We start from the raw sequence: 113,354 nt of genomic DNA, 5'->3' as shown, positions 1-113,354 counted from the left end.
GTGTGATCAATGAACCCGATCGATCTGTCGGCAGTGGCGTCGCTGGTGGGATCGAAAGACAGCATCTGCCTGTAGTAGTCCCTCAAGGCGCTCACCAAAGGCTCGAAGGTTTTGTCGTCCCCCACGTTCACGTTGATGGCGGGACGGTCGGCGATTGCCACATCGACGCTGCCGCGATGGACCTTGATCCGGCATTTCACCAACCACGTTTTCTTTGGAAACGCATCGGGCGCGCGCGACATTGTGAGACCGACGTAGCCCTGGTACTGCCCCTCCTCATCTCTAGGCAACTCGGTCCGCACATCGCGCACCAGCTGATACTGCTCGGTCGAGTTGGGGTCCTGGTCGTCCATGTAGGCCGCCACATAGGGATGGTATCTCCCGGAGTGCGGGTTCGTGAACTTCTCAGGTGCGTTGATCCGGTGTTTGAAGGCGTTCGCAAGTTCCAGCAGGATTCCTGTGGCACGCCGGTCGCAAGTATCGATACGGTCCATCAACTGTGCGAACTGGCTGCATAGCTCGTCGAAATCCGGCATCTATCGCTGACTCCATTCCTCTCATCACCCGAACTCTGTGCGATTCGAGTATACAGATCAGAATACTACTAGTGCGCGATATTGTGTCCCAGCTATGGCTGGAGCGAACTCGAAACTTGCTTAATGGGAAAAATCGGGAGCGCCTCGAGCCGCCGTCAGCTCGCCTCGCCTTCCGGCTCGACATAGCGCGGGAAGACGGCTTTCGGCGCCGGCAGTTCGGTTCCGGGCTTGAGGCGTCCAGCCTCGCCGAGACGATCGAACGCCCGCGCATTCCCCGGCACATTCAGCAGATCCAGCAGCTTGGCACCGCTCTCGGGCATCACCGCCTGAGCGAGAATAGCCGCCTGACGAACCACCTCGGCCGTCACGTAGAGGATCGTACCCATGCGCTCCGGGTCGGTCTTCTTGTGGGCCCACGGCTCCTCGCCAGCAAAGTAGCGGTTTGCATCCGCAATCAAGGCCCAGATGACTTCGAGCGCCTTGTGAATGGCGAAGCCGTCGATTTCCGTTTCCACGCGCGGCAGAAGCCCATCTGCTTCGGCGAGGATCGCCTTGTCGTTATCCGTGAGCGCGCCGGGCTCGGGAACGATCCCGCCGCAGTTCTTGGCGATCATCGATAGCGAACGCTGGGCAAGATTGCCGAGGTCGTTGGCAAGGTCGGCGTTGATACGCTGCACGATGCCGTCGTGGCTGTAGTTGCCGTCCTGGCCGAACGGCACTTCGCGCAAGAGAAAGTAGCGGATCTGATCTACACCGTATTCGCCAACGAGCGCGTTCGGATCGATGACGTTGCCGACCGACTTCGACATCTTCTCCCCGCGATTGTAGAGGAAGCCGTGACCGAACACTTGTTTCGGGAGCGCGACGCCGGCCGACATCAGAAAGGCAGGCCAGTAGACCGCGTGAAAGCGGATGATGTCCTTGCCGATGATGTGGACGTCCGCCGGCCAGTATTTCTTGAAGGACTCGGACTCTTCGTCGGGGAAGCCGACGCCGGTGATGTAGTTCGTCAGCGCGTCCACCCACACATACATCACGTGCTTGGGATCGTCCGGAACCGGCACGCCCCAATCGAACGTCGTGCGCGAGACGGACAGATCGCGCAAACCTCCGCGCACGAAACTCTTCACTTCGTTGGCGCGCGTTTCGGGCCCGATGAAATTGGGGTTTTCGTCGTAGTAGGCGAGCAGCCGGTCCTGGAACTGCGACAGGCGGAAGAAGTAGCTCTCCTCCTCGACCCATTCGACGGGCGTGCCTTGCGGCGAGAGCTTGGCGCCGTCCGGGCCCTCGCTCAGTTCACTCTCGTCGTAATAGGCCTCGTCGCGTACCGAGTACCAGCCGGCATATTTGTCGAGATAGATATCGCCGGCGGCGGCCATGCGCCGCCACAGCTCCTGCGTCGAGCGTTTGTGGCGCTCCTCGCGCGTGGTGATGAAATCGTCGTTCGAGCAGTTGAGCACTTCGACCATCTCGCGGAACTTTGGCGTGTTGCGGTCCGCGAGCTCGGCGACCTCGATGCCCTGCTTGCGGGCCGTCTGCAGCATCTTGATGCCGTGCTCGTCGGTGCCCGTGAGGAAAAACACGTCCTTGCCCTGCAGCCGCCGAAAGCGCGCGATCGCATCGGTCGCAACTGCCTCGTAGGCGTGGCCGATATGCGGCGCATCGTTCGGATACGAGATCGCGGTCGTGATGTAATAGGTGTCTTTGTTGGCCATTTTGTCTCCCATAGCGGAGACATAGCCTTGCCTCCCCTCCCTGCCAAGCATGCTCATTCAACGGGTCAGGATGTTCGGCTAGCCGCAAGCTCCTGGAGGCCGAACCAGCTGTTCAGGACGAGCAGACCCCGGTCGAGATTCAAGGCGAACGTCTCGGCGCGCGCGGCCGAAATCGCCTCCCAGGCCTCGGCCCAGGCCGGCAAAGTCTCCGCGGTCAGCAGACGTTGCGCGAGCTTCTCCTCCGCGCCCTTGAGCCCCGTCCCCGTGGCGCCGTAATGCACCAGCCGTTCGATAAGCCCGAGCAGCAGCGCGAGGTAGAGTTCGAGCTGCTCCGTCTCGTTGACGCTCGCCAGCTTCTCGGCCTGGCGCTGCACCCGCGCGCCGTCGAGATCCGGCAACGCTTCGAACGTGGCGACGATGTCGTTGTAGAGCCCGATGCCCTCTCCGGTGACGAGTTCGAGCGCGCGCCGCACGCTGCCCTGCGACAAGGCCATGGCCATGCGAAGCGTTTCCTCGTCGGCCTCGATTCCGTCCCGCTCGAGCGCGGCCCGGACTGCTTCGGCGAGCGCCGCATCGTCCAGCGGCGACAGACGCAAGGCGCGGGTCCGGGAACGGATCGTCACTGGCAGCCGCCCTTCGGCATTCGACACCAGCAGGAACAGCGTGTTTGGCGGCGGCTCTTCGAGCGCCTTCAGCAAAGCGTTCGCGGCGTTCTGATTGAGCTGGTCGGCACGGTCCACGATCACGACGCGCCAGGACCCAGCGCCAGCGGTGCTGCCGAGAAAGCTGCGCAGCCGCCGCACTTCGTCGACGCTGATCACTTGCGAATAGCGCTTCGTCTTCTCCATCCACGTACGGCGGATGAGCAGCAGGTTGGGATGCGCCAAGCCGGACACTTTGCGAAAGATCGGATGATCGGGCGCGACGTCCGCAGGCTCGCCGGGAATAAGATCGCCGGCCTCCGCATGAGCAAGGATGGTGCGGGCCAGGCGATAGGCGAGCGTCGCCTTGCCGATGCCCTCGGGGCCGACCAGCAGCCAGGCGTGATGCAGGCGCCCGCTGCGAAGCGCTTCTTCGAACTCCTGCGCCGCCTCGGCGTGACCGAAGACGCGATCCACCTCGCGCGGGCTGGAGAACGACTCCAGCCGATCCGGCTCGACGGGACCGGCTTCCGATTTTCTAGCTGCGGCACTCATGATGAACTGCTCGGGGAGCCCCGATCACGGATTGAGGCGCTGCAGGACCGTCTCCCAGACATCCTCGGCGACCATGGCTTCGGGCTGACTTGCGTCCACCACGACGCAGCGGCCCGGCTCTTCCTCCGCAATATCCAAGAATCCACGGCGAATGCGCTCATGGCTCATGAGCTCCTGGCTTTCGAAACGGTCGAGCTCCTGACCTTCGGCGCGCGCCGCGACGCGCGCAAGCCCCTCCTCGGCCGGAATGTCCAGAACAAACGTGATGTCGGGCATCACGGCGCCGACAGTGAGTTGCTCCAAGGCATTGATGAGCCCTCGCGGCACGCCGCCGGTCGACCCTTGATAGGCCCGCGTCGAGTCGACGAACCGGTCGCAGATGACCCACTGCCCCTGTTGCAGCGCGCCCTGGATCGCATTCTCGATATGATCGGCACGCGCGACCGCAAACATCACCGATTCCGCCAGCGGGCCGAATTGGGCTACCTGGCCGGACAGCAAGACCTCACGGATGTCCTCCGCCGCCGACGACCCGCCGGGTTCGCGCGTCACGAACACGGCCCGGCCAGAGCGCGACAGCCGCTCGGCAAGAATGTTGACCTGGGTCGACTTGCCGGAGCCCTCGCCGCCTTCGAAAGTGATGAAGCGTCCGATCTCGATGGCTTGCTGCATGGTGGAAGCGCTCGCGTACCCGGCGCTAAAGCAGCCAGCCGAACGCAAGCACAAGCAGGGAATCGATGCCCCGCATGGCGAAGCCGCTGCTGTTGATGTCTTCGCCGGCATAGAGCGGGATCTCGTTGATCGCAGCCAGGTCGGCCGACTTCACTTTCAAGGTCGCGATCTGGTCGCCCTTCTTGATCGGTGCCTTGATGGGTCCCTCGTAGATGATCTCGCCGGAGACGGCACCCGTGGCGCTGGCCGGAAGGAGGAGATCGATCGCGCCGTCGCCAACCAGCGGCACGTAGTGCTTCTCACCGCCCCATACCAATGCATCGCTGACCTGCTGCCCGTCTTCGAACAGCCGGAAGGGACGGAAGCTCTTGAAGCCCCACTCCAGCACGCGGCGAGACTCGCTTTCGCGGTCGCCTTTGTTCTCGAGGCCGGTAAGGACGAGCACCAGCCGCTGGTCGCCGCGCTTGGCGCTCGACACGAGGCCGTACCCGGCCTCCTGCGTATAGCCGGTCTTCAGACCGTCGACACCGATATCGGCCCAAACCAGCGGGTTCCGGTTGCGGAAGGTGAACTTGTCCCGATAGCGGAACTCCTTCTGCGCGAAGTAGTGATAGTACTCGGGATAGGTTTCGATGATGTGCTTGGAAAGCAAAGCCAGATCGCGCGCCGTCATCAGATGGCCTTCGGCAGGGAGCCCGGTCGGGTTCGCAAAGTTGGAGCCGGTCAGACCTATTTGCTTCGCGTAGTCATTCATCATCTTGACGAAGCCGCCCTCGGTCCCGCCGATCCCTTCGGCAAGGATGAGCGCCCCGTCGTTCGCCGACTGAACGGTGACGCCCTGGATCAAATCGCTGACGGTGATCGGGCTGCCGAGAGGCGCGAACATGGCGGCGGTTCCAGACGGTGCGCCGCCGGTACGCCAAGCGTGTTCGCTCACGGTGAAGGTGTCGTCGAGCGTAATGCGCCCTGACTTGAGTTCGCGAAAGACCACGGCCAGCGTCATGAGCTTGCTCATACTCGCGGGCGGAATTTGCTTATCCGCGTCCTTCTCGTAGAGGACGAGATCGGCGCCTGAATCCATCAGGATCCCGCTTTGGGCCTTGGTAGTGAATTCGTTGGTCTTCTTCGCCGCCGCAGAGGCAACGCCCGCGGCCAACGCCACGCCAAGCGCGCAGAATGCGCAGGCAACGGCAACTTTCGTCAATCTACGAAGAGAGCGCACGCGATCACATCGTTCTTGAGGAATGGTGGTCTAACCGCCGCCAAAGACGGCCGCCTAGGCGCAGCCACTATCGAATGGTTAATGCCAAAAATCAACCGGGGACGGAACAACGCTCAGTTTTGCAAGATGATTTTGGCGCCCCGGTAACCCGCATCGGCAACGTCCAACAGTGCCGCCGCCGCGGTTATCCCGTCCACAAACGGGCCGACGCGGACGCGGTAATATGTTTCGCCCTGTTCGGCGATCGGCGCGACTTCCACGGGCCCCACACCTGCGAGTGCGGTCCGCGCCCGTTGCGCGTTCGCGTGGTTCTTGAAGAATCCAGCCTGAATCATGGGGCCTTGAAGGTCTTCGGATGAAGACGGGCCAATGGCGCCGGTCACCGCCACGTCGCCCGCATCCCCGCCACGAATAACAGTCGGCTCCGGCGTGGCCTGAGCCACGGCAACAATGGCCGACCGGTCGGGCCGATCAGGCAGCGGCGGCGCCGGCGGCGGCCCTGGCGGTCCGACCGCGATCACGACTTCCGCCATGCCGTCGGGATCCGTCGTCCCGGCATATTGCGAGTAGCCCCGCGTCGACAGGTAGTCGCGCTCGAACGCGTCGTCGCCGTCGAGACTCGCCTTGCGGAGATAGCGCACCCGGACATTGGCCGTGCCGGACCTTTTGAATCCGAGTACTTCGGCGGTGTGCCGGGAAAGATCGATAAGACGCCCGTCGCGGAACGGGCCTCTGTCGTTCACGCGCACCACGGCGCTCAGGCCGTTGTCGATATTGGTGACCTTCACGTAGATGGGCAGCGGCAAGGTGGGATGAGCGGCCGACAACCGCTCCATATCGAAGATTTCGCCGTTGGATGTCTTGCGGCCGTGAAACAGGTCGCCGTACCAGGACGCGACGCCCCTCTTGTCGTAGCTGGGGTCTTCCGCCGGGACGTAGCGCACGCCCTCGATCTCGTAAGGGTCGCCGATCTTGAAATGACCGCCCCCTTTGGGTGCGGACTCGCCGATCTGGACGTATCGCTTCCCGAGGCCGGCTGATTCCATGCCCTCGGGCACCCCGTCGGGCCAAAGCCAGAGGACCGATACCGAAAGAAGAAGGAGAACAAACCACGCCCGTGCGTCAAAGACGCGTCGAGTCAGAGACTTAACGCCGCCGGAGCTGGGCTCAGGTCCGTCCGATGTCACCCCGTCCAATGATCCGCCCCCCAAAAGGGCTCAAGGAAGCCGCGCCGGAAGAGCTACGAACGCAGAACAAAGTGAACTCCTCCGGCGCACGTTCAATGTGAGCCCAACTCGGTTATCAAAGAATAAATGCGTTCCCTATTTGCAGACGCTCCGGTGGAAGACTCTCCGGTGCATAAAATGTGCCTCAGAATCAGGCCATTATAGCGCGGTCAGGCTGACAGCATCAGATTGTTAACCATAGCAAGACAATCCCGTGCCCCAACGGCCACAGAGTCTTTGAAATCACTCGGGAAACACCCTGCAAGCCTTGTCGCGCAAAGGTTAACTGGCTAACGTCCGGGGTGATGGGCGGGTGCTGTTGTCGGCAAAGACTGACATCTCACCAAAGTAACAACCGAACGGACGTACGAATGGGTTCGTGGGCGAAGTTGGCGACAACCGCTGCGGCGGCGGTGTGTCTGGTCCTGGGTGTCCCCGGGATCGTGTCCGCCGCTGGGGTCTCCGAACCGCAGCGCGAGGCTATGCTTCAGCGCATGATCGCCAATCCGAGCGATCTCGATCTCGCATTCGAATACGCACAAGCCTCGTCCGATGCCGGCGACTATGAAGGCGCGATTTCCGCCCTCGAGCGCATGCTCATCTACGCGCCCAACACGCCCCGCCTCCAGTTCGAACTCGGCGTGCTCTACTACAAGCTCGGCGCCTATGAGGTCGCCCGCAGCTACTTCGAACAGGTGCTCCTCAATCCGAGCGTGCCGAATGAGATCGCCGACCAGGTTCGGCTCTATATTCAGCAGCTCGCCCTCGCCGCGGACCCGCCGCCCTTCTCCGCGTCGATCTTCAGTGCCATCCGCTGGGAGAGCAACGCCAACTTCGGCCCGGGCACCAACACGGTGACCTTGAACGGTATCGACTTCACCCTGGGCGACCAGTCCGTTGGACGCCCCGGCTGGAGCTGGTTGAACATCGGGACGCTGCATTACTCCTACGATCTGAAGAACCAGGGCGACCGGATCGAGTTCGACTTCCTGGCCTATTCGACCGTCTACTTCGACGACGAACTCTCCGACATCGATCTCGATTTCTTCGAGTTCACCCTCGGCCCGAGCTTCAACATGAAGCGCATCGGCTGGGACCAGACCCGCCTGTTTCTCTACGCGATCGGCGACCTGTCCTATCTCGGCTACGACTCGTATTTCTACGCACCGGGCGCAGGCGTCCGGCTGTTGAGCTTCGCGGCGACGCAGAGCGTGCTCGATGCCCGCCTCGAAACGCGCTACCGCGACTTCCAGGACAACAGCGAACTGCCCACGAATTCGCTGCGCACCGGCTTTCAGACCCGGATCGGGGTGAACTACACCTACTACTTGACGCCCGGTCTCGTTCTGACAACCCAGGTTTACGCGCAACGGGAGGCGGCCGACGCCGAGTTCTACGCCAATACGGAAGTCGCGTTCTCGGCCGGGTTCGCCTACACCTTCGAGAACCCGCTGTGGCGGGCCGACTACCCCCTCACCTGGCAACTGGGCGCGGGCATCATCCGGCGCGACTACGACGATCCCGATCCGACGATCGACCCCACCGAGTCCGAGCGGGACGATACGTGGTGGGCGCGGACGGCGATCGTGGTGCCCGTCGCGGAGACCTGGGCGCTCGTGCCGCAAGTCGAGTATCGCGACCAGCAGTCCAATTACGACCTGCGGACATTCGACGACCTGACGACGATGCTCGGCATCCAGAAGAGGTTCTAGCGTGGGTGCCGTACGCGCAGTCGTAGCGTTCATCGCACTCGGCGCGGCTGCTCTCGGTGCGCCAACGGACGCCGCCGCGAACAAGGTTGGCGTGGCGGCCGCGGTCAATCCGGACGCTTTTTCCGGCGGCAAGGAAATCCGCATCGGCAAATCGATCTTCTACAACGAGAGGATCAGCACCGACGCCAAAGGCGTGGTTCAGGTTCTGCTCGTGGACGGCTCTACCTTCACCGTCGGCAAGAACTCCAACGTCGTCATCGACAAGTTCGTCTACGACCCCAACAAGAAGACCGGCGAGATCGTCACGTCCTTCTCGAAGGGCTCGATGCGTTTCATCGGCGGCAAGATCTCGAAGAACCCCGGCGGCGTGACCGTCAACACGCCGGATGGCAGCCTCGCCATCCGCGGCGGCATGGCCCAGGGCGCGATTACCTCGCGGGGCACCATCTTCTCGTTCCTCTTCGGCAACGAGATGGTGTTCAAGAGCAAGAGCGGGAAGGTCTACACGGTCTACCAGCCCGGCTACACGCTCGACCTCAGCAGCGGCGTGCCGACGATCCGGCCGACGACCGCGGCCGACATCCAGACGGTCCTGGCCAGCCTGACCAACAGTACGGTAAGCACCACCGGCACCGGCACGGACAACCAGCCCCCGCCGCAGAACTTCGTGATCCTGCCGCAAGACTTCCAGCAGATGATCATCGACGCCACCGGCACGCGGATCAGCGACGAAATCCTGCAGCAGCTGCTCGCGTTGCAGCAGACGACTGTCGAGCAGCTCGAGGAGACGAGCATCGACTTCACGATCGGTGGCTATGGGAGCGGCATCGCGCACGACGACTACGGCAATTACACCACCGTCGGGAGCAAGTACTCGACCGACTTCGATTACAATGAGAACTCCGACGTCATCACCCTGACGCTGCGCAACGTCGAGGGGTCCTCGCAACAATTCGGACCAAGCCACGGTATCTTCAAGTTCAGCCCGGTCTCCAACAACAACTGGACACTGTCGAGCCTGCAACTCATCGACTCCAGCGGCAATCCGCTTTACGTGACCGACCCGACCGGTGGGGCCGAACGGCGAACGCAAGTGATGTGTCCCGGCTGCAACTTCATCGAATGGGGCACCTTCAACGCAGACTACAAATACAGCTCTTACCCGAACGACCCCTACGCCATGCAGGAAGACATCAACAATGGCTGGTGGGTTGGCGGCGCAGTCACCGCGTTCAAGGACCTGCCGACGACGGGTACCGCGACCTATTCCGGAACCGCCCGGGGCACGATCCTCGACTACAATCTGGACGGCGCGCAGGTCGAAGGCCGCGGCGATCTCGACATGAGCTGGAGCTTCGCCAAACGCTCGGGCCAGCTCTCGATCTCCGACTTCAAAGCCATTTCGTCGCCCTTGCCGAATTACACCCCGCCGACGCTGAACGTCTCCGGCACGATGTCCACACCGGGGAGCGTGAATCGCTTCTCCGGAGACATCAGCGGCATGGCAGGACAGATTCCCGTTTCGGGCGGCGCCTTCGGCTCCTTCGTGACCGACGGACGGCGCCCGGCTGCCGGCGTCATTGGCAACTGGGGCGTCAAAGACATGAACAACTACTACCGTGCAACCGGTATTTTTGGTGCTGCTGCAAAGCGTTAGATCGTTTCAGCTAAAGTCCTTCCGTATCTTGTCGCCGATCCGCTCTATTGGCGCGATTGGACAATGAAACCCGGCAAAACTGTGCTATATCAATAATCGGAATTTCTCTTCTCTACGGCTTGTAGAAGAGGCTTGAGGGATGGTCAGAAACGGTCACTTGACGCTGCCGCGCGGCGCCGTGGCGATCGCGCTGCTCTGTAGCGCGGGCGTTGGCCTTGCCCTGTCCGCCCCCGCCTACGCCGCCAAGGTCGGCGTCGCAGCGGCCGTCAATCCGGACGCCTTTTCGTCGCTCTCCGGCGTGCCCAACAAGCAGCTGAATATCGGCAAGTCGATCTTCTACAACGAGCGCATCGAGACCACGGCGCAAGGGCTCGTGCAGGTGCTGCTGGTGGACGGCTCCACCTTCACGGTCGGCCCCAACTCCAACCTCGTCATCGACAAGTTCGTCTACGACCCGAACAAGAAGACGGGCGAACTGGTCGCCACCTTCTCCAAGGGTTCCATGCGCTTCATCGGCGGCAAGCTGTCGAAGAACGCGGGCGGCGTGAAGGTGAACACGCCGTCGGGCGCGCTCGCCATTCGCGGCGGCATGTTCCAGGGCAACACGCAGAAGAAGATCTATTCCTTCCTCTACGGCCACTCGATGTCGATGCAAGGCCGGAACGGGCGAACGCAAACGGTCTATCAGCCCGGGTATACGCTCGATATGTCGAGCGGCACCGGCAACGTCCGCCCCACCACGGCCGAGGATACCAACGTCTTCATGCAGGCGCTTTCGAGCCCGGCCACGACCACGTCGTCCTCATCGGGCGGCGGCGGCGATAGCGGGTCGCAGAATCCCAACAGCACCGCGCAGCAATCCGGCCAGCAGGCGGACAACGTCGCGAACGCGGCGAGTGACACGATAAGCAATGTCACCACCACACAGATCCAGACGGAGATCACCAAACAGCTCATTCGGCTGGAGCAGTTGAAGACTGATCCAGTGCCTATGCCGAAGGTCATCACCCCGCCGCCGGCCATCGACAACACCGAGACGCCGACAGTGGTCAAGACCGGAGGAACGTTTAACGGCCATGCGTCCGGCTTTCTACAAACAGGAGACAACGGAAGTGGAGAGCCAATCTCTCTCTACGATGGTACTGCAAACGTGAAGCTTGACCCCAAGGCAAACACGGTTACCGGGGCAATTCAGGTCAACGACCACCGGGGCCTCACAATTGTTAACTGGGAGCCAGTCCCGAGACAGACGACCACATTCAATCTGGGCTTCGCCGGACAGGCAGAAGCCTACATTGATGACAATACGTTCCTGGCGTTCGGAAACGACGGAACGTCAAACGTCGTTAGGAAGACATGGAATGAGGAGTGGGTGCGAACAGGCCGATGGCCTTGGCAGGGACACTTCGAACAGTCCCAAAATGTTGAGAACTTCTCCGAAGTCTCCCACTCCGGCAACCTGATCAGCATTCCAGGTTCGGTCCTCTGCAATGAGTGCGAATTCATAAAGTTCGGCACCTGGGCGTCTGACGTCACCTATGGCTCCAATGTGGACAAGATGGGTGGTTGGTGGGTCGCGGGGAATGTCGTTCCCGAAGCGAATATCGATAAGCTCCAGCAGCTCCAAGCAAGCGCATCTTACGAAGGCAGCGCAGTTGGCACGGTCGCCAAACTCAAGAAAGGGACTTGGAACCAGTACATCGCTACCGGGGACATGACCCTTGACTGGCAGTTCGCTAAACGCAGTGGTGACTTCTCAGTCAAAAACTTCGATAACCGCAACTTCGGCGGCAAGCTGGTGAATGCGCCAGGGACTTCCGGCTTCACCGGTATCGTCGGCCACGTCAATCGGAACAATCTTGCCAAATCGATTGCCGGCACTGCGAACGGCTCATTCGTCGGATTCCAGGGGATAGACAAGACACCCAAGGGCGTCATCGGAAACTTCGATGTCCGTCAGGCGAACGACAGATGGCGGGCCAACGGCATCTACGCGGGCGCTCAGCGGTAGTCCTCGTTAGCCCTGCTTCTACGGACTGCCGCCGTTCGCCTTCCTTGCTCGACTGCTGACAAATCCCTCCGCACCCCCTCAAAAAGCGTCGTTTGAGCGTTTTCGTCGCCACATTTCGGCGCCGGATTCCGCTGCGTCTCGGAAGTTTTGGCGATTTCGCGCAGAGGTTGCTCTGCCTTTTTCTGTCCCCACATGACCGGCTTGCCAACGCCTTGCGTGGCCCACGGCATTCGACACCAACGGGACGGGACAGGTCTTCATGCTCGCTTCGATTAGCCTCACACCGAGGGCGACCGCGATTGTCGCAAGCTCGGTTCTCTCGGTCCTGCCCCTATCCGGTATGGACGCCACCGCAGAAGCCGCCGATCGCGTCGGCGTCGCTTCCGCCGTCACCCCGAAAGCCACCAGTACGCCGCCCGGCGCGGGCACGCGAACCCTCAAGATCGGCAAGTCGGTTTTCTACAACGAACGGATCACCACGTCGGACTCCGGCGTCGTGCAGGTGCTCCTGGTCGACGGCTCCACTTTCACCGTCGGCCCCCGCTCGAGCCTCCTCATCGACAAGTTCGTCTACAACCCGCACAAGGGCACGGGCGAGATGACCGCCACGCTCTCGAAGGGCGCCCTGCGCTTTGTCGGCGGGAAGCTCTCGAAGCAGGAGCCCGCCGTGAAGGTCAAGACACCCGCCGGCGAGCTGACCGTGCGCGGCGGCATCTTCCAGGGCATCGTGAACAGCTCCAACCAGGCGGTGTTCGCCTTCGTCTTCGGCGACTATCTGGCGCTGAACCGCAAAGGACGCCGCTATACCATCAAGCACAGCGGCAATTTGTTCGCGATCGGCAATTCGGGCCCGCCCATCATCCGGCGCACCACCCAGACGGATACCAATCTCATCCTGGCCGCGATCTCCGGCGGCACCGCCGCCAAGGTCTACAAGACGAAGGGGAACCCATGGCCGTTCTATTACGGCATCCAGCCGACCGGCCGTTTCCCGGATAAGCCGTTCATCCGCGACCAGTTCTACGACGCCCGCCCGATCAAGCTGCACCGCGTGCCGGAGCCGAAGGTGCGCGTGCCTGACGTCCATCGGCCGCACACGCCCCTCACCCCTCCCGTACGCGTGCCCAAACCGCCGAGCGTGACGCAGACACCGCTCTATACTTCTCCCGGGTACACCTGCGCCAACTGCTAAGCAGCGCTCCGCGAGCCGCGAAGCTCGCTCTCTTGGCCAAGTATCCGCGTGTCATGTCTGCGTGTCATGCGGACCCTTTAAGGTCTCCCCGTCCGTCCCCATTTTCAGGGGACGGGCTTGCCCCTTCCTGCCAAGCCGGCCTTCCCGGGAGTTCCGATGTCGCTTCATCACGCCTCACCTAAGTCCTTGTCACGCACCACGACCCCTCGCCTTGCGCATGTCCTTTTGCTCGCAGGGCTGGGACTTGCCGTCGCGGCTGCCATCATCGTGTTCGCGCCGCGCGTCGCCAGCGCCGAACCCACCGACATCACCGTTCGCGTGCTGAGCAAGGATGCCAAGTTCGTTGGCTCCAGCATGGGCGGCGCCCGGGTCATCGTGCGCGACGCCGACACCGGCAAGATCCTGGCCGAGGGCGTGACCGAAGGCGGCACGGGCGATACCGGCCGCATCATGCATGAGGACGGCGGACGCCGCGCCACGCTCTCGAGCGAGGGCGCCGCCAAGTTCGACGCCACCATCGATATCGAGGAGCCGCGCCTGGTCGAGGTCGAGGTGTTCGGTCCCCTTGCCCAGCGCCAAAGCGCGAACCGCGTGACCGTCACCCAATGGGTGGTGCCGGGAAAAGACATCACCGGAGGCGATGGCTGGCGCGTCGAGCTGCCGGGCTACGTGGTGGACGTGCTCGACCCGCCCGCGCATGTGAAGCTTTCCGGACAGATGGACAAGATCGATCTGCGCGCCAATGTCAGCCTCATGTGTGGCTGCCCCATCACGCCGGGCGGCTTGTGGGATGCGGACGAGCTCGAAGTCAAAGCGCTCGTCACCCATAACGGCGAGAAGCTCGACCCGATCGACCTTGCCTTTGGCGGCGAGGCGAGCCAATTCGCCGGCAGCGTGCCGGTGACGGCGCCGGGCCTCTACGACGTGACCGTCTATGCGCACAATCCGCGCACGGGCAATACCGGGCTCGACCGCACGACCTTCATCGTCGCCAAATAGGATCGCTCCATCGATCGCCGCAAAGTGCGATGAGCAGACGCGCGCGGCCTTGCCCGAAACGCGCGGCCCCTGGCCGGATGCCCGCATTGTGCCGCTGCTCTTGTTGTGCAGCGCCGCAAACCCCAAATAAAGGCTCCCCACCCGAGCCGTCGCCAGCGGCTTGACCTGTCGCCGTCCCCCGGCTTTGCTCTGGATCATAACTTTCGCGGCCGAAATTGAAGGCCGACGATATGCGAGGCGGCGGCAGACGAATGCCGCCGGAACTGAAGACGACCGAAGTTCGAAACGAGACTATGAATGCGTGATCCCAAGTCCGATCCAACCGCGCGGATGTTCGCCGAGGCCTGCGCGATGCTCAAACAGGCCGAGCAACTCCAACGGCAGTTTTTCGGGCCGTCGAGCGCCGCCGGTAGCGCCTGTTGGGAACCGCCGGTCGATATTTTCGAGACCGAGCGCGAGGTGACCGTGATCACGGCGCTGCCGGGGGTCCGCCCCGAGGCCGTCCGGGCCGAAATCGAAGGCACGACGTTGATCGTCACAGGCGTCCGGGCCATTCCGGCCGCGGGGCGCGGCGCCAATATCGTCCGGCTCGAGATTCCCTACGGCCGCTTCGAGCGGCGCATCGCCATTTCGAGCCGTCTGAGGCTCATCGGCAAAGAACTCGAAAATGGATGTCTGAAACTGATCTTTACGAAGGCAGGCTAACCCAATCACTGAAGTGCACATCATGAATGAGCAAGACCAAAATCTGACCACCGAAAGTCTGCAGAAGACCGAGGAGACCACCGAGTCCCAGACCACCACGGGACCGGAAGAGTCGGCCTTTCCCGAGCTGCCGAACGATGCGGTCATTCTGCTGCCGACGCGCAACGCGGTGCTGTTTCCGGGCGTGGTCGCCCCCCTGATGGTTGGGCGCCCCCAGACCGTCGCCGGTGCGCAAGCGGCCGCGCAAGCCGGCAAGCCCGTCGGCGTGCTGCTGCAGAGCGACCCGAGCGCCGACGCGCCGGGCCCCGACCAGTTGAACCGTGTCGGCACCATCGCCGAGATCATGCGCTATGTGACGTCGCCTGACGGCGCGCATCACCTCGTCGTGCGCGGCATGAACCGCTTCAAGGTTCTGGAGATCCTCGACGGATACCCGTTCCTTGCGGCGCGGATCGAGGAAATCGGCGGGTCCGAAGTGTTCTCGACCGAGCTCGCGGCCCGGGTCCATCAGCTGCGCGAACGCGCGCGAGAGGCCCTGTCGCTCCTGCCCAATGCGCCGGACGAACTGGGCGGCGCCCTGGAGCAGATCGAGTCGCCCTCCATGCTGGCCGACTTCATCGCCAACGTGATGGATATCAGCCCGCCGGAGAAGCAGGGCATTCTCGAGACGTTCGACGTGTCCGACCGCATCGACAAAGTGCTGCGCGAACTCGTGCAGCAGATCGAGGTCCTGCGCCTGTCGAAGCAGATCGGCGAGCAGACGCAAGAGTCCCTGTCCGGCCGCCAGCGCGAACACATCCTGCGCGAGCAGCTTCGCCAGATCCAAAAGGAGCTTGGCGAAGGCGAAGACGGCGAAGCCGAGATCGCCGAGCTGCGCGAGTCCATCGACAAGGCCGAGATGTCGGAGGAAGCGGAGACGCAGGCCAAGAAGGAACTGCGCCGTCTGGAGCGCATGCCCGAGGCGTCCGCCGAGCACGGCATGATCCGCACCTATCTGGATTGGCTGATCGAGCTGCCCTGGTCGAAGCTCTCCAAGGAGACCATCGACATCGCCGAAGCGCGCCGGATCCTCGACGAGGATCACTACGGCCTGCCGAAGGTGAAACAGCGGATCCTGGAGTACCTTGCGGTCCGCAAGCTCAACCCAGATGGCAACAGCCCGATCCTGTGCTTCGTCGGCCCGCCCGGCGTCGGCAAGACCTCGCTCGGCCAGTCGATCGCGCGCGCCATGGGCCGCCAGTTCGGACGGATCAGCCTTGGCGGCGTGCATGACGAAGCGGAGATCCGCGGTCACCGGCGCACCTATGTGGGTGCCCTGCCCGGTAATATTGTGCAGGCGCTGCGCAAGGCCGAGACGCGCAATCCCGTCTTCATGCTCGACGAGATGGACAAGCTGAGCGCCAGCTTCCACGGCGACCCGTCCGCAGCGCTGCTCGAGGTCCTGGATCCTGCGCAGAACAGCACGTTCCGCGACAACTATCTGGGTGTTCCGTTCGACCTGTCGAAGGTGATGTTCATCGGCACCGCGAACGTGCTCGACCAGATACCGGCACCCTTGCGCGACCGCATGGAGGTCATCGAGATCCCCGGCTACACCGAGGACGAGAAGGTCGAGATCGCCAAGCGCTATCTGGTCAAGCGACAGCTGGAGGCAAGCGGTCTCAGCCCGGAGCAGTGCGAGATCACCGAAGAGGCGCTGCGCACGATCATCGACGGCTACACCCGCGAGGCGGGCGTCCGCAATCTCGAGCGCGAGATCGGCGCCGTCTGCCGTCACGTGGCCATGCAGATCGCCGAAGGCGGCCAGTCGCGCATGCGCATCGACGTGGACGACCTCCACGGCATCTTGGGCGCCCGCAAGGTCGACAACGAGGTCGCGATGCGCACATCCGTGCCCGGCGTTGCCACGGGGCTCGCCTGGACGCCAACGGGTGGCGATATCCTCTTCATCGAGTGCACGAAAGTGCCCGGCAAGGGCCGGCTCATCCTGACCGGCCAGCTCGGAGACGTCATGAAGGAAAGCGCGCAAGCCGCTCTATCTCTTCTGAAAGTCCGGGCAGGACATCTCGGCATCGAGCAGAGCGTGTTCGACACGTCGGATATCCATCTGCACGTCCCGGCAGGCGCCATTCCCAAAGACGGGCCGAGTGCGGGCGTGGCCATGTTCATCGCCCTCACCTCGCTCTTCACCGGGCGGACGGTTCGGAGCGACATCGCCATGACCGGCGAAATCTCGCTGCGCGGCCTCGTGCTGCCGATCGGCGGGGTGAAGAACAAGGTGCTCGCGGCCGTGCGCGCCGGGATCAAGACCGTGATGCTGCCCGAACGCAATCGCCGGGACTTCGAGGATATTCCGGAAGCCGCTCGCGAGGCGGTCAAGTTCGTCTGGATGTCGACGGTAGACGATGCCCTGGCTGCTGCCTTGAGCCCGCCGGAGGTGCCCGCCGACAGCCCCAACGACCTATCCGACGATCAGCGGCGGCTGGCCAGCGGCTAGCCGCCGCGAGCCTGGGGTGAGGTCACAACTCCTTCCTTTGGGGGCAGGTTGGCCGTATGATCCCCCCAACTCGTGAGGGGTTTTCCATGCGGTTCCTACTTGGCTTCATACTGGGCGTTGCGCTGACGGTCGTGGCTGCCTTCGTCATGGATCAGCGCGAGCAGCAGGTCGAAAAGCGCGTCGTCAACTGGGACGTCGTGAACGAGAAGGTCGGCGCGGCCACGAAGGACGCGCAGCAGGTCTGGTCCGACTTCACCAGCGAGATGACCGGCCCGTAAAACGACTCCGCCTCAACGCGCTATGCGCGGGAGCTCCACCGAAATTCGAAAGCCGCAGGGAGCGCCGCATTCTTGATTTGCGGCGGCTTGGGCGGTTTGTCCTCCCGCCGGCTCTTGGGATGGGAGCTCGATTTTTCGGCCTGGGTCGTCGCCACCATGTTCATGCCGATCAGGAACGCGGCCCCGCTGCCGACGACTGTCAGAATAGCGACCGTCCGCAAGGCCCGCCGCAATTCGCGACGGCCCGGAGATTCCAGCCGCACGGTCCGGTTCACATAGGCCAGGAACGAGCTGAACAGCGCCGCCAACGCCCCGCCGCTGAACACCAGCATGGCCATTGTCACCTTGCGGTCGACGGTCGCCTGCGGCTCCATGGCCACGATGGTCAGCAGGACCAGCGCGGCGATGCCGTTCAGACCGATGAGGAAGGACAGCGCCCGGCCGGCTAGGCGGTTCCGCTCCCGCTCGACAAAGGTGGGATCAAGGTTGGGTCCAGACTGGGGGCTATTCACGGTCATCTCGACAGCTCCTGGCCTCGCTAGCGCAGCACCATCTTCGGAAAATACAACGAAACCGTCCAGTTGGGAGCGTCGACAATTTCGCTGATCCGCAGATCGGCGCAGACGCTGCACAGCATATACGCATCCACCGCCGCCATATTTGTGCTGGCGCAAAGCCAATCGATCATGCCCGAGACGGCGTCCCGCGCCGCCTGCATCAGATCCGGCCCCACGCCCGTCGTGGCCCGGTACCCAGCCTCATCCAGATGGCGGGACACCGGCCCGTTCGTCTCGAAACGCGGAAATGCCAGCCCTGCCTGCTTGATGAGACCGATCTCCACCGCGACCACCATGGGGCTCTCGATGGCCGTGCCGCAGACTTCACCGTCACCTTGGGCCGCATGGGTGTCGCCGAGCGACAGCAAGCCCCCCGCCACCTCGACCGGCAGGTAGAGCGTCGTGCCGACGGCGTTGTCGCGGATGTCGAGATTGCCGCCCACCCGGCTCGGCGGGATCACCGAATGCAGGCCGGGCGCGGCGGGGGCGAGCCCCACGGTGCCGCAGAACGGCCTCAAGGGGACGGCAGCACTGGCTCCGAACAAGGCCGGCGCCAAGGTCCGCGCATCGTATTTCCAGATATGGAGCGCAGGCTCCGTGAATTGATCGGCCAGCAGCCCGAAGCCCGGAATATTCGCGGTCCAGCCCCAGCCGGACGGCTGGAAATCCTTGAAGGTCACGGCCACCGCATCCCCGGGCTCGGCGCCCTCGACAAAGATGGGCCCGGTCACGGGGTTCACGCGGGAGGAATCGCGCGCAAGGAACTGCTCGAGCGTGGTGTCGGGCCCCACCTGCCCGGCCGAGGCGTCGATGGTCTCGATCTCGACCGTCTCGCCCGGCGTCACGGTCAAGATCGGCTCGATAGCGTTGTCCCAGCCGAAATGGTGGTGGTGCTTATGGATCGTGTGATTGCAGAGCACGCGCGCCTCCTCGTCGGACCGTCATAGCAAATTTGCAGGTCTAGGAGGCTGCGTTGAAACCGCACCTGCCAAAAAGCAGGGCGAGCGGAGTGGACCGTGGGGAAAACGGACTAGGCTAGCGCCAGATCCAACGCGTATCCGCCAACTCAGACAGGCGGCGTGTCCAGGATGGCTAATGTAATGGCCATGACGGCAACCACGACGACAAACACGATAAAGGGCAGCGCGTAAAAGAACGCGCGACGGTGGCCCACGTCCAACCAGTGTTCAAAGCGCCTCGCCCACTCGAACGGATAATCCTCGCCGGTGACGTGGTGGCGGGATTTGGTTCCTGCTGCGGTGTTCGCTTGCGCTTCTGCACTACGTTTCATCTGCATGCTCCTTGGAGACGAGAAAACGTCTTGCGCCTTATCGGCGGTACGCGTGCGCTCCTATCGGGCGGTTGCAAGCTGAAGCCCGAACGGCTTCAGCCGCGATGAGCCGCCAGGCAAAGCTAAGGCGTGCGACATCCGCACTGCACGTGCGCATCGCCACGAACACGCGTTAGTTTGCGCCGCTTTAGAAGCGCGGCGCCTTGGTGCGCGCCCTAGTGTATATGGGCCGCCACCGGCGTGTGTGCCACCGCCGTGGATGGCGTGTGGGCGTCCTCAGCCAAGACAATCAACAGTGTAAAGAGCATGGAATATGTCAGTACCAGTGCCCAAACGCGCCCGGCTGCTATGGCTTTGTTCTTCATGACCTAAGTCTCCCCAAAGCAATAACTGAACCTGCCATAGAAAAATGGCGTTCTCGTGCCGACTTATCGGGGGGCGATTGGTGGGGCGAATTGCGTGGTGATTCCCAGGTCCGCTCCTGAAGCATTGGGCTTCCCGGGGCGCTGGCGGAGACGGGGGGATTCGAACCCCCGATACAGCTTTACACTGTATAACGGTTTAGCAAACCGCCGCCTTCAGCCTCTCGGCCACGTCTCCGCTGGACGCAAAGGCTTACTGGTCTCGTTCGGGCCGGTCAACACGCGTGCGTGCGATTTCCAGCCACACGGGGCCTTCCACGCCAAGCCCGGCCCCGTATTGCTCTCGGGCACAATATGCTAGGCTGGAGCTTCGAAATCCTGGGAGGACTAGCGCATGAGCGGCGGCATCCGATTCGGATGGCCTAGGCGTGCGGCGGCGTGCCTCGGCATAGCCCTTGCCGCCCCGTTTCTTGCCATGCCCAGTACGGCGCAGGCCGGGAGCGCCGAGTATTGCGTGACCTGCAAGAACCCCAACGCCTCCTACCGCTGCCGCCTCCAAGGCAGTGGCGTCACCCAAAGCGATGCGTTCAAGCTGTATTGTGTGGTGCGTACCACCAAAGAGGGCAACCATGCCTCCTGTGCGGCAAAGAAGGACCCCAACTGCGCCGGCGTGGTGAAAGTCTACAACTATGATGGCCCCACCCTGCCCCCGAAGGTCACCAACGACCCCCGCGTCCGTCAGTTGAACGAACGCGTGGAACGGGACAACCGGGCGTTTGAGGGCAAGCGCGGCGAGCAGCCCAAATCTCTGTTCGAGATGGGCGGGCGAGCCTATGACGCCTCGAAGCGCGGGCTACAGGGTGCCGGTGCTGCAATCGGCCTTGGCGCCGGTGCGAAGAACCAACAGGCCGCGCCACCGCCGCCTCCGCCGCCCCCGGTTCAGGAGGCGCCGAAGCCGGAGAAGAACTTCGCGCGCCGCAGCTGGGACTGCATGACCTCGCTGTTCCGGGAATGCGGAAACGAGTAAGGCGGCACGCCGGTTTTATCCGGCATCCCGCCTTAAGCGTGCGCCGTGGCGCACCCTACTCGTCCAATCCAACCCTAGTGGGTCTGAAGCCACTCGCGCGCTTGGCGCTGCGCTTCGGAAATCTGATCCGTGGTCATCTCGCGGGCCAGTTCCAGCCTGTAGTCGCGCGCGGAGTCGTTGCCGCGCGCCGCCGACAGGTTGAACCACTTATGCGCGGTGACGAGATCCACATCCACGTCGCGCCCCGTCGCATACAGCATTCCAAGCTCGAACAGCGCATCCGCTCCGCCGGCCTGAACCGCTGGCTCAAACTGGCTACCCAAGATCGTTCCAAGTTCCAATCGTGCCATGACGTCCCCCGTTTTGGCTCTTTGTCCCCGCCGCGCATCTGACTTTCCCCACGAAAGACGTTCGATGCGCGGTGTTGCGTTCAACGAGGACGATCATCGGCGAGGTCTTTGAAGAACGTCTGAATCGATGTGCTTAATGCAAGCTCACCAAATCTGAATCGCTTGGTAAGCTTGCTTTACGAGGGCACGGGAATCCGCGGGGTAAAGATTAAGAACGCGCGTTTGAAAGGGTCCTCTAACCATTTCCGGTCGCGTCTCGCTAACCACGCGCAACTTTCCGGCACGCGAATGAGATGAAGTGCTGTCGCGTATTTTCCGAACAAGCGCGGTCAGGATGACTAGCGTCGAGACCCGGCGGATGGCTGCACGAACGCAATCCTCCACTCCCAGGCTTGCGGTTCGGATGCGCTGCCGAGGGGCGTCCATGGCACGTGCACGGCCCTCGGATTGCCGACGACCTGACCATCAATCTGGCGAATGGCCGGCGCAGCAAGGGACCAGAGGCCCGCCCTGCGTGCCGGACGCCACACGACGACCGCCGGGGCGGTCAAATCCTGCGGCCGCACGGGAGGCAAGTGATACGGCCGGCGGAGCGAAACGATCCGTGCCTCGGGAAGGAACCGGCGCAGATTGCCGCCGTCATTGCGATCCATGACGATGAGGGTTCCGCCCCCAAAGCCGCGTGCCTCCAGTTCTTGCGCGAGCCCCTCGTACGGCACCGCGAGCCGGCAGTGATTGCAGTCCGGCCCCATGGCCCTGGCTAGGTACACCGCGCGGATCGGCACGACCGCAAGCGTGACAGCCAACAACACGGCGCCGATCGCGACCGGCCGGCGCGCCGGCGCGTCTTGCGCTGCCACCCACAACAACCACAACGGCGTGAGGAAAAAGAACGGATGCATATAGCGCTCGAGATAGTTCGAGGCGCCCGTCAACACCGCACCGAGAAAGAGAAAGACAAACCCGGCGAGGGTCATGTGCAGCAACAAGAGCGGCCAATCGGGCCCCGCCTGTGCGCGATCCCGTGGCAGTACGCCCTGCTTGATCCTCGACCAGCCCTCGCGCAGCAGGGCCGGAAACATCACCAGCAGAATAAGATCGAGGGGGAAGAGAAAGCCGAGTGGCGCCCAGCTCGCAAACGCAAGACCCGTCATCGTCGCGGTCAGACGATCCGAGGCCATGGGCGCAACCGTGCTGTCGAAAACCCGGACGAGGTCGTGATCGTTGGCAATGAGCCAGTAGCCGAAGGGCGCGACGATGGCGGCAGCGAGGGCCACGCTCGCCAGCATGCGCCTGTCGAAGAGCCGGGCTCGCAGGGTCGGCTGAATCAACGCGCAGACACAAAGGATGATCAGATAGGCGGCAAAGCCGTACTTGGTCAGCAGACCGATACCCGCCACGACCCCGAAGAGCACATAGTCTCCAAGCCGTCCGCTCTCCACCAATCTCATAAAGGCCCAGAACGATGCGGCGATCGCGCAGGTCATAGCAAGGCTGTGCGTCACGCCTTCGTGGAGGTTCCACCCAATCTGATAGAGCAGCAGCGGCGATAGGCTCGCAATCACGACCCAGCGCCGATCCTCGAACAGCCGCTGCGCGGCCAGGTAGAGAAAGACAAATGTCGCGGTGAGCAGGCTGTACTTGATGAGCAAGAAGCCCGTCAGTCCCGGGCCGGTTAGCTGCTGCACCGACCACAACAGCCATTCGTATAACGGCGGCTGACGCTCCTGGTATCCGAGCGCAAGGGTTTGGCCGAGAACATTGGCGGAAGCGTCGTCCAGCGACAGATTATGGGAGAAAGAAAGCCGGAGAGCCGTGTGCACCAGCCCGTAGAGTGCGCCGAACAAGAGGACCGCGCAAAGGCACCACGGTGGGCAGATTCTCTCTTCCGGGCGCGCGATGCAGACCTGCACCGGCATCACTGACGACGCCATAGCTCTCACTCTTCTTCGCGCCCACGAAGATTTGAGTGAACGGGGCTACGGCTCAAATGTGTCGGCTTGGTGTCATCCGCGCCACCTGCGGCAGGATGTCGTTGGGCCCGCTTTGGAGCCCGCTCTGGGCCCGGCTATGGGATCAGGACCGACGAGCCCGTGGTCTGACGGCCTTCCATGGCGCGATGCGCGTCGGCGGCATCCTTGAGCGCGAAGGTCTGGTTCACCGAAACCCTGACCGCGCCTTTGGCCAGGACGTCGAAGAGATCGTTCGCGGTGGAGACGAGTTCCTTACGCGTGGCGATGAAGTCCCAAAGCGAAGGCCGCGTGGCGAGGAGCGAGCCCTTTTGCGCCAGAAGATTGATGCGGAACTCCGGCACGGGCCCCGAAGACTGGCCGAAGCTGACCCACAGGCCACGCCGCTTGAGGCAATCGAGCGAGCCGGGAAACGTCTCCTTGCCGACGGAGTCGTAGACCACGTCGACCCCCTCGCCGCCTGTGTACTCCTTCACCTTTGCGACGAAGTCCTCTTCCCGATAGTTGATCACGTGTGTGCAGCCATGAGAGCGCGCGATCAGCGCCTTGCCGGCCGAGCCCACCGTGCCGATCACGGTCGCACCCAGTGACGCCGCCCATTGGCAGGCGATCGTGCCCACGCCACCCGCCGCCGCGTGGAACAGCAGCGTCGTCTTGGGGCCGACCTTGAAGATCTGCCGCAACAGATACTGCGCCGTCATGCCTTTCAGCATCACCGCCGCGGCAACCTCGTCGCTCACGCTATCGGGAATACGCACCACGCGGTCTGCTGCAATCAGGCGCTCTTCTGCATAGCTGCCCGTATGGCCGGCATAGGCCACCCGGCGGCCGACTTTCAGCGTGCGGACGCCTTCGCCAAGCGCGGTGACGACGCCCGCCCCTTCCGTGCCAGGAACGAACGGCAAGGCGTCCTGCGGGTAGAGGCCCGACCGCATATAGGCGTCGATGAAGTTGAGGCCGATCGCCGTCTGCTTGATGCGGATCTCGCCCGGCCCCGGCTCACCGATATCGGCCTCTTCCCATTTGAGGACGTCGGGGCCGCCGTATTTGTGCACGCGGATGACGCGAGTCTTGTCCGTCGTCTTATCTTTGGTCTTGGCTCGGGTCATGTCTCGGACGATCCGCCGCTCGCGCGATCAGGCTATCGCTAGTCGATGCCGAGCTTTGCCTTGATCAGGGCGTTGACCGCTTGCGGGCTGGCCTTACCGCCCGTCGCCTTCATGACCTGGCCGACGAACCAGCCGGCCATTGCCGGCTTCTCCTTGGCCTGCTCGACCTTGTCGGGATTGGCCGCAAAGACCTCGTCGACTGCCTTCTCGATGGCACCGGTGTCGGTCACCTGCTTCATGCCGCGCTTCTCGACGATCTCGGCCGGGTCGCCGCCTTCGGTCCAGACGATATCGAAGACGTCCTTGGCGATCTTGCCGGAGATGGTCCCGGCCTTGATGAGATCGACAATGCCGCCGAGCTGCGCCGACGAGACCGGGCTGTCGTTGATGGTCAGGCCTTCCTTGTTGAGACGGCCGAACAGCTCGTTGATGACCCAGTTCGCGGCCTGCTTGGCATCGCGCCCCTTCGCCACGTCCTCGAAATAGTCGACGCTCTCACGCTCGGCCACGAGCACGTCAGCGTCGTACGGCGTGAGACCGTAATCGGCGATGAACCGCGCCCGCTTCTCGTCCGGGAGTTCCGGGAGACTTTTGGCGATGTCGTCGACGAAGTCCTGCGTCAGCTCGAGCGGCAGCAGGTCCGGGTCCGGAAAGTAGCGATAGTCGTGCGCCTCTTCCTTGGAACGCATCGACCGCGTCTCGCCGGTCTTCGCGTCGAACAGGCGCGTTTCCTGATTGATCGTCCCGCCGTCCTCGATGATCTCGATCTGACGGCGCGCCTCGTACTCGATGGCCTGGCCGATGAAGCGGATCGAGTTCATGTTCTTGATCTCGCAACGCGTCCCGAGCTCATCGCCCGGACGGCGGACGGAGACGTTTACGTCAGCACGCAACGAGCCCTGATCCATATTGCCGTCACAGGTGCCGAGATAGCGCAGGATCGTCCGCAACTTGGACACATAGGTTTTCGCCTGCTCTGAAGAGCGAATGTCCGGCTTCGACACGATTTCCATCAGCGCGACGCCCGACCGGTTGAGGTCGACGTAGGAGTTCTGCGGATGCTGGTCGTGCAGGCTCTTGCCCGCATCCTGTTCCAGATGCAGACGCTCGATGCCGACGATCACGCGCTCGCCGCTCAGCATGTCGACGATGACCTCGCCCTCGCCCACGATCGGGTTCTTGTACTGGCTGATCTGATAGCCCTGCGGCAGGTCCGGATAGAAATAGTTCTTCCTATCGAACACCGAGTACAGATTGATCTCCGCCTTGAGGCCGAGTCCGGTCTTGATTGCCTGGGATACGCACGCCTCGTTGATGACGGGCAGCATGCCGGGCATGGCCGCGTCCACGAGGCTGACATGGGAATTCGGCTCGCCGCCGAATTCGGTCGACGCGCCCGAAAACAGCTTCGCGTTCGAGGTGACCTGGGCATGGACCTCCATGCCGATGATGACTTCCCAATCGCCGGTCTCGCCCGCGATCAAATTCGATTTATCCGATTTGGCGTCCATGATGCTGACCTTGGAGGAACCGTTACCCTTTGGATTCCTTGCGGAGATTCTCTTCCTCGTACTGGATGAACCAGCCGATCATTTGGCGCCAAAGCGCCTCGACGAGTTCCGGCGGCAGCTCGTTCTTTTCCGCCCGCGCCCGCACCTTGTCGATGACCTGCTGAATGCGCCACGGCACCGTGGCGTCGGCCGGCGACTTCTTGAGTTGCCAGGCCCGGTCCACATAGGCGAAGCGCTCGCAGATCAGATCGACCATCTGTTCGTCGATACGATCGATCTCGACCCGGACGTCGTCCATGCTCTCGCAGTTCTGTGCCGCGCGTGTAGCCATGATCTCGCTCCCTTATCCGGATGTCTCGGGGACGACGGCATCGACGGCGATCTCCACCAGCCAGTCCGGAGAGACGAAACCCGATACCGCGAGCGTCGTATTGGCGGGACGGATGTCGCCGAAGACCTCGCCATGCACCTTGCTCACCGACTCGAAGTCGGCAATGTCGACAAGATAGACCGTCGTGCGGACAACGTCCTTGAGGCTCGAGCCCGCGTCCTGCAGCGCCCGATCGATGGTCTCAATGATCGCACGCGTTTGCGCCTCAGGATCCCCGATGGCCACGGGCTTGCCGCCCGACGCCGCGGTCGTGCCCGCAACCGAAATCCAGTTGCCTACGCGCACGGCCCGCGAATAACCGACGGTCTTCTCGTACGGGCTCCCCGATGAGATCAGACGCCGGTTCATGGCTTGCTCCACCAGTCCTGCGGCTTGGCCATGGGCCCCGCCGCGTCCTCGATGGCCTGTCCCACGCGGAACAGCGTCTCCTCGTCGAAAGCCCGGCCGATGACCTGAAGGCCGAGCGGCGTTCCTTCCGACGACAAGCCGGCCGGTACGGAGATGCCCGGCAGGCCCGCCATGTTCACCGTCACCGTGAAGATGTCGTTCAGGTACATCTCCAGCGGATCGCCCGACTTCTCGCCGGCCGCGAAGGCAGGCGCGGGCGTGGTCGGCGTCAGGATCGCATCGACGCCTTGGAAGGCCTGGTCGAAGTCCCGCTTGATCAGGGTGCGGACCTTTTGCGCCTTGAGGTAATAGGCGTCGTAATAGCCGGCCGACAACACATAGGTCCCGATCAACACGCGCCGCTTTACCTCCGCGCCGAACCCGGACTCGCGCGTGTTCTCGTACATGGAGATCACGTCCGTGCCGGGCTCGCGCAGACCGTAGCGAACGCCGTCATAGCGGGCGAGGTTCGACGACGCCTCTGCGGGCGCGACGATATAATAGGAAGGCAAAGCGTATTTCGTGTGCGGCAGGCTGATGTCTTTGACGGTGGCGCCGGCCTCCGTGAGCCAGGCAATGCCCTGCTGCCACAGCGCCTCGATCTCGGGCGCCATGCCCTCGACGCGGTATTCTTTGGGGATGCCGATGGTCAGCCCCTTCACGCCCTGGTCGATCGCGGCCTCGAAGTCGGGCACGGGAAGATCCGCGCTGGTCGCGTCTTTCGGATCGTGGCCCGCCATGGCGCCCAGCAGAATGGCCGAGTCCCGCACGGTACGGGCGATCGGCCCGGCCTGGTCCAGGGACGAGGCAAAGGCGACGATGCCCCAGCGGGAGCAGCGGCCATAGGTCGGCTTCACCCCGACCGTGCCCGTGAAGGCCGCAGGCTGCCGAATGGACCCGCCCGTGTCGGTGGCCGTGGCGCCAAGACATAGGCGCGCCGCAACCGCAGCCGACGAACCGCCGGAAGAACCGCCGGGTACGAGCGGCGCATCGGACCCCTCGCGCCGCCAAGGATTGATCACCTCGCCGTAGAAGCTCGTCTCGTTGGACGAGCCCATCGCGAACTCGTCATTGTTGAGCTTGCCGAGCATGACCGCGCCCGCATCCCAGAGATTGCCGGTGACGGTCGACTCATAAGTCGGCGTGAAACGGTCGAGGATATGGGAGCACGCGGTGGTGCGGACGTCCTTCGTGCAGAAGAGATCCTTGATGCCGAGCGGAATACCCTCCAGCGCGCCCGCCTCACCTTTGGCGATCCGCGCGTCGCTGGCCTTGGCCATGTCGAGCGCGTGCTCGGGCGTCTCGAGCACATAGGCGTTGAGCGACCGGTTGGCCGCCTTGATGGCCGCCGTGTGGGCTTCCGTCAGCTCCACGGCCGAAAAAGACTTGTCGGCAAGCCCCTTGCGGGCGTCGGCTATCGTCAGGTCTGTGAGATCCGTCACGGCTGGCTACTCAACGATTTTCGGGACGACGAAGTAGTGGTCGTCCTCTTGGGGTGCGTTCTTGACGATGTCCTCGGCCTTGAAGCCGTCGGTCACCTTGTCTTCGCGCATCTTCATGGTCATGGCCTCGACCCGGGTCATCGGCTCCACATTGGCCGTGTCGAGCTCGTCCAGCTGCGCCACCCAATCGAGAATCCCCGAAAGCTCCGATTCCAGCCGACCGGCCTCGTCATCGGTGATGGCGATGCGGGCAAGACGGGCGATGCGAAAGACGGTGGCGCGGTCGACAGACATGGATTTGACGCTGGCTCGAATTCAGGCCCTCAGGATATCAGTCCCAAAGGCTCGCTGGCTGGGAGAACCGGAGAAACCGGGGCATCCCCTGTAGCACCGCCCCGCCGGGGCGGCAACTGGGCGAAACCCCGCCCCTGTTCGTGCTCACGCGTCGAAAGGAACACCGACTTCGGGCACCATGACCTCGAGGCCACCCATGGCCGCCACAAACTTGTCAGCCGTCTGGTCGATCACGGGAAAAGTGCCGTAGTGACAAGGGATAACGGTGTCGAAGTCAAAGTAACGCTTGCACGCCAACGCCGCTCCCTTGGCACCCATCGTATAACGGTCGCCGATGGGGACGATGCCGATCTGGGGCTCATGCAGCTCGTTGATCAAGGCCATATCGGCGAACACATCCGTGTCGCCCATGTGATAGAGCGTCTTGCCGCTTTTCGCGGCGATGATGATCCCGCAAGGGTTGCCGAGATAGACCGGCCGCCCGTCGACCATGTTGGACGAGGAGTGGAGCGCCTGGACAAAGGTCAGATCGAACCCGTCCTGCGGAACCATGCCGCCGGTATTCCCCGGATCGGTCTTCTCGACCCCGTGGCCGGCCAGATAGGTCGCGAGTTCGTGCACGGCGATCAGCTTGGTCCCGGTCTCCTTGCAGATCCGGACCGTGTCGCCGACATGGTCTTCGTGGCCGTGGGTCAGCGCCACATGGGTGATCCCGTCGATCACATCGATCTCGGCGATGCCCGACTTTTCGAACGTGGGATTGCCGGTGAGAAAGGGATCGATCAGGATGCGGCTTGCGCCGAACTCAACGCGAAAACAAGAATGACCAAACCACGTTATCTTCATCGTCTCACCCCTCACATCACGCAGTGACTATGGCTCCGCCCTTTCCTATCGAAGAGTTGCCGTCGAAGCTACAGCCTGGCGCGCGTCTTCTTGGCTTTGATGTGGGAACCAAGACGATCGGCCTTGCGCTGTCGGACGTCACCCGGGCCATCGCGACGCCCTACGAGACGGTGCACCGCACGAAATTCACCGCCGATGCCAAGGCGATCGCCGCCATCGCGGCCAAGGAGGGCGTGGGCGGGCTCGTGATTGGGCTGCCCCTCAATCTGGACGGCTCCGAGGGGCCCCGCGCCCAATCGACCCGCGCTTTTGCCCGGAACCTTGGCCAGCATCTGGACCTCCCCATGGCATTTTGGGACGAGCGCCTGTCGACGGCGGCGGTCGAGCGGCATCTGATCGAGGCCGACGCCTCCCGCAAACGCCGGGCCGAAGTCATCGACCGGATGGCCGCCGCCTACATCCTGCAAGGCGCGCTCGACCGCATGAAGGCGCTTCGCTAACGGCCTCCAGGCTCAGCTCAATCGTTGATTTGGAAGAGCTCGTAGTTCTCGGGATTGTCGGGGCAAAGACCCGTGCCGCAAAGGGCGATGGTCGAAAAGATATTGGCGAAGGTCAGGACGAAAAACAGAAGGATCGCGATCAGCGGCAGCCCCTTCAAGCGCCCGGAAGCCGACTGCACCTGCGAGAATTGCCGGTCGCCGAGCAGCATGATTCCGCTGCCGAGGACGATGGCGACCGCGAAGAGGAACGCCCAGGTGTAAAGGTGCATGCCCCAGACCGGAGGGCCGTAAAAGCCCGTACCCGGCACGATGTGGAGCAGGATCTGCCGCATGGAGATCGCGGCGCTCGCGATCCCGCCGATGATGGCAATCCCATAGTGGCTCGGCTTTGGGCCGAACACGACGTTGAGCGCGATGCCGCAGCCGGCGGCGATCAGACCCGCCCGCTGCAAGATGCAGAGCGGGCATGGAAGCTCGCCGAACCAGACCTGATCGATGAACGCCATCGTCAAGACGGTGCCGATGGCGAGTAACCCCGACGCGTTCAGCAGCTTCGACAGCTCGGCGGACACGGTCTGGCTCCTCAGAGTTGGATGCTCAAGACTTCACCGACATGAACGCGGAATAGGATCAGCATTGTGGCAAGCCCGATGAGCCAGAAGCCCACGGACACACCGCGCTGACGCAGCCATGCCGCACCAATCGCGCACGCAAACAGAACAAAGGGCAAGCTCATCATGGGGGTCGCGCTCCCAATTGTTCCTGTAGGTCGGCCAATGCCGGCAGCAGCGCCACGCCGGAGGGACGAAGCCCCGCTTGGGCATGGCGACGATTGGTGCTGCCTCTGGCCAACCAACGATTCGTCTAGTCCCTGACTATTTGGGATTGGCCGCGCCTTGACAAGCCCCGAGGCCCGCGGGGCGCCTGCGCTGACGGAGGCATGACGGCGCGTTTTTCCCCGGTTCGCGTCCTCGCATCCGCCATGCGCTTGAAGCTTTGGAAATCGGGGCCTATACAGTGCCCTTTAATGAGCAACGTGGCTGAAGCCCCTACCCCATCCTTCCCGCATCGCCACCTTCTCGGCATCGAAGGTCTGAAGCGGGACGAGATCCTGTCGTTGCTCGACCTCTCCGAGGACGCGGCGGCTCAGAGCCGCAGGGTCGACAAGAAGAGCAACGACCTGCGCGGCCGGACGCTCATCAATCTTTTCTTCGAAGCCTCGACCCGCACCCAGAGTTCTTTCGAACTGGCGGGCAAGCGCCTCGGCGCGGATGTCATGAACATGTCGATCCCGACATCGTCCATCAAGAAGGGCGAGACGCTGATCGACACAGCCGTCACGCTGAACGCCATGCGCCCCGATCTGCTCGTGGTGCGCCACCATGCGGCCGGCGCGGTCGAGCTCCTGTCGCAGAAGGTCGATTGCTCGGTCATCAACGCCGGCGACGGCAGTCACGAGCATCCCACCCAGGCCCTGCTCGACGCCTTGACCATCCGCCGCCATAAAAAGCGCTTCGAGGGTCTGACCGTGGCAATCTGCGGCGACATCGCCCACTCGCGCGTGGCCCGCTCCAACATTCTATCGCTCAACACGCTCGGCGCCCGCGTCCGTGTGGTGGCGCCCTCGACGCTGCTCGGCGAAGCGGTGGACCGGCTCGGTGTCGAAGCGTTCACCTCCATGCATGAGGGCCTGAAGGACGCGGACGTCGTGATGATGCTCCGCCTTCAGCGCGAACGCATGGCCTCCAGCCTGATCCCGAGCCAACGGGAGTACTTCCACTTCTACGGGCTCGACGCCGACAAGCTGGCGAGCGCCAGGGATGACGCCATCGTGATGCATCCGGGCCCGATGAACCGCGGCGTCGAGATCGACGCTTCAATCGCAGACAGTCCGCGCAGCGTGATCCGCGAACAGGTCGAGATGGGTGTCGCCGTACGCATGGCCGTGCTGCAAGCCCTCGCGCGCCATCTTCCGAACGAATGATCGTCATGGACCACGAAGCCGAACCCGAAACTGCCCACCGCCCACACCGCAAGCCGCTTGCGCTGGTGAATGCGCGGCTCGTCGACCCGGCTTCGGGACTGGATGCCTTTGGCGGGCTCCTGATCGCCAATGGCACGATCGCCGACCTCGGCATGCACATCACCGAAGGCTCGATCGAAGGCGCAGAGTCCCTCGATTGCGGCGGGCGCACCGTCGCGCCCGGGCTCATCGACATGATGGTCTTCTGCGGCGAGCCGGGCCATGAGCATCGCGAGACGCTGGCGACCGCGAGCCGGGCGGCGGCGGCCGGCGGCGTCACCACGATCTGCTGCATGCCGAACACCGACCCCGTTATCGACGACGTGGCGCTCGTCGACTTCGTGCTCCGGCGTGCGCGCGACACGGCCCTCGTTCATGTCCATCCCATGGCCGCCATGACCCGCGACCTGAAGGGCGAGGACATGGCCGAACTCGGCTTGCTGCGGGATGCGGGCGCGATCGCCTTCACCAACGGCAAGACGAGTGTCGCCAACGCCAAGCTGATGCGGAACGTTCTGTCCTACGCCAAGGACTACGGCGCGCTGATCGTCCACCATCTGGAGGACGCCAACCTCGCCCAGGACGGGGTCATGAACGAAGGCGAAGTCGCGACGCGTCTCGGACTGCGCGGCATCCCGACGGAAGCCGAGACCATGATGCTCGACCGCGACATCCGCCTCGTCGAGCTGACCGGAGGCCGTTACCACGCGGCGCAGATATCCTGCCGCGCATCGCTCGAGGTGATCCAGGCCGCGAAAGCACGCGGCCTGCCCGTCACCTGTGGCGTCAGCATCAATCATCTGACCCTGAACGAGAACGATATCGGCCCCTACCGGACGTTCTTCAAAATGACGCCGCCGCTCCGGGCGGAGGAAGATCGGCAGGCCATGGTCGAGGGGGTGGCCAGCGGCGATATCGACGTCATCGTCTCTGCGCACGACCCCCGCGGCGCCGAAGGAAAGCGCCGCCCCTTCGCCGAAGCCAATGACGGCGCCGTGGGTCTCGAGACCATGCTGGGCGCGGGACTGCGCCTCTTCCACAACGGCGAGATCACGCTGCACCGGCTCCTGAATGCGCTCTCGGCACGGCCTGCGGAACTCTTGGGGCTTGCCGGCGGACGCCTAGTGAAGGGCGCGCCGGCGGATCTCGCCTTGATCGATCTGGAGATGCCCTGGACGGTCGCCCGCGAAGACCTCCGCTCGAAATCAAAGAACACGCCGTTCGACGAGGCCCGGTTCGAGGGGCGCGCGCTGGTGACGTTCGTTGCCGGGCGCCCGGTCTATCACTACGGTTGACCCGCGCGACGCGCGACACGGCTGAGGGGGGAAAGCATGCCGACTGAGGACTGGTCTGCCGCCATGCCGGTTGCGCTCGGCGTCTATCTCCTGTGCTTCGCGCTTGGTTACCTTCTCGGCTCAATCCCGTTCGGACTTATACTGACGAAATTGGCCGGGCTGGGCGATGTCCGCAACATAGGCTCCGGCAATATCGGCGCGACCAATGTTCTCCGCACCGGGAACAAGGGCCTCGCGGCGCTCACCCTATTGCTCGACCTGCTGAAGGGAACCGCCGCCGTTCTCATCGCCGGCGCGTTCGCCGGGCCCTATGGCGCCATCGTCGCAGGGCTAGGCGCCTTTCTCGGCCATCTCTTCCCGGTCTGGCTCAGATTCAGCGGCGGCAAGGGCGTCGCGACCTATATCGGTGTCGCACTCGGCCTGTTCTGGCCGGCGGCCCTCGTATTCTGCCTCGTCTGGCTGCTCGTGGCGGCCATCACACGCTATTCCTCCCTGTCCGCGCTCACCGCCAGCGCCGCCACCGTGATCTTCCTGGCGGTGATCGGGCAACCGCCCCTGGCCATCCTGTTTGGCTTGATGACCGCCCTCCTCTACCTTCGTCACAAGGAGAATATCTGCCGGCTGCGACAGGGCGAGGAATCACGCATTGGCGGGAGCAAGCAACAAGCCTGAACCGGAACGTCGGCTGAGCGACGCTCAGCGGCTTGCCTGGCTGCGGCTGCTGCGCAGCGAGAATGTTGGCCCGGCGACGTTCCGCGCGCTGGTCAATCAATTCGGCGGCGCCCAAGCCGCGATCGACGCACTCCCCGATCTCTCCAGGCGCGGCGGGCGCACCCAGGCGATCCGCTTGTGTAGTATCGACGACGCCGCAGCGGAACTTGCGCGGGCCAAACGCATTGGCGCGTATCTCGTCGCCCATGGAGAGCGCGGCTACCCGCCGGCACTGGCCCACACGGACGGCTCGCCCCCACTCATCTACGTCAAGGGGCGCTTGGAACTCGCGGACATGCCGATCATCTCCATTGTGGGCGCACGGAACGGGTCGGCTGCGGGCCAGAAATTCACGCGGCAAATCGCCAATGCACTGGGACTCGAAGGCTTCGTCATCGCGTCGGGCTTGGCGCGCGGTATCGATACCGCCGCGCACAACGCCAGCCTCGATGCCGGCACAATCGCGGTCGTGGCGGGCGGTATCGACGTGGTCTACCCGCCGGAGAATGCCGACCTTCAGGAGGCCATCGGCGAGCGCGGACTGCTGATCAGTGAACGGTCGCCCGGCCATACGCCGCGCGCAAAGGACTTTCCGCGCCGGAACCGCCTGATATCGGGCATCGCGCTGGGTGTGGTGGTGATCGAGGCTGCGCAGCGCTCCGGATCGCTCATCACGGCGCGCATGGCCGGAGAGCAAGGGCGCGAAGTCTTCGCCGTGCCGGGTAGCCCGCTCGACCCGCGCGCAGCCGGCACAAACAATCTCCTGAAACAAGGCGCCACGCTGGTTGCTGCGCCGGAGGACATCACCGAGGCACTCGCGCCGATCCTCGGGCGCCCTGCCGGCAAGACACCGCGCGAACTGTCCTCCAACGAGGAGCAGGAAGTGCCCCGCCCGCTTCCGGACATCGGTCAGACCGAGCGCGACCGCGTGATCGAGGCCCTCGGGCCAAGTCCGATCGATATTGACGAGATGATTCGCTGCACGGGCATCGAGACCCGGAAGGTCCACATCATCTTGCTGGAGCTCGATCTCGCGGGACGCCTGCAGCGCCACCCGCGCCAGCTCGTGTCACTGATCGATCCGTGACGTGGATTAATCAGGCCGCGCTTTTTGCTCGTTGGCTTTGCTCAAGGACTTCCCGATGCAATACGCCAACTCAGGCATATCGTACCGAAACGCAAGCAGCAGCAGTTGCGTGAGATAGTCTGCAATGTAATCGGCCGCGTCCTGCCGCGAGGCAAATTCCACGTGGCTTTCGGAAACATCCGGCTTTGCCCGAAGCGACTTGCCGCCGCCATTGCCTCTCGATTCACCGCTTCCTGTCACCGCAACCACATCCATTTTTGTGAGAATTCGGCGGGCGCAGTCGTGTCAGCGCCGAGGCCCTTTTGATCGTCTTCCGGTTGCGGACTAGTATTATATACACTTGATACTTGTCAATCGATCTCGCGGCCAATTTGACACCGGCTGATCGAGTCACCATTTTCGCCCACGAGTCCGGGGGCCAATTCCGAAATTTCTCCCTTGGCCGCGCGCCACTCGCACGGCTAGGAACATCTCAATGAACATCGTCATCGTCGAATCGCCGGCCAAGGCAAAAACCATCAACAAGTATCTCGGCTCAGATTATCGGGTGCTGGCCTCCTATGGTCACGTCCGCGATCTGCCGTCGAAGAACGGATCGGTGGTGCCCGACAACGACTTCGAGATGCACTGGGATGTCGACCCAAAGTCGGCCAAGCGGCTGAACGAGATCGCGCAAGCCGTCAAGGGCGCCGACAAGCTCATTCTGGCGACCGACCCTGATCGCGAAGGCGAAGCCATCTCCTGGCACGTGCTTCAGGTGCTGGAGCGCAAGAAGCTCCTCGGCAAGATCCCCGTGGAGCGCGTTGTCTTCAACGCCGTCACCAAGGATGCGATCCGCGATGCGATGCGCAATCCGCGCGCAATCGACGAGCCGCTGGTCAACGCCTATCTCGCCCGCCGGGCCCTCGACTATCTCGTCGGCTTCACGCTTTCGCCTGTCCTGTGGCGCAAGCTGCCCGGCGCGCGGTCGGCCGGCCGCGTCCAGTCCGTCGCGCTGCGGCTCGTCTGCGAGCGCGAACTGGAAATCGAGAAATTCGTCGCCCAGGAGTACTGGTCGATCACGGCCGCGCTGGCGACCGGCAAGAACGAGACGCTCAACGCACGCCTTTTCTCCGTGGAAGGCGACAAGCTCGGCAAGTTCGATATCCCGGACGAAGCGACAGCGATGGCGTTGAAGGCGGCGCTGGACGGCGGCCGCTACAGCGTCGGATCGATCGAGAGCAAATCGCAGAAGCGCAATCCCGCGGCCCCGTTCACCACATCCACCCTGCAGCAGGAAGCCTCGCGCAAGCTCGGATTCAGCCCGCGCCAGACCATGCAAGTGGCGCAGCGGCTCTACGAGGGCGTGGCCCTCGGCGGCGTCACCGAAGGCCTCATCACCTATATGAGAACCGACGGTGTGCAGATCGTGCCCGAAGCGATCTCGCAGGTCCGCTCGTTGGTGACCGGCCTCTACGGGCAGCGCTACGTGCCGGCAAGCCCGCGTCAATACCAGACCAAGGCGAAGAACGCGCAGGAAGCGCACGAAGCCATTCGGCCGACCGACTTCAGCAAGGCGCCCGACAAGGTCGCCCGTTATCTCGAGCCTGATGCCTTGAAGCTCTATAAGCTGATCTGGCAGCGCACGCTCGCAAGCCAAGCAGCCAGCGCGGAAATCGAGCGCACTACGGCCGACATCGACGTGGCCGGAACGGACGGGAAATCCTACGGCGTCCGCGCCACCGGGTCGGTGATCCGCTTCGACGGTTTTCTGAAGATCTATGAGGAAGGCGTTGACGACGCGGTCGGCGAAGACGGCTCCCTACCCGCGCTGACCCAGGGCGAGAGCCTTGACCCGCGCGCCATTGAAGCCAAACAGCATTTCACCGAGCCGCCGCCGCGCTACTCGGAAGCCACCCTTATTAAGAAGATGGAGGAACTCGGCATCGGGCGCCCCTCGACTTACGCGGCGACACTGAATGTGCTGCGCGAACGGGACTATGTGCGCATCGACAAGAAGCGGCTTTACCCCGAAGACAAGGGGCGGCTCGTAACCGCTTTCCTGGAAAGCTTTTTTCAAGCGCTACGTCGAGTACGACTTCACCGCCGATCTGGAGGAGAAGCTCGATCTCATTTCCGCAGGCGACCTTCAATGGAAGGAGGTCCTGCGCGACTTCTGGCGCGACTTCATTGGCGCCGTCGACGAGATCGGCGACCTTCGGATCGCACAGGTGCTCGATGCGCTGAACGATCTGCTGGGGCCGCACATCTTTCCGGACACAGGCGACGGCAAACCGCGCGCCTGCCCATCCTGCGGCGACGGACAGCTCAGCCTGAAGGTCGGGAAGTTCGGCGCCTTCGTCGGCTGCTCGAACTATCCCGATTGCCGGTATACGCGCCAGCTCGCCGAGACCGGCGAGAAAGCGGCCTTCGCGGATGGCAAGGTGCTCGGTCTCGATCCCGAAACGGAGTTGGAAGTCAGCATCCGCACTGGCCGCTTCGGACCCTATATCCAGCTCGGCGAAGCGGGAGACGGCGAGAAGCCCAAGCGCGCCTCGATTCCGAAAGGCACAGACCCGGACGCTATCGATCTGGAACGGGCCCTCTCCCTTCTGTCGCTGCCTCGTGAAGTCGGCATTCACCCCGAGTCCGGCAAGCCGATCACGGCCGGATACGGGCGTTTCGGACCCTACGTTCAGTGCGATGGCAAATATGCGAGCCTGTCCACGCCCGAGGAAGTTTTCGAGGTCGGCGCGAACCGCGCCATCACGCTCCTGGCCGAAAAGGCCGCGAAAGGCGCGCAACGCGGCGCCAGCGTCATCAAGGAACTGGGCGAACATCCCGAAGGCGGCGGCAAGGTTCAGGTGCTGAACGGGCGCTACGGGCCCTACGTGAAGCACGAGAAAATCAACGCGACGATTCCGCGGGACCGTGCGCCCGAGGACGTCACGCTCGAGGAAGCCGTCGAACTGATCGCGGCGCGCGCGGCCAAGGGACCCGCGAAGAAGAAAGCGGCGAAGAAGGCTCCCGCCAAGAAAAAGGCAGCCAAGAAGACGGCTGCGAAAAAGGCACCGGCGAAAAAAGCTGCGGCCAAGAAGAGCGCCGCAAAGAAACCGGCGCGAAAGAGCGCCCCGTCCAATGAGGCCGCCGACGAGGCGGCCAGCTAAGCGGCAAACGTGGCCCCACCCAAGAAGACGACCTCAGCCAAGAAGACCGCATCCGCCGCAAAGGCCAAGGCGAAACGGCCTGCGAAAACGAAGCCTGCCTCCAAGTCAAAGGCGGCTGCCAAGGCCGGCCTGCCCTCCAAGAAGGAGGTCATCGAATTCCTGGCGGGCACGACGTCCAAGGCCGGCAAGCGGGAGATCGCACGCGCTTTCAACATCAAAGGCTCGGACCGGATCGCTCTGAAAGCGCTCTTACGCGAGATGGCCGATGAAGGCCTGATTGCCGGCTCCCGCCGCAAGCTGTCGCGCCCTGGAGTGCTGCCATCGGTGACGGTGCTGGAGATCGTTGCGCGAGACGAGGATGGCGAGTTCATCGCCCGCCCCGCCACCTGGGACGACGAGAGCGGGCCGATGCCGAAGATCCTCATGGTCGAAGGAAGTGGCAATCTCGTGCAGGTGCCCGGTGTCGGCGATCGCGTTCTCGCGCGGCTCACGCCGCAAAAGCCGGACGCGGACTATCCCTATCACGCCCGTACCATCAAGAAGCTGCCACGTACCACGTCGCGCAGCCTGCTCGGCATCTTCCGGTCCCTGTCGGACGGCCGCGGTGTCATCGATCCGATCGACAAAAAGCAATTGAAGGAATGGACGGTGCCGAAAGGTGCCACGGACGAGGCCGAAGACGGCGAACTGGTCCGCTTCGAGATCGCGCGCTCGGCGCGCTACGGCGTTCCCACCGCCCGTGTCGTCGCGAGGCTCGGGAACCCGGAAGCGCAGCAAGCCATCAGCCTCATCGCTCTTCATGCGCATGGCATCCCGGACGAATTCCCCCCAACCGCGATCGCCGAAGCCGATGCCGCGAAGGAAGTGGAACTGGGCTCCCGCGTCGATTTGCGTGACGTCCCCCTGCTGACCATCGACCCCGTCGATGCCCGCGACCATGACGATGCTGTCTTCGCGGAAGCGGATACGGCGCCCGACAACGAAGGCGGTTGGATCGTCATCGTCGCCATCGCGGACGTGGCGCATTACGTCACGCCCGGCAGCGCGCTCGACAAGGAGGCCCGGAAGCGGGGCAACTCCGTGTACTTCCCCGACCGCGTCGTACCGATGCTGCCGGAGCGCATCTCGAACGAGCTTTGCTCGTTGAAGGAAGGCGTCCCGCGCCCCTGCCTCGCGGTCCGCATGGTCTTCGACAAGAACGGCCACAAGAAGAGCCACCGCTTCCTCCGCGGGCTCATGCGGTCCGCCGCGAGCCTGTCCTACGAACAGGCCCAAGCCGCGATCGACGGCCGCCCCGACGATGCGACGGACCCGTTGCTGGAGACGGTGCTACGGCCTCTCTGGGGCGCCTATGCGAGCCTCAGCAAGGCCCGCGATGCACGCGGACCGCTCGAACTCGACTTACCCGAACGGAAGATCCTGCTGGACGACAAGGGGCGCGTGCGCGGGATCGCGACACCGCCGCGGCTCGATGCGCATCGTCTGATCGAAGAGTTCATGATTCAGGCGAATGTCGCCGCCGCGGAGGCGCTCGAAACCAAACGCTCGCCGCTCGTCTACCGCATTCACGACGCGCCTTCGAAGGAGAAGCTCGTGACGCTCGGCGAGTTTCTCGCGACGATCGAGATGAAGCTGCCGAAAGCGGGAACGCTCAAACCGGCGCAGTTCAACCGCATCCTCGCCGACGCCCGCAAATCTCCCAATGCCGAACTCGTGGCGGAGGTGGTCCTGCGGAGCCAGAGCCAGGCTGAGTACAGCCCCCGCAATCTCGGGCATTTCGGCCTCAACCTGCGCCGCTATGCGCACTTCACCTCTCCGATCCGGCGCTATGCCGACCTGATCGTGCACCGCGCCCTCATCCGGGCCTTCGGCCTCGGTGAAGGGGGCCTGACGGACAGGGAGATCGACGAGCTGGAGGAGGTCTCGGGCGCCATCTCCGATACGGAACGGCGCGCCATGGCGGCCGAGCGGGACACGGTGGACCGTCTGATCGCGGCCTACCTCGCGGACCGCATCGGAGCCACCTTCACCGCAAAAGTCTCCGGCCTCGTGCGCTCGGGCCTGTTCGTCCGGCTGACCGAGACGGGCGCCGACGGGTTCGTTCCCGCCTCCGCCATCGGGCATGAATACTTCTATCACGACGAGGTACGGCAAGCGCTGGTAGGCGAAGACACAGGCCTCGCCTACCAGCTCGGAGACCCGGTCGAGGTTCGCCTGGTCGAGGCCATCCCGACCGCGGGGGCGCTACGATTTGACATGTTGAGCGAAGGACGCAAGATCGCTAGCTCAAAGGGCCGGCCACGGTCCCGCATCGCGGATAGAAGCAAGCAGCGCCCGCGCGGGAAGCCGCGCGGCGGACGGTCGAGGAAGCGGCGGTAATCAAGCGCCGACAATCAAGGGCCCAGGCCCAGCGAAAGTGAGAGGAAAGCAGGAATGTCACAGGACGAAGGCCGGTCGACGGGCGAACGCCCCCTCCAGCAGTCACTTCTGCGGGGCGCGCTGATGAAATGCCCGGCCTGTGGCGTCGGCTCGCTCTTCACACGCTATCTGAAGGTCGCCGATAACTGCTCCCATTGTGGCGAAGCTCTGCACCACCACCGGGCCGACGACGCGCCGGCCTATTTCACGATCGTCATTGTCGGCCATGTGATCGTCAGCCTCGTACTGACGGTCGAAATGGCCTACCACCCGCCCCTTTGGCTTCACGCCGCCATCTGGCTGCCGATGACCATCCTGGTCGCGCTGGCGGTCCTTGCCCCCATGAAGGGCTTGCTGGTTTCGCTGCAGTGGGCGCTCCTGATGCACGGCTTCGATCCCGACCACAAAGAAGAGATCGGAGACCGGCTGGCGCCGCCGACCGCCTGAGCCCCGGCTCAGCTTGACTTCCGCACGCGAAACAGTAGGTTGCGCGCAACTTGACGCGGGCTCGATTGGGCCCGCGCACCCTATCCCGACAGATTCTATCCGAGGACGACAATGGCGAAGCCCGTCACCCAGAAGATCAAGCTCTTGAGCACCGCCGGCACCGGTTACTTCTATGTCACCAAGAAGAACCCGCGGAATCAGACCGAAAAGATGGTCTTCAAGAAGTACGACCCGGTCGTGCGCAAGCACGTCGAGTTCAAGGAAGCCAAGATCAAGTAGCGCCCCGGGCCTGCCAAGTGTAAGGCGCGCCGGTCTAGACGGCGCACTGGTCGCTACTGCGACCCACCACTAAATCCTTCAAGTTGCTGGGGATGTTGGTCCGTCGTCGAAACGGTCCACCGAAAGTGGTGGCCGGTCGAAACGCGGCGCTAACGAGGAGGCCACTCTACCGCGCTCCGACCGGCCAAACCCCACGGACGCAGGAGATGCGGCGGACCTGAGCATTCCGCAGGGTTGTTCTGTTCACTGGTGGAAGGACGAAGCGATAGGCCACGCAGGCGGTTCCGCCTTGTGTCCCAATTCCGCTCGACGCCTTCCACACGGCGCATTTGGAACTAACTCAAAGCATAAAATCATAGGCAACGGGAACCAAATCAATCGTTGCCAATTGATTAATACGATAAAATCTCTGTTAGTGTAAAGCGTTAAGCTCAGACCCTCAGCCGAGGTGTCAAGACCGGCAAAGGGCCGGAAGCGCCTCTCCGGCACCCCGGGCGGCCATTGCTCTCAAAGCTAGACTGATTCGGTCCGGGACGTCCCCGCCGGCCACGAGGCACCAGGCCTCACGCAGCGTCGCCGACCACCCGGTTGCGCCCATCGCGTTTGGCGCAGTAGAGCGCTTGATCCGCGCGCTTGAGAATGAGTTCGGGCGTGTCTTCCTCGTATTCCAGCGCCGCCACCCCCATGCTTGCGGTCACGTTGACCGCTTTGTTCTGCGCGCCCGCGATGAAGGGTGCCGCGGCAATGCACTGCCGCAGGCGTTCGCCGACGAGATAGGCGCTTTCGAGTCCCGTGTCGGGCATGACGACAACGAACTCCTCACCGCCCAGCCGGCACGCAAGGTCGATGCCCCGAATATTGCGCCGGAGCCGCAACGCCAGTTCCCGCAGGACATCGTCGCCCGCGTCATGCCCATGCGTATCGTTGATGACCTTGAAATGATCCACATCGATCAGCAGCACTGAAAGAGGCCGCCCCCGTTCAGCCGATTCCTCGAAGAGCGTCTCCAAGTGGCTGCTCAGATAGCGGCGATTATGGAGGGCCGTGAGGGGATCCAGCACCGCCATCTCGACGGTCTGCTCCAGCCGCGACCGCAAATAGTCCGTATACCGCTTCCGCTTCACTTGCGTGCGTACCCGCGCAAGGAGCTCGCTCGGGTTGACGGGACGCATGACGTAGTCATTGACGCCCATGTCGAGACCGCGATGCAGACGCGCCTCCTCACCGGGCTCGACGATCATCATGATCGGCAGATGCCGCGTGCGATCGAGCGAGCGCAACTGCGAACAAAGCCGCAGCCCATCGGCGTTCTGCAGGTTCAAACTGACGATCAGCAGGTCGAAGTCGCCACTCGGCGCGACGAGCATAGCATGTGCCGGATCCACCATGTGGACGACGTCGTTGTCCGACTGCAGCGCCTCGACGATCCGCGTTGCGGCGCCTTCCCGGTCTTCGACCATGAGAATACGGCCATCGCACCCGGTGATGGCGACATCCTCGCCCAGCATGGCCGGATAGCCCATCTGCTGCTCCGTCGATGCCCGCATGAGCATCTCATCGGTCAACAGCTTCAGACGCGCAAGATTCCTGACCCGGGTGATCAAAGCCAGATCATCGACCGGTTTTGTCAGAAAGTCGTCGGCGCCGGATTCGAGCGCTTTCAGCAAGTCGTTCGGATGATCGAGCGCCGTCACCATCACGATGGGAATATGCTGGGTCCGAAAATCGGACTTGAGCCTCTGGCAGACCTCGAAACCGTCCATGCCGGGCATCATGACATCGAGCAGGATGACGTCCGGCAGGTCCTGCCTGCAGATCTCAAGCGCATCGGCACCACTCGATGCGGTCTGCACGGTGAAATATTCGGCCACGAGCCGCGCTTCGAGCAGCTTCAGATTGGCCAACATGTCGTCGACGATGAGGACCCGCGCGGTCATGAACTCTAACGCGCCTCTCCGATGAACTGTTTGACCGTGTCCAGGAACATCATCACGGAGATCGGTTTGGAAATGTAGGCCTCGCAGCCCCCTTCCCTGATCCGCTCCTCATCGCCCTTCATGGCGAAGGCGGTCACGGCAACGACGGGAATAGACCTCAGCTGGTCGTCTTCCTTCAGCCATTTCGTAACCTCGAGGCCGGACACCTCGGGAAGCTGAATATCCATGAGGATGAGATCCGGATGGTGCTCGCGCGCGAGCTCCAGCGCATCCACACCGTTCCGGGTCTGAAGCGTCTGATACCCATGTGCATCGAGGAGGTCATGGAAGAGCTTCATGTTGAGCTCGTTGTCCTCGACAATCAGAACTGTCTTCGTCATCGGCATCGGTCCCGGCGATTCTGTTCCGTCATGGTCGGCGACATAGCCACGATGCGCAGATAGGCTTCGCGCCGCCGGCGGCGCAGCGGGCGGCCGCATCAAAGACGCCATGGGCGCCTGCAGAAAACCACGGTTCGGCGCAGCTGCTTCCACGTATGTCGATCGTGTCCTCCAAAACATGGTTCCATCGCCCCTTTTGCTTTCGGGCAATATCCCATCGAACCTGTAACTAAACTCTGAAGCGGAACTGGAAATCGTGACGGTTCTTGATCATTTTCCGCCATTTACCGAGCGTTAGGCTACGGCTTTACCAGACCCCAACCGAACGCAATGTTCTGTAGACGGACTATTTACACTTCTTTTCCTTTAAGTACTCGAGCGAGCTCAGCTTGCCCTCGACCGTGTACTCGCCATAGTCGATGAGCAGGTCGCGGCTGACGCCGTTCTCGTAGAGCCGGAAGTCGATCTGGTAGCTCGGGGTCAAGTCGCCGGCCGCCAGATCGAAATAGCCGATCGAGATGGGCCAGGACGGCAATTCGCCGAGCTTCTCGTCCTGAGCGACCTTTTCGAGCCGGTCCGCGTCGCCGCCGGGTTTCACCATGCTTCCGATGAACGCGGTCGTATCGAAGACCCTCTGGCCCTTCTCCGTGCCGTCATAGACCTTCGCCTGGAAGACGCTCTGGCCGCTGGCCGCCCGCTCGATCAACGCGATGCTGTGCTGGGTCGGGAACAGAACGGGGCCGGAAAGGCTGAACTCTTCGGACTCAGGCTGCGTGAGCCTGACGGTGATGGCCCCGTCGGAGCGGCCGCGGCTAGCCCGGCCGATGGTGGCCTCGTCGAGCCGGTGGTTCAGCCGCTGCGAGGAGTGAAAGCGGAAGGACTTCCCGTCACCGGCCTCCCCGGTCGACGACCAGACATCGGCGAGGATCGTCTCGCCTTGCGTGTCGGTGATCTGGCTAACCAACCGCGTGTTGAGGGAGTAGCCGCGGCATGCCGACCCCGTGAATTCAAACACCATGCGGCCGTCATAGGCCGTGACACCGGAGCCGGAGCGCGCCTCGCCGAGCGACATTTCGTAGACCGCTCGATGGGGTGCCAAGTGGCTGGCCCCAATCGCCCAGGCCTGATGGGACACCCCCAACGCGGCGCAAAATACCAAGGAAGACAGCCAATAACTCTTGGCGCGGTTCATCTATTCGGCCTTCTGAAGCTTGCCCGGAAGTCTGCAGCCGGTCTGGCCTGTCCGAGCGGTAATTCTTGTCACTATCGTTCCGGTCCGGCAAGGGCCCCGCGAGCGCACGCGCCGGACTCCCGAAAACGAAATTCCCAGGCAAGCCTTGCAGGCTAAGGCTTTTTGCTCAACTGTGAGCGTAACGTCGGGTATGGGAGGAATCATGGCAGGAACGATCGAAGCACGGCTCCAGGCCTTGGACATTGCGCTGCCCGAGGCAAAGCCGCCGGTCGCCAGCTACGTGCCCTTCATCCACATGAACGGACAGCTCCTGGTCTCCGGCCAACTCCCCATGCAGGACGGTGCAATTGCCGTCAAAGGCCAGCTCGGCGGCAACGTCACGCTGGAGGACGGGCAAGCCGCGGCGCGCCTTTGCGCACTGAACATCATGGCCCAGGCCAAGCTGGCCCTGGGCGATCTCGACCGCATCACACAGCTCCTGCGCCTGAACGGTTTCGTCTGCGCTGCGCCTGAGTTCGGCGACCATCCCAAGGTGATCAACGGCGCATCGGATCTGTTCGTGGAGGTGTTCGGCGACAAGGGACGCCACACGCGCATTGCCGTCGGCTGCGCGAGCCTGCCACTGAACGCTGCCGTCGAGATCGATGCGGTATTTGCCATAGACTGAGCGCGTCGAAGAGAGGACGCACATGGGCGAACTCTACTGGCTGAAGCGGCCGATCGCCCATCGTGGGCTCCACGATGCTGCGCGCGGGATCGTCGAGAACAGCGCCTCTGCGGTGAAGGCGGCGATGCGGAGGGGCATCGCCGTCGAAGTCGATCTGCAGCGCGCGGCCGGCGACATGCCGGTCGTGTTTCACGACGTGATGCTCGATCGCCTGACGAACGAAAGCGGTCCTGTCGCCGCGCGCGACGTGGAGGCCTTGCGCGCGATCCCCCTCAAAGACGGCGGCGGCGACCGGATCCTATCCTTGCCCGAACTCCTCGAACTCGTGGGCGACACCGTCCCGCTGGTGTTGGAGGTGAAGAACCACGGAAAGGGTGACGGCGCCTTCGAGGCCAACATCGCCAAGCTGCTGGCTGGCTATCACGGTCCGGTGGCAGTGATGTCCTTCGATCCCCATGCGGTCGCGGCCTTCCGGCAACACGCCCCTACTCTGCCCCGCGGCCTCGTCTCCTGCCGCTTCAACGACGAATTCTCCAAGACGCATCTTTCGACGCTGCAACGTTTCGCCATGCGGCATCTCCTCACATCCACCTTCGCACGGCCCCATTTTGTCGCGTACGATGTCAACGCGCTGCCGGCTGTCGCGCCGCTGCTCGCCAAATTCGCCGCCGGCCTGCCCTTGCTGGCATGGACCGTTCGCACCGAGGCGGATCTTGCGCGGGCCCTGCGATATGCCGATGCGCCGATCTTCGAAGAGATCGCGCCCTAACGGCCGGCATTGGAAGGCCGGGGCGCGGGTCAAAGGGTACGGCCGGATCGCCGAACATCATGGGCGGCATGGACACACCAGCGGAACGAAAGGACCGAAACGCGCAGGACCACGGCGCCGGAGCGCCCCACGCACACGGGGATAGCGCCCCGGAGGCGGTCGTGCGCATCGCAAGCCGCATCGCGGACGTGCCTGCCGACCAATGGGACGCTTGCGCGATTGGCGACAGCGGCTTAACGGAGCCCTCCAACCCTTTCGTTACCCATGCTTTTCTGAAAGCGCTCGAGGAGAGCGGGTCGGCCACGAGAGAGACCGGCTGGCTGCCCCAGCATCTGCTCTACGAGGACGACCAGGGCCGCCTGCTCGGGTGCATGCCCTGCTACCTGAAGGGCCATAGCCAGGGCGAGTACGTGTTCGACCACGGCTGGGCCGAAGCCTACATGCGCGCGGGCGGCGACTACTACCCGAAGCTACAAGCGGCGGTGCCGTTCTCCCCGGTCCCAGGCCCGCGGCTGCTCGTCCGGAACTCTGACGCCCGCATGGAACGGCAAGCCTTGCTGCTGGAGGCGGGACGGACGCTGACGAACAGGCTCGGCGTGTCTTCGCTGCACATCACCTTCATGACGCGCGACGAGTGGCGGCTCGCGGGCGAACTCGGCTACCTGCAGCGGACCGACCAGCAGTTCCACTGGCACAATGACGGCTACGGCAGCTTCGACGACTTCTTGAGCGCGCTCGCTTCGCGCAAGCGCAAAGCCATCAAGCGCGAACGCCGTGATGCGCTCAGCGACGATATCGAGATCGAATGGCTCACCGGCTCCGAGCTGACCGAAGCGCACTGGGACGCGTTCTTCGCGTTCTACATGGACACCGGCGCGCGCAAATGGGGACGCCCCTATCTGACGCGCAAGGCCTTCAGCCTGCTAACCGAGACCATGGCCGACCGGCTACTGCTCGTCATGGCCAAGCGCGGCACGGACTACATCGCCGGCGCACTCAGCGTCATCGGCGCGGATACGCTCTATGGCCGCTATTGGGGCGCGCTCGAGACCCACGACTTCCTGCATTTCGAAGTCTGCTACTACCAGGCCATCGACTACGCGATCGCCCACGGTCTCGCCCGCGTCGAGGCTGGCGCCCAAGGCGGCCACAAGCTGGCACGCGGCTACGTCCCCACCGAGACTTACAGCGCGCACTACATCGCCGATCCGCGGCTTAGAGCCCCCGTCGCCGACTATCTTCAGCGGGAGCGACTCGCCGTCGCGGAAGAGAGTGCCCTGCTCGCGGCGGAGTCGCCGTATCGAAAGGACTTAGGCAAGCGCGCCTAATCCAGCACGAACGAGATCTTGCCGTTGATGCGGTACTTGCTGATCTTGCCGTTCTCGACCGTCGCCTCGAAATTCTTGATGTAGATTGAGCGCACGTTGCGCACGCTTTTCTCGGCCGTCTTCAGGGCGGTCTGCGCGGCGTCTTCCCAGCTCTTGTTGGATTCGGCCAGAACTTCGATCACTTTGAGCATTGTCATTGGACCCTCCCGAGGTATGCACTTTCAAGAAATTTATTGTAGAACAATATGTTACCGGAGCGGACGCACGCGGCCCGACTCCAATAGAGTCAATGAACGGGGCGCGACAAAGTTCCATCCGCCGGCAAACCCATTCATGTGCCGGTTGACCTAGGGCGCCTAAGGAATCGAAATGATTCAGCAAATCACCCGCGGTTAAGACACGACGAGAGGAGACACGATCGGATGGCAGACAACGATGCGGCGGCGTACGACCCGGAGAACATCTTCGCCAAAATGCTCAAAGGCGAGATCCCCTGCCACAAGCTCTACGAGGACGACGACACCCTCGCCTTCCTCGACATCATGCCGCGTACGGAAGGCCACGCCCTCGTCATCACCAAGGAGCCTGCGGCGGACCTGTTCGGGATCTCACCGCAAGGCCTCGGGAAGCTCATGACCGTCGTGCAAACGCTCGCGCCGAAGATCAAGCAGGCGGTCGGCGCCGACGGCATTCTCATCCAACAGTTCAACGGCGCGGCGGCCGGCCAGACCGTGTTCCACCTTCACGTCCACATCATCCCCCGTAAGGACGGCTTCCCCATGCGGGCCGAGGGCTCAAAGATGGCCAACCCCGAGGAACTCAAAGCCACCGCCGAGAAGATTAGGGCTGTGCTGAACGGCTAGCAGAAACAACCATGGCCGGGGCTCTTATGAGCGCCCGGCCATGAATTTGATCTGTAATGAAGCGCGAAGCGCAGGACGGAGTCCTCAGTCTTCGCCGAGCGGGACCTTCGGCACGGAGCCCGAGCCGCTTTCCTTCGCGCCGCCACGGGGTTTGCGGCTGCGCTTGGTCTTCGGCTTCGAGGCCTTGGCTTTCGCCTTGACCTTGGCCTCGGCGTCCTTCTCGTCGGAGTCGCGCGGTTTGATCGGGGCGTCGGCCGAGATGTAGTCGAAGTCGAGGCCTTTTTCGCCGGCTTCTTCCTTCACGACCACGCGCACCGTGCCGCCATCCTTCAGCGCACCGAAGAGGATCTCCTCCGCCAGCGGCTTCTTGATGTTCTCCTGGATCACACGAGCCAGCGGCCGTGCGCCGAACTTCTCGTCGTAGCCGCGGTCCGCCAGCCAAGCATTGGCTTCCGGGGTCAGCTCGATGGTGATGTTCCGGTCTCCAAGCTGGGCTTCGAGCTGGAACACGAACTTCTCGACGACCTGCGCGATGACCGACGCCGGCAGCGCGCCGAACGGGATGATCGCATCGAGCCGGTTGCGGAACTCCGGCGAGAACAGGCGGTTGATCGCCTCCTCATCGTCGCCCTCGCGCTTGGTGCGGTTGAACCCGATCGCCGCCTTGGCCATGTCGGCCGCGCCGGCATTCGTCGTCATGATCAGGATGACGTTCTGGAAGTCCACGTGCTTGCCGTTGTGATCGGTCAGCTTGCCGTGATCCATCACCTGCAGGAGGATGTTGAACAAGTCCGGGTGAGCCTTCTCGACCTCGTCGAGCAGCAGCACGCAGTGCGGATGCTGGTCCACACCGTCGGTCAGCAGACCGCCTTGGTCGAAGCCCACATAGCCGGGAGGCGCACCGATCAGGCGCGACACGGTGTGGCGCTCCATGTACTCGCTCATGTCGAAGCGCAGCAGCTCGACGCCGAGCAGCGTGGCGAGCTGGCGTGCGACCTCGGTCTTTCCGACGCCGGTGGGGCCCGAGAACATGTAGCAACCGATGGGCTTGCCCGGCTCGCGCAGACCCGCGCGGCTCAGCTTGATGGCCGCTCCCAAGGCCTCGATGGCTTTGTCCTGCCCGAACACGACGCGCTTCAGATCCTCGTCGATCCCGCGCAGCACCTCCGCGTCGGTCTTGGAGATGGTCTTTGGCGGGATGCGGGCCATGGTGGCGATGGTGTTCTCCACCTCCTTGACGCCGATGGTCTTCCGCCGCTGACGCTCGGGCACGAGCATCTGCGAGGCGCCCGTCTCGTCGATCACGTCGATCGCCTTGTCGGGCAGCTTGCGGTCGTGAATGTATTTCGCCGACAGCTCCACCGCGGACTTGATCGCCTGGTTCGTGTAGCGAATGCGATGGAAGTCCTCGAAATAAGGCTTGAGGCCCTTCAGAATTTCGATCGTGTCGGGCACGGACGGCTCCTTCACGTCGATCTTCTGGAACCGTCGCACCAGCGCCCGGTCCTTCTCGAAGTGCTGACGGTATTCCTTGTAGGTGGTCGAGCCGATGCAGCGCAGCGAGCCCGATTGCAGCGCCGGCTTCAACAGGTTCGACGCGTCCATGGCGCCGCCCGAGGTCGCGCCCGCGCCGATCACCGTGTGGATCTCGTCGATAAACATGATGGCGCCCGGGAAGTTCTCGATCTCCCGCATCACCGCCTTGAGGCGCTCCTCGAAGTCGCCGCGATAGCGCGTGCCCGCCAGCAGCGCGCCCATATCCAGCTGGAAGATAGTGGCGTCGGACAGCACTTCCGGCACGTCGGCCATGACGATGCGCCGCGCGAGACCTTCGGCGATAGCGGTCTTGCCAACGCCCGGGTCGCCCACGAAGAGCGGGTTGTTCTTTTGGCGGCGGCACAGGACCTGGATCGTGCGCTGCACTTCGGCCTCGCGGCCGATGAGAGGGTCGATCCGCCCGGTGCGGGCCTTCTGGTTCAGGTTGATGCAGTAGACCTCGAGCGCATCGGCGCCGCGCTTCTTGTCGTCGCCGCCTTCCACAGTCGCCGCATCGTCGTCGATGCCGCGCACGGGCCGCGCGTCGGACATGCCACCGCGCTTGGCGATGCCATGACTGATGTAGTTGACCGCATCGAATCGCGTCATGTGCTGCTCTTGCAGGAAGAACGCGGCATGGCTTTCCCGCTCGGCGAAGATCGCGACCAGCACATTGGCGCCGGTCACCTCTTCCCGGCCGCTCGACTGCACATGGGCAACGGCGCGATGGATCACGCGCTGAAAGCCGGCGGTCGGCTGCGCGTCGCCATGGTTGTCGAGCACGAGGCCGGACAGCTCATTGTCGACATAGCCGGTGAGCTTTTCCCGCAGCAGATCAAGATCGACGTCGCAGGCACGCATGACGGCGGCCGCGTCGCGGTCGTCCAAAAGCGACAGGAGCAGGTGCTCCAGCGTCGCATACTCATGGCTGCGCTCGTTCGCATATTGAAGCGCGCGCCGGAGTGCCTGCTCTAAACTGGTCGAAAAAGAAGCCACGGAATTCCTACTCTTTCTCCATCGTGCATTGAAGCGGATGCTCGTGCTGACGGGCAAAGCTGGTGACCTGAGCTACCTTAGTCTCGGCAACCTCGTAAGTGTAGACCCCACAGATGCCGACGCCCTTTTGATGGACGTGCAGCATGATGCGGGTCGCCTCCTCCGGCGCTTTGTTGAAAAACCGCTCGAGGATGTACACGACGAAATCCATCGGCGTGTAATCGTCATTGAGCAACAACACCTTGTAGAGGCTCGGCCGTTTTGTCTTGGGCCGTGCCTTCGTAACAATCTGGGTGCCGGAGTCGTCGTCCCGGCGCGGTTCGTCATTGCGCGCCATCGTTAGCCTTCACTCGTCGTCCCCTAATGTGGGACCGCGCCGCGCCAGTTCCAAGGCGGAGCGCCCTGCTGGGTCCGAAAACCGTCTCGAACACAGTCTAGCGTGATCGGACCGACGGCAGCAATTCGGCGCGAGGTGAAAATGCTAATGTGACGCGGTTTGCTGACAGAAATGGTGATACGCCGCCGCAAGAGGCGGCAACTTGCCGAAAAAAAAGGCCCGGGGCAGCGCCCCGAGCCTTCCTTGGGAGGAAGAATAGGTGCTGTCGCTTTACGCGGCCTTCTTCGCCATGGCGGCTTCCATCGGCTTGTACGCGTCTTTGGCCAGACCGGCATACATCTCGCCGATCTTGGTCATCTCGGCCATGTAGCCGTCGTAAGCCTTCTTGGCGAACTGCGACTGAATTTCGACGGCCTGCTCGATAGACTTGCAGCCAGCGAGCTGCTCGAAAGCCTTGGTCGAATCTTCGAACGCTTTCTTCGAATAGTCGGTGAACTCGGCGGCAATGGCCTGGAAGCCTTTGTTCATCTCGCCGAACGAGCGCACATAGGCGTCAAAACCGTCTTTGCCAACTTTCTGAAACTCTTCAAAACCTTTGATCATCGGGCCCTCTACACAGGTTGGGATCGGAAAAATGCTGCGAACGCGAACACAAATATATGCATTGCACAAAAAACGTCAACCTGGATTTTGCAGTGCACAACATTATGGCGCTTGAGCCCCCAATTTGCCCTTAACGCTTTGGCAATCGACCACTTCTAGCCTGTCCGCTTGTCGGCGTTGCAACGCGGAATGACGGACCGCGACCGCCTCGAAGGGATGCGCAGAAGCGCTCGAGGGCGGCGTGACAAACGGGGAAAGGCGTAAGCCAAAGTGTTCGAACAACTACAATTTGAGTCCAAACGGCGCGGATCCCGGATTCGCACGTCTGGGAACGGCCGGCCATCGGCCTCCCTGCGTCGTATGACGCAGATCAGCCTGGTGCTCTTGCTCGCGTGCGGTGTGACGCTGACACATGTCGGCGAGGCCTTTGCCGACAAGCGGGTAAAGGCCGCCATCATCGTCGATGCGAACACGAACAACGTGCTCTATTCCCAGTCCGCCGACGTCCTGCGCTCGCCGGCCTCGCTCACCAAGATCATGACGCTCTACGTCTTGTTCGCCTATATGCGGGCGGGCCGGTTCAGCCCCGACACCCAGTTGAAGGTCTCCAAGCACGCCGCCAGCCAGTCCCCGACCAAGCTTTATCTGAAGCCCGGTTCCACCATCGCCGTAAAAGACGCCATCAAGGCCCTGGTCACGAAATCGGCCAACGACGCGGCTGCAGTCGTGGCGGAGAATGTGGGCGGCTCGGAGGAGAATTTCGCGCGCATCATGACCCAGACGGCGCGCAATCTCGGCATGAAGAAGACGACCTACCGCAACGCGTCGGGCCTTCCGAACAATGAGCAGCTGACCACGGCGCGGGACCAGGCCATCCTGGCCATGCACATCATGCAGGACTACCCGGAGTACTACAGCGTCTTCGAGACCAAGTACTTCGACTACAAGGGCCGGAAGTACCGGAACCACAATCGCCTGCTCTTCACCTACAAGGGCACGACCGGCATCAAGACGGGCTATACGCGGGCTAGCGGCTTCAACTTGACGGCCGCCGTTCACCGCGGCGACAAGCACCTGGTCGGCGTCGTGCTCGGCGGCAACACCAGCTCACTGCGCAATGCCGCCATGACTTCCCTGCTCGACAAGCACTGGTCGAAAGCCTCTTCGAAGAAGCCGGGTGCCACGAACTTCATTGCATCGCTGCTCGGGGCACCTAATCCGCCGCGGCCCTCTCGCAAACCGATCTTCTCCGTGGCCAGCGCCGCCGTCCCCGTCGCGAGCCACACACCGGCCGCCCAGCCCGCCGTGGCCCAGCCTGCGGTAGCCCAGGCTCCGGCGGTGCAGCCCGCGGTCGCGCAACCGGCACAGCAGCGCCCCATCGTGCAGGCGAGCCTTTCACCGAGCCTCGCGCCGAACCGCCTCTCCGCACCGAGTCCTGCTTCCGCGAACCGTATGGGCAACTACCACGTCCAGGTCGGGTCCTATAACTCGCCCGCCGATGCCCAGAACCGGCTCGGCATGGTGCGCCAGCGTGCGCCGCAATTGCTCGACGGGCACCTGCCCTTCACGGCCACGTTCGAGAAAGACAACAAGGAATGGTATCGGGCCCGGTTCGCCGGCTTCACGAAATCCGACGCGCGCAGTACCTGCGAGGCTCTGAAGCGCATGCGGCTCGATTGCATCGCTCTGGCCGCCGAGTAGCGGCGCACGATCCCTGGCCTAACGGCCAATCAGCACATCTTTCGCTTCGTTGATGCGGGCGGCCAGGTAGGTGGACCCGCCCTGATCGGGGTGCAGCTTCATCATCAGACGGCGATGGGCCTGCCGAATGTCCTCGTCCGAGGCGTCCGGCGCTACCTCGAGCACCGCGCGCGCTTCCTCGACACTCATTCGGCCCTTGGAGAAACCGCCCGTCCCGGCACCGGCGCTCGCTTTTTCGGCCCGCTGCCGCCAATCCGGCACGCGCCAGTCGAGATACGCCTCCATCAGGGCCGCTTCCTTCAGTCCGTCCGCCTCGAAGGTGGCATAGAGTTCGACGGCTTCGGCGTCGCTCAAGGACGAGAGCGTGCGCCCCGCGAACCGGCCCTTCAGGCATTTGCCGTCCATGTAGCCGGTGTCGTGGTCGAGCTCCATTTCCAGCCGCTCGGTCTGCACGTGGGACGCTTGTCCCTTGGACTTCTCACCCGAGCCGCCGAACCCGCCAACGCCGCTTCCGGCGACCAAGCTCAAGGCGAACGCCGCAAGCGGGATCGCCAGCGGCAAGGCCCCGCGCAAAGCCAGGAAGCCTGCCACGGCGAACAATGCGACCGCGCCGATTTTGCGGAGACCGCCCGCGAGTTGTGTCGGGTTCGCCCTGACAATCACGCGGCCGAGAAGCAAGAGGGCGACGAGTAGCGCGCAACCGAGGAAGAAATAGACCATCCGCGCCGGCCTATCGCAGCTGTTCGAGCAGAACCGTCGCAGCGCCGCTCTTGGCGTTCTCGAGCGCCTTGCGGCCCCCCGAGGCGTAGACCGCCACCGCCGTCAGCAGCGCGCGCAGCTGGGCCGCCGAGCCGGCATCGAAGCGGCAATAGGCGCCCCGCGACAGGCGCGCGATTTCCTTGAACGCCCGTTCGGCGCGCGCATCGTGTCCCTCCTGGAACACGAACACGGGCACACGCACGAGACCGAGTTCGCCCGCGAGCTGACACAGATCGTCGATGCTCTCCTCCATGCAGTCGCCCACATAGACCAGCGCATTGACCGTCTGACGGCCGGTCTCTTTTTTTGCATGCGACAGAACTTTGCGGATCTGCGTGTGCCCGCCCTCGCAATGGACTTGGCGCATCAGCCGCGCGAGCGCATCTGGGTCGCGCACCCATTTGCTGGACCGGCACTCGCGAAAGCCCCGGAAATACATCAGCTGCACGTCGAGCCCGCCCACCTGCTTGACCGCGTCGAACATCTCGCTCTGAAGGCCGAGGGCAAGGTCCCAGGTGGGTTGGCGGCTCATGGTGGCGTCCATGGCAAAGATCAGCCGTCCCGACCCCGAGGTGGCCGGCTGCAGGCTCTGCACCTTGCTCAGAAAGGCATCGACTTCCGCCGACGTCGAGGGCGCGCGCGCAACATCGCCCGAAGCCGTCTTGGACGGGGCCGTCGGCGAAGAGGTCTTGGATGCCGGGATCTTCGGTTCACTCATCCGCCCGCTCCGCGATGCCGTTCAAACTCTGAGAAAATGCACACGCTTATAGATGGTCATTTTTGGCCACATTCTCAATCCCGAACCGGCGCCTAGCTGTCGTCGCCGCCCGCCGCGAGCAGGCTCGCATTGCCGCCCGCCGCCGTCAGGTTCGTCGTCCGCACCCGCTCCACCGCGAAGGCTTCCAGATAGTGCGGCCCTCCGGCCTTGGGGCCTGTTCCGGAGAGACCCTCGCCGCCAAAGGGCTGCACGCCCACCACGGCGCCGATCTGGTTTCGGTTGACGTAGAAATTGCCGACCCGCACCCGCGCGGCGACGAAATCCGCCGTCGCCTTAATACGGCTATGAAGGCCGAGCGTGAGCCCGTAGCCGGTCGCGTTGATCGCCGCGCAGACCTCGCCTAGACGCTTCCCGTCATACCGCACCACGTGGAGGATCGGCCCGAACACCTCACGCTCCAGAGCGCCGATCTCCGGGATTTCGCAAATCGCGGGCGCGACGAACGTTCCGTGGCTGAGTGCCGCGTCTACCTCTGGATCGAACAGGACGCGCGCCTCGACACGCATTCTTTCCTTGTGCGCCTCGAGCACGGCCTTGGCCTCGGCATCGATCACAGGCCCGATGTCGGTCGCGTAGTCGAGCGGATCGCCGACAGTCAGTTCCTGCGCGGCCCCAACGAGCATGTCGATCACCGGCTCCGCGATGTCGGACTGGAGGAACAGGACGCGCAAGGCCGAGCACCGCTGCCCGGCGCTGTCGAAGGCTGAACGCAAGACATCGTCCACCACCTGTTCGGGCAGCGCGGAGGAGTCGACGATCATGGCGTTGAGGCCGCCGGTCTCGGCGATCAGCTTCGGGATCGGACCCGGACGCGCCGCCAAGGCCTTGGCGATGGCCTTGCCCGTATCGGTCCCGCCCGTGAACACCACGCCGTCCACACGCTCGTCCGAAACGAGCGCGGCCCCGATCGTCTCGCCCGGGCCCGGAAGGAGATGCAACACATCACCCGGCACGCCGGCCTCGTGCAGAAGGCGGACGGCAACAGAGGCCATCAGCGGCGTCTGCTCAGCGGGCTTCGCCACGACCGCGTTGCCAGCGGCGAGCGCGCCGGCGACCTGGCCGGTGAAGATCGCGAGCGGAAAGTTCCACGGCGAGATCGCGGCGAAGACGCCGCGCCCGTGCAACGTCATCTCGTTGCTTTCGCCGGTCGGACCGGGAAGCGCCAATGGCGCCTCGAATTTCGCGCGCGCTTCCGCCGCATAGTAGCGCAGGAAGTCCACTGCCTCGCGCAAATCGCTCTGGGCGTTGGGGAGTGTCTTGCCGGCCTCGCGCACCAGGAGCGCCATCAGACGCGGCCGTGCCGCCTCGAACAGGTCCGCCGCCCGTTCGAGGATCGCCGCGCGGGCTACGCCGCCCTGCTGGTCCCAGCCTTGTGCCGCGCCTTTGGCGGCGTCGAGCGCGGCATCGACGGATTTGTCGTCCGCCAACCCGCACGTGCCGACGACAACCCGGTTGTCGTGGGGCGAGACGATCTCCATCGTCTTGCCGGTGTCGAGCTCGGCCCCCCCGACGATCGGCGCCGCGGTGGCGGGAGCCCGCAGTGCCTCCGTCATGGCAGCCAGCAATGGCGCGCGGGTCGCATCGTCCCATAGCGGCAGTCCGAGACTGTTCCGCCGCACGGCTCCATAGAGATCGGGCGGAACGGGAATGGCGGGATTGGCTTTCTCCGGCATCCGGGCCGCCTTCTCGACCGGATCGGCGATGATCGCTGGAATCGGCGCCTCGTCGTCCGCAAGACGATGCACGAACGACGTATTGGCCCCATTCTCGAGCAGCCGCCGCACCAGATAGGCGAGCAGATCCCGATGGCCGCCGACGGGCGCGTAGATGCGGCAGGGCTTCTTCAGCCCCTCGACCACCTCGCTATAGATCGGCGCCCCCATGCCGTAGAGACGCTGAAACTCGTACGGTGCGTCGCCAGCCAAATCGGCGACCGCGGCGATGGTGTGGGCGTTGTGGGTCGCGAATTGCGGATAGAAGCAATCGGGGCGGGCAAGAAGCGCCCGAACCGCCGCGAGATAGGCCACGTCCGTATTCACCTTGCGCGTGAACACGGGGTACCCCGCGAGCCCGGCCTCCTGGGCCCATTTGATCTCGCTGTCCCAATAGGCACCTTTCACAAGGCGCACCGGAATGCGGCGGCCGGTCTTTTCCGCGACCCGCGCAAGCCAGGCGATCAGCGGCAGGGCGCGCTTCGAATAGGCCTGGACCGCCAGCCCCAGCCCGTTCCAGTTCGAAAGCGCCGGATCCGCGAACAGCGGCTCCAGGATCGAGAGCGACAGATCGAGCCGCTCGGCCTCCTCCGCATCGACCGTGAGAGGCAGCCAGGCCTCGCGCATCTGCAGGGCGAGCGCGCGAAGCTTCGGAACGAGTTCCCGATGCAGCCGCGCCTCTTGCGACGCCACGTAGCGCGGATGCAAGGCGGACAGCTTGACCGACAGGCCGGACCGCGCGTGCAGGATCTCGTCCGTGCGCTCAGCCGGGATGCCCTCTCGCATCGCGATCGCCGAGGCGGCTTCCGTGTAGCGCTGGCCATAGCGCTCGGCGTCCTCAGCCGTGCGGGCCCCCTCACCCAGCATGTCGAAGGAGAACCGGTAGCCGTCCCGCAGGTCGGGCGCGGCATTGTCGAGGGCGCCTTGGATCGTTTCGCCGAGCACGAATTGCTTGCCGAGAATGCGCATGGCGCGGCGCACCGCCTCGCGGATGACCGGCTCACCGCTTCGGGCCACGAGCCGCTGGACCCGCGCGCTAAGATCGCTGCTCTTGTCCCCGCCCCAATCGAGCAGGTGCCCGGTCAGCATCAGGCCCCAGGTCGAGGCGTTCACGAGCACCGAGTCCGAGTGGCCCAGATGCCTCGCCCAATCCCCCGAGCCGATCGTGCCGGCGATCAGCCGGTCGGCGGTGGCTCCATCGGGGATACGCAGCAGCGCTTCCGCCAGGCAAAGGAGCAGCACGCCCTCCTCACTGGAGAGCCCGTATTCGGCCAGGAAGGAGTCGATGCCGCCTTGGGCGTGACGCCCCTCGCGCGCGGCCTCCACCAGCCTCGTGGCGATGCGCGCGATTCTGTGCCTGTCTTCGCTGGAGAACCGCGCGGCCTCGATCAGCGCCGCGACCAGCGCATCCTTATCGGCGAGCAAAGCCGCACTCAATTCCGCCCGGCCAAGGCCGTCGCCCGTGTCCGGTACGCTTGAACCCAATGCGGCAGTCGGCGCATTCATGCGTCCAATTTAGGGGTTTCGAGCCGTTACGGCGAGGCGTTATGGTCGCCCGCCTCGCCGGCAGCGGCGCTTCCTTGAGGCGCACCCGATAGTGAAAGACCCCGATGAGCACCGAAATCGAGATCGTCAGAACCGTCGCGGACTTGCGGGCCCAAGTCGCGGCTTGGCGCGCAAACGGCGAGACGGTGGCTATGGTGCCCACCATGGGCGCGATCCACGAAGGCCACATGTCCCTGGTGCGGCATGCCAAAAGCCTGGCCGATCGCGTGGTGTCGTCGATCTTCGTCAATCCGCTGCAGTTCGGCCCCAGCGAAGACTTCGAGGCCTATCCGCGCGGCGAGGCGCGAGACGCGGAACTTCTGGCAGAAGCCGGAGCGGAACTTCTCTACGCACCCAACGCGCGTGAGATGTACCCGGACGGCTTTTCCACGACCGTTCATGTAGCGGACCTCACCGAGGGGCTGTGCGGCGCGAGCCGGCCCGACCATTTCGACGGCGTCGCCACGGTCGTCGCCAAGCTCCTTCTGCAATGCGGTCCGGATATCGCGATCTTCGGCGAAAAGGACTATCAGCAGCTTCTCGTCATCAAGCGTTTGGTGCGGGACCTGAACATCCCGGTGGAGATCGTGGGCGGCGCCATCGTGCGCGAGAGCGACGGGCTCGCCCTCTCCTCCCGCAACGCCTATCTCTTGGATGCCGAACGCGAGACCGCACCTCTCCTGCGGGCCGCAATCCACCAGGCCGCCCAGCAAATGGCGGCGGGGGACGCCAGCGAAGCCGCGCTGAAGAACGCGCGCGCCGCCCTCGAAGCGGCCGGCTTCCGCGTCGACTATTTGGAAGCGCGCGATCCCCAAACGCTGGCGCCACTGTCGGGCACCGTCTCCTCGGCGCGCATCCTCGTCGCAGCCTTTCTCGGCAAGACGCGCCTCATCGACAACATGTCCGTCCCGCCGCAAGGCTAGCGGCTCTAGTCGATCAGCCGCAGGGCGCGGAGCTCCTCGCGCATGCCCGGGGGCATATCGGCAATGGAGTCCTCCGCCGCAGACAGATCCGGCGGTGCCTCGCCGGCCTCCAAATAGCGCCAGCCCTGGAATGGACGGCGCGGGTTGGGCCGCGTCTCGACGATCTCCGGATCGAGGACGATGCCGCAGCAGGGCGATCCGTCTTCCCGCACGGTCTCCTTCAAGTCGACGATGCGCTGACGCGCCGAAACGAACCCCTTGATGACCCAATAGAGCGAGCCGCCGTCCAAGACCTCGTCTTTCCGGCGCGGCATCTGCTTGGTCTTGTGGCACAGCTCAGGCACCTGCCCTGCTCGCGCCAGATCGTCCAAGCGTCTCGCCTGCCAAATCCGCAGATCCTGGAGCCGGTCTATTCCGACGCAGAGCTTCACGAGGTGAACCGTCATGAGACCCAGGCCGCCTAGTGCGACATGAAGAGGGGAATGTTCGCCTCTTCGAGCATGGTCAATGTCACACCGCCGAGGATGAACTCGCGCCAGCGGGAGTGATGAAACGCGCCCATGACGATCATGTCGGCGGACAAGTCCTTCGCCCGGGTGAGCAAAAGCCGGCCGACATCGCCGCCCTCGTTCATCGGCACCGTGACCGGCTCGGCATCGATGCCGTGGCGGGCGAGATGTGCGACCATGCCGTCCACAGGAAGGCCGTCGTCGCGGGGCTTGGCCTCATTGAGGCCCGTCAGAAGCACGACCCGTTTCGCATCTTTCAGAAACGTTCGGGCATCGCTGAACGCGCGCGCCGCCTCGGCGCTACCGTCCCACGCCACAACGACCGTCTCGACACCGACGGTCTCGCCGGGAGATGCCGGAACAATGAGGACGGGCCGCCCGGAGGCGAACAGGCAACGCTCGACCAACGCATACTGACCGACCAGCGGATCTCCGTCCCTCGGCTGACCGAGGATTGCCAGGTCGGTAAGCCGCGCCGCGGCGGCGAAGTCATGAGGAAACTCGTCGCTGGTCCCATGCATGAGCCGGACGTCGTACGAGACACCCGCCGCATCGGCCGCGGTGCGGAAGCGCGCCAGCGCCTCCTCGCCCTGGGCCCTGACGCCGTCGAGCACACCGCTCATATCGGCAAAGGCGACGTCCGCGCCGTAGAGGGGCATCAGGGCCTGCGGCGCAAGGGCAACCGCCACAAGGTGAGCCCCATGCGCCTTGGCGAGGCCGATCGCCATCAGATCGCGCGCTTTGGACGCGCTCGTCCCGTCGACGTAGACAATGACATCCTTGAAGCTCATCCGGCCCTCCCGTGACGGCCGATGATATCGCTTCGGCGCGCGCGGCCAAGCATACGCTTTATTTTGTCCGCGTTGCGCAGACCTCGCCGCCATCGATAGCCGAAGCGCCGGAACCGAACTCACGCCAGCGTGAAGCAAGTCACAACGCTTTGAAGAGGTGTGACGCATGCGTTCCGGGATTTGAGGCTACCGTCCAACGATGGCGTTCGGCGCCAGAAATTGGGAACACCCACACACTAGGAGAGTATCCATGAAGATGAACCAGAAGTCCGGGACCAAGATTGCCCTTACGGCTGCTGCGCTAATCGTATCCGGCACGCTTGCCACGTCCGCCCTGGCCGCTGGCGGCGAGACCGGAAAGTGCTTCGGCGTGAATGCCTGTAAGGGCCAGAGCGCCTGTAAGACCGCTTCGAACGCCTGCAAGGGCCACAATGCCTGCAAGGGCAAAGGTTTCGTCGTCACGACGGACACCGAGTGCGCCGAACAGGGCGGCGAGTTCAAGAGCTAGCCCCGCCACGGCCGGAGCCGGCCGCGTTTGCGGCCGGCTTCGCCACTTCCTATATGACTATGGGTGCTAAGCACCGTTGGAGATGGCATTGTCCGACCACAAACCACCCTATCTCGGCTTCGGTCTTGGGCTTCGGCCCGAGCACTACGACGAGATTCTGTCCGGCGACCCCAATGTCGACTGGTTCGAGGTCATCTCCGAGAATTACATGATCCCCGGCGGCAAGCCGTTGCGGGTCCTGGACGAGATCGCCGAACGCTATCCGATCGTGATGCACGGCGTGTCCTTGTCGATCGCCTCCACTGCACCGCTCGACATGGAGTATCTGACGGAACTCAAGACGCTGGCCGACCGCGCCGAGCCGAAATGGATTTCCGATCATCTGTGCTGGACGGGCGTACATGGCGTCAACCTGCACGACCTCCTGCCGATTCCGTATACGCAGGAAGCCCTCGAGCATGTGGTCGACCGCGTCAGCCGTGTGCAGGACTTCCTGGGCCGCCGCCTCACCCTGGAGAACGTTTCGAGCTACGTGACCTTCGCGGAGTCCGAGATGAGCGAATGGGATTTCGTGAGCGAGGTCGCCCGCCGAGCCGATTGCTGGCTGCTGTTCGATGTCAACAACGTCTATGTCAGCGCCTGCAATCACGGCTTCTCGACGCGCGACTTCCTGCATGGGGTTCCGCGCGATCGCATCGTGCAGTTTCACCTCGCCGGCCACAGCCACGAAGGCGACCACATCGTCGATACGCACGACCATCCCGTGTGCGACGAAGTTTGGGACTTCTACCGCGAGACGGTCTCTCATTTCGGCCCGGTGTCGACCATGATCGAGCGGGACGACAACATTCCTCCGTTGGCGGAGGTCATTGCCGAGCTCGACATCGCACGCAAGATTGCCCAGGAGGTCGCCGAGGCCAAGAAGGTGATCGCCGCAGAATGACGGCAGTGGTGACGGGATTGTCATGACCAGTCTCAAAGACCTGCAGGCGCGATTCCAGGCCGGCATCGTGGGCGGCGACAACACAGCCCTGAACGATATCAACGACAGCGCGACCGAGGATCGAACTACGCTCTTCAGCGTTTATCGCAATGCCTACGGACTGCGGCTCGCCGAGATCCTCGGCAAAGACTACGAGCTGACGCACACCTATCTCGGCGACGATGCGTTCTCCCGCCTGTCTCATGCCTATATCGCCGCACACCCTTCGGACAAGCGCAATGCGCGCTGGTTCGGCCGCTACCTGCCAGGTTTCGCGCGGACGACGGCGCCGTTTTCCAAGCACAAGGAAGTGGCGGAACTCGCCGCGCTCGAAAAGGCGCTTGCCGACGCCTTCGACGGTCCCGATGCCGCGCCGGTCTCCATCGAAGAACTCGCCGCGATCCCGCCCGACGACTGGGCGGAGCTGGTCTTCACGCCCCACCCGACCGCGCAACGGCTTCGATTCAAGACAAACGCCGCCGATATTTGGATGGCGCTCGACGGCGGCACGACACCTCCCCCGCCGGTGCACCTCGCCGAGCCTCAGAACATTCTCGTTTGGCGGCAGGATCTCACGGCGCGTTTCCGGCCGCTCAGTGCCGAAGAGGCCATGATGTGGGCCGAGGCCACGCGAGGCGTGCGGTTTGGGGTTCTGTGCGAGATGGTCGCGACCTTCGCCGGACCTGAGGAGGCCGAACTACGCGCGGCGACCTATCTCAAGACGTGGCTCGACACAGGCGCGCTTGCTTGCGTCAGCCCTGACTGTCCTCAGTCGGATCTGGTGATGGGAACAGCGCATTAGTGCGGCCCGTCAGCCAATAGGCCACAAGCCCCACCCATTCGCGGGTCGCCGTGTCGACCCGCCGCAAGCCTTCCGAGACCTTGTCGAACGGCTTGGTGAAGTCCTCGGGTCCGCGCGTCCTGTAATCAACCGGCCACGGCTCTACATCGAAGCCGGCCTGGCGGAACGCCCCGATGGACCGGGGCATATGGTATGCTGACGTAATCAGCAGCCAGCGCGTTCCCTGGCTGAAGGCGCCACCTCGGTCCAGCTCCTTCTTCAGGAAGACCGCGTTCTCATAGGTGTCGCGCGCATTGGCTTCCAACACGAGGCGTCCTCTTTCAACGCCTAGACTGGTGAGGATGTCTGCCGCTCCCTGCGCTTCGCTGTCGGATTTATAGAGAATGCCCGCGTCCCCGCCGGAGAAGGCGACTTTGGCATCGGGAAACCGCAGCGCCAGGATCGCCCCTTCCAGCAGCCGTTCGCCGGCCTCGTTCAAGGTCGGCGCTTTGCGGGCGCTGCCGACAAGGCGGTTCTCCGCCCCCCCAATATGATGAACCCTGCCGGTGCAGGCTGTTGATCGAGATCGGCCCGTGGGAAGCGGTCCTCGAGCGGCAGGATCAGCGCATTGCCCAGGGGCGACAGGCCGACCACCAGGAGCAGAACGGCCCCGATCGAGACGAAGCGCCGGCCCCACCGCGCCCAGCCCGTCCAGATCAGGATCGCGCCGTAGCCGATCAAGAGCGCAATGAACGTGGATGGCTGCAGGACGAACCAAACCGCCTTGGCCAAATAGAAGAACATGAAGCCCCCTCGCGCCTAAGCTAACCACAAAGCGGCCAGGCCAAGGAAGGCGAAGAATCCCACAACATCGGTGACGGTCGTGACAAATACGCCGGAAGCAATGGCAGGATCGAGGTCAAGCGCATCGAGCCCGAGGGGGATCAGGATGCCGGCGAGCGCGGCGGCGAACAGATTGACGACCATCGCCACGCCGATGACGACCCCGAGGCCGTCGCTCCCGAACCAGAAATACGCGATCAGAGCCATGATGACGGCGAAGAGCAAGCCGTTGAGCAGACCCACGGCGCATTCGCGCAAAATGACGCGCATGGCATTGGCGGGTCCCAAATCCTGGGTCGCGAGCGCGCGAACCGCGACGGTCATGGTCTGCGTACCCGCATTGCCACCCATGGACGCGACGATGGGCATGAGCACGGCGAGCGCTACCATTTGCTCGATGGTCGCCTCGAAGAAGCTGATGACGATGGAGGCGGCAATGGCGGTGATCAAATTGGCCACGAGCCAAGCAAAGCGTAGCCGCGTCGTCTCCCAGACCGTGTCGACCACGGACTCGCCGCCGACACCACCCATGGCCAAAATGTCTTCCGATGCCTCTTCCTGCACCACTTCGACGATGTCGTCGGCGGTGATGACACCTACGAGACGACCGTCCTCGTCGACCACCGGCGCCGAGTTCAGATTGTAGCGTTCGAACTGGCGCGCCACCTCTTCTTGGTCGGCTTCGACCGGGATCGGATGCATCTCTTCGTCGATAATGGTCTCGACCTCGGTCGGACGTTTGGACCGCAGAATTCTGTTAAGCGCCACACAACCGATCAGGTGATAGGCCGGGTCGACCACGAAGATTTCGTAGAAGCGCTCCGGCAGATCGTCCGCCTCGCGCATGTAGTCGATGGTCTGACCGACGGACCAGAACGGCGGCACGGCGATCAGATCGGTCTGCATCATGCGGCCGGCGGAGTCTTCCGGATATTCCAGGCTCCGCTGCAGAGCGATGCGCTCGAAATAGGGAAGCTTGGAGAGGATGTCCTCCCGATCCTTCCGATCGAGATCCTCGAGCAGGTAGACCGCTTCGTCGGAATCAAGCTCCTGCAGTGCCTCCGCCACCTGCTCCGGCGGCATCTCCTCGAGAACCTGGTCGCGCACCGCCTCGTCGAGCTCGGGCAAAGCCGCGGCCTTGAAGTCTGCGCCGAGCGCCTCAATGAGGCGCGCACGGTCGTCCTGACGCAAGATTTCGAGAAGATCGGCAAGGTCGGCTTCGTGCAGATCGAGCGTCAGCTCGCGCGCACGGGAAACGTCCCCCTCCTCCAGCGCGTCGGCGACCGCATGGAGGAACTCGGGACGGACATCCCCTTCCTCGTCGCGTAAAGGAAAATCGCTCAACGCGTCCTGCATAAACCGCCCAATCTCAGGAATTTTTAGACATCGACCCGGGGAAGAACCGGCTGAAACGGGCCCCGCAGCCCGCAACGCCGATTCGACCGCTACCGGCCCGCCTGTGATATCAGCCCAGCCGCCCGCTGCCTACGGAAGAGGGCAATATCGGCAATCTAGGGGGGCACGCTGCGCGTGCGAGACTCGGAAAATCGAGACTTCGACGCGAGGAACACCGAAAAGCGTGTGCGCCCCGCTCAGTCGTTCCCGGGTCCGAGGACCGGCGCGGGCGCGGTGATCTCGAACGTCGCGCCCCCTTCCTCGGCCACAACCAACTCGATGCAATTGCCGGGACCGTCCGTGATCATCCAGGCATGAGTCTCGAACGTTGGCACGACGACCGTCTCGCCCTGATTGATCCCCGTGTGGTCGACAGGCGTGCCGTCGGTATCGATCCACACAAGGCCGCGATAGCCGTCTGCCTTGTTGACGAAGGTGATCTCCGCCGAGACCTCCGAGCGCTCGGATTTGATCGTGCCGAACCTGTCGCACGACACCGCATCCACCTTGGGGCTCACGGGCCCACGCGGCGCCTGCGATGCCAAATCGTCTATCGCGGCGGCGATCGCGGATCCGGCCGTTTGGGCACTTGGATCCCCCGCCGCGGCCTCGTCTTGAGCGTCCGGCCACGCCCCGCCGCTGCAGGCGGCCGTGAACTTCCGCAGCGCGTTGGCGGCACCTGTCAGATGCAGCTCCTGCTTTTCCCCACCCGCGATGCCATAGGTTAGGAGGTCGTCGTTTGCCATGGCTTCCCACAGAGGCGCCGTGGCACTCAGTACGGCCCGAAGTCCGGACACGCCGACTTCGGCGTCCTTGCCATAGGCCTTGGCGGGCACTTCTTCGGCGAGATCTCCAACCGAAAGCGACAGAACCACGTCCTGGTTTTCGTCAAGGTCGACCGTGTCGTACCAGAAGATCGCACGCGGCGTTGCGCCGTCCGCCCCGCCGCACATCGCCTCGAAGGCAACCGCATCCGTTTCGGGAATGCCATAGGTCAGGATCACGGTCTCCGCGTGCTCCGGGACATCGCTGTCGTATCTGTCGACCCGCCACGCCATCTCCTCTTCCGCAGCGGCGCTCGCGGACGCAAAGACGCCCAAGGTCAGAGCGAGCCCGACAGCATGACATGGGCGGAGGAATAGCATTCGAGAATTCTCCAAGGACAAGACCGCGCCGACCCTATCTCAAACGCCATTGTCCGGCATCCGCTAAACCCGCATCCGCTCTAGGGGGAAGCTGAAGAGACGCTAGGCCGCGACCTAGGGGAACGGCGCCTCGACCTGCCGGCCCCGCCGTTTGCGCCCACGGAGCGACGCCGACGACCCGGCGATCAGCGCAAAGCCGCTGAAAAACAGGACGACAAAGATACAGCCGTCACGCGCGGCAATGATCGGATTGAAGGCTTGATGGGTAACGGCTTGACCGTTGATCTCCTGGCCCTCCCCGCCCGACAGCATCTCGTTCGGGAACATGGACGTTACGACCAGCAAGGCCAGCAAGCCGTTCTTCACGACGACTTCGATGACGATGGCCAGCGCGTCGCGCTCAACCATGCCGCAGGCGAAAGCGCAGAGCCGCGTCAGAAGCAGCGCGCCGAGACCGAAGACGGCGACAATGGCCGGTCCCAACCAACCGTAGGGGCCGAACTGCAGCCGCCCGGCACCGAGCGAGCCGATGATGATCAACGCCAGCATGGCGAGGCTCGCCCGCACCATGACCTTCGTGAACCGGATCTGTTGCTTGGAATGGGTCAAGCGCCGGATGACCATGCCAACGAGCAGCGGCACGATCAGAAACAGACCGATATCCAGCATGATCTGCAGCTTGTCGATGCTGAACTCGCCGGGCACTTGAACGTTCACAAGCGCCGCCAGAACGATCGGCGTGGCAAAGAGGCAGATGAGCGTCGTGATGGCCGTCAACGAGACGGACAGTGCGACGTTGCCGTTGCCGATGAAGGTGAGCAGGTTCGAGAGCGAACCGCCGGGCATCGCCGCGATCAACGCGATCCCCGTGGCAATACCGATGGCGCCCGCCATCGACAAGCCGCCGAAGCCCTCCGGAAACAGGCTGATGGCGAACATGGTCAGCCCCGCCCAGATGGGGACGAGGATGAGCTGCGCGATCAGCCCGACTGCAAGACCGCGCCAGGCAGCAAGCGTGTTCGCGAAGTCGCGAACCGTCAGCGTCGCCCCCATGCCGAGCATGGAAAAGGTGACCATCGTCGCCGAAAGGATGCGCTCGTACTGTCCGAAATTTGCGAAGAAGGAAAGCGGTTGGTCGATCATCGGGAGCGGAGCCTAGGCTAGTCCGGACAGAACCGGCAAGAACGGCAGGAGGGGTCGGGAGGCAGCGGAACGTTTGATTTGATTCGGAAGGAAGCCGCAAGTGGCCCCCAGACGCGGGCCGCTGCCGGCGCCTCGCCCCCGATTTCCCCAAAATTCACATGGGCAATTCGCCCGCAAATAGGGCCTCATCACGGCGGGAACGCCGTGGACTGAACGACCCTGGGTTCTACCGCGCGGAATACGTGTATTTGAGGTTTTTCCACGCGCGATTTCGCGGTACCCTTAGGGATCGGCTGGGGAGTCGTAACGGGGGTTCCATGCTGCCTGTACGCCAGTCCAGTGTACGCCCTGCGGTCACGTCTTTTCTGATCGCTCTCACCCTGGTTGCTTTCCTGCGCCAGCAGGCAAGCGCCGAGGAAGCTGCTGCCTGCGACGAATTCGGGCTCGCGTTCCTATCATCGCCGATCTCGCCCTGGAAAGGTGCGCCTTTGCGCGTCATCGTGGCGGCCGAGAAGCCTCTCGCCGGCGAACTCGCGCTCATCGGTCCTTCGGGAAAGGTCATTGCTCAATCGTCCGACATGCAGGTCGGACCGCCCTATTTCTGGACCGCCGAAGTCGCCTCCCCCGAGGCCGGCGCCTGGCAGGCCAAGCTCATACGGCAAGAGGCGGCCGCGAACTGCCGCGATGTCACGCACGACATCGCGGTCGCAGCCAAACGGCCGCGCGGGGCAAGCGGCGGCAAGAACGTCTGGCCGATACGCGACGCATGGGACCGCTCGACGGAAAACCTCTATTCGGCTTGGATCCAGAAGCTCTTCGACGCTCCGGTCGAGGAGGAGCTGTCCTGGAAAGCCATGGGCGAGGTTCTGCACGACGACCAGCGGAACATGTTGTTCAACCATCTTGGCCTGAACGAAGATCAGACGCGCGCGAGGATTCGGCCCGACTGCGCCGACCTCCCTTATTTCCTCCGGGCCTATTTCGCTTTCAAGATGGGGCTGCCCTTCGGCTATGCGCAATGCACGCGCGGCGACGGCGGACGGCCGCCGCGGTGCACGAAATGGTGGAACATCGCCGACGAACAGCCGTCGAGTGTTGTCGTCACCCAAGGCAGCCGCAAGGCAAGGTCGAACGGTCTCTTCGGAGGCGGGTCGGCCTCCGCATCGCAGGTGCGCTACACCGTGCCGCAACGGCCGAAAGGTCTTGTGCCGGGCTTCCAGCACTACTTGGTGAGATCGATTGCGGACGGCGTGCATTCGGGCAACGGCCGTACAGCCGCCGACGACGACAATACGGATTTCTATCCCGTACCGCTGACCCGCGACGCCTTGCGTCCCGGCACGATCTACGCCGATCCTTACGGGCATATCCTCATGCTGGTGAAGCGCGTACCGCAGACCGATGACAGCGCCGGCGTCTTCCTCGCCGTCGACGGACAACCAGACGGGACGGTCGCACGCAAACGTTTCTGGCGCGGCAACTTCCTATTTGCGCAGGACCCCGCGCTCGGTGGTCCCGGCTTCAAACGCATCCGACCCATCGAGCGGAGAAGCAACGGCACGCTGCGGCGGTTGACCAACGCCGAAATCAAGGAGAACCCGGACTACGGCGACTTCTCTCTCCAGCAGTCGACCATCGACGTTGAAACCTTCTATGACCGCATGGACGACGTGATGTCGCCTGCGCCGCTCGATCCGGTGAAGGCCATGACGGCAGCTGTCACGGCGCTCGAAGAACAGGTGAATGCGCGCGTCAATTCTGTCGAGAATGGGCGCGAGTTTCTCGCCGGCAACCGCGGGACAGTGGCGATGCCGAACGGCCCTTCAATCTTCGAAACCTCCGGCCCCTGGGAAAACTTCGCGACGCCATCCCGCGACTTGCGGCTCTTGATCGCCATGGATGTCGTACGGAAGTATCCGGAGCGCGTCGCAAGGCGCCCGGACCGCTACGCCATGCCGCCAGGCAAGACGCCCGAAGAGGTGAAGGCGGAGCTCGAGGAAACGCTTCTGACCGAACTCAGCAAGCGCAAGTTCTCCTACAAGCGCAGTGACGGTTCGTCGTGGACCCTCTCGCTCGACGATCTCCTCGTCCGCATCAACGACCTCGAGATGGCCTACAACATCAACGATTGCGCCGAGATGCGCTGGGGCGCGCTCGAAGGCAGCGAGGAAGCAAAGACCTGCAAGCGCCGCGCGCCCGCCTCGCAGCGCCGCATCATGGCGACCGACTACCGGCCCTGGTTCGACGAACGCCGGCGCCCGCCGCGCGGCTGAGGCGCAGCTAGGGTACTTGGCCCCTTCCCCTGAAAGTGACGTCCGTGTCTGCCGCATGGTGTAAAGACACCAACTGGGAAACGATGATCTTTGGCGCGTTGGAGGCTGCACGTGGCACGCGACACCATCCTGTTCGACATCAACGAGACGGTTCTCGATCTTGCGCCCCTCAGGCCGAAATTCGAACGCGCGCTCGGAGACGCTACCGTCGCCTCCACATGGTTTGCCATGCTGCTGCACGCCTCCACCGTCTGCGCGCTCACGGGCGTGAAGACAGGTTTCGCGGAACTAGCCGGACTGACGCTGGACAGGCTTGCTTCGCTTCACGGCCGCACACTGTCCGGCGAAGACCGCGGCGACATCCTCGACAGCTTCGCGAGCCTTGCCCCGCATGACGACGTTAGGCCCGCCGTGGAGGTCTTGCGCGACCACGGCTACCGCACGGTCGCGTTTTCGAATTCCTCGCTCAATCTCGTGACCAAGCAGATTGCCAATTCCGGCCTCGGCGGGAATTTCGATGTCGCACTCTCGGTCGAGGAAACCGGCAGCTTCAAGCCGGACGCCAAGGTCTACGAATTCGCCGCCGCGCGTCTCGATCGCCCCATCGGCGATTTACGCCTGATCGCTGCGCATGACTGGGACACCCATGGCGCCCTCAGCGCCGGCATGCAGGCGGCCTATCTCGACCGTACCGGCGCCCCCTACAACCCGCTCTTCAGGCGGCCTGAAATTTCGGCCGCGACCATGGTCAACTTGGCCGATCGGATCATCGCGGCGGATGCAGCGAGCATCTAGCGTTCAAAAAAGGCGTCCGATGCCCGCTCGAAATATCGAGCGGACACCGGACTATCTGCTGAGTGCGGGAGAAGCCTCTACCAGAACTTCACCTTCACGCCACCATAGGCGACCGTCGGAGGCCCGGGTGTGATCGTGCGCGAGTTGGAGAAGAACTCGTCGCCCAGCTGGGGATCCGCCCCTGCCGCCGAGTTGCCCGCCTCCAGATTGAAGAACGTGCCGAACACGCCGTACTCCTCGTCGAACACGTTGTTCACGAGGCCGAAGATCTGGATGCGCGGCGTGATGTCGTAGCTGGTATGGAGATTCACGGTCCAGTACCCGCCCAGAGGCTCGTTCAGGTTCGAGTCGTCCTGGAAGAAGTACTGATTGCTGACCGCAAGCAGATCGCCGCCGAATTTCCACTTCGGTGTGATCCAGTAGTCGGCGCCGGCCTTGAACCGGTGCTGCGGGATGCCCGGAATACGATCCCCGGGACGGACGTTGATACAGCGGATTTCTTCTTCCTCGCCTTCTTCGCCGTCCTCGTCGTCGCCGCCACCGCCGCGCTCCACGCATTCACCCGCACGCGGATTGTCCGGCGCTGCGAGTTCCAGCGGGCTGTCATAGGTCGCGTCGATGAAGGCATAGTTCGCATAGGTGAACAGGCGTTCGTTGGTGTAGGCGATGCTGGCCTCGATGCCTTGGCGCAGCGTATCGCCGCCATTCTCGAACACGCCGCGTCCCGCGATCGGCGAGTACACGGTGATGATGTCATCCGTGTTGAGGGTCCTGAACAGGCCCGCGCTCCATTGCAGAGCCTCACGGCCTCTCTTGTGCTCGCCACGGATACCAAACTCCCACGTGTGCGACACAACCTGGTCCAGAGGCGGATCGGCGACAAGGAAGCTCTCGATCAGACAAGGGTTGTTCGGATCCGAGCAAGCGAGCTCGGACGCCACCGGAGCACGGTTCGCTTCCGAGTAACCGCCGTAGAGCGACAGATCGTCGTTGAGCTGGTAGGTGGCGCCGATAGCCGGGTTGAAGCGGCTAAACTCGCTGGTTCCGTCCAGCTCGGGCGCATTGCCGCTCAGATCCTTGATCTCGATCTGGGCATAGTTCCAGCGGCCACCGGCCGTGACCGCCAGTTTCTCCGTGACGTTGAACGTGTCGGAGAAATAGAGCCCGACATATTCGTTCTCCGTGCCGAGTTCCTTGAACTCGACTTCGGTGGGAGCGGACAGAACAAGCCCGTTGCCCTCGACGACGAAGCGCGGCTTGAAGAAACCGAGCTCGCTCGATGCGCCGTAGGTAACGTCACCCTTGTCGTAGCTCGCGCCGATCAGGAACTGATTCTGACGGTTGAACAGGTCGTCGGTATTCACCATCTGGAGCGAGCCGCCCCAGCTGTCCGCTGTCTGACCGGTACGGTCGATCGAGCCGATGGGCATGCGCAGATCGTCGAACACGATTGGGTTGCCCGTCTGGTCGAGCGCCAGCTCGTCCTCGATACACAGGAACCGCTCGATGGCCTCGTCGCCTTCGCATTCCGCGGCCTCCGAGATATTGCCGTCGTCATGGCTCTGCTTAAAGTAGCGGTAATACGCGACACCGGTCAGGGCTGTCGTCTCGTTGAGTTTCGCCGTCGCGTTCAAGGACGGCATCAGCATCTCGTTCTTCGTCGTTTGCGGCGACGTGAACGTCCGCTCGCGATCGAGGTTGAGAAGCTGAATCGGCACGGAAGCCGTGACACCCACGAAGTTGTCCGCACCCGTCAAGCTTGCGTGCACGTCGAAGACATCGTTGCGGTAGCCGAGGTCGAGATACATGCGGCGGATCTCGGACTCGGAGAAATCGCGATAGCCGTTGTCGGTGATGCGCTCACCGCCGAAATAGACGCCCCAGTTCCCACTCTTCAGACCGGCCTGGACGTCACCCTCCATGCGCCCGAACGAGCCTGCGGAGAAGATCGCCTCGCCGCCCTGATAGGTGAAACCGTTCTTCATGTTGACGACGATGGCACCACCGAGAGCGTTCAGGCCGTAGACCGGATTGCCGCTGACTACGGCGACATCCCCGATGGCGATTTCCGGCAGGAAGTCCCAGTTCACATTGTCGCCGAAGGATTCGTTGATGCGAACGCCGTTCTGGTACACCGCCAGGCCCTGGGGCACGCCGTTCACGGGCGAGACCTCGAAACCCCGATATTGGATGTTGGTCTGGAACTCGTTGCCCTGGAGGTCGCCGATGATGACACCAGGGACACGCTGCTGAAGGATCTCCTGGAAGGTGTCGACATACCCCTCACGGGCGAAGTCGCTGCCCGTCAGGATCGTGACACCGCCGGGCACTTTCGCGAGCGGCAGGTCGGCGCCGGGTACCGGCGACATGGGAACGCCGGTGTTCGACGTCATCACGCTGCCATCCGTCTCGGCCCCGATCGGCGCGATCCGATCCGTGAAGGTCTGCTCGGCGACCGGAGCGGGAGGCGCGCGGCGGGGCGCTGCGGCAGGGGCTGCCGGCGGCGGCGCGCGGCGCGCGACAGGCCGGGGCGTCGATTTGGGAACGGACTCGGGCGCTTCAACCGGCTTCGGCTTCGGCTGCACCACTTCGATGGCAGGCACCTCTTCGCCAACCTCGCCGTCGGCGCTTTCGGTGGCGCCCCCCGCTGCTTGAGCATCGTCTGCAGTTTCAGCACCCGTCGGCTCTGCCGTGGACGTCGCAGGCGTTCCCGACGTGTCGCCGTTCGACGACGCGGCGGCTTCAGAGGACGAACCACTGTCCCCTCCGTCCGTCTGGGCGAATGCCGTACCCGATCCCCACATGACCGCGACAACCGCGAGCCCCTTCAGCAAAGTACGAAGTGTCATGATGTCCCCCACCGTTCTAACTTCATTGAAAATGGCGTGCTGACGCGCACGAGATGACATTGGCGCTCGGAAGCGCACGCAAAAGCGCGCGCGAGCGGCCGCGAAAGACTGTCGGAGCTTGAGAGGAAGAGATGCTTGGGCGGAGACCGGCGCCGACTGGCGTCTTGGGCCGCCGCACTCCGGATCGAGGGAGCGCTTGGAAGAAGAGAGGCAGTGGGATGAGCGCTGAGGAGCGGCTCTAGCGATAGCTTGGCGTCGGACCCGATACGCCTGCCCAGCGCTTTGGCCCGTACATGGAGGTCCGTGAGTCCGGCCACGGTCCATCGAATTCCGGCCCGGTCCTGTGGAGGCGGAACGGGAGGAGCCCCGGCGTTATGCGGATGCCAACGATGCGCGAGCGTCCGTCCAGGACGCATCTCCTGGTTGGAGCACCGCGCCACGGTGCCGACGGCGCAAAGCTCTTCGGTCTCGTTGTCGTTGTCGGAGGCCTGGCTGCTGCTCGATAGCAGCGCCAGCGCGTCTTCAAGGGAATTCTCTTCGGGGGCGGCCAATTCGGCCACGGCAAAAACGGCGGCGTCGGAAGCCCCCGGTCCGTCCGTAGTGTCCACACTTGCGCCGCCCGTTCCCAGAAGGAACAAGGCCAACGCAAACGCGCTTATGATGACGCGAAAAGTCACGTCAGCGCCCCCCAACATAGTCAACGGCCCGTTGTTCGGACTCGATTAACCAATCCCTTGATTCATCATAGGCTTCTCCGCGACAAAATATCTACCCAATGACCAGCCCATGTGCGGCAAGTCTGGCGTGAAGATGTGGCATAGAAAATTGCCAAGTTGCCCGTGCCCCCCCTGAGCCCGGTCCAAATGCCACCCGAGGGCACGAGCCGGCGGCTCCTATTGGGGAGAAGCCCCTTTCCGGAGGACCCCTAGGACGACAGCACGTCCTCCAGCGCGGCCCCGCGCCCGGCCCCCGGCCGCGGCTCATCCATGAGGGCACGGATGCGTGGAAGCGCCTCCGGATGCTCGGCGCGCAACCACTCCAGCATCTGCTCGCGAATCTCACAGCGGAGGTCCCAGGCGGTCGGCGAGTTCCGGGCGCTCATCAAGGCCCGCACGGTGATGGTCGAGACGCCGGACTCGACGACCTGAAGGTTCGAAACCTTCCCGTCCCACAGCTTGTTCGCATAGAGCAGCTCTTCGAGTTTCGTGCGCATCTCGGCGATGGGGGCGCGGTAGTCGAGATGCCAAAGCACAACGCCGAGGATGGCCGCGCTCTCCCGCGTCCAGTTCTCGAAAGGCTGCTCGATGAAGCGGGACAGCGGCACGATCAGCCGGCGCTGATCCCAGATGCGGATCACCACATAAGTCGTGGTGATTTCCTCGACCCACCCCCATTCTCCTTCGACGATGAGTACGTCGTCGATACGGATCGGCTGGGTAAGCGCGATCTGCATCCCGGCGATCAGATTGGTGAGGATCGGCCGGGCGGCAAAGCCGAGCACGAGGCCTGCGACGCCCGCGGACGCGAACAGACTGACGCCGAACGAACGCACAGCAGGAAAGATCATGAGGCTCGTGCCGAGTGTCAGCAGGAACACGCCGACGAGCGAAGTTCGCCGCAGGATATTGATCTGCGTATGGATGCGACGGGCCGTGAGATTGTCCTCGACGCCGATGTCGTGGCGACGGGCAACACGCCTGGCCGTGGCGTTGATGGCGATGGCCGCGCTCCAGCCGAGCAGCACCACGACCCCGACCTTCAAGACCTGCCGTGTAGCCTCCGCGAACTCGGCGTTGAACTCCGCAGCCGGCAGCGCCAGGACTAACGCCAAGAGCACCATCGCAAGGCGCGTCGGGCCACTGATCCGCTTGAGAATCGAACTCGCAATGCTGTCGCGCTTGATCAGGCGGCGGAGCACAAACATCGCCACGGCATGCAATGCTACGGCGATCGCGACAGCGCCCGCGAGCAGGAGCAGGATGGAAAGTTCCCCGTTTCCGGTAATGGAGCGCAGCCGCGCATAGGTGTCGATGGCAAGGTCATCGTTCATTCGGCGTGCTCCTTACGTTTGCGTGTTCCTTTCAAGAGTCCCCTTCTGCTTGCGTCCTTTCGCTAATGCCGCGAACAGCTTAACGCATCCGGAGGGCAGTACAGAACCGCCCCTGCGTTGATCCGCCGCGCCGGGTGAAGGCGCGGGAAACGGCCCCCGGGGGCACGACGCAAACATCATCTGTCTTCCGGACGCATGAGGCGCCAGCCCTATGACCAAACGTGAGCCGGCGCCGATCGATCTCCAACATGCATGACATGCATGTCGAACCTTTAGAACAATGCACTCCATGCGTACCTGCGAGTACGGCTATGCTGGGCCGGCCGTGCGACCAGCGCGGCTGGGGGAAGAGTTCCGCGTCAGACGGAGCGCACCCTCGGGGGTATGTCAGACTGAGGGGATTATCATGGAACTCCGTGACAGCGGCGCCGCGACACCTGTGCGCGTCCCAAGCTATCTTTCCGTATCCAAATCAAGGCTCCTGGCGCTTTCCGCGTCCGCGGCGTTCATGCTCCTTCCAGGCGAGATGGTGCGAGCCCAAGAAGGTGCCGCCGGGGCAGCGGAAGGAAATGCGGAGATATCCACCACGGCCGGCACCAACAGCGAAGCCGGCGCAGGCGCTGCCGGTCCGGATCCGGAGAGCACACCGGACGGGGCTACGGACGCGTCCGCCATCGAGACTTCCGTGCCGCCGGTGGTGATCGAGCAGCAAGCAGATCCCGAGCCGGCTGCAACGGCGGTAGCCGCAGAGCCTGAGCCGAACCCCACTCCCTACTCCCGCCCCGAGCCGCGCAGGCGAGCCGGCACCGCACAGCCGGCGCCATCAACCACCGCAGCGCCTTCGTCAACCGCAGATGGCGACTTCGCCTCGCAGGAAGCCATCGAGGAGGCAATCTTCGATCTTCCCGTCGATGGCGACACGCTCAATCGCGGCTCGTCCGGCGTCGACGGCTACTTCGCTTCCGGTACGTCCTCGGCGACGAAGACCAATACGCTGATCATGAACATCCCCGGAACCGTCTCCATCATCCCGGAGGAGCTCGCCGAGGACCAGGGGGCCAACACGCTCGGCCAGGCCCTCCTCTACGTTCCCGGCATCGCCGTCCAGCAGGGCGAGGGACACCGGGACCAGCTCACGTTCCGCGGCCAGGAGACGACGGCCGATTTCTTCGTGGACGGGGTGCGTGACGACATCGAGACCTTCCGCGATCTGTACAACGTCCAGACCATCGAAGTGCTCAAGGGTCCCAACGCCATGATCTTCGGCCGGGGCGGCGGCGGCGGCGTCATCAATCGCGTGACGAAGCGCGCCGACGGCATTCCCATCTACGAAGCCACCCTCCAGCTCGGAAGCTGGGGCCGCGCCCGCGGCACGGCGGATGTCGGTCAGGCGATCTCTCCGAACGCCGCGTTCCGCCTGAACGCCATGTACGAGGATTCCGAGACGTTCCGCGATTTCTCCTGGCTGGAGCGCTACGGCATCAATCCGACCTTGGGCTTCAAGCTCGGGGAGCGCACGACCCTGCATTTCAGCTACGAATACAAGACGCACGATCAGAATGTCGATCGTGGCGGGCCTTCGATCGCTGGCGTGCCGTTCGAGTACCCCATTGAGACCTATTTCGGTCAGCCGAATGCGAGCTTCACGAACTTCGACGGCCACGTGGCAACGGCAACGCTGGAGCACGAGACCAAGGGCGGCGTGCAGATGCGTAACCACACCTTCTTCGCCGACTACGACAAGCTCTACCAGAACATCTTCGCATCATCGCCGGTCAACGGACCGGGTCCGGGCCTCGTCGAACTCAACGGCTATCAGAACTCCGAAGCCCGACAGAACTTCGTGAATCAGACCGACTTCTCCTACTCGTTCGCGCATGGAGAGCACTTCCGGCACACATTGGTGGGCGGTTTTGAGTTCGGCGTCCAAAGCAACGACGCATTCCGCAATCTGCCGGTCTTCGGTTCTCCGGGTTCCGACATCTTCACGGTCAACGTGCCGGCAGCGAACCCGACGATCTTCAAGAGGACGCGCTACGACATCCCGAACCGGCGCCGCTTCACCGATCTCGACACCACGAGCGCCTTCATCCAGGACCAGTTCGAGATCACACGCTATTTCGAGTTGATCGGCGGCATTCGCTTCGACCGTTTCGATGTGAGCTTCGAGGATGGGCTCAACGACTTCCGGACGTCGCGGGTCGACGACGAGTGGTCGCCGCGCGTGGGCGGCGTTCTCAAGCCTTGGGAGAACTTCCATCTCTACGCGAGCTACGCGCGATCGTTCCTGCCCGCCAACGGCGACAATTTCGGCGCGCTCAGCGTCACGGCTTCCGAACTCGAGCCCGAAACCTTCGAGAACTACGAGACGGGCTTCAAGTGGACCATCCAGCCGCGCCTGCTGCTGCAAGGCGCGATCTACCAGCTCGATCGCGACAATCAGGCCGTTACCATCGGCCCCGACACGTTTGCGCGCGGTCTCACCCGGACACGCGGCCAGGAGATCGAGATCAGCGGTTACGTGACGGACAAGTGGCAAGTGTTCGGCGGCTATGCGCATACGGAATCGGAAATACTCTATGCGGGTGACGACGTGGCATTGGTCGGAAACTCCGTCGAGTCCGTGCCCGTCGACACCTTCTCCCTATGGAACAAATATCAGCTCACGGAGAAATGGGGCTTTGGCCTTGGTGTCATCCATCAGGCCGGTTGGTTCGCCGAAGCGGACAATGCGGTCAAGGTGCCCGGCTACACCCGCGTCGACGGCGCCGTCTACTACGACCTCAACGAGCACTGGTCCGCGCAGGTCAATGTCGAGAACATGTTCAACACGGAGTACTGGATCTCGTCACACAACAACAACAATATCTCGTACGGCGCCCCCACCCAGGCCTTCGCAACCATGAAGGCAAGATGGTAGGCGGACGGTTCCGGCGCCGGCAGAACTGATCGCGAACGCCAAGCGGTTGAATGCCGGCTCCGGTGCGGCCTTCGTGTCAGTTCCGCACAAAGGTGCCAAGTCCCGTCCGGTCATAGTAGTCGAGGACGACCTTGGACGCCTTGCCGTCCTCACCGACGGTGAAGATGGCGCCCGCGAGACCGTTGGCATTCTCGCCCACGGTCTCGAATCTGAAGGTGTCGCCGTCAAAGTGGGAGAGAGCAAACGTTGTCGGCGCGGCCTCCGGCCCCATCGTCATGGACAGGTTTCCGTCTGACACAGAGACGTCTAGCGGACCGTAGTATCCGTTGGCATACTGGCCGGCATAGGCGGTGAGGTCGCGGGCGGGCTCAGGCTTGGCCGGCACTTTGGTGTAGTCCACCTCCGGCGCTTCGGCCGCCGCCATCTGCTCGAAGACCATGCCAAGAAAACCGACCCAGTCCACGGTCTGGCGCCCGTTCGTCGCGACGTCGAGGAACGATTCGCCGATCGCCTCGGCAACGCCGATCGGTTGACCGTTGGTCAGGGTCACCACGCCGACATCCTCGCCAGGCAGGAAGATGATGTTGGTTGCAGTACCGAGTTCGAAGGCGCCCGAATGGCTGACGCGGACGCGGCCATGGTCGTCGTAGCCGACGTTCCAGCCAAAGCCATAGAAGCCAGTCCGGCTGGCGACGGAGCGCGGAGACCCGGGAATGACCTGCGGCGCGCGTGGCGCGGCAAGCGCGTCGGCATCGATGATCTCCTTGCCGTCCAGCGTGCCGTTTCGAAGTTGCAGACGCAGGAAACGCAGCACGTCGTTGAGCGAGGCACTGGCGCCGCCGGCGGGCGCCTCGGCGTCCGCGTTGCGATCGTAGAGAGCGTCCCAGGACCCGTCCCGGAGACGCTTGTGGATATGCGCCCGGTCCTCGTGCGCAAGATAGTCCGCGTGGCGATAGCTGGCGGTCTCCATGCCGGCCGGCACGAACAGCGCCTCGTCGGCAAGCTCCTCCCAGCTCTTATCCGCCGCGGCCGCGGCGGCGATGCCGCCGGACGTATACCCGAAGTTGGAGTAGTGATAGCTCGCACGGAACGCATCAGGCGGCTGCTGGTCGAGATGGGACAGGATGTAGGCCCGGTCGAAACCGAGATCCTCCAGAAGATCGCCTGCCCCCGTATGAAGACCGCTCCGATGCGACAGGAGATCGGCGATCGTGGCGTGCTCGGTGACGTAAGGGTCGTTCAGGGCGAAAGCGGGATTGTGCTCCTTTGCCGGATCGTCCCATTTAACGACACCATCCCCGACCAGCTTGGCGACGACCGTCGACGCGATGGGCTTCGACACCGAAGCCAGCAGGAACACCGTGTCGGGATCGATCTCGCCCGGTTTGCCCACTTCCCGAACACCGAACCCTTTGGCGTAGATCACCTTGTCCTTGTAGACGACACCGACCGCGATGCCGGGGACCCCTGTTCTGTTCATGGCGCTCTCGACGATGCCGTCGAGCGCCGCTGTGGCCTTGTCGATGTCGGCTTGGTCGAAGAGCGGCGGCACCGGCGAGACAGGCGCCTTCAGCAGCGGTTTCGCCCCCTCTTCCGCCGCGGCGGGCCCGGCAGCCAGGATGCAAGCCAGGCAGACGCCGCTCAATGCGGCGAAGACCACGCGGCGAACACCACGAAGGGCGGAAGTGCGGCTTGATACGGCAGGAACGGGCATGCGGTGTACTCCGGTGCTTTGGGCGCCGGACACTATCGCAGGGCCGTGAGCGTTACCAGCTTCGGTGGGCGGCGCGTCATGGGCGCGCGCGGCCGTAGCACCCGCCGCTTCAGGCGCGGGCACCGCCAAGTACCAAAATATGGATGAGAATGAGAGTGGTGCGGTCGAGAAGACTCGAACTTCCACGGGAGTTACCCCACAGCGACCTCAACGCTGCGCGTCTACCAATTCCGCCACGACCGCAAGATACCTCGAAAGCTGCCCGGATACGGCTAAGCGCCATCCAAAGCGAAGCATTTCGTTTCGGTGCGCTGCCTTAGCAAACCTACCCCGTTGGTGCAAGATGCGCCGCGCTGGACTTTGATTTAAGGATTGCGGGCCCATGCCCTCTGCTCTCGAAACCCCCGCCGGGACGTCCGAAACCGCGGCGCGCCCCACCCCGCACTTGGAGTGGATCGTGGCGCCCGCCCCCGCCCCTTACGAGGAGGCTCTCGCCTTCATGGAGGCGCGCGTCGCGGCGATCGCAGACGGAGCCAAGGCCGAATGCATCTGGCTGCTCGAGCACCCGCCCCTTTATACCGCCGGCACCAGCGCCGATCCGGCCGAGCTGGTCGACCCGGACCGCTTCCCGATCTACGAAGCCGGACGCGGCGGGCGCTACACCTATCATGGGCCGGGCCAGCGGGTGGCCTATGTCATGCTCGACCTCAAAGCGCGGGGCCGCGACGTGCGACGCCTGGTGACGGGTCTGGAGGACTGGCTGATCGCGACCCTTTCGGCACTCGGCGTCGCCGGTGAGCGGAGCCACAGCGGCGTCGGCGTCTTTGTCGGAGAGGCGAAGATCGCCTCCATCGGCGTCCGCATCCGCCGCTGGGTGTCGTTTCACGGCGTCAGCCTGAACGTCTCTCCGAACCTGGAACACTTCTCAGGCATCGTGCCCTGCGGCCTGCACGGAACGCCCGTGACGAGCCTCGAGGCGCTCGGGGCCGAAACCGACATGGCCCGCGTCGATGCGGCCTTGCGGACGAGCTTCGAGAAGGTGTTCGGCCTGCCGGCAGCCTAGTGTGTAGGGAGAACCTGGAAGCCTGAGGGCGGCGCGCCACCTTCGTCGGTGACGACGACCTTGCTGACGCGGGCATCCGGCGAGCCCTCCGCGCAGCGGCGCAGCATCTCGTCCACCTGCAGCGCGTGGCCGGAAAATACCGCCTCAACGCTGCCATCGCGCCGGTTGCGCACCCAGCCCTCGAGATCGAGCCGATTCGCCATCTGCTCGGTCCAGGCGCGGTAATAGACGCCCTGGACGCGACCTTCGATCCGCACGGTGACTGTCTTCCGGGCCGGCGTCACCACGCCTTCCGCTTCTATTCGAACTCGAGGATGACAGCGTCCACGTTGAGGCTGTCGCCGGGCTCGGCGTGAATCTTCGATACGATGCCGTCCACCTCGGACTTGAGCACGTTCTCCATCTTCATCGCCTCGACGACACAGAGCGTCTCACCCGCGGACACTTCCTGCCCTTCCTCGACGGCCAGCGAGACGACCAGGCCCGGCATCGGGCACAGGAGGAATTTGGACATGTCCGGCTTTTCCTTCACCGGCATCACGGCGAGATAGTTTGCCTCACGCTCGGTGAAGACACGGACGGGCACTTCCACGCCCTGATAGGTCAGGTGCACGCCATTCAGGATCGACCGGACTTGCACGGCGACTGGTTCGCCATCGACCGTACCTTCGAAGACAGGCTCGCCGAACCACCAGTTCGAATTCAGTTCGATGGTGCGCTCAGGCTCGCCGGTGCCCTCGCCGCCGAGCGTCGCACGCATCGGGAAATCGCGGCCCTCGACCCGAACGCGGACCAGGTCGCCGTCGCCCAGCTCGACTAGACGGTCACCGGAAAAGCAAACCGGCTCCCCGTGCATCTGCTGGGTGATCATGCGGCGGCGGTTGTTGGAAAGGTGATCGATGCTTGCCGAGACAGCCGCCAGCACGTCGCGAATCCGTCCCTCGGGCACCGGCGGCGTGAACCCGTCCGGAAACTCCTCGGCGATGAATTTTGTCGAGATGTCGCCCGAGCGCCAACGCTCGTTCCGCATGAGAACGGCGAGGAAGGGAATGTTGTGGCGGAAGCCGTCGATCGCAAAGGCATCCAATGCCTGCCCCATCGCATCGATCGCCTCGATACGCGTCGGCGCGTAGGTGACGAGTTTGGCGATCATCGGATCGTAGTAGACCGAGATCTCGCCACCCTCTTCCACACCCGTGTCCAGCCGCGTGGTGATACCGTTCTCGGTGCCGAGAAACGGCGGCCGGAAGTGGACCAGGCGCCCCGTGGACGGCAGGAAGTTCCGCACGGGATCTTCCGCATAAATACGGGACTCGATCGCGGACCCGGTGAGGGTCACATCTTTCTGCTTGAGGCCAAGCTTCTCGCCACTGGCGACCTTCAGCATCTGCTCGACGAGGTCGAGCCCCGTCACGAACTCGGTCACGGGGTGTTCCACCTGGAGCCGCGTGTTCATCTCCAGGAAGTAGAAGTTCTTGTCCTTGTCGACGATGAACTCAACGGTGCCGGCAGAGTCGTAGTCTACGGCCTTTGCCAGCGCGACCGCCTCGGCGCCCATGGCCGCGCGCGTCTTCTCGTCGAGGAAGGGGCTGGGCGCCTCTTCGAGGACCTTCTGATTGCGGCGCTGAATGGAGCATTCGCGCTCGCCGAGATGAATGACATTGCCGTGCTTATCGCCGAGCACCTGAATTTCGATGTGGCGGGGCTCTTCGATGAACTTTTCGATGAAGACGCGATCATCGCCAAAGCTCGACTTCGCCTCTGACTGGGACGAGGCAAAACCTTCCGCCACCTCGTCGCTGCTATAGGCGATACGCATGCCCTTGCCACCGCCGCCGGCAGACGCCTTGATCATTACGGGATAGCCGATGTCGTCGGCGATCTTGACGGCCTCCTCCGGCGTCTCGATCACGCCGAGATAGCCAGGGACGGTCGAGACCTTGGCAGCGGCGGCGAGCTTCTTGGACTCGATCTTGTCGCCCATGGCCTCGATGGCCTTGGGGTTGGGGCCGACGAAGATGATCCCAGCCTTCTTGAGCGCTTTGGCGAAGGCGGCATTCTCCGACAGGAAGCCGTAACCCGGATGGATCGCGTCGGCGCCCGTTTCCTTGGCCGCCTCGATGATCTTGTCCATGACGAGATAGGATTGCGCCGCGGCCGCGGGCCCGATCGCTACGGCCTCATCAGCCATATAGACATGCAGCGCATCGCGGTCAGCCTCCGAATAGACGGCAACGGTCTCAATCCCGAGCCGCTTCGCCGTGCGGATGACGCGGCAGGCAATTTCCCCACGATTGGCGATGAGTAGCTTTTTGATCATCGGGTCCCCAGTCCAAATTTTTGTCCAGGCTTTCTAGAGGGAAGCACGGGACGAGTAAACTAGCCAACGGGTCTATTGTGCAGCTTGAGGCTCCTCCACGCAGCCGCGTCGCAAGGGGCAAAACCCGCCGAATCCCGCCTCTTGCAACTCCCAATCGGCAAGGACACTATTCAGTACGTTCAGTCTTGACTGAACGTACTGAACGACATAGCTATCAGGCATGACAAGCAAAGCTGACAAAGCGATCGCAGAGTTCGTCGAACAGATGGGTCTGATCCTCCAGGCGGAGGGACTGCCCCGTATCGCCGGCCACATTATGGGCCTCATGATTATGCATGAAGGGCCGTTCAGCCTGAGCCAATTGGCCGAGCGCCTGAAGGTTAGCCGGGCGAGCATCAGTACGAATACGCGGCTGCTGGAGGACTTGGAAGTTATCGTCCGGACCGCCAAACCCGGCGACCGGCAGGTCTACTTTACGTTGAGCCCCCGGCCCTATGCGCGCATGTTGCGCGGCATGATACGGCGAATGCGGCGTGCGCGGGACGTGGTCGAAAGCACCCAGGTGGCTTTGCCGGAGGGAATGACGGACACCCACGAGCGGCTTCAGGAGCTGGACGAATTCTACGAAGTGCTTATCGACATGTTCGCGGACCTCATCGACACGTGGGACGCGGACCGCAGCGGGCTAGTGAAGCAGACGAGGAACGGCGATAGGCCGTCCGCATAGCCGCGAGCGGCGGACGGTTCGCAAGACACGCACAACGAGTGGAACGGTTACCCTTGAAAAAGTCATATGTCATCGCTGCGGTCCTCGCCTGCGCCCTCACCGCCTGGGTGCTCGGCGGCTATTACCTGCGCACCTCCGGCAAGGAGGTCGCGGAAACGGCTGAGAAGTCCGAGGTCCTTCCCGCAATGAAGGTCTCGGTCCGCACCCAAGAAGCTGAGCCCGTATCCCAGGTCGTCGTCGCCCAAGGGCAGACGGAGCCGAACCGGACGGTCACGATCCGCGCTGAGACCATGGGCCAAGTGTCCGAGATTCTCGCCGAAGAAGGCAGCACCGTGAAGACGGGAGACGTCATTGTTCGCCTCGAGGAGAACGACCGCGAAGCGCGGATCGCCCGGGCGAAGGCGCATGTGCGCGAGCAGGAAAGCGCCTTCCAGGCGGCCGAAGCCCTCGGCAAGAAGGGCTATCAGTCCCAGCGGCAAGCTGACCAAGTCTTTTCGTCGCTGCAAACGGCGAAGCACGAGCTTCAAGAGGCGCTCATCGAGCTCGAGCGCATTGAGATCAAGGCACCCTTCGAGGGAGCGGTTCTGTCGCGCCCCGTCGAACTCGGCACGTATGTCGATACCAACGGCGAAGTGGCGACCATCGTGGACAACGACCCTCTCGTTGTCAGCGTCCAGATTCCCCAGCAGAAGGTCGCCGATCTCAAAAAGGGTCAGATCGCGTCCGTGCACTTCGCAACCGGTCAGGAGCGTGACGGCAAGATCCGCTATATCGCCGCGCGGGCCGACGAAGGGACCCGCACATTCCGGGTGGAAATCGAACTGCCCAACGCGGATGGCTCGATACCGTCCGGCATCAGCGCCGAAGCAACCATCCCCACGGGATCGGTGCTGGCCCAGTTTCTTTCGCCTGCCGACCTGTCTCTGAACGAGGCCGGCGCCCTCGGGGTCAAGACGGTCGACGACAAGGACCAGGTCGAGTTCCACGAGGCACAAATCGTCATGTCCGATGCCAACGGCGCTTGGGTCACCGGCCTTCCCAAGACGGCTCGCATCATCACACTCGGCCATGGCTATGTGCAGATCGGCGAGAAGGTTCAAGTCGCTGAAGAAGAAGGAAGCAGCGGCGTCGCCGACACGTCGGAGGCATCCCCGCAGGTGGCGACTGGAAACGTCCCGAAGCCGACGGCAGCACGATGAACGCGATTATTGACGCCGCTTTCGAGCGAACGCGCACGGTCGTGCTCGCGTTCGTCATGATCGTCGTGATGGGCGCGATCGCCTACACGACGATCCCGAAAGAAGCCGATCCGGACATTCAGATCCCCATCATCTACGTCTCGATGACCTATGAGGGCATCTCGCCTGAGGATTCCGAACGGCTGCTCGTGCGTCCGATGGAGAAGGAGCTCCAGTCTATCGAGGGCATCAAGGAGATGCGCTCGATGGCGGGCGAAGGCTATGGCTCGGTCACGCTCGAATTCTACGCCGGCTTTGATTCCAACAAGGCCCTCGCAGACGTGCGCGAGAAGGTCGACATCGCGCGGGCGGAGCTGCCGGTCGAAACCGACGAACCCCGCGTGAACGAAGTCAACATCGCCCTCTTCCCCGTGATCACGGTCGGGCTGTCGGGGAACGTGCCGGAACGCACGCTCGTACGCATCGCCCGAGATCTCCGGGACAAGATCGAAGGGTTGAGCGGCGTGCTCGACGTGGATATTGGCGGCGACCGGGAGGAGTTGCTCGAGGTCGTTGTCGATCCGATGATGCTCGAGACATACAACATCTCCTTCGCCGACATTTCGAACACCGTTGCGCGCAACAACAGGCTCGTGGCCGCAGGCGCGCTAGAGTCCGTCGCCGGACGCACGCTCCTCAAGGTCCCCGGCGTCCTCGAAGACGTCCGGGATATTCTTGACCTGCCGGTGAAAGTCTCTGGCGATACCGTCGTCAAGTTCAGCGACGTTGCCTCCGTGCGGCGCACCTTCAAGGACCCGCAAGGCTTTGCGCGGGTCGGCGGCAATCCGGCCCTGGCGCTCGAGGTCAAGAAGCGCGTCGGCGCCAATATCGTCGAGACCATCGAAGACGTCCGCCGCATTGTCTCGGAGGAGCAGGCCAACTGGCCGCCCGGTGTCGAAGTCAGCTACATGCAGGATAAGTCGAAGCAGATTCGCGACATCCTGGCCGACCTTCAGAACAACGTGCTGGCCGCGATCGCGCTCGTGATGATCGTCATCGTTGCCGCGATCGGCATACGGCCGGCCATCCTTGTCGGCCTCGCCATTCCAGGCTCGTTTCTGGCCGGCATCCTCGCCATCTCCTGGATCGGACTGACGCTGAACATCGTCGTCTTGTTCAGCCTGATCCTGGTGGTCGGCATGCTCGTGGACGGCGCCATCGTCACGACGGAACTGGCCGACCGCAAGATGCTCGAGGGACAAAGTCCCAAACAGGCTTACGCGGAAGCGGCGAAACGCATGGCGTGGCCGATCACCGCCTCCACCGCCACGACGCTGGCCGTGTTCCTTCCGTTGCTTTTCTGGCCAGGCATCGTCGGCGAATTCATGAAGTTCCTGCCGATCACCGTTCTCGTCACGCTCGCCGCCTCGCTGGCCATGGCGCTCGTGTTCATTCCCGTTCTGGGCGGCCTCATCGGCTCGGCCGACAAGAGCAACACCCACCTGCTCGAAGCGATCCGCGCAGCCGAAGACGGCGATCTCAACAAGATCGGCGGGATGGCCGGGGGGTACCTCCGGCTGCTGCGGGGACTGCTGGCTCATCCGGCCAAGGTTCTCGGCGTGGCGGTGGTGCTCCTCATCGGGACCTATGCCGCGTTCGGCGTGTTCGGACGCGGCGTCGAGTTCTTCCCCGATGTCGATCAAGACATTGGCCAAGTTCAGGTCCGCGCGCGCGGTGACCTGTCGGTCACGGAAATGGACGCCATCGTGCGCAAGGTTGAGGCGCGCCTGCTGACGATGCCCTATTTCGACGCCGTGTATGCCCGAACCATCGGCTCGGGCGCGGGACCCTCGCAAAACGAAATGGCCGAAGACGTCATCGGCGTCGTCCAGTTCGAAATGATGAACTGGCGCACGCGCCCGCCCGCGTCCCAGGTTCTCCAGGAGGTCCGCAACCGGACGGCCGATATTCCGGGCGTCATCCTCGAAGTACGTAAACAGGAGGCGGGCCCCTCGGCCGGCAAGCCCCTCGAACTTCTGGTCACCTCGCGCGATCCGAAGAAGATGACCGGGGTCGTCGAGCAAGTGCTCGAACAGATTGATAAGATCGGCGGCTTCGTCGACATCGAGGACAGCCGTCCCCTCCCCGGCATCGAGTGGCGCGTCAAAGTCGACCGCGAACGGGCGGCCCGCCAGGGCGCCGACGTCACGCTTGTCGGGCAAGTCGTGAGCATGGTCACGAACGGCCTGTACGTGGCCGAGTACCGGCCGGACGATGCCGACGAGGAAGTGGAGATCCGGCTGCGCGTGCCCTTCGACAAGCGCAACCTCGAACAGCTGAACCGCCTGCGTCTGACGACGGACAAGGGACAGGTCCCGATCGGCAATTTCGTTCGCTTCGTGCCCGCACAGAAGACAGGCTTCCTCAAGCGCACCGAGGCGCGCCGAATTCTTGAGATCAAGGCTGACGTTGCCGACGGACTCCTCGTCGACGAGCAAGTGCGCAAGCTCAAGGCCGCGGTCGCCGAGATGGACCTCGATCCCTCCGTGAGCATCCGATTCAAAGGACAGGACGAGGACCAGCAAGAGGCGGCCAACTTCCTCATGGCGGCCTTCTTCATCGCCATCTTCATGATGGTCGCGATCCTGGTGACCCAGTTCAACAGCTTCTATCAGACGACGCTGGTGCTGAGTGCGATCGTGTTCTCGACGGCAGGCGTGATGATTGGACTGCTCGCGACCAATCAGCCGTTCGGCATCGTGATGTGCGGCATCGGCATCATCGCGCTCGCCGGCATTGTCGTAAACAACAACATCGTGCTTATCGATACGTATAACGACTTGCGGTCACAAGGCATGCCGGCGCAAGAAGCCATCCTGCGCACCGCTGCCCAACGTGTTCGCCCGGTTCTGTTGACCTCGATCACCACCGTCTTGGGGCTCGTGCCTATGGTCTTCGCAATCAGCATCGACATTATCGGCCAGGACGTCTCCATCGGCGCGCCCTCGACGCAGTGGTGGACGCAGCTCTCGAGCGCCATCGCCGGCGGCTTGACCTTCGCGACGATCCTGACGCTTCTGCTGACGCCCTGCCTGCTCATGCTGGGGGACAACGTCACGGAGTGGTGGCGCCGCCGCGCTGCCAGGCGCGCGGACCGTCTTGGCGGTGCGAGCCCGCAGCAGGCTGCCGAGTAACGGCGCACTGACGCTGCGCAATCAGACCTTGCTTGGATTTGTCGACAGTAAATGCAGGCAGTGCCGCCGCATGACGCGGCGGTATGCGCCCTAACCGAAGGCGGTCGGCTCGGCCTCTTTGGGCATGGCCTCGGCCCGGGATGGGCTCGTGTTCAGGATCGCCGCCAGTTCGTCCAGCGAGACCAGGATGTCGTTGAGCGCCTCGACAACCTCCTCGGACGGGGCGGCGGCCGTCTCGTCGATAAAGGAGTAGTCCTCGAGAATCACCAGCGCCCGCTCCAGGTGACCGATGATGCCCTCGTTCTTCTTGATCTGACCCTGGATGGCCACCTCGTGCCAATCGAGCACCCGCGCCACCAGATCGCCCTCGCCTTCTTCTTTCCGCTTGGCCCGCGCGCGCAGCCGGGCGAGCCGTTCGCCGGCGCGCTGCTGGTGGGCAACGCTCGCCTTGCGGGCGGCGATGTCGTCCTTGATCGCTTTTTCGATCAGGTCGCCGATATCCAGCGTGGCCAGGTCCTGTTCGGCATGAATAATGAGGCCGAGTTTCTCTGCGATAATTTCGATAGCCCCGCCGTCCCGATTGTCGGGCTGCGCGAGCTCGACTTCACCCGTCTTGTCGTAATGGGCCCGGCGGTCTTCGTCCGACAGCACCGAATAGGCCACCACGAGCTGGTTGAACGCTTCAACCGTGCCCCCCGTGTCCGGGTGCGCCGTCTTGGCTTTCTTTCGATAGGCTTTGTGGATGTCCTTGCGCGGCGCGGTTCGCTTGATCCCCAAGATTTTGTACAGATCGATCACCGTAATCCCCCGCCGGCCCCGGAAAATCCCCGGGAAAATCCCATTTCGCTCCGGCCCCCCAGAGCGAACGCATCTCTTAAACGCAGCACTGAAACCTTAACGTCTCATGACGATGGTTTGTGTCTTGCTCATGGCATCCGACATATTGGGGCACCCGAGACGGCGCGAAAAGTGCCGTTTCCCGCGCCAGACCACAATCATAACGTCGCTCGACCCGGCTGGTTCCAGCTTGGCAGCGCTTGAGCAAAAGTTGGTAAGGCACTATGCCAATGGTCACTTATGCCCGCGGGCCAAGAACGCATAACATGGATGCCAGACATCCTGTGCCCAACACCGGGTTCCACGAATTCAAACTAGGGAAGAAACGCACATGCCACGAGTATTTATCCTTGCCGCCCTCGCCCTATGCCTCGGTCTGACGGGCCTGAGCACGGCGTCCCATGCCGCCGAGGTGCAGGGACAGGCCAAGATGATTCTGGACCCGGCGGTTCACGGGCTGAAGCGCCTGGAACCGCTGCAGCTTGGCGTCGATGGCGACTCCAGCAAGATGACCCCGACCGAATACACGCTGAAGTCTGGCCAGGGTTATCGCTGGAAGATCGAGGCCTCAGACCTGACCGAATACGCGCTGGTCATGCCGGAATTCGTGCGGAACATTTGGATCCGCAAGATCGAAGTCGGCGAGCCTGAAGTCGAGATCAAGGCCGTCACCTTCGACGAGCTTGAATTCGAAGACGGCGGTGAGGTGGAGCTCTTCTTCGTCGCGGTCCGCCCCGGCACCTACAAGTTCGGCCCGCGTGGCCTGATGGAACGCGGCATGGTCGGCACGATCACCGTCGAGGGACCGGACAGCCTCAACATTGCGCCGATGAGACGCGGCAAGGCGGCCGATGACGACGACGACGAGAAATAGCCGGCGCTAGTCGCAGCGCTCGATCAGACATGACAATGCCCGCCCCGACATCGGGGCGGGCATTTTTGTTGTTCCCGCTGTTCTAGTCCGTCAGCACACGGTCAGTCGAACGAGTGGCCCCAGCGTTGGGTCGCACGGGCCTTGGTGACCTCGCCGGAATTGATCAAAGCCGCCACGCAGGTCCGCGACAGGCTCTGCCCGGCCTTGTCCATGCAGCGTCGCAGACCTGGGTCGTCGATCGCATGCGCGGAACAGAAGCGCTTGTAGTCGTTGCGGCAGGCGCCCTGGACGGTGCCCGAATAGGCCAAGGCGGACGAGGCGAACGCGGCAAGCGTTGCGCCAAACACGAGTGTGGGGAGAAGTCTCCCGGACATTAGCAATACTCCTTTTTGCTCGGTGCCCCTCTGAGCATCGTCGCGACCGTCGCATAGGCCGCATGAACCGCCGATGAATGGTGTCCGCTGGGACGGCGTAGGCAGTCCTCGGGTAGCGACGATCCAACACAAGCGGTTTTTTGCGGACAAGGGCGCCGAACTCATGCCACGGTTGGCAACCATCGTTGAGTCCAAATCACGCGCCCTCTTCTGACCGGGACCCAAGGTGTATCTTCTCCTTGCCGTCATAGTCCTTTTGCTTCTCTTTGCGGCGTCTTATGGCGGCCCCGGTACATGGGTCGCGCTCGCATCGACGACCCTGTCGGTCCTGCTCGTCGCCGGCGTCGCCTTCATCGCCAACGCCGGAAGCGCCGGGCCCTATTTCAACGCACTCGCCGCACAATCGCCGACGCTGTTCAAAGCCGGGGTGGAGGATCTTGCTTTCGCCGCGGAAAGCACAGCGGCGGCGTTCGCGGAGGGACGGCAGCGCGCTGCCGCCGAGGAGACAGCCATTCAATCCACGGCACCGACACCGCCCGTACCCGACACAAGCGGCCAGGATACCGGCGACTGGCTCGATCTCAGTTGGCTGACCCCGGCCGATTGGCTCTTCGCCGCAACGGACTGGCTCGATCCTGCGGGCTGGTTCGAGACGCAAGAACCGAGCGCGCCCGAAGTCGACATCCGCGTGGGCAACGAAGCCCCGGCAACGCCCAAACCTCAAGCGCGAGCTCCGCAGGCGGAACCACAAGCACCGATGCCGACGGTCCGTTCGATGATGCATCCGCGCGACGAGGCCGCGCAGCGTCCTGCCGCCGACGCGCCTTCTTACCGGATTGTCACCGCTCCTTCGGAAGAAGCCGCGCCCACCACCGGATCGCTTCCCGACAATCCCAGCACGCCGGTGACGTGGCTCGCGGGCGCAAGCACTCCCGCAGGCATGAGCAATGTCCTGCTCACGGGGACGAATGTCTCGAACCAACCGCTTGAGGATGTTCAGGCGACATTGAAGCCCGATTCCGGAGCAAGGCCCACCGGCCTCGACAATGTTGCGCTCAGCCTACGCGTTGAGGGTCCGGATGGAACGGCCGTGCCAACTGCTTCCGTACCGCCCGGCGCGCGGTTTCACCTGGAAGCCGCGGGACTATCCAACGATGCCGCAAACGAGCTTGGCGCCGCCATCGTATCCTTCGCGTACTCGCAAGGCGGACGGCGCCGCACCTCGATCATGTATCTGAAGCAAACCGCCCTTGGTGGCGGCATGGTACCGCAATAGGCGTGCGCTACTCGGCGCTCGCAGGCTCGCCGACCTCTTTGGCCTTCCGTACAAGCTCGTTCAGCGACATCTGGCAATAAGGGCGCAAGCCCGACTCGCCGCTGCGCTCGAGAATCTTGAAGCTGTCGTTCTTGTCGGCAACCGCCTGCCGCTTCAGATGCGCTGTGTTGAGGTCATGGTCCCGGCCTAGATAATACTTCTCGATCGCCACCAGCGCGGTGCCGGCCGTGTCGACATCGTCTTTCGTCAATTGCGCGTGCCGCGCGCATTGCTCGACGATCTCGTACTCGGCGTAATAGTTCTTGAGCGCCACCGACAGGCTGATCGCCGCGCCGGCCGGAGCCGCCGCTACGGCCGCACCGGCCAAAATCATCCCACACACGCCGAAATGGCGAGCCAAAAGCCGCATCTTCCAATCCCCTGAAGCTGATTTCCAAGCGGAGCGCCACTTGGTAACCGAGTTTCCGCGCCGCAACAATGGCGGGGAGGCAACACTCGCGCCCCGATTTGCCAAAGCACCCCGATACGCCCGGCTCCGAGTAACGTCCGGCGTCGATCGATGCTAAATCTCGCACCACTCTCGCTCGAAGCCGGGCGCCGTCGTCTTCAAGAACGCGAAGTCAGGACCACGAAGACTTAAGTCCATGATCACGACCAGCCTGATTGTCTCGTGCCTGATTTTCCTGCTCATTGCGATCCGGCAATGGCTGCCGCCGTCGGTGCGGATCTGGCACATCATGGTCGCGGGCGCAGGTCTGCTACTCCTGCTGGGAGAGATTTCTCCGGCCAAGGCCTGGGCAGCGATCGATTGGAACGTCATCGCATACCTGTTCGGCGTCTTCGCAATCGGTTCCGCCCTCTATGACGCCGGCGTCTCACACCTGATCGGCCGGCGCATCGCCGCCATGTCAGCGCAAAACGCGGCGCTCGCCGTGGTGATCGTGGCCACGACGATCTGCTCGGCGGTGCTGACCAACGACGCGTCGGCCATCATCGGCACGCCGATCATTCTGATGCTCGCTCGGGCCTTGCGCCTACCCGCGGGACCCCTCCTCATTGCACTGTGCGCCACCGTCACGGTCGGCAGCATGTTCAGCCCCGTCGGCAACCCGCAGAACATTCTGATCGCAACCCGCGGCGGTCTCGCAAATCCGGTGGCCACATTCCTGTTGTGGTTGACCGTGCCGACGGCGCTGTCGCTGGTCGTCGTCTATCTATGGTCGCGTTTCCTGGTCTCGCGCGGCAATGACGGCGCCAACATCGATCTCCACGACCTGCCGGAGCCGTCGGCCAACGGCAGCGCCTGGCCGGCTTACCTCGGCGTTGGGCTCCTGGTCGTGCTGATCGTGGGCGACAGTGTGATGCAGGGCTTGGGGCACACCCAGAGGATCCCGTTCGGGGTCGCGAGCCTCATCGCCTGCGCGCCCGTATTTCTCTTCAGCCCCAATCGCGTGGCGGTCTTCAAGGAACTCGACTGGGCCACCCTCGCCTTCTTCGTGGCCATGTTCATCGTGACCGGCTCACTGCTGCAATCCGGCTCGCTGCAGGCCGTGCTCGGGGCGCGGCAAGCCGACCTCGGCGAATTGCCCGTGATCGCGCTCGTGAGTTTTTGGGCCAGCCAGATCTTCTCCAACGTGCCGGTGGTCGAGATCTATCTCCATCTCGTGCATGACTGGGAGAGTCCCGAACTGATGATGCTCGCCGGCATTTCCACCCTGGCCGGCAACCTCTTCATCATCAGCGCGGCGAGCAACGTGATCGTCGTTCAGCAGGCGGAGCGTTTCGGCAAGACGCCCTTCACGTTCTGGCAGTTCACCGTGGGCGTGCTGCCCATCACCGTCGCCTCTGTCTCCATCACCTATGTGTGGATCGCGTTCGTCGCGTCGAAGGTCTGAGAGACCCTGCCGGCTAGGACGTGCCGGACACGACCACGACGGCACGGCACGGCTGTTTGCCTTTTTGGCTGTAGCTGTGCGGGAAGCCAGGATTGAAATAGGTCGAGTCGCCCTCATGCAGATCGACAGCCTCAGTCTCGAATGACAGCTGAAGCGTGCCCCGAACCACATAGATGAACTCGCTGCCGGCGTGCCGGTGCAGCGAGGTGGGTTCAGCCCCCGGCTCGAACGTGGCGAGATAGGCATCCATTCGCCGGTCGGTCACGGAGAAATCGAGCGACTCGAACCAATAGGTCGGAGCTGCACCGTCCGTCCGGTTCGGAAGCCGGAGCCTGTCAGCGCGCCGGACCACGGTGGCCTTGGGGCGCTTCGCCTCGTCTTCGAAGAAATGGTCCAGCCCCACCCCGAAGACGGTCGCGATCCGCATGAGCGTCGGCAGAGTTGGCACCAATTGGCCGGTCTCGATCTTCGACAACAACCCCGCCGACATCCCGGTGTGATCGCCAAGGCGAACCAGGCTCAGTTCCTTCGACTTGCGCAGCCGGCGGATCTTTGGACCGATTTCGTATCTCTCGAGACCGAGTGTTTCAGCGGCCGTTTCCATCGCCTCGTCTCCATTTTCACCAGCGATCAAATCTCAGTTCCACGTTTTTATCCTGATGCAAAATAGTTTGCACATCACGAAATCTTGTGTGGCGCGAGGGCGGCCTCTGGCCTTCAATCGGGGCAGTGAAACGATGCAAGGATTTGTGGAAGCACAATGAACGAGTGGATCCCGAAAAGATCGATCGGCGCGATCCCGCTAAACGGCCTGCGGACCTTCGACGTCGTGGTGCGGCACATGTCGCTGAAGAAGGCCGCCGGGGAACTGAACGTCACGCCCTCGGCCGTCAGTCACCGTCTACGCGTGCTTGAACGCGTTCTGGGCTGCAGGCTGATCCACCGCCAGGGAGCGGAGTTGCGGCTCACAGAGAACGGCCGCAGGCTTGCACCCGCGCTTGCGCATGGATTTGAGATCATCATCGAGGCGGTCGGCAATCTGCAGCCGGAGTAACCAGCCTCGCGGTGGAGGCGGAAGGAAGGACTGGCCATGTACGGATCACTGATGGGCAACATCGTCCGGGCTCTGATCGCCGCGTTGCTCACCGTCGCCGCCGTTGGCTGCGGCACGCTGGCGGCCGCGGCCGAAATCGAAGCTGTGCTGTCCATGGGACCAATCGAAACGGCGCCCTCGAAACGCGCCAGCTGGTTCCGCGAGACGGCAGCAAGCGAACGCCGTGAACCCGAACCGCCGTCGAAGCTCGCCATCATCGCCTGCCGCGTGGAGACTCAGTCAGGGAAGCCTGGCGTGTCCGGACCGGCCGTCACCGAGCCCGACTGGCGCTTGCCGTTGGAGTGCATGCGGATCGTGGAAACCGTGACCGACGCGGCGGCCATGACGAAGCTCTGGCTGCGGCCAATGCAGCCTAACCTCGCCGAACATGGCACGTGCGCCGAGGTCGCCATGAACTACGCACCGGAATGGGAGGCCTCGCACCGCAACTGGCTGATCGTCAAGATCGGCTGCCCGACCGCGATCGTCGATGCGGACGGCCGCACCATCGGCTGGCACATGCCCGAATGCCAGGGCACCCTGCCCGGCACCACCTATCCGTTACGTTGCCGCTTCGACCCCAGCGAGATCTAACGGGGTCCCCACCTAAGGCGTTGCGGCAAAGATCGCGACGTTTGCCGTGACGGCGACAAATTCTGCCGCCAGTGTCGGTCTTCCATTGTCAGGAGAGCCGATGAGATACCGATCCGCTTGCGTCGCCCTATCGCTCTGCCTCGCAACCTCGGTTCCGGCGGCAGTTGCCGAGAACGCCGAACCGACCGAAGCCGCCAGGGCGGACCAATCGAGGCATCTTTCGAAGAGCTATGGCGAGAAGCTCAAGGCTGCACTCGTTGGCGCCATGAAGGCCGGCGGCCCTGAATCGGCGATTGCTTTCTGCAACGTGGCAGCGCCCGAGATGGCAAAGCAGAGCACGGTCAAGTCGGGCTGGTCCCTGGGACGCACGGCCCTGAAAGTGCGGAACCCGGAAAACGCACCGGACGAATGGGAGCGCACCGTCTTGTTGGAATTTCAGGACAAGATCAACCAGGGCGCGGACGCCAAGTCTCTGGAGCACTACGAAACGACGACCAAGGACGACGAGCGCGTGTTTCGCTACATGAAGGCCATCCCGACGCAAGGCCCCTGCCTTACCTGCCATGGCTCGAATGTCAGTCCGTCCGTGAAGGCGACGATCGAAGAGTTCTACCCCGACGATCAGGCGACCGGCTTTGAACTCGGCGAACTACGCGGCGCCTTCACGATCACGCAGCCGATGCCGTAGGACAGTTACACCGTCAGGCTGGCTTTGCCCTACAGCGGGATGTTGTCGTGCTTCTTCCAGGGGTTTTCGATGTGCTTGTTGCGCAGCATCTGCAGGCCCCGGCAGATCCGCATGCGCGTGCCCTGGGGCATGATCACCTCGTCGATATAGCCGCGCTCGGCAGCGACGAACGGATTGGCGAAGCGCGCCTGATACTGGTCGATGCGCTTTTGGATCTTCTCCGGATCGCCGAGCTCCGAGCGATAAAGAATCTCCGCGGCGCCCTTCGCACCCATCACCGCGATCTCGGCCGACGGCCAGGCATAGTTCAGATCGCCGCGGATATGCTTTGAGCTCATGACGTCGTACGCGCCGCCATAGGCCTTGCGGGTGATGACGGTGATCTTCGGTACGGTGGCCTCGGTGAAGGCGAAGAGGAGCTTGGCGCCGTGCTTGATGAGGCCGCCATATTCCTGGTCCGTGCCCGGCAGGAAGCCCGGCACGTCCACGAAGGTGACGATCGGAATGGAGAAGCAATCGCAGAAGCGGACAAAGCGCGCCGCCTTGCGGGAGGCGTCGCTGTCCAGCACGCCCGCCAGCACCATGGGCTGGTTGGCGACGATACCCACCGTGCGCCCTTCCATGCGGGCGAAGCCGATGACGATGTTCCGGGCGAAGGTCTCCTGGACCTCGAAGAAGTCGCCCTCGTCCACAACTTTGTGGATCAGTTCCTTGATGTCGTACGGCTTGTTCGGATTGTCCGGGATGAGCGTGTTGAGCGAGGGATCCTCGCGGTCCCACGGATCGCGCGTCGGCAGTTCCGGCACGCCGGAGAGGTTCGACGTCGGCAGGAAGTCCATCAGGCGGCGCATCTGCAAAAGCGCCTCGATGTCGTTGTCGTAGGCGCCGTCAGCGATCGAGGACTTGGTGGTGTGGACGGAGGCGCCGCCCAGCTGCTCGGCCGTGACCTCTTCCTTGGTCACGGTCTTCACCACGTCGGGACCCGTGACGAACATGTAGGACGTGTCACGCACCATGAAGATGAAGTCGGTCATGGCCGGCGAATAGACGTCGCCGCCCGCGCACGGCCCCATGATGACGCTGATCTGCGGGATGACACCGGAGGCCTGGACGTTACGCAGGAACACCTCGCCATAGCCGCCCAGCGCCGCCACGCCTTCCTGAATGCGCGCGCCGCCAGCGTCGAACAGGCCGATGACCGGCGCGCGGTTGCGCAGCGCCATGTCCTGAACCTTGATCATCTTGTTGGCGTGGGCTTCGGACAGCGAGCCGCCGAACACGGTGAAGTCCTTGGCGATCGCATAGACCACGCGGCCGTTGATCGTGCCCCACCCGGTCACCACGCCGTCGCCCGGCACCTTCGTGTCCGCCATGCCGAAATCGGCGCAGCGGTGCTCCACATACATGTCGAACTCTTCGAAGGAGTTATCGTCGAGAAGGAGCTGAAGCCGCTCCCGCGCAGTCAGCTTGCCGCGCTTGTGCTGGGCGTCGATACGCTTCTCGCCGCCGCCCATACGGGCCTTGGCACGGCGGATTTCCAGCTCTTCGATGACTTCTTTCATTGCGAAAACTCCCCCAGCGGCGGCTTCGGACCACGGCCGCAAGTCAGCATGACACTTTTGCCAAGGTCCATAGCATGGCGGGAAAGCCAGGCAAATGGGGAAGGGTTGGCCCGCTCATCGAAAGTTCACCCGGTCTGGGAAGGCCCTGACTCTCTTTCGAAAGACCGGCCTCCAACCGATTCAAAGGAATCAGGAAAGTGCCAGCAGCTTGGCGGCCGCCTCGAAGTCGGCTTTGCGGTTCTTGCGGCGTTGTCTGGCCTCCGCATCCTCGCCCCACTGACTGATCTGCCAGTCCTCATCCACGTGCGCGGCGTCCCACGCGGCCTCCGGTGAGAGCTCGCCCCGGGCCACCGCGAGCGGCAGAAGCGCGGAGCCCGTCAGCGTGGTCATCACGTGCAGCGCGGCCAGTTTGAGGGCGTCCAGCGCCTCGATCTCGGCACGTAGCGCCGCGAGCGAGGCCTCCGGCTGGGGTATATGCATGACGCCCTCGGCGAGGCTCATGGGCGCGCCTAAGGCTCCAGAGGCCCAGGCCAGCACCGGGTCCCACGCCTCCGCCTGAAGGGCCAGAAGCCCCTCGGGCCCGCTGGCCCGGTAGCATAGGAGGTCCGAGCCGGCGTGAGCCACAATATCGTCGACCACCGCCGCCTCCTGCCCGACCACGCCGTCGATGGCCGAGTTGACCAGCTTGGTCAGCGGCATCGTGTGCGGATCGATCCTATCGCCTTGCGCGCGCCACTCGTCTGCGATGGCCTCGGCCAACGCCGCATTGGGAACGGTGAGCGGGGCCTTGCCTGGGGTGCGCACGGGGCGCCCGTCGAGGAGGATGGCAGCCTGCCCGCCCTCGTCCGAAACGGTCACTTCCTTGTAGAAGCGCTTCGGAAGACTCGGCTTTTCGAAACCGGGCGCGGTCTTCTTTTCCTGGTCGCTCATGGTGTCATCCAACCTTGCCGAACCACGCCGCGCCTAGCCGCACGAGACGCCACAAACATCGTCATCCTCGTCCATGTCGCCGCCCTTGGGCGAGAACCCAAACGCTGCGAACGCCGCCTCCATATGGGGTGACAGTGGCGCCGTGACGTCGACGACGCCCTCGCCGCTCGGATGCGGGAAGGCGATGCGCCGCGCATGCAGATGCAAGCGCCGCTCGATGCCTTCGGGCAGTTCGATCTCACTCGGGTATTTCGTATCCCCCAGGATCGGATGGCCGAGTATCGCCATATGGGCGCGGAGCTGATGCTGGCGCCCCGTGACGGGCTTGAGCGACATGAGCGCCACCTGCTGCGCAGCCCTGTCTATCACGGCGTAATGGGTCACGGCGGACTGAGCCTTGTCCTGCTCGCCGGGACGGGCTTTTCGCACCCGCTCGCCGTCGGGCGTTGCGGCCTTCACCAACGCCGCGTCGATCTTGCCTTGCGGCGGCCTCGGTACCCCATGCACCAGCGCCCAATAGATCTTCCGCACCGAGCGCGTCTGAAAGGCCTTGCCAAGCTTGGCGGCGACGGACCGCTTCTTGGCGATCACCAAGACCCCGGACGTATCGCGATCGAGCCGATGCACCAGGCGCGGCCGCGTCTGCGGACTGTGTCCCATCCCTTCCAGCAGCCGGTCGATATGCTGGGCGGTCTTCGTGCCTCCCTGGACCGCCAGACCCGACGGCTTGTTGAGGATCAGGAGGTCGTTGTCCTCATAGAGCGTGATCGACTTGAGGAAGGCCCGGTCCGCCTTCGAGAGCGGTTTGGCAGTTCCCGGAGGCGGCGGGGCATCCGGCAGCGGCGGCACGCGGACGCTCTGGCCGGCCTCGAGGCGCGTGTTCGCCTTGACCCGGCCGCCGTCGACCCGCACCTGGCCCGTGCGCAGCAGCTTCTCCAGGCGTCCATGGGGTACTTGGGCGTAATGAGCCTTGAACCAGCGGTCCAGGCGCATCCCGTCTTCCTCATCCGTGACGTTGCGTGTCTCGACAGGAGCCATGGTCAGGTCCGTCCCATGGCTACAGCGCACGCACGAGGGCCAGCCCTGCGAAGAGCGCGGCGACGGAAATGAAAACAGAAGCAGCGAAGTAGAGCCCTGCGTTCAGATAGTCGTGACGGACGACCAGATTGGCGAAATCCGCCGAGAAGGACGAGAAGGTCGTGAAGCCGCCCAGCACACCGAGCGCGAGGAATGCGCGGAGATCCTGGTGCACCGTCCAGCGCAGCGCCATGGATTCGATCAGGACGCCCATCAAGAAGCACCCGAGGACGTTGGCCATGAGCGTGCCCCAGGGAAAGCTGAAGCCCACCAGCCGCACCATGGCGAGGCCGAGTAGATAGCGTGCCGAAGCGCCGATCGCGCCGCCCGCGGCCACGCTCAAGAGTGTGCTCACCTAAGCCTCCCCGGCCCGTTTCGCGCGGATCTGCGCCCAGCGCGCCAGCCGCGCCCGGATCTCGGCCTCGTAGCCCCGGTCCGTCGGCGCGTAGAAATGCTGACGCTCCATGGCTTCCGGAAAATAGTCCTGCCCGGAAAAGCCTTCCGCCTCGTTATGGTCGTAGGCGTAGTCCCGGCCATAGCCCTCTTGCTCCATGAGCTTGGTCGGGGCATTGAGAATGTGCTTGGGCGGCAGCAGCGATCCGCTCTCCTGCGCGACGCGCGCCGAGGCCTTGAAGGCCATATAGGCGGCGTTCGATTTCGGCGCCGTGGCCAGATAAACGGTCGCCTGAGCCAGGGCGAGTTCCCCCTCGGGCGACCCCAGGAAATCATAGGCGTCCTTCGCCGCGTTCGCCTGCAGCAACGCAGCGGGGTCCGCCATGCCGATATCCTCCACCGCCATGCGCACCAGACGCCGGGCGATGTAGAGCGGATCCTCGCCACCGGCGAACATGCGCGCGAGCCAGTAAAGCGCCGCATCGGGGTCGGAGCCCGCACCGATTTATGCAGCGCGCTGATGAGGTTGTAGTGGCCGTCTTGACCTTTGTCGTAGATCGGGGCGCGCCGCTGAACGAGCCGGCCGAGCCCCTCCCGGTCGACAATGGTCTTGGACCCTGGCGGAACCGCCAGGAACACATCCTCGACCAGGTTGATGAGCCCGCGCCCATCGCCGTCGGCCATGGAGATCAAGGTCGCCCGGGCGTCGTCGTCGAGCGGCAGCTTCCGTCCCTCATGCGCCTCGGCACGCTCGATCAACGCCTCGAGCGTGGCGTCATCCAGCCGCTTGAAAGTCAGCACGCTGGCCCGGGACAGAAGCGCCGAATTCAGCTCGAAGGACGGGTTCTCCGTGGTCGCGCCGACCAGCACGATCGTGCCGTCTTCCATATGGGGCAGGAAGGCATCCTGCTGCGAGCGGTTGAAGCGATGGATCTCGTCGATGAACAGCAGCGTGCCCCGCCCCGCCTCGCGCTTGGCCTTGGCCGCATCGAAGACTTTGCGCAAATCCGCGACGCCCGATTGGATCGCCGAAAGCTGCTCGAAATGAAGGTCGGTCACCTCGGCCAGAAGGCGTGCGACGGTGGTCTTGCCGGTCCCCGGCGGCCCCCAGAAGATCACCGAGGTCAAACGGCCTGCCCCCACCATGCGGCCGAGAAGCCCATCACCCAGGAGATGATCCTGGCCGATGACTTCGTCCAGGGTCTGGGGGCGTAAGCGATCGGCAAGCGGGCGCGGCGCAGTGTCGGCGAGGCCCGCCGCCTCGAACAGGTTTGCCGCCCCCTTTGCCGTACCCCTGGCCATGGTTCAGCCTCGCACCGTGAGATCGAACACCTTGCCGCCACGCTCGATGGCGAGCCGCCAGCGGTCCGTCCGGATCTGCAGGAGAACACTCAACTGCTTTACGGACTCGACCTCCTGCTCATTCACGCCGACGATCATGTCGCCGGGCCGCAAGCCCAGACGCCCCGCATTGGAGCGGCTCTCGACCTTCGTCACGACGACACCCTTGTCGCCCACATCGTCGAGCCCCAGCTCGGAACTCACCGCCGGAGACAGATTGGCCACGCTGCTGCCCGCGAACGGGTTCGCACCCGTGACCTCGCGCTCGTCACGCGGCGGATCCTCGATGGGCGCCACGGTCGCGATGGTCGTGCGGAAGCGCTTGCCGTCCCGGTACAGGCCAAGCTCGACGGTGTTGCCGACGCCCTTGGTGACGAAGCGGTATTGGAGCGCTTCCGGATCCTGGATGTCCCTGCCGTCGAAGCTCACGATCACGTCGCCGACCTGCAGCCCGGCGGTCTTGGCGGGCCCCTTCTCGTGCACCCGCGTGACCATGGCGCCGGCCGGGCGATCCAGCCCGAGCGATTCCGCAAGGTCAGACGTCAGCGCCTGCAACGAGGCGCCGAGCCAGGGCCGTTGCACCTTGCCGCCTTTGAGCGCGGATTGAACGACCACCTGCACCATGTTGGAAGGAATCGCGAATCCGATCCCGTGCGAGCCGCCGCTCTTCGAGAAGATGGCCGTGTTGATGCCGACCAACTGCCCGTTCATGTCGACCAGCGCGCCGCCCGAATTGCCCGGATTGATGGCCGCATCCGTCTGGATGAAGAACTGATAGTCGGAAATACCGACCTTGGTGCGCGCCAGCGCCGACACGATACCGCTCGTCACCGTCTGCCCTACGCCGAAGGGGTCGCCGATGGCGAGCACGAGATCGCCGACCTCGAGACCGTCGGAATTGGCGAACTGCACCGCCGGGAACTCAGCCCCGTCCGCATCCAGGCGCAGCACGGCTAGATCGGTCTGGTCGTCCTTGAGCAGGATCTTCGCCGGGAACTCACGGCCATCGTTCAGGGCCACGGTGATCTCCGAGTCCTCGCCGCCGCGGATGACGTGATAATTCGTCACCACGACCCCATCCTTGCCGACAAGAACACCGGACCCCAGCGAATTCTGGATGCGCTCCCGTGGAGCGCCGAACTGTTGGCCGAAGAAGCGGCGGAAGAACGGGTCGTTGAAGAGCGGCGAAACCGATTGCTTGACCCTGTGGCGGACATAGACGTTCACGACGGCCGGCGCGGCCCGCTTCACCACGGGCGCAAAGGACTGCTGGACCGCAGCCGCACTCTTGGGAACGACCTTGGTCACCACCTCGTCCTGCGCAGATGCGCTGCCGAGCGGGCCCAAGCAAAGCATCACGGTGACAAGGGCAATATTGCCAATTCTTCGCAGCAAAAAGTCCAAACCTGTCATCTTTCGCTCTGTTAATGAATCTGAAGAAGATGGAACGCGCACCTTGGAGGGTGCAAGACTGATCAACCGTCTTCCAAACAAAACAGGCGGTCTTGCGGCGATAAGGAGCATAATTCACCTCCGAATCGGGCGGGACAAATGCCCCTCCGCCGCCCCTTTTTGAACTAAGATGCCGCGCTGGTGAAGGCCTTCACCGGCATAAACAAACGATTGGAGAGAAACGCATGGGTATTGTCAGAACAGGTCTCGCCGCTTTGGCGGCCACGGTTGCCCTGAGCGCCGCAGCGCACGCTGCAGAGGTCCAGAAAGGCGGCCAAGCGTCAGGGACGCCAGAGGACGTTTGGGCCATCGTGGGCGATTTTTGCGCCATCAAGGATTGGCACCCAGCCGTCGTGGAATGCGATGAGATGGAAGAAGGCGGCGACACGTATCGCATTTTGACTCTCGGCGATGGCGGCAAGATCAAAGAGAAGCTCACCGAGAAGGGTGACACGAGCTATAGCTACGAGATCATCGAAAGTCCCCTCCCCGTGCAGAACTACGCCGCCACGCTCTCGGTGACCGAGGACGATGGGGATGACATAGCCGAGGTCGCATGGACCGCCGAGTTCGATCCGGCCGACGGCGTCGAAGAAGCCAAGGCTGTCGAAGTCATCAGCGGAATTTTCGACGCGGGCATCGAGGGCATCGGAAAGAAAGCCGGCGCGGCGCAATAGCCCCGAGCGGACCATGCCTGGCGCCCATAGCCCAGAACACTAAGGCATGGAAGAAACAGAAAAGGCGCATCGCTGAGCGGTGCGCCTTTCTCATTTCCGGCTCTAGCCGAAGATCGTGTACGTGAAGCCTCGATGGGCTCCTTAGGCGGCGACGGACTCACCTTCCTCGTCCTGGTCCTGCGTGGGACCGGAATCCTGACCGCGGGCATCCTCATCCCGATCCACCAGCTCAATCACGGCCATCGGCGCGGAATCGCCGAACCGGAACCCGGCCTTGAGAACACGGGTGTAACCGCCCGGACGCTCCGCATAGCGGGGCCCAAGCGTCTCGAACAGCTTCGCCACCATGTCCTCGTCGCGGATGCGCGCGAAGGCCTGACGGCGGGCGTGGAGATCGCCCCGCTTCGCAAGCGTGATGAGCTGGTCGGCCACGCGCCGCAACTCCTTTGCCTTCGGCAAGGTCGTCACGATCTGCTCATGCTTGATGAGCGCGGATGCCATGTTCGCAAACAACGCACTGCGATGCGTCGATGTCCGGTTCAGCTTCCGGCCTGCCTTGCGGTGTCGCATTGACTTATCCTCTTTCGAAGCACGTCAGGCCGCCCTACGAGCGGCCCGCCGGCTAGTAATGATCCTCGAAGCGCTTCGCCAGCTCTTCGATGTTCTCAGGCGGCCAGTCCGGCACGTCCATGCCGAGATGCAGGCCCATGGAGGCCAAGACCTCCTTGATCTCGTTCAGCGACTTGCGGCCGAAGTTCGGGGTCCGCAGCATCTCTGCTTCCGTCTTCTGGATCAGGTCGCCGATGTAGACGATGTTGTCGTTCTTCAGGCAGTTGGCCGAACGGACCGACAGTTCCAGCTCGTCGACCTTCTTGAGAAGCGCGGCGTTGAAGACCAGTTCCGGCTGCTGCTGGAAGGTCTGCTCCTTCTTCGGCTCCTCGAAGTTCACGAAGACCGACAGCTGATCCTGAATGATACGGGCGGCGAGAGCGACCGTATCCTCGGGCGGACCGAACCGTCCGTCTCGATGTTCATGGTGAGCTTATCGTAGTCGAGGATCTGGCCCTCGCGGGTGTTCTCGACGCGGTAGGAGACCTTGCGCACCGGGCTGAACAGCGAATCCACCGGAATGAAGCCGATCGGCGCGTCGTCCGGACGGTTCCGCTCGGCAGGCACATAGCCCTTGCCGGACGCGGTGGTGAACTCCATGTGGATGGCAGCGCCTTCGTCGAGCGTGCAAATGACGTGATCCGGATTGAGGATCTCGACATCGGACCCGCCCTGAATGTCGCCAGCCGTCGCAATGCCCGGGCCTTCCTTCTGAAGCACCATGCGCTTCACGCCTTCGGAATGCTGGTTGACGGCGATTTCCTTGATGTTGAGGACGATGTTGGTCACGTCCTCACGCACGCCCGGAATGGACGAGAACTCGTGCAGCACGCCGTCGATATGGACGGACGTGATGGCCGCACCCTGAAGCGAAGACAGGAGCACGCGACGCAGCGCGTTGCCGAGCGTCAGGCCGAAACCGCGCTCGAGTGGCTCGGCGACAACAGTCGCATACCGGGCCGGATCGCGGCCAGGGGTGACGTTGAGCTTGGTGGGCTTGATGAGATCTTGCCAGTTCTTTTGCAGCACCGGTGTCGCCCTTTCTTGATCGTTGTTTGGAGCCTGCGGCTCCGGAATACGAATGTCTTCGTCCAGCATCGTGCGTACGTTTGCCTTTTCGTCTTAGACGCGGCGGCGCTTGCGCGGCCGGCAACCGTTGTGCGGGATCGGCGTCACATCGCGAATGGAGATGATGTTGAAGCCCGACGCCTGAAGGGCGCGCAGAGCGGACTCACGGCCCGACCCCGGACCGCGAACCTCGATCTCGAGATTCTTCATGCCGTGCTCGGTCGCCTTCTTACCGGCGTCCTCCGCGGCGACCTGTGCCGCATAAGGGGTCGACTTGCGCGATCCCTTGAAGCCCATGGCGCCAGCCGAAGACCAGGAAATCGCATTCCCTTGGGCGTCGGTGATGGTGATCATGGTATTATTGAAACTTGCATGCACGTGAGCCACGCCGGACGTGATGTTCTTCCGTTCCCGGCGCCGTACTCGTGCTTTTTCCTTGGCCATGCTCTATTCCCGCGAATTCCACTGAGCCACGGCGAAAGCATCGCAAAGGAGCTTGGCCGCGCGTTCGTAACGTCTCTACTTCTTCTTACCTGCGATCGGCTTCGCCGGCCCTTTGCGCGTACGCGCGTTGGTATGCGTACGCTGACCGCGAACCGGCAGACCGCGCCGATGCCGCAGGCCGCGGTAGCAGCCCAAGTCCATGAGGCGCTTGATATTCATCGACACTTCACGCCGAAGATCGCCCTCGACCACGTAGTCGCGGTCGATGGTCTCACGAATCTGAATCACCTCGGATTCGGTGAGTTCGTTCACCCGCCGCTCGGACGGAATGGAAACCTTCTCACAGATCTCCTTGGCATAAGCATCGCCAATCCCATGGATATAGGTCAGCGCGATCTCGACCCGCTTGTTGGTCGGAATGTTCACGCCTGCAATTCGGGCCACGTCGTCGCCTCCTCACACAGCACGCGCTAACGTGCTGAAATTAAACCAAATTAGCCTATTGAAACACAACAAGACCGACCGCGGACAGGCATCGCCCCCGGGTCCGGTCAGTCCATCAAGCCATGGAACGCGTCTATGTAGCGATTCCGCTTGACAAGGTCAACTGGCCGTAAGCCCGGAAAAACCTAGTTTTGAGCCTATTCTCCGTCCAGCGCCTGATCTATCTCCTTCTGAACCGCCGCAATATCGGCCATACCATCGACGGTTCTGACCTTACCTTGTGCCGTGTAATAGCCGACCAGCGGCTCTGTCTGGTCGTGATATGCCTTCAGCCGCTCCCGAACGACTTCTTCCGTATCGTCCTTGCGGCGCTTGAACTCCGTTCCGCCGCAGCGGTCGCAGACGCCCTCTTCCTTGGGCTTCTTGAAAAGCGTGTGGTACCCCTCGCCGCAACTGGCGCAGGTGTACCGGCCCGTGATCCGGCCAACGAGCGCGTCGTCGTCCACGTCGATCACAACCACCCGGTCGACCTCGTCCCCGCGGGACTTCAGAAGCGCGTCCAGGGCCTCGGCCTGGCCGATCGTGCGCGGAAAGCCGTCGAGGATGAACCCGGAGCCGCCTTCCTCTTGATCCATCCGCTCTGAGATGAGGCCGATGACGAGCTCGTCGGGGACCAATTCGCCCCGCTCCATGATGTCGCCGGCCTGCTGACCGAGTTTGGTCCCGGCCGCGACCGCGGCACGCAGCATGTCGCCCGTTGAAAGCTGTACCAGGCCGCGCATGTCCTCGAGCCGCTTCGCCTGCGTTCCCTTGCCTGCACCCGGCGCGCCCAGCATCACCAAGTTCATCGACGCCGTCCCCTCAGCTTGGCCTTCTTGATCAGCCCCTCATATTGGTGGGCCAGAAGGTGGCTCTGGATTTGAGCCACGGTATCCATCGTCACACTCACAACGATGAGGAGCGAGGTGCCGCCGAAGTAGAACGGGACGCCCCATTCGGCGATGAGAATTTCAGGAAGGACGCAGACGGCGGCCAGATAAATCGCACCGACGACCGTGATCCGGGTCAGCACATAGTCGATATACTCGGCCGTGCGCTCGCCGGGCCGGATCCCCGGCAGGAACCCGCCGTACTTCTTCAAATTGTCCGCCGTCTCCTTGGGGTTGAACACAACCGCCGTGTAGAAGAAGGCGAAGAAGATGATCAGCGAGACGTAAATCAGGATGTAGAGCGGCTGCCCACGGCCCAGCATGGCCGTCACCGAAGTCAACCACTCGGGGCCCTGCCCGGCCGAGAAATTCGCAACCGTGATCGGCAGCAGCAGCAGCGAGGAGGCAAAGATCGGCGGGATCACGCCAGCGGTGTTCAGCTTCAGGGGAAGATGCGAGGCATCGCCCTGAAACATCTTGTTGCCGACTTGCCGTTTTGGATACTGCACCAACAATCGCCGTTGGGCGCGCTCCATGAAGACGATGAAGGCGATGACCGCGGTCGCGACCACGAACAGAGCGAGGATCAGCCCCGTGGACAAGGCGCCTTGCTTCCCGAGTTCCAGCGTTCCGATCAAAGCTGCCGGCAGCCCCGCGACAATACCCGCATAGATAATCAGCGAGATACCGTTGCCGACGCCACGCGCGGTGATCTGCTCGCCGAGCCACATCAGAAAGACAGTGCCGCCCACCAGGGTGATGACGGTCGTGATACGGAAGAACCAGCCCGGGTCGGTGACGATATTACCGGCGCCTTCGAGACCGACGGCGATGCCGTAGCCCTGAAGCGCGGCCAGGAGCACCGTGCCGTAACGCGTGTACTGGTTGATCTGACGGCGGCCCTGCTCGCCCTCTTTCTTGAGCTGCTCAAGGGTCGGCGAGACGGTCGTCAGAAGCTGAATGATAATCGAGGCCGAAATGTACGGCATGATATTGAGCGCGAAGATCGCCATGCGCCCGACAGCGCCGCCGGAGAACATGTTGAACATGCCCAAAATGCCGGACTGCTGCTGCTTGAAGACGTCGGCAAGCGCCTGAGGATTGATGCCGGGGATCGGAATGTAGGTTCCGAGCCGGTAGATCACGAGCGCGACCAGCGTGAACATGATGCGCTTCTTGAGTTCGTCGGCCTTCGCAAAGGCGGCGAAGTTCAAGTTCGACGCGAGCTGTTCTGCGGCAGATGCCATTAGCGCTCTTCCCTTCTCCGGGCCGGCTGGGCGATCCTACGAACCGGCCGCCCTGCCTCGTCCCGGCCCGCCCTACTCGGACGTGTCGTTCTTCGCTGCGGATTTCTTGGCAGCCGCCTTCTTGGGAGCGGCTTTCTTCGTGGCCGCCTTCTTTGCGGTCTTCTTCGGCGCGTCCTGGCCTTCCGACTTGGCCTGACGCTGCGGCATCGCCGTGATCGTCACGGTTCCGCCGGCAGCCTCGACCGCCTTGACCGCGCCGCTCGATGCGCCGGTGACCTCAAAGGACACCTTCGACTTGAGCTCGCCGCGGCCGAGCAGACGCACGCCGTCGCGCGCACGGCGGACAACACCGGCTTCGACCAGCGCTTGAACCGTGACCGGCTTGGACGCATCGAGCTTCTTGTCGTCGATCGCCGTCTGGATACGGCCGACATTCACCTCGTTGAAGTCCTTGGCGAAGTTGTTGTTGAAGCCGCGCTTCGGCAGGCGCATGTGGATCGGCATCTGGCCGCCCTCAAAGCCCTTGATGGCCACGCCCGAGCGCGATTTCTGGCCCTTCTGGCCATGACCGGAGGTCTTGCCCAGACCGGAGCCGATACCGCGTCCCACACGCTTCTTCGACGTTGTCGCGCCGGGAAGGTCGCGAAGATCGTTCAGTCGCATCTTATCTACCCTTAAGCTCCGGCCTCGTCCTCGACGATACGCACCAGATGGCTCACCTTGGCCACCATGCCGCGCACTTCGGGCTGTCGACCAGCGTCCGCCGCTTGTGCATCTTGTTCAGGCCGAGCCCGATAAGGGTCGCGCGCTGCACGCCGGGCCGCCGGATCGGGCTTCCGATCTGCTCCACGACGATTGTCTTCTTATTCTCGGCCATCTTCGTTCAACCTTGTCTGTGGGCCCTTAGGCTTGCGCCTCGGCACCATCACCCGCCTGATCGCGGCGGCGCGATACGATTTCGCTCACCTTCTTCCCGCGCCGCGCGGCCACGCCACGGGGGCTGTCCTCATGGCGCAGCGCATCGAACGTGGCGCGCACCATGTTGTACGGGTTCGAACTTCCGAGCGACTTCGCAACCACATCCTGGATGCCAAGCGTCTCGAACACGGCACGCATCGGACCACCGGCGATGATACCGGTGCCGGGAGGCGCCGCGCGCAGGATCACCTTGCCCGCGCCATGCTGTCCGCGCACGTCGTGGTGCAGCGTCCGGCCCTCGCGCAAGGGCACCTTGACCAGGTTGCGCTTCGCAGATTCCGTCGCCTTGCGGATTGCCTCCGGCACTTCGCGCGCCTTGCCGTGGCCGAAACCGACCCGGCCCTTCTGATCGCCGACAACGACCAGCGCGGCAAAACCGAAACGCCGTCCGCCCTTCACCACCTTGGCGACGCGGTTGATGTGAACCAGCTTGTCGACGAATTCGCTGTCGCGATCGTCGCGATCGCGGTCTCTACCTTGCGGGCCTCGTGCCACGGTCGATCCTTTCCGAATACCCTAAAAGTTCAGACCCGCCTCGCGGGCCGCGTCTGCGAGCGCCTTTACGCGCCCGTGATAGATGTAGGAGCCGCGGTCGAAGACCACGTCCTTGACACCGGCCTTCACTGCACGCTCGGCAACGAGTTTGCCGACAGCTTCCGCCGCCGCCGTATCGCTCCCCTTGGGCAGTGAGCCCTTGATGTCCTTGTCGAGGCTCGACGCGAATGCGAGCGTCTTACCCTCGCGATCGTCGATCACCTGCGCGTAGATATGCTTCGAGGAACGGAACACCGACAGACGCGCACGTCCATTGGCCGCCCGCTTCAGCGAATGCCGCACCCGGCGCGCACGCCGCACAGTGCTGTTGTTCAACGTACCCATCATCAATCCCGCTACTTCTTCTTGCCTTCCTTACGGAAAATGTACTCGCCGGCATACTTCACGCCCTTGCCCTTGTAGGGCTCCGGCGGACGGTAACGGCGGATCTCCGCTGCCACCTGTCCGACCAGCTGCTTGTCGATGCCGCTCACCACGATCTCGGTCGGCTTCGGACAACTGATTTCGATCCCCTTGGGGATCTCGAAATCGACGTCATGGCTGAAGCCGAGCTGCAGTTGAAGGGACTGCCCCTTCATCGCCGCGCGGTAGCCGACGCCGTTGATCTCGAGCGTCTTCGAGAAGCCTTCCGTCACACCCGTGACGAGGTTGGCCACGATCGTCCGCGACATGCCCCACATCGCCCGCGAGTCCTTGTCGTCCTCGCGCATGCCGATCTCGATCCCGTCATCGCCCATCTTGGCGATGACATGGTCGACCAGCACATGGCTGAGCTCGCCCTTGGGTCCTTTGACCTTGATTTCCTGACCGTCCACGGAGGCCGTGACGCCGCCGGGGATTGGGACTGGTCTTTTGCCGATGCGCGACATTGATCAAACCTTCGCTTCAAATGGGTCCGCTAAAATACGCTGCAGAGAATCTCGCCGCCGACATTCTCGTTCCGCGCCTGCGAATCCGACATGACGCCCTTCGGCGTCGAAAGAATTGACACACCCAGACCGTTCGCAACGGTCGGGAGATTCTTCACCGAGGAATACACACGCCGGCCCGGTGTCGACACCCGTTTGATGTCCTTGATCACCGGCTCGCCGTCGAAGTACTTGAGTTCGATCTCGAACTCAGACTTCCCGCCGTCGTAATCGACGCGCGCGTAGCCACGGATATAGCCCTCGTCAGCCAGCACCTCGAGCACGCGCTCGCGCAGCTTGGAGGTTGGCGTTGAGACCTTCGTCTTGCGCCGCATCTGCGCATTGCGGATGCGGGTCAGCATATCGCCAAGAGGATCGTTGATGCTCATCGAAGTCCTTACCAGCTCGACTTAACCATGCCGGGGATCAGCCCGTTGCTTGCAAGATCGCGCAATGCAATGCGCGACATGCGAAGCTTGCGGTAGTATCCGCGCGGCCGCCCGGTGAGATCGCAACGGTTGTGAATACGTGTCGGCGAGGCATTACGCGGAATCTCCGCCAGCTTCAGCCGCGCCGCGAAGCGCTCCTCAGCCGGGAAAGACTCGTCCTTGGCGATAGCCTTCAGCCGCGCCCGACGCGCCTCATATTTCTTAGCAAGGCGGCGGCGCTTCTTGTCCCGCTCGATCATGCTCGTCTTAGCCATTCAGTCCTCCTGTCGCAGCCAGCCCGTGCTTAGCTACGGAACGGAAAGTTCAAACCCTTCAAAAGCGCGCGTGCCTCGTCGTCGTTGTCCGCCGTCGTGCACACGATGATGTCCATGCCGAGCACGTCTTCCACCTTGTCGTAATCGATCTCGGGGAAAACGATGTGCTCTTTCAGGCCCATCGAATAGTTGCCGCGCCCATCGAAACTCTTCGGATTGAGTCCACGGAAATCGCGAACGCGCGGCAGCGCGACGTTCACGAGCCGGTCGAGGAACTCGAACATCCGGTTCTTACGCAGCGTCACTTTCACGCCGACGGGCATACCCTCACGCAGCTTGAAGCCGGCGATCGACTTGCGCGCCTTCGTGATCACAGGCCGCTGGCCCGCGATTAGACCAAGGTCGTTGGCCGCGGACTTGACCTTCTTCGAGTCGTTCACAGCCTCGCCAACGCCGATGTTCAACACCACCTTCTCGAGGCGGGGAATCTGCATGACGTTCTTGTAGGCGAACTCTTTCCCGAGCTCGGCCTTGATGACGTCGTGGTACTGCTGCTTAAGCCGCGGTGTATATGCCTGCTCAGCCATCGATGACCTCGCCCGAACGCTTTGCGAAACGCACCTTGCGTCCGTCCTTCAAGAATTTGTAGCCGACGCGCGTGGGTTGCCCATCCTTGGGATCCTCAAGCGCGAGATTCGAAATATGGATCGGGGCTTCCTTGGTGATGATGCCCCCCTCCTGGGATGCGGTCTGACGCTGGTGCTTACGCATTTGCGCCACGCCCTGCACCACGGCCCGGTTCTCCGACGGCAGAACTTTCAGGACTTCGCCCTTCTTGCCCTTGTCCTTGCCCGTCAGCACCACAACGTGGTCGCCCTTTTTGATCTTCAAGCCTGCCATGATCACAGAACCTCCGGCGCGAGCGACACGATCTTCATGTGCTTCTTCGCCCGCAACTCGCGCGTGACGGGGCCGAAGATACGCGTACCCACCGGCTCACCTTGCGCATTGACCAAAACCGCCGCATTGCGGTCGAACCGGATCAACGAACCGTCCTGACGGCGCACGCCCGTGGCGGTACGCACGATCACGGCCTTCATGACCTGGCCCTTCTTCACACGGCCGCGCGGAATCGCTTCCTTGACGCTGACCACGATGGTGTCTCCGATCGACGCGTATTTCCGCTTCGAACCGCCGAGCACCTTGATGCACTGCACGCGCTTTGCACCAGAGTTGTCGGCGACATCGAGATTGGTCTGCATCTGAATCATGGCATTCGCCCTTATTCAGGCCTTCATCGAGGCCCTTCGTTATTCGCCTTAGCTGGCTGCCTGCTCACGCGGCAAAACCACCCAACATTTCTGCTTCGATAGCGGCGCGCATTCCTCGATCCACACCTTCTCGCCGACCTTGAACTCGTTGTTCTCGTCGTGCGCGTGGTAGTTCTTGGAGCGGCGAACCACTTTGTGGAACAGGGGATGCGTGAAGCGGCGCTCGACCTTGACCACAACGGTCTTGTCGTTCTTGTCGCTCACCACGGTCCCAATCAAAACGCGTTTCGGCATCGTATCTACCTTTAAGCCTTCGCAGCGGCGCTCTTCTGGCGCGCGATCGTCTGTACGCGCGCGATATCGCGCCGCACCTGCCGAACCCGCGCCGTATTCTCAAGCTGCCCGGAAGCCGCCTGGAAGCGCAGGTTGAACTGCTCTTTCTTCAACTTGACCAACTCGTCATTGAGCTGATCGACCGTCATATCGTTCACTTGGCTCGCCTTCATCGCTTAGCCCTCGATACGTGCCACGACACGCGTCTTGATCGGCAGCTTCGCCGCCGCCAGCCGCAGCGCCTCGCGTGCCACAGGCTCGCCGACGCCGTCGATCTCGAACATGATGCGACCCGGCTTGACCTTGGCCGCCCAGAACTCCGGCGTACCCTTACCCTTACCCATACGGACTTCGGTCGGCTTCTTCGAAACCGGGACGTCCGGAAAGATGCGGATCCAAACACGGCCAGCACGCTTCATCTGACGCGTCATGGCACGGCGGGCAGCTTCAATCTGCCGCGCGGTGACCCGCGCCGGCTCTTGCGCCTTCAACCCGAAGGTCCCGAAGGTCAACGCAGATCCGCCCTTCGCCGCAC

At 63.4% G+C, this 113,354-nt stretch carries 109 protein-coding genes, 2 tRNA genes and 5 pseudogenes (2 of these 116 running past the window's edge); 42 read left to right on the top strand and 74 right to left on the bottom strand.

What is annotated here, in order from left to right; genetic code table 11:
* The 6 genes from DCY11_RS14860 to DCY11_RS16090 form a co-directional block, all read right to left on the bottom strand.
* Positions 1-536: the 5' portion of a hypothetical protein gene (locus tag DCY11_RS14860; RefSeq protein ID WP_108683519.1), read on the bottom strand. The gene continues 13 nt to the left of window position 1, outside the view; only the first 536 of its 549 coding nucleotides appear in the window; the start codon lies at positions 534-536; the stop codon falls past the left edge of the window.
* 155 nt (positions 537-691) lie between these two features.
* The gene (gene metG, locus DCY11_RS14855; RefSeq protein WP_108683873.1) at positions 692-2,251 is read right to left on the bottom strand and encodes a methionine--tRNA ligase; all 1,560 of its coding nucleotides are present in this window, start codon (positions 2,249-2,251) and stop codon (positions 692-694) included.
* 65 nt (positions 2,252-2,316) lie between these two features.
* Positions 2,317-3,447 (bottom strand): DNA polymerase III subunit delta', encoded by a 1,131-nt coding sequence (locus tag DCY11_RS14850; RefSeq protein ID WP_108683518.1) that lies wholly within the window; start codon positions 3,445-3,447, stop codon positions 2,317-2,319.
* A gap of 24 nt (positions 3,448-3,471) precedes the next feature.
* Complete coding sequence (tmk, locus tag DCY11_RS14845) at positions 3,472-4,119, bottom strand: dTMP kinase (RefSeq protein WP_108683517.1); 648 nt, start codon at positions 4,117-4,119, stop codon at positions 3,472-3,474.
* A 25-nt stretch (positions 4,120-4,144) separates the two neighbouring features.
* Complete coding sequence (locus DCY11_RS14840; protein ID WP_245409391.1) at positions 4,145-5,323, bottom strand: D-alanyl-D-alanine carboxypeptidase family protein; 1,179 nt, start codon at positions 5,321-5,323, stop codon at positions 4,145-4,147.
* A 131-nt stretch (positions 5,324-5,454) separates the two neighbouring features.
* Complete coding sequence (locus DCY11_RS16090) at positions 5,455-6,387, bottom strand: septal ring lytic transglycosylase RlpA family protein (RefSeq protein ID WP_108683516.1); 933 nt, start codon at positions 6,385-6,387, stop codon at positions 5,455-5,457.
* 551 nt (positions 6,388-6,938) lie between these two features.
* On the opposite strand from DCY11_RS16090, the gene DCY11_RS14830 reads away from it, so the two are divergent.
* The 8 genes from DCY11_RS14830 (at position 6,939) to DCY11_RS14795 (ending at position 17,618) form a co-directional block, all read left to right on the top strand.
* On the top strand, positions 6,939-8,279 hold the full coding sequence (locus DCY11_RS14830; RefSeq protein ID WP_159080061.1) for a c-type cytochrome biogenesis protein: 1,341 nt from the start codon (positions 6,939-6,941) through the stop codon (positions 8,277-8,279).
* Position 8,280: 1 nt separating this feature from the next.
* Complete coding sequence (locus DCY11_RS14825) at positions 8,281-9,936, top strand: FecR domain-containing protein (protein ID WP_108683514.1); 1,656 nt, start codon at positions 8,281-8,283, stop codon at positions 9,934-9,936.
* A 178-nt stretch (positions 9,937-10,114) separates the two neighbouring features.
* The gene (locus tag DCY11_RS14820; protein ID WP_159080060.1) at positions 10,115-11,947 is read left to right on the top strand and encodes a FecR domain-containing protein; all 1,833 of its coding nucleotides are present in this window, start codon (positions 10,115-10,117) and stop codon (positions 11,945-11,947) included.
* Positions 11,948-12,206: 259 nt separating this feature from the next.
* Positions 12,207-13,139, top strand: coding sequence for a FecR domain-containing protein (locus DCY11_RS14815; protein WP_108683512.1), 933 nt, complete (start codon positions 12,207-12,209; stop codon positions 13,137-13,139).
* A gap of 156 nt (positions 13,140-13,295) precedes the next feature.
* Complete coding sequence (locus DCY11_RS14810) at positions 13,296-14,138, top strand: hypothetical protein (protein ID WP_208430480.1); 843 nt, start codon at positions 13,296-13,298, stop codon at positions 14,136-14,138.
* Positions 14,139-14,435: 297 nt separating this feature from the next.
* Entirely contained in the window at positions 14,436-14,843 is a 408-nt protein-coding gene (locus tag DCY11_RS14805) for an Hsp20/alpha crystallin family protein (protein WP_208430479.1), read from the top strand.
* 22 nt (positions 14,844-14,865) lie between these two features.
* Positions 14,866-17,340 carry an endopeptidase La gene (gene lon / locus DCY11_RS14800; protein ID WP_108683869.1) on the top strand — a complete coding sequence of 825 codons (2,475 nt, stop codon included), beginning with the start codon at positions 14,866-14,868 and terminating at the stop codon, positions 17,338-17,340.
* Between the two features lie 86 nt (positions 17,341-17,426).
* Positions 17,427-17,618, top strand: a complete 192-nt coding sequence (locus tag DCY11_RS14795; protein ID WP_108683511.1) for a hypothetical protein — start codon at positions 17,427-17,429, stop codon at positions 17,616-17,618.
* 20 nt (positions 17,619-17,638) lie between these two features.
* Here the strand turns inward: DCY11_RS14795 and DCY11_RS14790 are convergent, their stop codons facing one another.
* From DCY11_RS14790 to DCY11_RS14775, 4 genes are all read right to left on the bottom strand, one after another.
* The gene (locus DCY11_RS14790; protein WP_108683510.1) at positions 17,639-18,136 is read right to left on the bottom strand and encodes a hypothetical protein; all 498 of its coding nucleotides are present in this window, start codon (positions 18,134-18,136) and stop codon (positions 17,639-17,641) included.
* Between the two features lie 20 nt (positions 18,137-18,156).
* Entirely contained in the window at positions 18,157-19,095 is a 939-nt protein-coding gene (locus DCY11_RS14785) for an acetamidase/formamidase family protein (RefSeq protein WP_108683509.1), read from the bottom strand.
* A gap of 146 nt (positions 19,096-19,241) precedes the next feature.
* Entirely contained in the window at positions 19,242-19,466 is a 225-nt protein-coding gene (locus DCY11_RS14780; RefSeq protein WP_159080059.1) for a hypothetical protein, read from the bottom strand.
* A gap of 507 nt (positions 19,467-19,973) precedes the next feature.
* Positions 19,974-20,066, bottom strand: a tRNA-Ser gene (locus DCY11_RS14775).
* Positions 20,067-20,222: 156 nt separating this feature from the next.
* Here DCY11_RS14775 and DCY11_RS14770 point away from each other — a divergent pair.
* Positions 20,223-20,855, top strand: a complete 633-nt coding sequence (locus DCY11_RS14770; RefSeq protein WP_159080058.1) for a hypothetical protein — start codon at positions 20,223-20,225, stop codon at positions 20,853-20,855.
* A 74-nt stretch (positions 20,856-20,929) separates the two neighbouring features.
* On the opposite strand, the gene DCY11_RS14765 is transcribed toward DCY11_RS14770, so the two are convergent.
* The 9 genes from DCY11_RS14765 to DCY11_RS14725 form a co-directional block, all read right to left on the bottom strand.
* Positions 20,930-21,205 carry an SEL1-like repeat protein gene (locus tag DCY11_RS14765; protein WP_069445099.1) on the bottom strand — a complete coding sequence of 92 codons (276 nt, stop codon included), beginning with the start codon at positions 21,203-21,205 and terminating at the stop codon, positions 20,930-20,932.
* Between the two features lie 338 nt (positions 21,206-21,543).
* The gene (locus DCY11_RS14760; RefSeq protein WP_108683506.1) at positions 21,544-23,139 is read right to left on the bottom strand and encodes a glycosyltransferase family 39 protein; all 1,596 of its coding nucleotides are present in this window, start codon (positions 23,137-23,139) and stop codon (positions 21,544-21,546) included.
* A gap of 134 nt (positions 23,140-23,273) precedes the next feature.
* Positions 23,274-24,284, bottom strand: a complete 1,011-nt coding sequence (locus DCY11_RS14755; RefSeq protein WP_108683505.1) for a quinone oxidoreductase — start codon at positions 24,282-24,284, stop codon at positions 23,274-23,276.
* Between the two features lie 38 nt (positions 24,285-24,322).
* On the bottom strand, positions 24,323-25,795 hold the full coding sequence (gene gatB / locus DCY11_RS14750) for an Asp-tRNA(Asn)/Glu-tRNA(Gln) amidotransferase subunit GatB (RefSeq protein WP_108683504.1): 1,473 nt from the start codon (positions 25,793-25,795) through the stop codon (positions 24,323-24,325).
* Between the two features lie 22 nt (positions 25,796-25,817).
* Positions 25,818-26,126: a chorismate mutase gene (locus tag DCY11_RS14745; protein WP_108683503.1), complete on the bottom strand. Its 309-nt coding sequence runs from the start codon at positions 26,124-26,126 to the stop codon at positions 25,818-25,820.
* 12 nt (positions 26,127-26,138) lie between these two features.
* The gene (locus DCY11_RS14740; RefSeq protein ID WP_108683502.1) at positions 26,139-26,534 is read right to left on the bottom strand and encodes a RidA family protein; all 396 of its coding nucleotides are present in this window, start codon (positions 26,532-26,534) and stop codon (positions 26,139-26,141) included.
* A complete protein-coding gene (gatA, locus tag DCY11_RS14735; protein WP_108683501.1) occupies positions 26,531-28,015 on the bottom strand; it encodes an Asp-tRNA(Asn)/Glu-tRNA(Gln) amidotransferase subunit GatA in 1,485 nt (494 codons plus the stop codon). The genes DCY11_RS14740 and gatA overlap by 4 nt, the downstream gene beginning before the upstream one ends.
* 6 nt (positions 28,016-28,021) lie before the next feature.
* Positions 28,022-28,309, bottom strand: a complete 288-nt coding sequence (gene gatC, locus DCY11_RS14730) for an Asp-tRNA(Asn)/Glu-tRNA(Gln) amidotransferase subunit GatC (protein ID WP_108683500.1) — start codon at positions 28,307-28,309, stop codon at positions 28,022-28,024.
* Positions 28,310-28,453: 144 nt separating this feature from the next.
* A complete protein-coding gene (locus DCY11_RS14725; RefSeq protein WP_108683868.1) occupies positions 28,454-29,155 on the bottom strand; it encodes a metal-dependent hydrolase in 702 nt (233 codons plus the stop codon).
* A gap of 29 nt (positions 29,156-29,184) precedes the next feature.
* Between DCY11_RS14725 and ruvX the strand changes: the two genes are divergently transcribed.
* On the top strand, positions 29,185-29,655 hold the full coding sequence (ruvX, locus tag DCY11_RS14720; RefSeq protein WP_108683499.1) for a Holliday junction resolvase RuvX: 471 nt from the start codon (positions 29,185-29,187) through the stop codon (positions 29,653-29,655).
* Positions 29,656-29,672: 17 nt separating this feature from the next.
* Here the strand turns inward: ruvX and DCY11_RS14715 are convergent, their stop codons facing one another.
* Positions 29,673-30,227, bottom strand: a complete 555-nt coding sequence (locus tag DCY11_RS14715) for a disulfide bond formation protein B (protein ID WP_108683498.1) — start codon at positions 30,225-30,227, stop codon at positions 29,673-29,675.
* A gap of 11 nt (positions 30,228-30,238) precedes the next feature.
* Positions 30,239-30,394, bottom strand: a complete 156-nt coding sequence (locus DCY11_RS15640; protein WP_158007427.1) for a DUF5993 family protein — start codon at positions 30,392-30,394, stop codon at positions 30,239-30,241.
* A 288-nt stretch (positions 30,395-30,682) separates the two neighbouring features.
* On the opposite strand from DCY11_RS15640, the gene DCY11_RS14710 reads away from it, so the two are divergent.
* The 4 genes from DCY11_RS14710 to dprA are packed head-to-tail and all read left to right on the top strand — an operon-like array spanning position 30,683 to position 34,771.
* Positions 30,683-31,639: an aspartate carbamoyltransferase catalytic subunit gene (locus tag DCY11_RS14710; protein ID WP_108683497.1), complete on the top strand. Its 957-nt coding sequence runs from the start codon at positions 30,683-30,685 to the stop codon at positions 31,637-31,639.
* Positions 31,640-31,644: 5 nt separating this feature from the next.
* Positions 31,645-32,973: a dihydroorotase gene (locus DCY11_RS14705; RefSeq protein WP_108683867.1), complete on the top strand. Its 1,329-nt coding sequence runs from the start codon at positions 31,645-31,647 to the stop codon at positions 32,971-32,973.
* A gap of 36 nt (positions 32,974-33,009) precedes the next feature.
* Complete coding sequence (plsY, locus tag DCY11_RS14700; RefSeq protein ID WP_371515013.1) at positions 33,010-33,645, top strand: glycerol-3-phosphate 1-O-acyltransferase PlsY; 636 nt, start codon at positions 33,010-33,012, stop codon at positions 33,643-33,645.
* A complete protein-coding gene (gene dprA / locus DCY11_RS14695) occupies positions 33,620-34,771 on the top strand; it encodes a DNA-processing protein DprA (RefSeq protein ID WP_108683495.1) in 1,152 nt (383 codons plus the stop codon). Before plsY ends, dprA begins: the two co-directional genes overlap by 26 nt.
* Before the next feature lie 6 nt (positions 34,772-34,777).
* Here the strand turns inward: dprA and DCY11_RS14690 are convergent, their stop codons facing one another.
* The gene (locus DCY11_RS14690; RefSeq protein WP_108683494.1) at positions 34,778-35,026 is read right to left on the bottom strand and encodes a hypothetical protein; all 249 of its coding nucleotides are present in this window, start codon (positions 35,024-35,026) and stop codon (positions 34,778-34,780) included.
* 220 nt (positions 35,027-35,246) lie between these two features.
* Here DCY11_RS14690 and topA point away from each other — a divergent pair.
* The 5 genes and pseudogenes from topA to rpmG all read left to right on the top strand — a co-directional run.
* Positions 35,247-36,785 (top strand): annotated as a pseudogene (topA, locus tag DCY11_RS16225) (type I DNA topoisomerase); the annotation flags it as partial.
* A 196-nt stretch (positions 36,786-36,981) separates the two neighbouring features.
* Positions 36,982-37,695 (top strand): annotated as a pseudogene (locus tag DCY11_RS16220) (topoisomerase C-terminal repeat-containing protein); the annotation flags it as partial.
* Positions 37,696-38,046: 351 nt separating this feature from the next.
* Complete coding sequence (gene rnr / locus DCY11_RS14680) at positions 38,047-40,296, top strand: ribonuclease R (RefSeq protein ID WP_108683866.1); 2,250 nt, start codon at positions 38,047-38,049, stop codon at positions 40,294-40,296.
* Between the two features lie 54 nt (positions 40,297-40,350).
* On the top strand, positions 40,351-40,782 hold the full coding sequence (locus DCY11_RS14675; protein WP_108683493.1) for a DUF983 domain-containing protein: 432 nt from the start codon (positions 40,351-40,353) through the stop codon (positions 40,780-40,782).
* A 111-nt stretch (positions 40,783-40,893) separates the two neighbouring features.
* Positions 40,894-41,061 (top strand): 50S ribosomal protein L33, encoded by a 168-nt coding sequence (gene rpmG / locus DCY11_RS14670; protein ID WP_045367399.1) that lies wholly within the window; start codon positions 40,894-40,896, stop codon positions 41,059-41,061.
* A 563-nt stretch (positions 41,062-41,624) separates the two neighbouring features.
* Here rpmG and DCY11_RS14665 read toward each other — a convergent pair.
* The 3 genes from DCY11_RS14665 to DCY11_RS14655 all read right to left on the bottom strand — a co-directional run bounded on the left by DCY11_RS14665 (position 41,625) and on the right by DCY11_RS14655 (position 44,477).
* A complete protein-coding gene (locus DCY11_RS14665) occupies positions 41,625-42,998 on the bottom strand; it encodes a PleD family two-component system response regulator (RefSeq protein WP_108683492.1) in 1,374 nt (457 codons plus the stop codon).
* A 5-nt stretch (positions 42,999-43,003) separates the two neighbouring features.
* Positions 43,004-43,378, bottom strand: a complete 375-nt coding sequence (locus tag DCY11_RS14660) for a response regulator (protein ID WP_108683865.1) — start codon at positions 43,376-43,378, stop codon at positions 43,004-43,006.
* A gap of 346 nt (positions 43,379-43,724) precedes the next feature.
* Positions 43,725-44,477 (bottom strand): cell envelope integrity EipB family protein, encoded by a 753-nt coding sequence (locus tag DCY11_RS14655; protein ID WP_159080057.1) that lies wholly within the window; start codon positions 44,475-44,477, stop codon positions 43,725-43,727.
* Positions 44,478-44,772: 295 nt separating this feature from the next.
* On the opposite strand from DCY11_RS14655, the gene DCY11_RS14650 reads away from it, so the two are divergent.
* The 3 genes from DCY11_RS14650 to DCY11_RS14640 all read left to right on the top strand — a co-directional run bounded on the left by DCY11_RS14650 (position 44,773) and on the right by DCY11_RS14640 (position 47,334).
* A complete protein-coding gene (locus tag DCY11_RS14650) occupies positions 44,773-45,237 on the top strand; it encodes a RidA family protein (RefSeq protein ID WP_108683864.1) in 465 nt (154 codons plus the stop codon).
* A gap of 22 nt (positions 45,238-45,259) precedes the next feature.
* The gene (locus tag DCY11_RS14645) at positions 45,260-46,006 is read left to right on the top strand and encodes a glycerophosphodiester phosphodiesterase family protein (protein ID WP_108683490.1); all 747 of its coding nucleotides are present in this window, start codon (positions 45,260-45,262) and stop codon (positions 46,004-46,006) included.
* Between the two features lie 161 nt (positions 46,007-46,167).
* Entirely contained in the window at positions 46,168-47,334 is a 1,167-nt protein-coding gene (locus DCY11_RS14640) for a GNAT family N-acetyltransferase (RefSeq protein WP_245409390.1), read from the top strand.
* Here the strand turns inward: DCY11_RS14640 and DCY11_RS14635 are convergent.
* A complete protein-coding gene (locus DCY11_RS14635; RefSeq protein WP_069444820.1) occupies positions 47,331-47,531 on the bottom strand; it encodes a dodecin family protein in 201 nt (66 codons plus the stop codon). The genes DCY11_RS14640 and DCY11_RS14635 overlap by 4 nt on opposite strands.
* A 225-nt stretch (positions 47,532-47,756) precedes the next feature.
* Between DCY11_RS14635 and DCY11_RS14630 the strand changes: the two genes are divergently transcribed.
* Complete coding sequence (locus tag DCY11_RS14630; RefSeq protein WP_108683489.1) at positions 47,757-48,197, top strand: HIT family protein; 441 nt, start codon at positions 47,757-47,759, stop codon at positions 48,195-48,197.
* 84 nt (positions 48,198-48,281) lie between these two features.
* Here the strand turns inward: DCY11_RS14630 and clpA are convergent, their stop codons facing one another.
* The 3 genes from clpA to DCY11_RS14615 all read right to left on the bottom strand — a co-directional run bounded on the left by clpA (position 48,282) and on the right by DCY11_RS14615 (position 51,669).
* Positions 48,282-50,729 carry an ATP-dependent Clp protease ATP-binding subunit ClpA gene (clpA, locus tag DCY11_RS14625; protein ID WP_108683488.1) on the bottom strand — a complete coding sequence of 816 codons (2,448 nt, stop codon included), beginning with the start codon at positions 50,727-50,729 and terminating at the stop codon, positions 48,282-48,284.
* A 7-nt stretch (positions 50,730-50,736) separates the two neighbouring features.
* The gene (clpS, locus tag DCY11_RS14620) at positions 50,737-51,066 is read right to left on the bottom strand and encodes an ATP-dependent Clp protease adapter ClpS (protein ID WP_108683487.1); all 330 of its coding nucleotides are present in this window, start codon (positions 51,064-51,066) and stop codon (positions 50,737-50,739) included.
* A 270-nt stretch (positions 51,067-51,336) separates the two neighbouring features.
* Positions 51,337-51,669 (bottom strand): phasin family protein, encoded by a 333-nt coding sequence (locus DCY11_RS14615; RefSeq protein ID WP_069444823.1) that lies wholly within the window; start codon positions 51,667-51,669, stop codon positions 51,337-51,339.
* 360 nt (positions 51,670-52,029) lie between these two features.
* Here DCY11_RS14615 and DCY11_RS14610 point away from each other — a divergent pair, with 360 nt between their 5' ends.
* Positions 52,030-53,370 carry a D-alanyl-D-alanine carboxypeptidase gene (locus tag DCY11_RS14610; protein WP_108683486.1) on the top strand — a complete coding sequence of 447 codons (1,341 nt, stop codon included), beginning with the start codon at positions 52,030-52,032 and terminating at the stop codon, positions 53,368-53,370.
* 18 nt (positions 53,371-53,388) lie between these two features.
* On the opposite strand, the gene DCY11_RS14605 is transcribed toward DCY11_RS14610, so the two are convergent.
* The 3 genes from DCY11_RS14605 to putA all read right to left on the bottom strand — a co-directional run bounded on the left by DCY11_RS14605 (position 53,389) and on the right by putA (position 58,125).
* On the bottom strand, positions 53,389-54,090 hold the full coding sequence (locus tag DCY11_RS14605; RefSeq protein WP_108683485.1) for a DnaJ domain-containing protein: 702 nt from the start codon (positions 54,088-54,090) through the stop codon (positions 53,389-53,391).
* A gap of 10 nt (positions 54,091-54,100) precedes the next feature.
* The gene (locus tag DCY11_RS14600; RefSeq protein ID WP_245409389.1) at positions 54,101-54,847 is read right to left on the bottom strand and encodes a VWA domain-containing protein; all 747 of its coding nucleotides are present in this window, start codon (positions 54,845-54,847) and stop codon (positions 54,101-54,103) included.
* 92 nt (positions 54,848-54,939) lie between these two features.
* Positions 54,940-58,125: a bifunctional proline dehydrogenase/L-glutamate gamma-semialdehyde dehydrogenase PutA gene (gene putA, locus DCY11_RS14595; RefSeq protein ID WP_108683484.1), complete on the bottom strand. Its 3,186-nt coding sequence runs from the start codon at positions 58,123-58,125 to the stop codon at positions 54,940-54,942.
* A gap of 104 nt (positions 58,126-58,229) precedes the next feature.
* Between putA and panC the strand changes: the two genes are divergently transcribed.
* On the top strand, positions 58,230-59,087 hold the full coding sequence (panC, locus tag DCY11_RS14590) for a pantoate--beta-alanine ligase (RefSeq protein WP_108683483.1): 858 nt from the start codon (positions 58,230-58,232) through the stop codon (positions 59,085-59,087).
* Between the two features lie 5 nt (positions 59,088-59,092).
* Here the strand turns inward: panC and DCY11_RS14585 are convergent, their stop codons facing one another.
* On the bottom strand, positions 59,093-59,533 hold the full coding sequence (locus tag DCY11_RS14585) for a DUF1489 family protein (protein ID WP_108683482.1): 441 nt from the start codon (positions 59,531-59,533) through the stop codon (positions 59,093-59,095).
* Positions 59,534-59,547: 14 nt separating this feature from the next.
* A complete protein-coding gene (locus DCY11_RS14580) occupies positions 59,548-60,387 on the bottom strand; it encodes a universal stress protein (RefSeq protein WP_159080056.1) in 840 nt (279 codons plus the stop codon).
* A 250-nt stretch (positions 60,388-60,637) separates the two neighbouring features.
* Here DCY11_RS14580 and DCY11_RS14575 point away from each other — a divergent pair, with 250 nt between their 5' ends.
* From DCY11_RS14575 to DCY11_RS14565, 3 genes are all read left to right on the top strand, one after another.
* Positions 60,638-60,895, top strand: a complete 258-nt coding sequence (locus DCY11_RS14575) for a hypothetical protein (RefSeq protein ID WP_069444830.1) — start codon at positions 60,638-60,640, stop codon at positions 60,893-60,895.
* A gap of 88 nt (positions 60,896-60,983) precedes the next feature.
* Positions 60,984-61,838 (top strand): DUF692 domain-containing protein, encoded by an 855-nt coding sequence (locus DCY11_RS14570; protein WP_245409388.1) that lies wholly within the window; start codon positions 60,984-60,986, stop codon positions 61,836-61,838.
* Between the two features lie 22 nt (positions 61,839-61,860).
* Positions 61,861-62,679 carry a DNA-binding domain-containing protein gene (locus DCY11_RS14565; RefSeq protein ID WP_108683479.1) on the top strand — a complete coding sequence of 273 codons (819 nt, stop codon included), beginning with the start codon at positions 61,861-61,863 and terminating at the stop codon, positions 62,677-62,679.
* On the opposite strand, the gene DCY11_RS15635 is transcribed toward DCY11_RS14565, so the two are convergent.
* The 5 genes from DCY11_RS15635 to DCY11_RS14545 form a co-directional block, all read right to left on the bottom strand.
* Positions 62,630-63,157 carry a YdcF family protein gene (locus DCY11_RS15635; protein ID WP_159080055.1) on the bottom strand — a complete coding sequence of 176 codons (528 nt, stop codon included), beginning with the start codon at positions 63,155-63,157 and terminating at the stop codon, positions 62,630-62,632. The two genes, DCY11_RS14565 and DCY11_RS15635, sit on opposite strands and share 50 nt — an antisense overlap.
* The gene (locus tag DCY11_RS15630; protein ID WP_159080054.1) at positions 63,154-63,462 is read right to left on the bottom strand and encodes a hypothetical protein; all 309 of its coding nucleotides are present in this window, start codon (positions 63,460-63,462) and stop codon (positions 63,154-63,156) included. Before DCY11_RS15630 ends, DCY11_RS15635 begins: the two co-directional genes overlap by 4 nt.
* A gap of 15 nt (positions 63,463-63,477) precedes the next feature.
* Entirely contained in the window at positions 63,478-64,845 is a 1,368-nt protein-coding gene (gene mgtE, locus DCY11_RS14555) for a magnesium transporter (protein WP_245409387.1), read from the bottom strand.
* A 248-nt stretch (positions 64,846-65,093) separates the two neighbouring features.
* Positions 65,094-66,041: a hypothetical protein gene (locus tag DCY11_RS14550; RefSeq protein WP_108683477.1), complete on the bottom strand. Its 948-nt coding sequence runs from the start codon at positions 66,039-66,041 to the stop codon at positions 65,094-65,096.
* Positions 66,042-66,155: 114 nt separating this feature from the next.
* Entirely contained in the window at positions 66,156-67,184 is a 1,029-nt protein-coding gene (locus tag DCY11_RS14545) for a bile acid:sodium symporter family protein (protein WP_108683476.1), read from the bottom strand.
* A 317-nt stretch (positions 67,185-67,501) separates the two neighbouring features.
* On the opposite strand from DCY11_RS14545, the gene DCY11_RS14540 reads away from it, so the two are divergent.
* Positions 67,502-69,457, top strand: coding sequence for a hypothetical protein (locus DCY11_RS14540; protein WP_108683475.1), 1,956 nt, complete (start codon positions 67,502-67,504; stop codon positions 69,455-69,457).
* A gap of 111 nt (positions 69,458-69,568) precedes the next feature.
* Positions 69,569-70,252 carry an HAD-IA family hydrolase gene (locus DCY11_RS14535; RefSeq protein WP_108683474.1) on the top strand — a complete coding sequence of 228 codons (684 nt, stop codon included), beginning with the start codon at positions 69,569-69,571 and terminating at the stop codon, positions 70,250-70,252.
* A 77-nt stretch (positions 70,253-70,329) separates the two neighbouring features.
* On the opposite strand, the gene DCY11_RS14530 is transcribed toward DCY11_RS14535, so the two are convergent.
* Entirely contained in the window at positions 70,330-73,101 is a 2,772-nt protein-coding gene (locus DCY11_RS14530; RefSeq protein ID WP_159080053.1) for a TonB-dependent receptor, read from the bottom strand.
* 925 nt (positions 73,102-74,026) lie between these two features.
* Positions 74,027-75,151, bottom strand: coding sequence for a mechanosensitive ion channel family protein (locus DCY11_RS14525; protein WP_108683472.1), 1,125 nt, complete (start codon positions 75,149-75,151; stop codon positions 74,027-74,029).
* Positions 75,152-75,557: 406 nt separating this feature from the next.
* Here DCY11_RS14525 and DCY11_RS14520 point away from each other — a divergent pair, with 406 nt between their 5' ends.
* Complete coding sequence (locus DCY11_RS14520) at positions 75,558-78,071, top strand: TonB-dependent siderophore receptor (RefSeq protein ID WP_159080052.1); 2,514 nt, start codon at positions 75,558-75,560, stop codon at positions 78,069-78,071.
* Between the two features lie 76 nt (positions 78,072-78,147).
* Here DCY11_RS14520 and DCY11_RS14515 read toward each other — a convergent pair whose 3' ends face one another.
* Both DCY11_RS14515 and DCY11_RS14510 read right to left on the bottom strand, forming a co-directional pair.
* Complete coding sequence (locus DCY11_RS14515; RefSeq protein ID WP_108683470.1) at positions 78,148-79,785, bottom strand: serine hydrolase; 1,638 nt, start codon at positions 79,783-79,785, stop codon at positions 78,148-78,150.
* Between the two features lie 156 nt (positions 79,786-79,941).
* A tRNA-Leu gene (locus DCY11_RS14510) sits at positions 79,942-80,028 on the bottom strand.
* Positions 80,029-80,167: 139 nt separating this feature from the next.
* On the opposite strand from DCY11_RS14510, the gene lipB reads away from it, so the two are divergent.
* Positions 80,168-80,848, top strand: coding sequence for a lipoyl(octanoyl) transferase LipB (gene lipB, locus DCY11_RS14505; protein ID WP_108683469.1), 681 nt, complete (start codon positions 80,168-80,170; stop codon positions 80,846-80,848).
* On the opposite strand, the gene DCY11_RS14500 is transcribed toward lipB, so the two are convergent.
* Both DCY11_RS14500 and DCY11_RS14495 read right to left on the bottom strand, forming a co-directional pair.
* Positions 80,845-81,105 carry an acylphosphatase gene (locus DCY11_RS14500; RefSeq protein ID WP_245409386.1) on the bottom strand — a complete coding sequence of 87 codons (261 nt, stop codon included), beginning with the start codon at positions 81,103-81,105 and terminating at the stop codon, positions 80,845-80,847. The two genes, lipB and DCY11_RS14500, sit on opposite strands and share 4 nt — an antisense overlap.
* A gap of 41 nt (positions 81,106-81,146) precedes the next feature.
* Positions 81,147-83,168, bottom strand: coding sequence for an acetyl/propionyl/methylcrotonyl-CoA carboxylase subunit alpha (locus DCY11_RS14495; RefSeq protein ID WP_108683467.1), 2,022 nt, complete (start codon positions 83,166-83,168; stop codon positions 81,147-81,149).
* A gap of 220 nt (positions 83,169-83,388) precedes the next feature.
* Between DCY11_RS14495 and DCY11_RS14490 the strand changes: the two genes are divergently transcribed.
* The 3 genes from DCY11_RS14490 to DCY11_RS14480 are packed head-to-tail and all read left to right on the top strand — an operon-like array spanning position 83,389 to position 88,267.
* Complete coding sequence (locus DCY11_RS14490) at positions 83,389-83,895, top strand: GbsR/MarR family transcriptional regulator (RefSeq protein WP_108683466.1); 507 nt, start codon at positions 83,389-83,391, stop codon at positions 83,893-83,895.
* A gap of 53 nt (positions 83,896-83,948) precedes the next feature.
* A complete protein-coding gene (locus tag DCY11_RS14485) occupies positions 83,949-85,094 on the top strand; it encodes an efflux RND transporter periplasmic adaptor subunit (RefSeq protein ID WP_108683465.1) in 1,146 nt (381 codons plus the stop codon).
* On the top strand, positions 85,091-88,267 hold the full coding sequence (locus DCY11_RS14480) for an efflux RND transporter permease subunit (protein WP_108683464.1): 3,177 nt from the start codon (positions 85,091-85,093) through the stop codon (positions 88,265-88,267). Before DCY11_RS14485 ends, DCY11_RS14480 begins: the two co-directional genes overlap by 4 nt.
* 90 nt (positions 88,268-88,357) lie before the next feature.
* Here the strand turns inward: DCY11_RS14480 and DCY11_RS14475 are convergent, their stop codons facing one another.
* Complete coding sequence (locus DCY11_RS14475; RefSeq protein ID WP_159080051.1) at positions 88,358-89,065, bottom strand: J domain-containing protein; 708 nt, start codon at positions 89,063-89,065, stop codon at positions 88,358-88,360.
* Positions 89,066-89,435: 370 nt separating this feature from the next.
* Between DCY11_RS14475 and DCY11_RS14470 the strand changes: the two genes are divergently transcribed.
* Positions 89,436-89,978 (top strand): hypothetical protein, encoded by a 543-nt coding sequence (locus DCY11_RS14470; protein WP_108683462.1) that lies wholly within the window; start codon positions 89,436-89,438, stop codon positions 89,976-89,978.
* Between the two features lie 101 nt (positions 89,979-90,079).
* On the opposite strand, the gene DCY11_RS14465 is transcribed toward DCY11_RS14470, so the two are convergent.
* The gene (locus DCY11_RS14465) at positions 90,080-90,352 is read right to left on the bottom strand and encodes a hypothetical protein (protein WP_159080050.1); all 273 of its coding nucleotides are present in this window, start codon (positions 90,350-90,352) and stop codon (positions 90,080-90,082) included.
* A gap of 226 nt (positions 90,353-90,578) precedes the next feature.
* On the opposite strand from DCY11_RS14465, the gene DCY11_RS14460 reads away from it, so the two are divergent.
* Positions 90,579-91,628, top strand: coding sequence for a hypothetical protein (locus tag DCY11_RS14460; protein ID WP_108683460.1), 1,050 nt, complete (start codon positions 90,579-90,581; stop codon positions 91,626-91,628).
* A 7-nt stretch (positions 91,629-91,635) separates the two neighbouring features.
* On the opposite strand, the gene DCY11_RS14455 is transcribed toward DCY11_RS14460, so the two are convergent.
* Positions 91,636-92,037, bottom strand: coding sequence for a hypothetical protein (locus DCY11_RS14455; protein ID WP_159080049.1), 402 nt, complete (start codon positions 92,035-92,037; stop codon positions 91,636-91,638).
* Positions 92,038-92,272: 235 nt separating this feature from the next.
* Here DCY11_RS14455 and DCY11_RS14450 point away from each other — a divergent pair, with 235 nt between their 5' ends.
* Positions 92,273-93,523: an SLC13 family permease gene (locus DCY11_RS14450; RefSeq protein WP_208430478.1), complete on the top strand. Its 1,251-nt coding sequence runs from the start codon at positions 92,273-92,275 to the stop codon at positions 93,521-93,523.
* Between the two features lie 13 nt (positions 93,524-93,536).
* On the opposite strand, the gene DCY11_RS14445 is transcribed toward DCY11_RS14450, so the two are convergent.
* Positions 93,537-94,127, bottom strand: coding sequence for a helix-turn-helix domain-containing protein (locus tag DCY11_RS14445; RefSeq protein ID WP_108683458.1), 591 nt, complete (start codon positions 94,125-94,127; stop codon positions 93,537-93,539).
* A gap of 156 nt (positions 94,128-94,283) precedes the next feature.
* Here DCY11_RS14445 and DCY11_RS14440 point away from each other — a divergent pair, with 156 nt between their 5' ends.
* The 3 genes from DCY11_RS14440 to DCY11_RS14430 all read left to right on the top strand — a co-directional run bounded on the left by DCY11_RS14440 (position 94,284) and on the right by DCY11_RS14430 (position 95,898).
* Positions 94,284-94,577 (top strand): LysR family transcriptional regulator, encoded by a 294-nt coding sequence (locus DCY11_RS14440; protein WP_108683457.1) that lies wholly within the window; start codon positions 94,284-94,286, stop codon positions 94,575-94,577.
* Positions 94,578-94,613: 36 nt separating this feature from the next.
* The gene (locus DCY11_RS14435; protein ID WP_108683456.1) at positions 94,614-95,210 is read left to right on the top strand and encodes a hypothetical protein; all 597 of its coding nucleotides are present in this window, start codon (positions 94,614-94,616) and stop codon (positions 95,208-95,210) included.
* A 100-nt stretch (positions 95,211-95,310) separates the two neighbouring features.
* Positions 95,311-95,898 carry a DUF3365 domain-containing protein gene (locus DCY11_RS14430; RefSeq protein WP_108683455.1) on the top strand — a complete coding sequence of 196 codons (588 nt, stop codon included), beginning with the start codon at positions 95,311-95,313 and terminating at the stop codon, positions 95,896-95,898.
* A 29-nt stretch (positions 95,899-95,927) separates the two neighbouring features.
* Here DCY11_RS14430 and DCY11_RS14425 read toward each other — a convergent pair whose 3' ends face one another.
* From DCY11_RS14425 to DCY11_RS14400, 6 genes and pseudogenes are all read right to left on the bottom strand, one after another.
* Entirely contained in the window at positions 95,928-97,460 is a 1,533-nt protein-coding gene (locus tag DCY11_RS14425; RefSeq protein WP_108683454.1) for an acyl-CoA carboxylase subunit beta, read from the bottom strand.
* Positions 97,461-97,649: 189 nt separating this feature from the next.
* Positions 97,650-98,390: an ATP12 family chaperone protein gene (locus DCY11_RS14420; RefSeq protein WP_108683453.1), complete on the bottom strand. Its 741-nt coding sequence runs from the start codon at positions 98,388-98,390 to the stop codon at positions 97,650-97,652.
* 33 nt (positions 98,391-98,423) lie between these two features.
* Positions 98,424-99,428, bottom strand: coding sequence for an RluA family pseudouridine synthase (locus DCY11_RS14415; protein WP_108683452.1), 1,005 nt, complete (start codon positions 99,426-99,428; stop codon positions 98,424-98,426).
* Between the two features lie 19 nt (positions 99,429-99,447).
* Positions 99,448-99,822, bottom strand: coding sequence for a fluoride efflux transporter CrcB (gene crcB / locus DCY11_RS14410; protein ID WP_108683451.1), 375 nt, complete (start codon positions 99,820-99,822; stop codon positions 99,448-99,450).
* Positions 99,823-101,162 (bottom strand): annotated as a pseudogene (locus DCY11_RS14405) (replication-associated recombination protein A).
* Positions 101,163-101,165: 3 nt separating this feature from the next.
* Positions 101,166-102,614 (bottom strand): DegQ family serine endoprotease, encoded by a 1,449-nt coding sequence (locus tag DCY11_RS14400; RefSeq protein WP_245409385.1) that lies wholly within the window; start codon positions 102,612-102,614, stop codon positions 101,166-101,168.
* Positions 102,615-102,838: 224 nt separating this feature from the next.
* Between DCY11_RS14400 and DCY11_RS14395 the strand changes: the two genes are divergently transcribed.
* Positions 102,839-103,330, top strand: a complete 492-nt coding sequence (locus DCY11_RS14395; protein ID WP_108683449.1) for an SRPBCC family protein — start codon at positions 102,839-102,841, stop codon at positions 103,328-103,330.
* Between the two features lie 141 nt (positions 103,331-103,471).
* Here DCY11_RS14395 and rplQ read toward each other — a convergent pair whose 3' ends face one another.
* The 19 genes and pseudogenes from rplQ to rplP all read right to left on the bottom strand — a co-directional run.
* Positions 103,472-103,900 (bottom strand): 50S ribosomal protein L17, encoded by a 429-nt coding sequence (gene rplQ / locus DCY11_RS14390; protein ID WP_069444855.1) that lies wholly within the window; start codon positions 103,898-103,900, stop codon positions 103,472-103,474.
* 52 nt (positions 103,901-103,952) lie between these two features.
* A pseudogene (locus tag DCY11_RS14385) lies at positions 103,953-105,016 on the bottom strand (DNA-directed RNA polymerase subunit alpha).
* 45 nt (positions 105,017-105,061) lie between these two features.
* The gene (gene rpsK / locus DCY11_RS14380; protein WP_069438091.1) at positions 105,062-105,451 is read right to left on the bottom strand and encodes a 30S ribosomal protein S11; all 390 of its coding nucleotides are present in this window, start codon (positions 105,449-105,451) and stop codon (positions 105,062-105,064) included.
* Between the two features lie 75 nt (positions 105,452-105,526).
* Positions 105,527-105,895, bottom strand: coding sequence for a 30S ribosomal protein S13 (rpsM, locus tag DCY11_RS14375; protein ID WP_108683448.1), 369 nt, complete (start codon positions 105,893-105,895; stop codon positions 105,527-105,529).
* 197 nt (positions 105,896-106,092) lie between these two features.
* Positions 106,093-106,743, bottom strand: a complete 651-nt coding sequence (locus DCY11_RS14370) for an adenylate kinase (protein WP_108683447.1) — start codon at positions 106,741-106,743, stop codon at positions 106,093-106,095.
* A complete protein-coding gene (gene secY / locus DCY11_RS14365; RefSeq protein ID WP_069444859.1) occupies positions 106,740-108,071 on the bottom strand; it encodes a preprotein translocase subunit SecY in 1,332 nt (443 codons plus the stop codon). The genes DCY11_RS14370 and secY overlap by 4 nt, the downstream gene beginning before the upstream one ends.
* A 72-nt stretch (positions 108,072-108,143) precedes the next feature.
* Positions 108,144-108,734: a 50S ribosomal protein L15 gene (gene rplO, locus DCY11_RS14360; RefSeq protein ID WP_108683446.1), complete on the bottom strand. Its 591-nt coding sequence runs from the start codon at positions 108,732-108,734 to the stop codon at positions 108,144-108,146.
* 11 nt (positions 108,735-108,745) lie between these two features.
* Positions 108,746-108,948: pseudogene (gene rpmD / locus DCY11_RS14355) on the bottom strand (50S ribosomal protein L30).
* A gap of 26 nt (positions 108,949-108,974) precedes the next feature.
* On the bottom strand, positions 108,975-109,544 hold the full coding sequence (rpsE, locus tag DCY11_RS14350) for a 30S ribosomal protein S5 (RefSeq protein ID WP_045367529.1): 570 nt from the start codon (positions 109,542-109,544) through the stop codon (positions 108,975-108,977).
* Between the two features lie 21 nt (positions 109,545-109,565).
* Positions 109,566-109,928: a 50S ribosomal protein L18 gene (gene rplR, locus DCY11_RS14345; protein WP_108683445.1), complete on the bottom strand. Its 363-nt coding sequence runs from the start codon at positions 109,926-109,928 to the stop codon at positions 109,566-109,568.
* 11 nt (positions 109,929-109,939) lie between these two features.
* On the bottom strand, positions 109,940-110,473 hold the full coding sequence (gene rplF / locus DCY11_RS14340) for a 50S ribosomal protein L6 (protein WP_069444863.1): 534 nt from the start codon (positions 110,471-110,473) through the stop codon (positions 109,940-109,942).
* Positions 110,474-110,502: 29 nt separating this feature from the next.
* On the bottom strand, positions 110,503-110,901 hold the full coding sequence (gene rpsH / locus DCY11_RS14335) for a 30S ribosomal protein S8 (protein ID WP_045367535.1): 399 nt from the start codon (positions 110,899-110,901) through the stop codon (positions 110,503-110,505).
* Between the two features lie 8 nt (positions 110,902-110,909).
* The gene (gene rpsN, locus DCY11_RS14330; protein ID WP_108683444.1) at positions 110,910-111,215 is read right to left on the bottom strand and encodes a 30S ribosomal protein S14; all 306 of its coding nucleotides are present in this window, start codon (positions 111,213-111,215) and stop codon (positions 110,910-110,912) included.
* 29 nt (positions 111,216-111,244) lie between these two features.
* A complete protein-coding gene (gene rplE / locus DCY11_RS14325) occupies positions 111,245-111,802 on the bottom strand; it encodes a 50S ribosomal protein L5 (RefSeq protein WP_069444865.1) in 558 nt (185 codons plus the stop codon).
* A complete protein-coding gene (rplX, locus tag DCY11_RS14320) occupies positions 111,795-112,115 on the bottom strand; it encodes a 50S ribosomal protein L24 (RefSeq protein WP_108683443.1) in 321 nt (106 codons plus the stop codon). The genes rplE and rplX overlap by 8 nt, the downstream gene beginning before the upstream one ends.
* Positions 112,116-112,117: 2 nt before the next feature.
* Positions 112,118-112,486, bottom strand: a complete 369-nt coding sequence (gene rplN, locus DCY11_RS14315) for a 50S ribosomal protein L14 (RefSeq protein WP_045367542.1) — start codon at positions 112,484-112,486, stop codon at positions 112,118-112,120.
* 48 nt (positions 112,487-112,534) lie between these two features.
* Positions 112,535-112,780 carry a 30S ribosomal protein S17 gene (rpsQ, locus tag DCY11_RS14310; protein ID WP_069444867.1) on the bottom strand — a complete coding sequence of 82 codons (246 nt, stop codon included), beginning with the start codon at positions 112,778-112,780 and terminating at the stop codon, positions 112,535-112,537.
* Positions 112,781-112,791: 11 nt separating this feature from the next.
* The gene (gene rpmC / locus DCY11_RS14305) at positions 112,792-112,992 is read right to left on the bottom strand and encodes a 50S ribosomal protein L29 (protein WP_069444868.1); all 201 of its coding nucleotides are present in this window, start codon (positions 112,990-112,992) and stop codon (positions 112,792-112,794) included.
* A 3-nt stretch (positions 112,993-112,995) separates the two neighbouring features.
* Positions 112,996-113,354: the 3' portion of a 50S ribosomal protein L16 gene (rplP, locus tag DCY11_RS14300; protein WP_069444869.1), read on the bottom strand. Its footprint extends 55 nt past the window's final position; 359 of the gene's 414 nt are visible here — the last part of the coding sequence; its start codon lies off the right edge, out of view; it ends in the stop codon at positions 112,996-112,998.

It is taken from the genome of Methyloceanibacter sp. wino2, from assembly GCF_003071365.1.
In the GTDB taxonomy this organism is placed as follows: domain Bacteria; phylum Pseudomonadota; class Alphaproteobacteria; order Rhizobiales; family Methyloligellaceae; genus Methyloceanibacter.
This window is presented reverse-complemented; position numbering and strand designations above follow the sequence as displayed.

What these genes read in the sequence shown, in the direction of transcription:
- metG (WP_108683873.1), bottom strand. Translation starts at nt 2,251, where the DNA reads ATGGCCAACAAAGACACCTATTACATCACGACCGCGATCTCGTATCCG.
- DCY11_RS14850 (WP_108683518.1), bottom strand. Translation starts at nt 3,447, where the DNA reads ATGAGTGCCGCAGCTAGAAAATCGGAAGCCGGTCCCGTCGAGCCGGAT.
- tmk (WP_108683517.1), bottom strand. Translation starts at nt 4,119, where the DNA reads ATGCAGCAAGCCATCGAGATCGGACGCTTCATCACTTTCGAAGGCGGC.
- DCY11_RS16090 (WP_108683516.1), bottom strand. Translation starts at nt 6,387, where the DNA reads ATGGAATCAGCCGGCCTCGGGAAGCGATACGTCCAGATCGGCGAGTCC.
- DCY11_RS14830 (WP_159080061.1), top strand. Translation starts at nt 6,939, where the DNA reads ATGGGTTCGTGGGCGAAGTTGGCGACAACCGCTGCGGCGGCGGTGTGT.
- DCY11_RS14815 (WP_108683512.1), top strand. Translation starts at nt 12,207, where the DNA reads ATGCTCGCTTCGATTAGCCTCACACCGAGGGCGACCGCGATTGTCGCA.
- DCY11_RS14810 (WP_208430480.1), top strand. Translation starts at nt 13,296, where the DNA reads ATGTCGCTTCATCACGCCTCACCTAAGTCCTTGTCACGCACCACGACC.
- DCY11_RS14805 (WP_208430479.1), top strand. Translation starts at nt 14,436, where the DNA reads ATGCGTGATCCCAAGTCCGATCCAACCGCGCGGATGTTCGCCGAGGCC.
- lon (WP_108683869.1), top strand. Translation starts at nt 14,866, where the DNA reads ATGAATGAGCAAGACCAAAATCTGACCACCGAAAGTCTGCAGAAGACC.
- DCY11_RS14795 (WP_108683511.1), top strand. Translation starts at nt 17,427, where the DNA reads ATGCGGTTCCTACTTGGCTTCATACTGGGCGTTGCGCTGACGGTCGTG.
- DCY11_RS14790 (WP_108683510.1), bottom strand. Translation starts at nt 18,136, where the DNA reads ATGACCGTGAATAGCCCCCAGTCTGGACCCAACCTTGATCCCACCTTT.
- DCY11_RS14780 (WP_159080059.1), bottom strand. Translation starts at nt 19,466, where the DNA reads ATGAAACGTAGTGCAGAAGCGCAAGCGAACACCGCAGCAGGAACCAAA.
- DCY11_RS14770 (WP_159080058.1), top strand. Translation starts at nt 20,223, where the DNA reads ATGAGCGGCGGCATCCGATTCGGATGGCCTAGGCGTGCGGCGGCGTGC.
- DCY11_RS14765 (WP_069445099.1), bottom strand. Translation starts at nt 21,205, where the DNA reads ATGGCACGATTGGAACTTGGAACGATCTTGGGTAGCCAGTTTGAGCCA.
- DCY11_RS14760 (WP_108683506.1), bottom strand. Translation starts at nt 23,139, where the DNA reads ATGGCGTCGTCAGTGATGCCGGTGCAGGTCTGCATCGCGCGCCCGGAA.
- DCY11_RS14755 (WP_108683505.1), bottom strand. Translation starts at nt 24,284, where the DNA reads ATGACCCGAGCCAAGACCAAAGATAAGACGACGGACAAGACTCGCGTC.
- gatB (WP_108683504.1), bottom strand. Translation starts at nt 25,795, where the DNA reads ATGGACGCCAAATCGGATAAATCGAATTTGATCGCGGGCGAGACCGGC.
- DCY11_RS14745 (WP_108683503.1), bottom strand. Translation starts at nt 26,126, where the DNA reads ATGGCTACACGCGCGGCACAGAACTGCGAGAGCATGGACGACGTCCGG.
- DCY11_RS14740 (WP_108683502.1), bottom strand. Translation starts at nt 26,534, where the DNA reads ATGAACCGGCGTCTGATCTCATCGGGGAGCCCGTACGAGAAGACCGTC.
- gatC (WP_108683500.1), bottom strand. Translation starts at nt 28,309, where the DNA reads ATGTCTGTCGACCGCGCCACCGTCTTTCGCATCGCCCGTCTTGCCCGC.
- DCY11_RS14725 (WP_108683868.1), bottom strand. Translation starts at nt 29,155, where the DNA reads ATGAAGATAACGTGGTTTGGTCATTCTTGTTTTCGCGTTGAGTTCGGC.
- ruvX (WP_108683499.1), top strand. Translation starts at nt 29,185, where the DNA reads ATGGCTCCGCCCTTTCCTATCGAAGAGTTGCCGTCGAAGCTACAGCCT.
- DCY11_RS15640 (WP_158007427.1), bottom strand. Translation starts at nt 30,394, where the DNA reads ATGATGAGCTTGCCCTTTGTTCTGTTTGCGTGCGCGATTGGTGCGGCA.
- DCY11_RS14710 (WP_108683497.1), top strand. Translation starts at nt 30,683, where the DNA reads ATGAGCAACGTGGCTGAAGCCCCTACCCCATCCTTCCCGCATCGCCAC.
- DCY11_RS14705 (WP_108683867.1), top strand. Translation starts at nt 31,645, where the DNA reads ATGGACCACGAAGCCGAACCCGAAACTGCCCACCGCCCACACCGCAAG.
- plsY (WP_371515013.1), top strand. Translation starts at nt 33,010, where the DNA reads ATGCCGACTGAGGACTGGTCTGCCGCCATGCCGGTTGCGCTCGGCGTC.
- DCY11_RS14690 (WP_108683494.1), bottom strand. Translation starts at nt 35,026, where the DNA reads ATGGATGTGGTTGCGGTGACAGGAAGCGGTGAATCGAGAGGCAATGGC.
- DCY11_RS14675 (WP_108683493.1), top strand. Translation starts at nt 40,351, where the DNA reads ATGTCACAGGACGAAGGCCGGTCGACGGGCGAACGCCCCCTCCAGCAG.
- rpmG (WP_045367399.1), top strand. Translation starts at nt 40,894, where the DNA reads ATGGCGAAGCCCGTCACCCAGAAGATCAAGCTCTTGAGCACCGCCGGC.
- DCY11_RS14665 (WP_108683492.1), bottom strand. Translation starts at nt 42,998, where the DNA reads ATGACCGCGCGGGTCCTCATCGTCGACGACATGTTGGCCAATCTGAAG.
- DCY11_RS14660 (WP_108683865.1), bottom strand. Translation starts at nt 43,378, where the DNA reads ATGACGAAGACAGTTCTGATTGTCGAGGACAACGAGCTCAACATGAAG.
- DCY11_RS14650 (WP_108683864.1), top strand. Translation starts at nt 44,773, where the DNA reads ATGGCAGGAACGATCGAAGCACGGCTCCAGGCCTTGGACATTGCGCTG.
- DCY11_RS14645 (WP_108683490.1), top strand. Translation starts at nt 45,260, where the DNA reads ATGGGCGAACTCTACTGGCTGAAGCGGCCGATCGCCCATCGTGGGCTC.
- DCY11_RS14635 (WP_069444820.1), bottom strand. Translation starts at nt 47,531, where the DNA reads ATGACAATGCTCAAAGTGATCGAAGTTCTGGCCGAATCCAACAAGAGC.
- DCY11_RS14630 (WP_108683489.1), top strand. Translation starts at nt 47,757, where the DNA reads ATGGCAGACAACGATGCGGCGGCGTACGACCCGGAGAACATCTTCGCC.
- clpS (WP_108683487.1), bottom strand. Translation starts at nt 51,066, where the DNA reads ATGGCGCGCAATGACGAACCGCGCCGGGACGACGACTCCGGCACCCAG.
- DCY11_RS14615 (WP_069444823.1), bottom strand. Translation starts at nt 51,669, where the DNA reads ATGATCAAAGGTTTTGAAGAGTTTCAGAAAGTTGGCAAAGACGGTTTT.
- DCY11_RS14610 (WP_108683486.1), top strand. Translation starts at nt 52,030, where the DNA reads ATGACGCAGATCAGCCTGGTGCTCTTGCTCGCGTGCGGTGTGACGCTG.
- DCY11_RS14605 (WP_108683485.1), bottom strand. Translation starts at nt 54,090, where the DNA reads ATGGTCTATTTCTTCCTCGGTTGCGCGCTACTCGTCGCCCTCTTGCTT.
- DCY11_RS14600 (WP_245409389.1), bottom strand. Translation starts at nt 54,847, where the DNA reads ATGAGTGAACCGAAGATCCCGGCATCCAAGACCTCTTCGCCGACGGCC.
- putA (WP_108683484.1), bottom strand. Translation starts at nt 58,125, where the DNA reads ATGAATGCGCCGACTGCCGCATTGGGTTCAAGCGTACCGGACACGGGC.
- panC (WP_108683483.1), top strand. Translation starts at nt 58,230, where the DNA reads ATGAGCACCGAAATCGAGATCGTCAGAACCGTCGCGGACTTGCGGGCC.
- DCY11_RS14585 (WP_108683482.1), bottom strand. Translation starts at nt 59,533, where the DNA reads ATGACGGTTCACCTCGTGAAGCTCTGCGTCGGAATAGACCGGCTCCAG.
- DCY11_RS14580 (WP_159080056.1), bottom strand. Translation starts at nt 60,387, where the DNA reads ATGAGCTTCAAGGATGTCATTGTCTACGTCGACGGGACGAGCGCGTCC.
- DCY11_RS14575 (WP_069444830.1), top strand. Translation starts at nt 60,638, where the DNA reads ATGAAGATGAACCAGAAGTCCGGGACCAAGATTGCCCTTACGGCTGCT.
- DCY11_RS14565 (WP_108683479.1), top strand. Translation starts at nt 61,861, where the DNA reads ATGACCAGTCTCAAAGACCTGCAGGCGCGATTCCAGGCCGGCATCGTG.
- DCY11_RS15630 (WP_159080054.1), bottom strand. Translation starts at nt 63,462, where the DNA reads ATGTTCTTCTATTTGGCCAAGGCGGTTTGGTTCGTCCTGCAGCCATCC.
- DCY11_RS14550 (WP_108683477.1), bottom strand. Translation starts at nt 66,041, where the DNA reads ATGCTATTCCTCCGCCCATGTCATGCTGTCGGGCTCGCTCTGACCTTG.
- DCY11_RS14545 (WP_108683476.1), bottom strand. Translation starts at nt 67,184, where the DNA reads ATGATCGACCAACCGCTTTCCTTCTTCGCAAATTTCGGACAGTACGAG.
- DCY11_RS14540 (WP_108683475.1), top strand. Translation starts at nt 67,502, where the DNA reads ATGCTGCCTGTACGCCAGTCCAGTGTACGCCCTGCGGTCACGTCTTTT.
- DCY11_RS14530 (WP_159080053.1), bottom strand. Translation starts at nt 73,101, where the DNA reads ATGACACTTCGTACTTTGCTGAAGGGGCTCGCGGTTGTCGCGGTCATG.
- DCY11_RS14525 (WP_108683472.1), bottom strand. Translation starts at nt 75,151, where the DNA reads ATGAACGATGACCTTGCCATCGACACCTATGCGCGGCTGCGCTCCATT.
- DCY11_RS14520 (WP_159080052.1), top strand. Translation starts at nt 75,558, where the DNA reads ATGGAACTCCGTGACAGCGGCGCCGCGACACCTGTGCGCGTCCCAAGC.
- DCY11_RS14515 (WP_108683470.1), bottom strand. Translation starts at nt 79,785, where the DNA reads ATGCCCGTTCCTGCCGTATCAAGCCGCACTTCCGCCCTTCGTGGTGTT.
- lipB (WP_108683469.1), top strand. Translation starts at nt 80,168, where the DNA reads ATGCCCTCTGCTCTCGAAACCCCCGCCGGGACGTCCGAAACCGCGGCG.
- DCY11_RS14495 (WP_108683467.1), bottom strand. Translation starts at nt 83,168, where the DNA reads ATGATCAAAAAGCTACTCATCGCCAATCGTGGGGAAATTGCCTGCCGC.
- DCY11_RS14490 (WP_108683466.1), top strand. Translation starts at nt 83,389, where the DNA reads ATGACAAGCAAAGCTGACAAAGCGATCGCAGAGTTCGTCGAACAGATG.
- DCY11_RS14480 (WP_108683464.1), top strand. Translation starts at nt 85,091, where the DNA reads ATGAACGCGATTATTGACGCCGCTTTCGAGCGAACGCGCACGGTCGTG.
- DCY11_RS14470 (WP_108683462.1), top strand. Translation starts at nt 89,436, where the DNA reads ATGCCACGAGTATTTATCCTTGCCGCCCTCGCCCTATGCCTCGGTCTG.
- DCY11_RS14465 (WP_159080050.1), bottom strand. Translation starts at nt 90,352, where the DNA reads ATGTCCGGGAGACTTCTCCCCACACTCGTGTTTGGCGCAACGCTTGCC.
- DCY11_RS14455 (WP_159080049.1), bottom strand. Translation starts at nt 92,037, where the DNA reads ATGCGGCTTTTGGCTCGCCATTTCGGCGTGTGTGGGATGATTTTGGCC.
- DCY11_RS14450 (WP_208430478.1), top strand. Translation starts at nt 92,273, where the DNA reads ATGATCACGACCAGCCTGATTGTCTCGTGCCTGATTTTCCTGCTCATT.
- DCY11_RS14445 (WP_108683458.1), bottom strand. Translation starts at nt 94,127, where the DNA reads ATGGAAACGGCCGCTGAAACACTCGGTCTCGAGAGATACGAAATCGGT.
- DCY11_RS14440 (WP_108683457.1), top strand. Translation starts at nt 94,284, where the DNA reads ATGAACGAGTGGATCCCGAAAAGATCGATCGGCGCGATCCCGCTAAAC.
- DCY11_RS14435 (WP_108683456.1), top strand. Translation starts at nt 94,614, where the DNA reads ATGTACGGATCACTGATGGGCAACATCGTCCGGGCTCTGATCGCCGCG.
- DCY11_RS14430 (WP_108683455.1), top strand. Translation starts at nt 95,311, where the DNA reads ATGAGATACCGATCCGCTTGCGTCGCCCTATCGCTCTGCCTCGCAACC.
- DCY11_RS14425 (WP_108683454.1), bottom strand. Translation starts at nt 97,460, where the DNA reads ATGAAAGAAGTCATCGAAGAGCTGGAAATCCGCCGTGCCAAGGCCCGT.
- DCY11_RS14420 (WP_108683453.1), bottom strand. Translation starts at nt 98,390, where the DNA reads ATGAGCGACCAGGAAAAGAAGACCGCGCCCGGTTTCGAAAAGCCGAGT.
- DCY11_RS14415 (WP_108683452.1), bottom strand. Translation starts at nt 99,428, where the DNA reads ATGGCTCCTGTCGAGACACGCAACGTCACGGATGAGGAAGACGGGATG.
- DCY11_RS14400 (WP_245409385.1), bottom strand. Translation starts at nt 102,614, where the DNA reads ATGACAGGTTTGGACTTTTTGCTGCGAAGAATTGGCAATATTGCCCTT.
- DCY11_RS14395 (WP_108683449.1), top strand. Translation starts at nt 102,839, where the DNA reads ATGGGTATTGTCAGAACAGGTCTCGCCGCTTTGGCGGCCACGGTTGCC.
- rplQ (WP_069444855.1), bottom strand. Translation starts at nt 103,900, where the DNA reads ATGCGACACCGCAAGGCAGGCCGGAAGCTGAACCGGACATCGACGCAT.
- rpsK (WP_069438091.1), bottom strand. Translation starts at nt 105,451, where the DNA reads ATGGCCAAGGAAAAAGCACGAGTACGGCGCCGGGAACGGAAGAACATC.
- DCY11_RS14370 (WP_108683447.1), bottom strand. Translation starts at nt 106,743, where the DNA reads ATGAACTTGGTGATGCTGGGCGCGCCGGGTGCAGGCAAGGGAACGCAG.
- secY (WP_069444859.1), bottom strand. Translation starts at nt 108,071, where the DNA reads ATGGCATCTGCCGCAGAACAGCTCGCGTCGAACTTGAACTTCGCCGCC.
- rplO (WP_108683446.1), bottom strand. Translation starts at nt 108,734, where the DNA reads ATGCGACTGAACGATCTTCGCGACCTTCCCGGCGCGACAACGTCGAAG.
- rplR (WP_108683445.1), bottom strand. Translation starts at nt 109,928, where the DNA reads ATGGGTACGTTGAACAACAGCACTGTGCGGCGTGCGCGCCGGGTGCGG.
- rplF (WP_069444863.1), bottom strand. Translation starts at nt 110,473, where the DNA reads ATGTCGCGCATCGGCAAAAGACCAGTCCCAATCCCCGGCGGCGTCACG.
- rpsH (WP_045367535.1), bottom strand. Translation starts at nt 110,901, where the DNA reads ATGAGCATCAACGATCCTCTTGGCGATATGCTGACCCGCATCCGCAAT.
- rpsN (WP_108683444.1), bottom strand. Translation starts at nt 111,215, where the DNA reads ATGGCTAAGACGAGCATGATCGAGCGGGACAAGAAGCGCCGCCGCCTT.
- rplE (WP_069444865.1), bottom strand. Translation starts at nt 111,802, where the DNA reads ATGGCTGAGCAGGCATATACACCGCGGCTTAAGCAGCAGTACCACGAC.
- rplX (WP_108683443.1), bottom strand. Translation starts at nt 112,115, where the DNA reads ATGGCAGGCTTGAAGATCAAAAAGGGCGACCACGTTGTGGTGCTGACG.
- rplN (WP_045367542.1), bottom strand. Translation starts at nt 112,486, where the DNA reads ATGATTCAGATGCAGACCAATCTCGATGTCGCCGACAACTCTGGTGCA.
- rpsQ (WP_069444867.1), bottom strand. Translation starts at nt 112,780, where the DNA reads ATGCCGAAACGCGTTTTGATTGGGACCGTGGTGAGCGACAAGAACGAC.
- rpmC (WP_069444868.1), bottom strand. Translation starts at nt 112,992, where the DNA reads ATGAAGGCGAGCCAAGTGAACGATATGACGGTCGATCAGCTCAATGAC.